Genomic DNA, 115,343 nt, shown 5'->3' with positions numbered 1-115,343 from the left:
AGAGATGAAGCACAGTTGAGTAAAAAGAAATTCTTTCCATATAACAAGGGCGGAGAGTTTAGAAAGTGGTATGGGAATAGGGATTATGTTGTGAACTGGGAAAACGATGGACTTGAAATTAGAAATTTCAAGGACGAAAAAACAGGGAGAATTCGTTCACACAATTATAATTTGGATTTCATATTTAGAGAAGGGATAACATGGACGTTTTTATCGTCAAGTAAATTTTCGTCAAGATATTTTGAAAAAGGTTTTTTATGTGATGCGGTCGGATGTGGCTTATATGCTGCTACCAAAGATATTTCATATATAGAGGCACTGTTATGTTCTTCAGTGACAGACTACATTCTCAATGTTCTTAACCCGAGTATTTCGTACCAACCTGGCAATATTGGATCTATTCCATTATGTATTTTAGAGGAAAAACGTCATACAATTGAGGAGATGGCAGATAAGTGTATTTCTAATTCAAAACGAGACTGGGACTCCTTTGAAACCTCTTGGGACTTCAAGCAGCATCCTCTCATCTGTTCTGTTTCCACTGTCTCTGAAGCCTTTGAGCAGTGGAAGACTGAATGCGATGAACGTTTCAATCAGTTGAAAAACAACGAAGAAGAACTGAACCGTATATTTATCGACATTTATGGTTTGCAGAATGAGTTAACACCAGAAGTAGAGGATAAAGATGTCACAGTTCGTAAGGCAGATTTGGGACGGGATATTCGTTCTTTCATTTCCTATGTTGTGGGCTGCATGTTTGGTCGTTATTCTTTAGATGAAAAAGGGCTGATCTATGCCGGCGGTGAATGTGACAGTAGTAAGTATAAGACATTTCTTCCGGATGACGATAACTGCATTCCAATCACTGATGAAGAATATTTCTCAGATGATATTGTTGGACGTTTTGTAGAATTTGTCAAAACTGTCTACGGCTCCGACACCTTAGAAAAAAACCTTGATTTTATTGCAAATGCATTAGGCAATAGGGGTGATACTTCCAGAGAAGTCATCCGTAACTATTTTCTAAAAGACTTTTATACAGACCATCTGAAAGTATATCAGAAGAGACCAATTTACTGGCTCTTCGACAGTGGAAAACAAAATGGATTTAAGGCACTGATCTACATGCACCGTTATGATGCAGACACTGTTGGACGTGTAAGAACAGACTATTTGCACCGCGCACAGAAATATGTAGAAACAGCGATGCAGAGTGCTCAGTATACCATTGACAATGCAACCTCAGCTTCCGAAAAATCGAAGGCAACAAAAGCAGTGACGAAATATACAAAACAGCTTGCAGAAATGAAGATTTATGATGAGGCCATTGCTCATATTGCCAACAAAAGAATCGAGATTGATCTGGATGATGGAGTAAAAGTAAATTACGAGAAATTCCAAGATGTAGAAGTGGCACAGGAAGGAAAGAAAGCATTAAAAGTGGATCTTTTGGCTAAAATTAAATAAGAAGGAATGGAGGTGACAGATAATTGAAATTAAAAAATATCAAGATTTCCAATTACAGATGTTTCAAAGAGGCTGAGATTGATTTTGATGATTATATCACATTGGTAGTTGGTAAGAATGGAGCAGGAAAGACTGCAATATTGGATGCAGTGGCTGTCTCAGTCAGTACATTTCTATTGGGGATAGATGGTGGTGTTAGTAGAAGTATTTTAAAGGATGATGCCAGATATGAGTTCCATGATTTAAACGGAACGATTGATCCGCAGCACCAGTTTCCAGTAAGTATTGAGAGTATTGGTGATTGCCTGGCTCAGCGAAATGTTAAATGGATTCGTTCTTTGAACTCTGAAAGTGGCAAGACTACTATCAAAGATGCAGGTGAATTGACAGCTCTTGCGAAGAAAGCACAGAATCAGATCATGACAGGAGATAAGTCACTGGTGCTTCCGCTGATATCGTACTACGGAACTGGACGTTTATATGCACAGAAGAAAGAAAAGAGAAATCTGAAATCTTTAACGGAGTTTAAACGTCAGGTCGGCTACGTGGATTGTGTGGCAGCCGAGTCAAATGAAAAGTTGATGCTAAACTGGTTCCAGATGCAGACACTAAAAAGTCTTCAGGAACAGCAGAAGACAGGCATACTGGAAAGACCATTACTTTTGAAAACAGTCGAAAAAGCAATCTGCAGAAGCTTTGAGAGAATCAGCGGTGCACGAAATGCCACCCTTTTCTTTGATCTTGATACCCATAGACGGGTACTGGAATTTGAAACTGCGAATGGCGATGCACAGAAATTTGCAATGGATGAGATGAGCGAAGGATATAAGAATACTCTCAGTATGATCGGTGACATTGCCTATCGTATGGCAGTATTAAATTCTACGCTGGGAGATCAGGTGCTGGAAAAAACACCTGGTGTTGTGCTGATTGATGAAATTGATTTACATTTGCATCCGCAGTGGCAGCAGACGATTCTGAGTGACCTTCATGCAATTTTTCCGGAGCTCCAGTTTATTGTCAGCTCCCACGCTCCGGCAGTTATCAACTCTGTTAGAAGAGAGCAGATTCGAATTCTGGATCATGGAGAAATCTACATGCCGGTGGCACAGACCTATGGAAGAGATGTAAATTCCATCTTACGGGAGGTTATGAAAGTATCGGAGCGTCCGGCTGATATCAAGCAGCGTATGGATTTATTCTATGCGTATATGGATGAAAATAAATACAAAGAAGCAGATAAGGTTTTGATGGAGATAGAAGCGATTGTCGGAACAACAGATCCGGATTGAACTTGAATTGCCAGGCACTTTCGTTACCACAGACAAGGAAAAATGTTTTGATGGCAGAGAAAAATAGAATCATGAGAAAGTGCAAAGGTAAATCACAAGATGCATTTATGCGTGAGCTGGAACGCACTTATGCAAATCTTGTACAGGAAAGAAATTTGACACCGTATTGTGGAATTATCATTTCCTGGCTTGAGAGCAAATTGAAGATATCATAAACTGTGCGGAGATTAGGCACAAATAAACTTGAAGGTGAAAAGATGGATTTACAAAATATACAAGAGCAGTTGAATTCTGAATTTTCCAAGGAAGAGACTCGTATTATATTCTGGTTTGATGATAAAGGGGAATACGAAGACGAGGTATCTGAATTGCAACTGGACAATGCAAAATTACATATTCTGGATGGTACGAACTGGTTTTATTCCAAATGGTTATTAAATGAATCAGATACAGAGAACAAGTATCTTGTATACGCACCATTTCCTAAACCTGGTGATGCGGAGAATCCATTGGCAGATATGTATTATTACTCTGTTCCGTACTACACGGACCGGGTATCCCAGATGTCACAGGAAATTGGAATTGATAACCGATTTAAAGAACATCTGGCACAGTACAGTAACTTCTGGAAGAATAAGAATCGTATTGAGAAGTTTAAAGAACTCGGCATAGACCATTTCAATGTGGAAACCATTGATATTGGTCTTATTGCCGTGCTTACAGATGTAAAGACTCCGAATTTTGAAGAGATTACCAGACAGTTATTACTGCATGACAACGAAGCATACATGAAGGCGTTAGAGGATAATGGACTTTTAGAAAAGTTCTGGGAATTATGTGAGAAGTGTTTTGGATACCAGTCTGCAAATCCGAACATAGATGATCTGGCAGCATGTATGCTTTTGACATATGCATCGGTAGCGTTAAAAGATACGGTACCAGCTGTTTTAAAATCATATATATTGAAAAAGAAGAATGATGTAGTCGTATTTGTCCGGAATTTGATGGACAATGTACTTTATCAGAATGCTTATGACGTATTATCAGAAAAAGTGGACAAGACGTTACGGGTAGTGAGCAGAATACGGGATGAATTGAAAAAGGATGCGGACAAATCAAAAGATCAGTCAGCACAGCTTCTGGATATTGCAAATTGTGATGCTTTCAGAGAACTGGATCATATTTTAATTGACTGGGCGTTGGATCAGCTGAACGACGAGATCCTGGATGCTCAGATTGATGGCATGAACCTTGCACAGATTACAGAACAGCGAACTGCAAAGTCCTGCCATTTTGGAAACGTATACAAGAATGAATATCAGGCAATCAAATATGCCTATCAGATGATGAAAGCGGTATCTGTTCTGGAAGTAACCAGTGATATCAAGGCTATAGTAGATGATTATCAGAAACAGACATATTTGATTGATTCTTATTATAGATGGTTTTATAGTGCTTATGACTGCATAGAAGATACAGAGAGATTTTCTAAGGTAAGAGAACGCATTGAGAATATGTATTCCTTCACTTATCTGCAGAAAGTAACCCCGAAGTGGAATCAGGAATTGACGGATAATTTGATAGTAGATACCGGATTAAAACGTCAGGAAGATTTCTATCGCAATTATCTGAAGTCATACGAAGGAAACAAACGTGTAATCGTCATCATTTCTGATGCTTTTCGGTATGAATGTGCAAAAGAATTGATGGAACGATTGGAACTGGATGAAAAGTGTACGCCGAAATTAGAGTGTATGATCAGTGGACTGCCTTCGGTAACATCAGTGGGAATGGCAAGCCTTCTGCCACATAAGGAATTACAGGTAGATGATAAATTGAATATCACAGTAGATGGACAGAGCTGTGGTGATCTGGCCTCCAGAGATAAGATTTTAAAAGCGCAGAATGAAAACAATGTAGCTTTGGCATTTGACGATTTAATTGACGCAAATCAAGATAGACTTCGTGAACTACTGCAGGGAAAAAATATTGTATACATTTATCATAACCAGGTAGACGCTCGTGGAGATAAGGCAGCCAGTGAGAATGAAGTTTTTAAAGCCTGTGAGGAAGCAATAGATGAAATCCATCGCTTGATACATAGATTAACAATGTATTTATCAGCGCCGAAATTCTTTATTACAGCAGATCATGGCTTCTTGTATAAGAGAGACAAGCTACATGAATTTGACAAAGTATCATATGACCGTGAAATCTGTGTATATTCCAACAAACGGTTCCTGCTTACAACACGGAAAGTAAACGAACCGGGAATGAAGTCCAGATTGATGGCATATATGAATAATTTATATGTGACCACACCGATTGGAGCAGATATTTTTAAGGTAGCCGGTGGAGGACAGAACTATGTGCATGGAGGTTCATCACTTCAAGAGATGCTGATTCCGGTAATTGAACTGACAACGAATACTAGAGCGGTTGCTTACGATTATGTAGATGTGATTCCGACTTCTGTGAATCGAAAGGTGACCAACCTGATTACTTACTTTGATTTTATTCAGACAGAGAAAGTAACAGATACTATGAAGGCAAGAAGTTTGGTGGCATACTTTGCGACAGAAGATGGAGAAAAGATATCTTTTGATGTACCGATCGTGGCGAATAGTCGTGAAGATGCACCGGAGAAGAGAACATTCCATGAGAAGTTTACATTGAAGTCCAGAGAATACAAGTATGGTGATAAGTATTATCTGGTGCTGGCAGATGCAAATGATGAGAAGAATATTTTGCAACAGTATGAATTTATGATTGATATTGCGTTCGTGTATGATTTTGGGTTTTAGAAATGTATTAGAAAAATATTTTGTGAACAAAGAAACAGCAAAACAGTATGAAGTGTTGGAGAGGTGATGTAAAAATGGATTTATGGATGGAAGATAAGCCTAGCAATTCAGAACTCTGCACGATCCTTGAAAAATTGATCAAAAGTTGGGAAATGGAAGTAGTTGAATTTAAAGAGGCAGGAAAGGACTATGATAAAAATAAAATAGGACAATATTTTTCTGCAATAAGCAACGAATCAAATTTAAAAGGATTGCAGCATGGATGGCTGGTTTTCGGAGTAAGAAATAAGGATAAGGCTATTGTTGGTTCTGATTATAGAAATAACAAGGGCTTGGATACTCTGAAGCAGGAAATATCAGTAGGAACTACAGGTGGAATATCTTTTATAGAAATTTATGAAGTATTTCCTGTGGTAGATGGTGAAAAGAAACGTGTAATTATGTTTCAGATTCCAGCAGCAACAACGGCAACACCGACAGGGTGGAATGACCATTTTTATGGACGCAATGGAGAATCTTTGGGAGCATTATCTGTAGAAGAACTTGATCGAATTCGTGGGCAGGAAAAGAAAGACTGGTCGAAGCAGATTGTTCCAGAAGCAGAAATAGAACATCTGGATACCAATGCTATTAATCTTGCACGAGAAAATTATAAAAAAAAGATGAATAAATCGTACATCAGCGAAGAAGTGGATCGAATGACAAATGAACAGTTTCTGACCAAATTGAAGCTGATGCTCAATGGTAAAATAACAAATGCGGCAATGTTGTTACTGGGAAATGAAGATTATGATTATTTGTTTAAAACTGTTCCTGAAGCATCATGGAGAGTGTACGATTCAAAAAATGAAGTGAGTGATTACGAAATCTTTAAAATTCCGTATATTACTTTAAGTGAGCGACTGTTTGGAAAGATTAGAAACCTTACTTACAGATATATGCCGAACCAGTTAACACTATTTCCAACAGAAACAAAACAGTATGATATGTGGCTTCTTCGAGAGCTTTTAAATAACTGTATTGCTCATTCGGAATATACGTATGGTGGAAGAATATATCTAAATGAATTTGAAGATAAGATTATCCTTACCAATCCAGGATCTTTTTTGCCGGGAAAAATTGAGCCAGTATTGAATCCGGGATATAATCCACCGTTTTATAGAAATCAGTTGTTGGCAGAGACAATGGTGAAACTGAATATGATCGATTCACAGTCTACAGGAATAAGAAGAGTATTTCGGATTCAAAAAGAAAGATACTTTCCGCTCCCAGATTATGATTTATCGAATAGGCAACAGGTAAGAGTTTGCATATATGGAAAAATTCTTGATGAAAATTATTCGCAGATATTATTTAAAAATCCTGACTTCGATTTGGAAACGGTATTTTTGATCGACTGCGTACAAAAGGGTATTAAAATCGATAAAGCAGCTGTGAAATACTTGAGAAAGCTAAAGGTTATAGAAGGAAAAGTACCTAATATTTTTCTATCAGCTTCTATATCAGAAACAATCGGTGAAAAGAGCCAGTATGTAAAGAATAAAGCATTCGATGATCAATACTATAGAGACTTAATTGTGCGATATCTTAAACAATACAAAAAAGCAAAGAAAAAAGATATAAGGGCACTACTTTGGGATAAATTGCCAGAAGTAATGGAAGATAAGCAGAAAGAAGATAAGATACGAAATTTGCTTGCCACTATGCGAAGAAAAGGGATTATTACCACAGATTCCCAAAATCAGCAGAGGTCATCTTGGATTTTGGTGGAACAGGTTAAACAAGAAAAATAATATTTACACAAGAATTTACACAAGAAATCATTGAAAAGAATAAAAAAGCCCTCAAAATCGAGGTTTTTGCTTGTGTAAATCAGAATTTAGAGAGCATTTACACAAGCGTTTTACACAAGATTTGTGAGGAGAAAAGTATATTTATGGACGATTTGCATATGGAAAATACAACAGAAGACAAACGAGAAGAAATAAAGCAAAAGCTCCGTCAATACTATGACGGTCGTATTGTAAGGAAGGATTTAACGAAATCCATCCGTGAAGGAGCCAATGTTCCAGTCTATGTACTGGAATATCTCCTTGGACAGTACTGTAATTCTGATGATGATGAGATCATTGAAGAGGGAGTAGAAAACGTAAAGCGTATTTTGAGAGAAAACTATGTGCGTCCGGATGAGGCACAAAAGATTCTCTCTCTTTTGCGTGAAAGAGGCAGTTATACAGTGATTGACCGAATTACGGTTGTGCTGAATACAAAGGAAGACCGTTATGAAGCGACATTCTCAAACCTTGGCGTGAAGGGGATTCCAATTCATCCGGATTATGTGAAAGATTATGACAGACTGCTCTGTGGAGGTATTTGGTGTATTCTGCAGATGGAGTATGAGTTTATTGAAGAAGATAAGAAGAATACTCAGCCAATCCGTATCCGTAAGCTGACACCAATCCAGATGCCGCATGTGGATATGGATGAAGTGAGAAATGGAAGAAAAGCATTTACAAAAGCTGAATGGATGGATATCCTGCTTCGTTCGACTGGTTTGGAGCCTGAAAGTTTCAGTGAGAGAGCAAAATGGCTTTTAATTGCACGTATGATCCCGCTTGTAGAGAATAATTTTAACCTTTGTGAATTGGGACCACGTTCTACCGGTAAATCCTACATATATGAGCAGATTTCTCCGAACAGCATTCTGGTAGCTGGAGGACAGACAACGGTTGCTAATCTTTTTTATAATATGTCCAATCATACGGTAGGTCTTGTAGGTATGTGGGACTGTGTGGCTTTTGATGAGGTTGCAGGTATTAAGTTCAAAGATAAAGACGGTATTCAGATTATGAAAGGATACATGGCATCTGGAGCATTTTCGCGAGGAAAGGCAGAGATTCAGGCAAAGGCTTCTATGGTGTTCGTAGGAAATATCAACCAGAGTGTAGATACCCTTTTGAAGACTTCCAGCTTATTTGCTCCATTCCCACCAGAAATGGGAACGGATACTGCATTTCTGGATCGTATGCATTGTTATATTCCGGGCTGGGAGATTCCAAAATACAGACCGGATTCTTTTACTAATGATTATGGATTTATTACAGATTATCTTTCAGAGTTCATGCGAGAGCTGCGTAAAGACAGCTACAGTGACCTGATGGACAAGTATTTCCGCCTTGGAAATAACCTGAACCAGCGAGATACTATTGCAGTTCGTAAGATGATTTCTGGATTTACGAAGCTGTTATATCCAGACGGAGAAGTAACAAAAGAAGAATTACGTGAGATTGTAGAGATTTCTCTGGAGCTTCGCCGCAGAGTAAAAGAGCAGTTAAAAAAGATCGGTGGTATGGAGTTCTATGATGTAAATTTCTCTTATACAGATAATGACAGCTTTGAAGAGCATTACGTTTCAGTTCCAGAGCAGGGCGGTGGAAAGCTGATTCCAGAGGGAATGGGAAAACCAGGATCTGTTTATACTGTTTCCAAATCAAAGACAGGAATGATCGGATGTTATGTGCTGGAAACACAGATGATGCCTGGCAATGGAAAACTGACGTGTACTGGTATTGGATCAGGAAAAGAGCCGAAGGAAGCAACGAATACTGCATTTAATTATTTGAAAGCCAATGGAAATCGTATATCTGGACAGATCAGTACTACAACAAAGGATTATATTATCAACTATCAGGATATGCAGGGCATAGGAATGACAGGAAATCTGGCATTGCCGACACTGATTGCAATCTGTTCAGCAGCTCTTGAAAAGACACCACTAAACAGCCTTGCAATTCTTGGAGAGATCAGCATCGGTGGGACTTTGATTAAGGTGGATGAGCTGGCAAGTACCCTGCAGGTATGTCTGGACAGTGGAGCGAAGAAAGTTTTACTTCCGATTACTTCCGCAGGAGATCTGGGAACTGTACCATCGGATCTGGTTGGTGCATTTAGCTTAATTTTCTATTCTTCTGCAGAAGAAGCAGTATTTAAAGCACTTGGTGTGGAATAAGACTTGAGCACAGTACAAAAGCAGATAAGAAGGTGACGAGTTATTTTTGAACAGGATTTTGAAGAGTTGCTGTGGCAACACCAGGCATCTCTGGACGATAGAAAGAAATTTACTGTATTGGTAAAAGACTTATTTCCAGACCAGGCGAAGAATGTCAACTTACTGCTGATGGCATATAACATGGGAATCGCACAGGATATCCAGAGCGCATCACATATCAATAACACCTTTGCTTTTCGATATGTGAAGCAGCTCATGGATGATTTTGGTATGAGCCGTGTCAATGCTGACTGGATTGTATCGGTGTGGTGTTCCTGCTATGGAGGAAAAGTATTGGGAAAAGCCTACGATATTCAATTTCCGTTCAGAAGCAAGGAAGTGGACCGGCGATACAGGGAGAACAGTCATATTCGGGCAAATCTTATGGGGATCTTTTTCCATATGAGAAAAGCCGCAGGGGAAAAGGTCTTGCAGTCACTGGATTCCGTGGAGATAAGAATAAGACCATTATTTTTCAGAATAGATCAGGGAATACTCCAGTGGTTGAGATTGCAGATGGCAGCTTCAGTAATTCACCAATTATGAATCCTGGCTCTGTTTTTATAATTTTTCTCTGGTAAATCTCATTGCAAATTTTCACCTTGTTTGTATTGGTATAGAAAAAGTGTTATTTGGTCATCACCATTCAGTGCTATTTTGGTAGAATCCAGGCGTTCAAATCCCTGATGTTCATAGAACCCATAGTTACACAGGGTGTCTGTCTGGACGTAAAACGCATTTTCATTACCGTGTACCGCATATGAAATAAAGCCATCAACAAGAGCTTTTCCGACACCAAGACCCTGTGCCTCTTTTCCGACAATCAGCAGCTCAATGTGTCCTGTAAAAATCTTTTTTTGTGCTCCTATCATCTCCTGTTCTGTCTTAGATATTTTCAACGCATTTTTTAATTGCTGTCTCATCTGTCTGGTTGAGTGGAAAAGCAGCGAGACACTGCTCTTGACCAACTGCCATAATACGGAAAATCTGTTAAACAGTATTTTTTGACTGTCATCTTTACCCAGCAAAATCCCCACAACTTTTCCGTCAAGTATCGCTGCTTTGCCATATGAAATATCAAGCAGACTGGATTGAAGATAAATATTCAGAGAATCCTCCAATCCCTGCGCAGTGCCACAAAATTGATTTAAATCCCATACTTCATCGATCAGTTTTTTTATCGAATTATAATCTTCCTGGCAGATTTCCCGATATGTTATTTTTCCCATTCTAATGTCCTCCCTGTTAATACCCATATCTTTTTCTGTATCGGAAAAAGCATATGAGCGAAACTATGGTTCCTAAAAATTCTGCAGCAGGTGTTGCAAGCCAGACCCCATTGATCTGTAATATTTCCGGCAGCAGCAGAATTGCCCCCAGTGAAAATAAAAAGGTGCGGCAAAATGCAATTATTCCAGACACAATGCCATTTAAAAGCAGCGCAAATGTAAATAAAAAATTTCCATGCACTGCTATTTCGTAAACTGCGGTTCCCGTTTCTGCAAAAATTCTAATCAAATTTTCTCCAAATGTCCATGCACTCAAGGCAGAAAGGCCAGATACCAGTGCTATGAAAATAAGATTTACTTTCGTAAGTTTTTTTAATTTAACTGTGTCACGCTGACCGTAGTTGTAGCTAATGACAGGGGCCACTCCATAAATGTAACCGATATACAAAGCAGTCATTACGCTGAAAACATAGTAGATAACCGTATAGGCGGCAACACCGTTTTCTCCTGCATAACGAAGCAGCGCACGGTTCATAAAAAGCGCAGTGATGCCGGAAACAAGCGTGGTGGCCATTTCGCTCATTCCGTTTGTTGCAGAGTCGATCAGAGTCTTGATCCTGAATACCGGTTTTACAAAATGCAAAAGCCGGCTTTTTTTCATAAAGTAAATGATGCAGACCACGGTTGGTATCAGGCTGCTGAATCCGGTAGCAACTGCTGCACCTTTGACACCCCATCCGGCAACTGCCACAAAAAGATAATCAAGTCCGATATTTACAAGCCCCGCTGAAAGTGAAACGCCAAATGCCAGCACAGGGCTGTTTGCCGCGACAACATAAGTCTGGAGATTACTCATCAGCAGTGTTGGGATTGCAAACAAGACACGTATTCTAAATGCCTTTATTTTTTCCATGTCCATTATCAGTCCTCCCTGTCTGGCTTTACTTGTCCTGTGTTTTCGTTTATAATACCACTATAGACTCTTGACTTACTCAAGAGTCAAGGGGAAAGTGATATTATTACCAAGTGAAATTATTAAAATTCTGCGAAAGGAAATTGTGATGGGAAAGCTGTTAAGGATTGGACAGGTTTGCAAACTTTATGGAATATCACTTGATACATTGCGGTATTATGATAAAATCGGGCTTTTGAAACCTCTCGTCACTGAACCGAATGGTTATCGGTATTATTCTTTTGAACAGCTTGATATACTGGAGATGATTTTAGCAGGACGCTCTCTTGATATCCCTCTGGAGAATTTGCAAAAACGACTGGTTTCCGGGAAAATCGATGATTATATGCTCCTTGTGGAGGAACAGCAGGCAGCGATAGTGGAGCGAAAGAAGGCATTGGAGCAGCTTGAAAAACGCTCCCGCCAGATGGCGGATTTGCTCACGGAAATCACGCTGCATAAAAATGATAATAAGCTGCAGAATATCCAATATGAAACCCTGGATAAAGAAATCTGCCAGATTTCGGTTGAGGGGTTTCCGCCAACGGGATTTGACTGGAACAATGTGGGGAGTTTTCTGCAGATGGAACAATGGAGCTTTTATCAGAGCGATTCAAAAGGGATTGTTGCAGAACCGCCTCAGAAGGCGGGAATTTCCTGTCAAAATAAGGAGTATGCCAGGAAAATGGTCTCTAATTCCGGCAGCACGAAAATAGTGAAGGTAACAGGGACATATGGAAAAATCAAATTCTGGGGCAAAAACAAAGAACTGCATACTTATCTGAATAAAATTTGCAGGAACCTTAAGCTGCGGGATGCCCAATTACTTGTAAAATATATTTTTGCATTAGCACATGAGGATTTAGACAATGAGTATTTTGTAGAGATTTATTTTCTACTTAAGGAAGTGGAAGATAGTAAACGAAATCTTGAGAAGGAGAGAGAAAATGAAGAAAGTTCTTGAATTTGACGCAGTTCTGATTAAAAATCAGGATATGGATGCTGCATATGTAGAGGTGCCTTACGATATAAAAGTGATGTTCGGAAAATCACGGCTGCCGGTACATGCAACTTTTGACGGTGAGCCTTATGACGGACAGGTGGTGAAGATGGGCACGCCATGTCATATCATTGGTGTCCGGAAGGATATCCGCGCGAAGATTGGCAAACAGCCGGGAGACAAGGTGCATGTTACCCTGGAGGAGCGGGAAAAGCCAAAGCCGGCGTTTTCTACTGTAGATGAATATATTGCAAGCTACAGCGGTGATGTGCGGCAGCGTATGGAAATGTTACGGCAGATTATTTTAGAGTGTTCGCCGGATATTACCGAGAAGATTTCCTGGGGGATGGCTACCTTTGTGCTTAACGGTAATCTTGTCCATTTTTCAGGGGAAAAGAGACATTTGGGTTTTCATCCGTCTCCAAGCGCAATTGAAGCATTTAAGGACCGGTTTGCGGACTATAAGTATTCAAAAGGCACTCTGCAGCTGCCATATGATAAACCCATGCCATATGAATTGCTTCGTCAGATGGTCATGTTCAGGGTTCAGGAACAAACGAAGAAATAAAGCAGGGAGTGGAAAGAGATTCTTGTATTTTAATCATTTGATATTTGTGGTATATTGAAGGAAATAGAAAAGGTGATTGGAGATGAGGATGCAGATGCAGATGGATGAGAGAATATTGTTATTCTTTGAAAAAAACATGGATGCTCTGCCTTTGTATGAACAGCTTGAACAGCGTATTTTATCTGAAATAGGGGAAGTCTGTATTAAAGTACAGAAAACGCAGATATCATTTTCAAATAAATATATGTTTTCGTGTGTTTCTTTTGCACGGGTGAGGAAGAAAAAGGATTGTCCCAGTTCCTATATTGTTGTGTCATTTGGTTTGGGGCATAAGGTTGAATCGCCGAGGATTGATGTGTCTGCGGAACCTTATCCTAACCGATGGACACACCATATCCTTATTTCAGAGCCGGATGAAGTTGACGATGAACTTATGGGGTGGATAAAAGAAGCAGCTATTTTTTCTGCGGGGAAGCGTTAGGATGTTTCACTGGCGGGACAGCTTTTACAGAAAGTCAGATTGATTTGGAGGCAGCATCAATGAGCAACGATAAAGTGTATCAGATGAGTTTTTCAAAGATATATCCCCTTCTTGTGAATAAAGCCGTAAAAAAGGGGCGTTTAAAAGAGGAAGTAGATGAGATTATCCGGTGGCTTACAGGATACAGCCAGGAGGAATTGGAAAAAATATGTGAAGAGCCGATGAACTATGCGGATTTCTTTCGCAATGCACCAAAGCTGAATCCGGACAGGACGTTGATAAAGGGAACCGTCTGCGGTGTAAGAGTGGAGGAGATTGAAGAACCGCTTATGCGGGAAATCCGTTATCTTGATAAATTGATTGACGAACTTGCCAGGGGAAAAACGATGGATAAAATTCTCAGAAAGCAGGGAGCTGTATAGAGGAGGGCTTGCAAGACGGGATGGACCAGCATAAGGAGTATGAAGATGATTGAACTTAGAAAAATGAGCATGGATGATTTATCCATATTTAAAAAGTGGCTGTATGAACCACATGTAGCAAAGTGGTATGAGCATCCAGCGGACTGGATTTATGAAATAGAAAAGCAGGACAGTGAATATAACTGGATACATCATTTTATTGTGGAACACGAAGGAAGGCCCATTGGATTTTGTCAGTATTATGCCTGCAAAGACAGTGATGAACTATGGGAAGGCTATACAGAACTGGGTGGTTCCTACAGTATAGATTATATGATTGGAGAAAATGATTATATCCACAAAGGATATGGCAGGCAGATTGTGCTGGATCTAGTGAAAAAAATCACTCTTCACAGTGATGCTAAAAGAATTGTTGTACAGCCGGATGAGGACAATAAAGCCTCCTGCGGCGTATTGCTGTCCTGTGGTTTTGTGCTGGACACGGAGAAGAATATTTATGTGAAAGAAGTCTGAGCGCGGCGTGAAATTGTTTATAAGCTGATTATGTGAAACATCTCTTTGGATGTGTGCGTGTTAATCTGTGATTATATCAAGCCACGGAACTGATAAAAATTGAATAATGCTTTCCATAGGCACTTGTCAGAAATGGCGGGTGCCTTTTTCTGTACATAGTAGAGTCAGGAAAGTTTTTTTATTGCGGAATATCCAGATGAAGTTCTTGTGGAGATATTTTCGGTGTCCAAAAGATGGTGGTTTATGAAATGAAAATCATATTGACAATCATCTATGTATCACATATAATGACACATAGACAAATATCTATGTGAGGTGAATACTATGAATACAATGGATGTAGCATTGATATGTAAGGCGCTTGGGGATACGAACCGCCTGCAGATTGTTCAGATGCTTTCGGATGGAGAAAAATGCGGCTGCAAGCTGCTGGAGAAATTTGAGATTACCCAGCCTACACTTTCCCATCATATGAAGATTCTCTGTGAATGCGGACTTGTGGAGACAAGGAAGGAGGGGAAGTGGTCCCATTATTCCCTGCATTGTGAAACGCTTTTGGCATTTAAACAGTTTATTGAGGGACTGTCCTGCTGTAAAGGGAAAGGAGGAGACGGACAATGATATGGGATTTTATCCAGAATGAAGTGCTTGGCATGCAGTGGCTGAATTTTCTGATTGGGAATCTGCTTTCCTCTTTGGGGATGGATGTGGACTCACGTCTGGGTGGAAGCGTGCATTTTTTTATTTATGATGTGATGAAGATTACCGTGCTTTTGTGTCTTTTGATTCTTATGATATCTTATATCCAGAGTTATTTCCCTCCGGAGCGGAGCAAAAAGATTATGGGGCGGTTCCATGGCATTTGGGCAAATATGATTGCGGCTCTTTTGGGGACGGTAACGCCATTCTGTTCCTGCTCTTCCATTCCGCTGTTTATCGGCTTTACCAGCGCGGGACTGCCCCTGGGAGTGACGTTTTCGTTTCTGATTTCTTCACCGATGGTGGATCTGGGAAGCCTTGTTCTGTTGATGAGTATTTTCGGGACTAAGATTGCGGCGGCCTATGTGGTTGTCGGTCTTGTGATTGCGGTGATCGGAGGCACGTTGATTGAAAAGCTGCATATGGAGCCTTATGTGGAGGAGTTTATCCGCAATGCAAGTGCGGTGGATATTGAGTCCCCCACACTGTCCCAGAGGGAACGGTGGGTTTATGCAAAGGACCAGGTGGTCTCTACCTTTAAGAAGGTGTTCCCCTATATCCTGGTGGGTGTGGGAATCGGCGCATTGATCCACAACTGGATTCCGAAGAGCTGGGTGGAGGCTGTGCTGGGAAGCAATAACCCATTTGGGGTGGTTCTTGCAACCGTGCTTGGGGTTCCCATGTATGCAGATATTTTCGGGACGATCCCGGTTGCCGAGGCCCTGCTTTATAAGGGGGCGCAGCTTGGCACGATCCTGGCGTTTATGATGGCTGTCACGACGCTGTCCCTTCCGTCTATGATCATGCTGCGCAAGGCGGTGAAACCGAAGCTGCTGGCGCTGTTTATTGCCATATGTACGTTTGGGATTATTTTGGTAGGGTACCTGTTTAATATTTTTCATTTTTTACTTATTTAGCACAGGGAGGAAAGGAATATGGGTTTATTTGGTAAGAAAAAACAGGAAGTAGAGGGGAATGGATGCTGCTGTGGCGGAAATTGTAATGCGGATACCATGGCAGAAGCAGAGAAAGCAAAGACAGCGGGCTGCAGCGTGAAGGTGCTGGGTTCGGGATGTGCGAAGTGCAATGAACTGGAGGCCGCAGCGTTGGAAGCGCTTAAAGAGCTGGGGATGGACACGGAGATCGAGCATGTCACGGATTTTACGCAGATTGCGGCTTATGGCGTTATGACGACTCCTGCGCTGGTTGTGGATGGCAGGGTAGTTGCTTATGGGAAAGTCTTGAAGAAGGATGAAGTGGTGAAATTATTGAAGAAGGCGAGAGGGTAGGGCGTTATGGATAAATGTAAGGTGGCTTTTATCTGCGTCCATAATTCCTGCCGCAGCCAGATGGCGGAAGCATTGGGGAAACACCTGGCTTCGGATGTATTTGAAAGCTATTCTGCCGGAACGGAAACGAAACCGCAGATCAACCAGGATGCTGTGAGGATTATGCAACAGCTTTACGGGATTGACATGGAACAGACGCAGTATCCAAAGCTGCTTTCCGATATTCCGCCTGTAGATGTGGCAGTGACAATGGGATGTAATGTGCAGTGCCCATGCCTTCCATGCAGGCATCGTGAAGACTGGGGGCTGGATGATCCAACCGGGAAAACGGATGAGGTATTTATTGAAACTGCGCGTGCAATTGAACGGAAGATGAAGGAACTAAGAAGTTTGATATATGATGGTTTGATATAGTTGGATTTGAAATGTGGGGCACTTGTCAGAAATGGCAGGTGTCTTTTTCTATAAATTCAGGGAGCCAGTGATAGCTCTTTTTTTCGTGGCAGAGTGGCGGTGGGAGCGTGGCATCAGGGCTTTTTTTAAATAAAACCCAATGATTTTTAAAGATTTCATGAAAATTTTAAATAAAATCATACGGGTTATTGTTATTATAAAATTGTAGTTGTTCAGTACCTTTATGGTCACATGCAATAAGCCATTTAAAATTACTTTTGGTAATGGCTTTTATAGAAGAGGTGGGGGATGAAATGAAAAGGAAGAAAATAGTAATTGCAGGAATCACAGGAATTGCAGCTATTGTATTATTGACAGCGGCTGTCTTTATCTTTGCAGGAGTAAATAAACAGAGGAAAGTTGAGGCAGTAGCTTTTATCTATGATTCCTGCGGCGGCTGCTCTTCAAATGGGGTACCCTGTAAGGCATGCAAAACAGAGGAAGAATTTTATCGGAAATATCAAAACCTTTTAAAAGAAAATAATCTGACCGAAAGTGTAAATCTGACTGTATATAATACTTTTTTTACTAAATACCAGGATTTGTATCAGAGCTATAAAGAGGAGTATCAAATTACAAGTACGATACAGCCGATTATGTTTATTGACGAGACCATTCTGACGGGAACGGAGGAGATCAGCGCCTTTTTTCTGTCAGAAGTTCAGAGGGACAGGACGGGCCTGCACTCGCCGGGATATCTGGGTCTTGAAGTTGCTGAGCCAGTCTACCAGGAGAAGACACTTGATAAAATGGTATATTTCTATATGGTGCAGTGCCCGGACTGTGTTGAAATGAAGGAATATTTTGACAAGATAAAAAGTCAGATTGATGATTTTGACAATTATTTTTTGAAATATGATGTGCTTGCCGGGGAGAATAAGGAACTGATGAAGGCATATTGGCAGGCATATGGGAAGACGGACGGCCTGGAAGTTCCCGCGCTGTTTGTTAATGGAAAATGCCTTGTAAATGTTGATGAGATAAAAGAATATATGGAGGCAAATATCGTTGGAAAAGAATTCACCATTCAGACAAAAGCTTTTGTTCAGGAAAAATAAGAACAGATTATCGGTGAAGATTATTCTTCTATTTACGGTGGTGACTGTGATTGTACTCATTATACAGCTGATCTTTGCGCGGTATTTAAGTGACAATATTGTTGTGAAAAATACGGATACTCTCTTTGAACAGACAGTGTATCAGATTTCAAAGCGTGTAGACCTGCGTCTCCAGCAGTGTAATGATGCGGTACAGGAGCTTAAGGGAGACTATGCGATCAAGCAGAATCTGGAAAGGATACGGGAGGCTCCGGACTATTACCGTATAGGGAAAAGTGCAATAATGCAAAGTATATTGAAAAACCAGAATCTGGACCTGATTGATAATATATACATATTTATGAAGGACCAGCCGCCGATCAATTGCTTTTACAGCAGAGCCCTGGAGGATATTCCCGAGTATTATCTTTCTTATGTAAATGGTTATAATACATTATTAGGGAATTCTATTCGCTGGGAAGTGACCGGGATTTTTCCGGAACAGCTAAGTGCAGTTACTTATCTCACGGATGGGGATATCGTTCTGGGAACACTTGTTATGGTACTAAAACAGGAAGTAGTCGGTGATATTTTTGATAAAGAAGTAAGCGATGGAAGTAAAATTTACCTGTTAAATTCCTCAAATCAGATAATGTATTCAAACGAGCATGATACTGTCAGTAAATATATTTATCAATATTATGGGGTGGATGAGTTAAAGATAAGATTTCCCATCGAATTTCAGAATTGGGGGATCTCAGCTAAATTGTCGGATCAATTACTGGCTGACAATATAAAAGAACTTTACGTTTATTTTGGGATTATTGCTGTCTTTACATTGGCTATCCTGCTGATCCTGCCGATCAGTCTTATATTCAGCATTTTTAAACCTATGAACAAACTTCTGAAGGGTATGGAGTATGTACAGAGGGGCGATTTGAATTTTGTGATAGATAATAATGTAAATAACGAGTTTAAGATCCTGATTGACAACTTCAATAATATGATACGGAAGATCAGGGAATTGCTTCACACTACTGTAGAACAGCAGAAGCTGTACCGCCGTTCGGAGATGGCGGCTCTGAAATCGAAGCTGAATCCGCATTTTCTGTATAATACACTGGACATGATCCACTGGATGCTTATTATTGAGGATCAGATGGAGATAGGAGATGTGGTTGTTACGCTTGCTGAAATTCTGCGTTATTCTGCTTCTCAGTCTGATGAGCTTGTGACATTGGGTGAAGATATCAGTCAGCTAGAAAAGTATCTTGGAATCCAGGCGATGCGGTTCGAAAATAAACTCTCTTATAAGATCCTGGTTGACCAGGAGGTATATGAATGCCAGGTCCCCAAGCTTCTGATCCAGCCTGTGGTAGAGAATGCAATTAAATATGCGTTTACGGGGAAGAGTGGGACAGGAGAAATTGTGATCACTGCCAAAATGGCGGGAGATATGGTCAAAATGGAGATCATTGATAATGGTGTTGGGATGGATAAAGACAAGCTGGCACGGTTAAGGGCAAAGTTAGATGAGATCACACCCCAGACAGGACTGGGCATCCAGCTGGTGTCCCAGCGCCTGAAGGATGCCTATCCGGATAAAACAAAAATATGGATAGAAAGCGCTGAAAAGGAGGGAACACAGATTACAATATTGCTGCCGTATGTAACTGCAGAACACGAAGAAGTATAAGGTAAGGAGGGGGCTTTTATGTTAAGAATAGTATTGGTGGATGATGAGAATACAGCGTTAAAGGGGATCTGTTATATCCTGAAAAAATTTTGTCCCCAGTATCAGGTAGTGGGTGCTTTTGAAGACGGATGGGAAGCGCTGGACTGCATTCAAAAGAATGAGGTGGATGTAGTTATTACAGATATGAAGATGGATACTATCCAGGGAATTGATCTGATTGACAAGTTAAAAGAGATGAAGCCGGAAATCCGTGTAGTTGCTCTGAGCGCTTATTCTGACTTTGAATATGTGCGGCTGGCCATGAAGCGGGGAGCTTCGGATTATCTGCTGAAGCCCTGCCGCCATCAGGACATAGTAAATTTGCTTCAACACTTTGAAAAAGAGATAAATGCCAGAAAATCGCAGCAGCTAAAGGAAGAAATGCTGCAGGAAATTTCTGCAGTTTTGACTGGAGAAAAGGAGAAATGTGAGTGTTTTTTAGAAGATAACGTCAAGGCGGTTCTCTTTCAGCCCCGGAATGAAAATGACAGGGAGCCGGTTGCAGGAAGAATTGCAGAACTGCTGTCTGAGCAGGAGGATGTAGAATGCTTTGCATTAAACCTGCCGGAGGGCAGTGTGTTTCTGTTGTCTTCACTGGGATCCCTGGAAGGAAGTCTGCCGCTATATCAAAAGTTATTTCAGGATATGGCACATAAAGGCCATTGCCTGTCAGCCGGAATATGTTTTAAGGCCCAGGGGAGCTTTGGATTAAGAGTTTCCTATGAGAGGACCCGGCTGATAACAGGCTATCTGAAATTTAATGGGATTTGCAGGCTGCTGGATTGGGAAAAATATCAGGTGTATCTGCAGCGTCTGCAGGATTTTCATCTGTACCATTATTTTTCCATAGAACAGATCGTGCAGATGATCCGTAAATCAGAGGATCAGGACCTGCTCAAAATGCTGGAAAAGTCATTTCGCCGTGTATCTTCAGATGTGAAGGCTCTGGATCCTGTCAGGATCCGGCAGGAGAGTCTGGAGATACTGGTAGGGATCAAGCGCCGTCTGCAGGAAGACCAGATCCTGAAATCAGATGCGGACCTGGGGATCATGCATCTGATCGACCGGGCAGAAACGCGCCGTCAGTGGGAGGATGCTGTGAAAAGCTGTCTGTTTGAGCTTTATGCCGCCTGTGAAAATGGACATGACCGCCCGAAGTTTATATTGGAAGCGCTCAACTATATCGAGGCAAATTATATGAATGATATCAACGTGCAGGAGGTTGCAGATGCGGTATTTCTCAACATCTGGTATTTCAGTGCCCAATTCAAAAAATATACAGGACAGAATATGACAAAGTACCTGAATCAAGTCCGTATCAAGCATGCAAAAGAGCTGTTGAAGGATAAGAACCTGAAAGTATATCAGGTAGCGGAGATGGTCGGTTTCCAGGACGCCACTTATTTCAGTACGGTATTTAAAGCAATTGAGAAAAAAACACCTAAAAAGTACCAACAGGATTCACAATGATTTTAAAGGTTTTATAGAATTATCTAAAAAAAAGAAAAAACAGTTTTGTTATAATAAAAGAGGAAAGGATACAAGTAGAAAGGCATTCAAAAAGGAGGAGGTTTACATGAAAGGTAAGTTTAAATCAATTATGGCGGCAGGACTGGCGGTTGCCATGGCAATGACTGCGGCGTGCGGAAAAGATACTGCACCGCCGTCACAGCCAGAAGTTTCCGAAACAGTGTCAGAAGCAAATGCAAAGACAACAAACGCAGAGAAAACAATTGTTAAGGAAGCAAAGACAGACGGAGATGATGCCAATGTGGAAATGACGGATGTGGGGACTCCGAGAAATGAAACACTGATCGTGGATATTCTGAACGGCAATTCACCTGATCCTATGCAAATGAATCCGTATCTGCCGGGCTGTGTAGCGCTTGACTCCGGCCTGCATCAGCTCGTATTTGTCCATCTTTGGGAAATCAATTCTGTGAAGGGTGCACAGGAGCCGGCTCTTGCAGCCGATATGCCGGAAGATATAAGCGGCGGAAAGTATACAAAATTCCGTTTCCATATCCGGGAAGGCGTAAAATGGTCGGACGGCGTTGACCTTACAGCGGAGGATGTGGAATTTACAGCTGATATGATAATGAATACACCGGAATTTTCCTATAATGCATATTTTACCTCTCTGGTGAAGAGCATGAAGGCAGTAGATAAATACACGATTGAAATTGAACTGAATAACCCGGAAACAAGGCTGGTTGACCGCCTGGGTGCCGGCTATACAAGCAGTTTTAAAGTCGTACCGAAACATATCTGGGAAAAGGAAGATCCCAAAACCTTTAAAAATTCTGACTGCATTGGTGCAGGCCCCTATGTGCTCACAAAAAGAGATGAGCAGCAGGGCAACTGGTACCTGTTTGAAAAACGGGATGACTGGCAGAATACAGATGTGGGAATTAAGGTGGGAGAACCCGGACCGAAGTATATGCTGTTTAAATTCTTTGGAACAGAGGAAAAGCGTGTGATGGCGGCAGTGAACAATGAGATCGACATTTTACAGGACATCTCACCGGAAAGCTGGGAAATTCTGCGTAAGAAGAATGAAAACTTTAAGGCATGGTACGATGAATTCCCGTATGCGGATATGGATGACGCCTGTGCGAGAGGTATCTCCTTTAACTGTGAAAAAGAGCCGTACAACAACGAAGATGTGCGTTGGGCACTGACACTTGCTACAGATATCAAGGCGGTTTCCATGGCGACTTTTTCCGGAATGCTGAGGGTTACACCGATCAGCGCGCCTCCTGTATCTGTAGTCCAGGATACATACCAGAAACCGATGTTAAGCTGGCTTAAGGAATTTGAATTAAAAGACGGATATAAACCATTTGACGATACATACGCGTCTTCAATGGTTGAAATGCTCAAACAGCAGGGAATCGAAGGCCTGCCTTCAGATGAAGAGGAAATGGTCAATACGTTTGGTGTTGGCTGGTGGAAATATGATGTGGAAGAGGCAGGCAAACTGCTTACAGATAATGGATTTACTCAGAAGGACGGCAAGTGGTATCTGCCTGATGGTACCCTCTGGACAATTGTTTTAAATGCCCCGGCAGATTTTGAGATTGAATCTATGCGGCTTGCATTTGCTGTTGCAGATTCATGGAAAAAATTCGGGATCGATGTTCAGGTGAAACAGCTCGACTCTGCTACTTTCTGGAATGCGGAATCAACAGGTGATTTTGAAGCCGGCGCCTACTGGCCTGCCTGCGGCAATACGCCGGATATGGTGGAAGGCCTGGCTGGCTGGAACCAGAAATATTATAAACCTACAGGAGAGATCGCGTTTAACAACGCGGGCGGATGCCGCTATAAGAATGAGGAGATATCAGAGATCCTGGACAGTCTGGAATCAGTGCCCCCATCTGACCCGAAAGTGATCGAGGGCGCGACAGATGTGTACAAGCTGCTTGTCCAGGGAAGGCCTTTTATCCCCATGTTCGGAACTTCGAAATTTGTTCCTGTAAACACAACCTACTGGCAGGGGTTCCAGTCCTCTACGAATTATTTTGAAGGCCCCTGGTGGTGGTGGTCACAATTTAAGTACTACACACCTCATTTTCAGCCCGCTGAATAATTACAAAAATATAAAAGAGGTGCCTGCATGAAATTTTTAAAATTCCTGGGAACGAGGATCATCACGTTCGTTCTGGTCATCATGATCGGCGTCACCACTATTTTTTTCGTGCCGCGTTTTATGCCGTCCGATCCGGTGGAAAATATGATAGGCCAGATGATATCAAAACAGTCAAATATGACGCCGGAAGCAATTCAGCTTTACCGCGAATCGTTAAGCGATACCTTTGGACTTGAAGGCAGCCTTGGAGAGCAGTATGTGGGGTTCCTGAAAAAAGTGTTTGTTACAGGAGATTTCGGACCGTCCCTTGCGGCATATCCCACTCCAGTTATGGATATGGTCAGGCGTGCTGTCCCATGGACACTGGGATTGATGCTGACGTCAACGCTGATTTCATGGCTGCTTGGTAATTTTATAGGCCTGCTTGCAGGGTTTCGGAAAAATAAATGGTACGCAAAGATATTGGAAGGAATGGCAGTTTTTCTCTATCCGATTCCCTACTATGTATTTGCGCTGGCTCTGATCATGATCTTCTGTTATGTGATTCCGGTGTTCCCGCTGTCAATGACACTTGATAATATGGCATTTGACTGGAGCACCATCAGTACGATCCTGAAAAATTCTATCCTTCCGGCACTGTCACTGATACTTGTCGGCCTCGGATGGTGGGTGATCAGTACAAAAGCGCTTACTACAAGCGTGGTAGAAGAAGATTATGTATATTACGCAAAATTAAAGGGGCTGAGCCAGCAAAGGATCATGATGCGATATATCACTCCCAACGTGGCGCTGCCGCAGATAACCACATTGGCGCTGCAGATAGGGGGAGTATTTAACGGTGCTCTGATTACGGAGATTCTGTTTGGCTATCCCGGCCTTGGAAAACTTATCTATACAGGTATCGTTCAGGCGGATTACAACCTGATTATGGGAACCATTACGATATCCATTGTTTCCATCACGATAGCCACATTTGTTGTCGATATCATCTATCCGTTCCTTGATCCGCGGATCCGGAATACATAAGGGGGCATCCAGAATGAAATTTGTTAATAAAAAATTGAAGATCGGCGTTTCAGTATTAGCTATTTTTCTCATTTTGGGTTTTATCGTCCCCTTATTCGGGCCGGAAAACCCCACAGAGTGGGGGGCATATCTGAAAAATATGCCCCCAAGCAGCGAACATCTGCTGGGAACTACCAGCCTGGGGCAGGATACATTTTTTCTGTTGGCGCATTCGATCAATAATTCTTTTAAAATTGGTATTGCAGTCTCCTTAATAGCCACGGCAGCCGGTGTCTTTTTGGGGCTGATCGCGGGATTTAAAAGCGGGCTGATCGACCGTCTGATCTCTTTGCTCACAGATTCCTTTATTGTTATACCATCGCTTCCAATCCTAATTTTACTGTCAAGTTTTCTGAAAGGCACGGCATCGGTTTCTTTTATTGTTGCTATCCTGGCCCTGTTCAGCTGGCCGCTGCCGGCGCGGCAGGTGCGTTCCATGGCACTTTCCCTGCGTGAGAGAGAATCTATCAGCATGGCTCTGTTTTCCGGGGAGAGTATGATAAAAATCATTGTCAGGGAAATATTTCCATATATCTCAGGCTGGACGCTGGCGAACTTTGTCAATGGGATCTTGGCAGCGATCGCTGCGGAATCAACTTTGGCGGTGATCGGAATGTCCAGCAACAGCACGGCGACACTGGGGACCATGATCTACTGGGCAAACCAGTATCAGGCAATGCTGGGCGGACGCTGGCTCTGGATTGGCACGCCGGTTGTGGCAACAGTTATTATATTTATTTCACTGTTCCTTACCATGAACGGATATCAGGAGTATATGGCGAAAAGGAGGGGGAAAAATGCTTAAACTGACAAACGTGTGTGCACAGTATGAGACAGGCCATGATGTGGTCCGGGCAGTTGATCACGTAAACCTCGAGATCAGGGAAAACGAGATCATGGGAATCGCAGGTGAATCCGGCTGCGGGAAATCTACGCTCATGAAACTGATGTATGGCCTGATCGAATATCCTTTGAGCCTTACGGACGGGTCCATTGAGCTTAAAGTGGCAGAGGGGGGCGGCCGGCACGGGACATTCCTCAATGAAGATATTCAAAAACAGTGGTGGAAAGGAATCTCTTATGTTCCCCAGGGGGCTATGCATGTGATGAATCCTGTCAGCAAAATAAAGTCTCAGTTTTTTGACGCCGTGTGTGATAAGAGCAAAGATAAAAAGCAGCTTGAAAAAGAGATCGCTGAATACTTAAACGAGCTGGAACTGCCTCGGGAAGTCCTTTCTGCATACCCTCATCAGCTGAGCGGGGGAATGCGTCAGAGAGTGCTGATCGCGCTTGCAACTTTCTTAAACCCGGAGATCGTCTTTGCGGATGAGCCTACTACCGCGTTAGATGTGGTGGTACAGCGGGGAATCTTAAATATGCTGTCCCGGGTACATAAGAAAACAAAAAATTCAATGGTAATGGTCTCTCATGATATGGGAGTTCATTATCAGATCACGGACCGCCTCTGCATTATGTATGCAGGTCAGGTGCTGGAAGTGGGGCCGACCATGAAAATATTTGAAAATCCCCGTCACCCCTACACACAAATGCTTATTCATGCTCTGCCGCGTATCGGAGACAACAGTCAGAAGGAGGGAATCAAAGGCGCTCCGCCCAGCCTGAAGAATCCGCCTGCCGGCTGCCGTTTTTCCCCAAGATGTCCCCATTGTGCGGATGAATGCCGGAAAAAACGTCCGACGGAGACATGGCTGGATGACGGCCATATGGCCAGCTGTCACCTGCTGACGGGAAAAAGAAGAGAATCCTTTGCAGAAATGGAGGGAAAGTAATGACCAGCAGTTTGAAGATCCAGAATCTGAATAAGCAGTTTAAACGGGGGGGATTGATATTCGGCACGAAGATCACCGCTGTTGAAAATGTAAATATAGAACTGCCAGCCGGAAAACCGTGGATAATGAGTATCGTGGGAGAATCAGGCAGCGGAAAAAGCACGCTTGCGATGATGGTACTGCGTTTGATTGATATGACATCCGGAGACATATTTATTGATGAAAAGCCACTTTCCTGTTACCGGCATAATAAAACTGAGTTTTACAAGAAGGTTCAGCCCATATTTCAGAATCCTTTTTCAGCATTCAGTTCGCGCCGGCGTGTTGATGCTTATCTGTACAGCACCGCAATGAAGCTGGGAGGTGCTCAAAACAGGACAAAAGCAAAGGTGATGATCGAAGAGGCGCTGGAGTCTGTAGGGCTTGACTATCAGACGGTGGAAGGAAAATATCCAAACCAGTTTTCGGGCGGAGAACTGCAGCGTATTTCTATTGCCCGGGCATTGATCACCAGGCCCAGCCTGATCGTGGCGGATGAACCAGTTGCTATGATCGATGCTTCACTGCGGACTAATATAGTTAATCTGTTTAAAAAAATAAAAGATGAATATCATGTCAATTTTATTTATATCACTCACGATCTTTCTACTGCCTATTACGTAAGTGATTACATTGCCACGCTCTACCGCGGAAACCTGATAGAGTTCGGCAACGCCCAGGAGGTTCTCAATGATCCTGCGCATCCGTATACGCAGCTTCTGCTGGATTCTGTTCCAAGAGTGGGAGCTAAGTGGGAGGATGATTTTGTCCTGCCGGATATGGAAACGAAGGAATATGGACTGGTAGGATGCAAATTCGCCAACAGATGCCCTTATGCAAAAGAGGTCTGCAGGACAAAACGCCCACCCTCCATTCAGAAATCCGGCAGTCATATGATTCTGTGCTTTAAATACAACGACTATAACGAGATGACCTTTTCTGCCACAGATGGGGACATTATTAAAAAGATATAAAGAAATGGAGGTATCGCTGTGCAGCAAAAACAGCCAGCCATTTATGGGACAGAGCGTATGACCCGGCTTGAAGATCTTCCTCTCCTGATTCCGGAGAGCTTCTGCGGCCAGTTCTGCTCCTGCGCGCGCGATGGAGGAAACAACGATGGCTTTCGAAGCAGAAATTTTCTGGGACAGGACAGTAATGGAGATTATGTGCTGTGTGACCTGAAAGGGGCGGGATGTCTGAACCGTATCTGGATGACAGGTTCTATAGACCGGCAGAAAAACCATTTAAAGTTTTATTTCGATGGTCAGCCGGATCCGCAGATCGACATGACATTTGATGAATTTTTTTCCGGCAGCAGTTTCTTTGCTTCTCCAATAACAGAAAAGGGGACAAAGAGCGCCGGCGGTGAGATCAGCTATAACCCCTTTCCCTTTGCCTCATCTCTGCGTGTGACATTTACCGGGATCAGTACAGACCCGGACCCGCTGGGAAATCCGGGCTTTTTTTATCAGATGGATTATGAGATGTTTCCGGCCGGGACAGAGATCCCTTCCTGGAGCCGGGATCAGTCTATAGACAAGGGACTGGAACAGTGGCGGGCCTGTTCTGAGGATCCAAAGGAAGAAGAAACAGAGTATTACTCGGGGATATTGGCTTTGCCTGCTGAAAAAAGTGCGGAGCTCTGCTGCATCCGTAAAGCGGGACAGATATCATCGGTCCGTATTAGGATTCCCCAGGCTGCCAGGGAAGCAGATCCTGGTTTTGGACGGGAATATTTAAACGGCCTCTGGCTGAAAATCCACTGGGACGGACGGATGGAGCCGGATGTTTACGCACCGCTGGGGCCGTTTTTCGGGATTGGCGACAAGGGAATACAGAATCCTGTAAGGGGGCTTTTATTTGGAATTGACGGGGAGGATACGCTGTATTCATACTTCCCCATGCCTTTTCAGGAGAATGCAGTTATCACATTATGCAATCGGAGCGGGGCGGATATTCCACAGATATTTTTCGAGATACAGTGTGCAAAACTGCCGGGGCCTATGGAAGAGCGGGGGTATTTCAACGCTGTATACAGGTACACCCACGTGGCAAAGGACGATCCCTTTGATGTGGTATTGTTTGACTGGCGCGGCTGCGGAAAATTTGTCGGAATGCAGCAGAATATTACAGGGCCGGGAGTTGAGCCCACGTTTGAAGAAGGAGATGTACGGGTCACAGTTGATGGAAGCGAGGCGCCGGCGTATCTGGGCACCGGGATGGAAGATTATTATAATGGAGCCGGATATTTCCTGGATATGCGGGAAGGAGAAGAATGCAGGAGCGGGTGGGGATTTTTTACAAATCCATTGACTGGATATACTGCAAGGGAAGACATAAATTTTAATCCCAGTATCTCTGCTTACCGCGTTATGGTACATGACAGCATCCAGTTTCGCAGCAGTATCATGGTCAGTATCGAACATGGGGGCGGTGCGGTGTCGGAAGGATACTACGGCCCGGTCAGCGCTGACTACTGGACACTGCCATTCTGCTACTGCAGACAGGAAACACAAATGGAACAGACAGACCGGCTGGATATAGGTGACAGTGAGAGCAGACAGGCGCATGGCTGCCAATGTGCGGGTGAGTTTTGCCAGGAGGTAAAGGTATCCTCATATGAAGGCCAGATGTGCAGTCTGAGCCGTGAATATACGGGCCGGCGCCATCATGGAGCATGCAGCTTCAAGGTCAGAATCTCACCGGAGAATGAGGGGGTCATACTCCGGCGTCTGATGGATCAGTCCGTGGAGAACCAGTGTGCCTGCATATCCATAGACCGGCAGGAAATGGGGGAATGGTATACGGCCGGAGGCAATGTCTATTCCGGCTGGAAGATGAGTGATTTTCCGGTCGCAGCATGGATAACGGCAGGTAAGAAGTATTTAGATATCCGTTTGGAGGTGCCGCAGGGAGCGCCTGACTGGACAGAATACAGGTATGATGTGTTCTCCATAAAGCCGTCGGCAGCCCGCAGTTTTGCGCTGATACCCGGCGGAGTATACAAAATGCTCGATGGCAGGGAGCTTCTGGCGCCACAGTATTCATCTGCCTGTGCAGGGACACGGATCATTTCGGGAAAAGGAAAAGGGGCATTCCAAAACTGGAGAGCCATATTGGCGGGCGCCCAGTGGGTCTTCGTAAACAGCGGAAGCGGAAAAGTGCTGACAGTGTCAGAAAGGTCAGGGAAGACAGCGGCTCTGATACAGGAAAGGTGGAGGGGAACTCCTGATCAAATGTGGGATCTGGAAGTGCTTACCGATGGCAGGATCTGCCTGTGTTCTGCTGTGGGTAGAAGACTGGTTCCGGCCCAGTTTCCGGGGACCGGGCTAAACAGTGCTGCTATAAGCTTTTGCAGAGTGCTGGAGCAGGAGAGGGATGACTTTTATCCGGGAGAGGGATGGTACCGTCTGCTCAGTGAAGCGGGAGAACTTGCTCTCGATGGCGGAGCAGGTTCAAGCAGAGCGGATGAGCTGGTCCGGCAGTTTTATGTGGTGGATACAGCGGCACAGCGGTGGAAGCTGGAACAGGTGCATCCGGAGCAATACAGGATCATAAATCAGTACGATGGAAAAGTTTTGGCTGCTGACAGGAGCCAGGATCCCCCAAGAGTCAAAAAAGAAAATTGGGATGGACGGGCGGATCAGCTGTGGTATCTCAATGAAGTGTGCGAGGGATATTTTATGCTTCTGCTGAGTGGTCCCGATGGCGCAGAATTAGCCCTGACAGTGCCGGGGGACGGCCGGGAGCCTGTAAGTCTGCAGCTGTGCCCCATATGTGCGGCTTCCGCCCAGCTATGGCATCTGGAAGAATTATAGAAAGGCGTAATGCCGGCATACGCTATTAGGAGGAGTAGTATGGATCAGAATTATTTTATCGGGAGTCTGGGATCGATTGCACTGACTTCCGACGCAAAGACAAGATCAATTTCGCCTGAAAATTTTAGCGGAGAAAAAGCGGGGGGAGGGAAGGCGGTACAGGGTACGGGCGCACACTGCGCCAGGGAACTGGGAAAGGGCTGGAAAATATCTCCCAGTGTGGATGTAGCGCCGGGTGAAACCCTGTGTGCTGCGGATATTGAAGGACCGGGAGTGATACAGAGTATGTGGTTCGGAGGAAATATCGGACGGAGCTATATTATCCGCATCTACTGGGATCACCAGGAGCAGCCCTCTGTGGAATGTCCTCTGGCAGAATTCTTTGCCTGCGGATGGACCAGCCATCCAAGAGATCCGTTTCGGGGTCCATTTTATCCCATTAATTCCATTCCTGTGGCAGTCAATCCGAACAGGGGACTGAACTGTTTCTGGCCCATGCCGTTTCGCTCCCATTGCAGGATCACGGTGGAAAACAGGAGCAGCCATGTCTATACTTCATATTACCAGATCAATTATGCGCTGACCGATGTGCCGGAGAATGCTGCATATTTCCATGCGCAGTTTCGGATGAGCTGTCCGGTGGAAGGCGGAATGCATACCATCGTCGATGGTATAAAAGGAAAAGGACAATATGTCGGCACGGCTCTGTTTGTGGGGCTGAATGGAGCCGGCAACTGGTGGGGAGAAGGGGAAATGAAGTTTTATCTCGATGGAGATACTGATTATCCTACCATCTGCGGCACAGGTACGGAAGATTATTTTGGCGGTTCCTATGACTGGGAGGTAGACGGCAAATATCAGACATATACGACACCGTTTATGGGGATGTATCAGGTGCAGCAGTCCGACGGACTCTACAGCCACCAGCAGCGTTTTTCCATGTACCGCTGGCATATTATGGACCCGGTCCGGTTTGATGCAGATTTGCGCATTACATTGCAGGATCTGGGCTGGAAGGAGACAGGAGACTTGTATCTTAAGCGCAGGGATGACCTCATCAGTGTGGCTTACTGGTACCAGACGCTTGAGACACAGCCCTTTCCACAGCTGCCGGATGACGGGGAGCTTTGGATGATCTGAGGTATCAGATCCTGTTTTATTATGGAATTTTCATTTTTCAGGAGTATCACACTTACATGAAATTTTTTTGAGCTCATGTAAGGGATGATACTCCTTTTTTTATTTCCCAGGAGCAAAAAAATGATATTTGTCAGTCTGGTGTCAGAACCCTGTCGTATAATAATATTAATTTTTGATTCTGTATCTCCCTAAAACAGATACAGTGAATTTGTCAGAAAGATGTGAAAAGAGAGGTGTATTATTGTATAATAGATAATAACTACTATTGATGAAAGGGACGATGCCCATGAGTACGGTAGGATATATAAATGTATCTCTTGAAATTTGGGGAGCTATTCTTTCTTTTGTGTTTATAACCAGCCTTTATATGGGCGGGGATGTTAAAAACAGGACCGATAAAGTTTTTTTCCTGATCCTTTTGTGCAACAGCCTGCTGCTGATAAGTGACGCGGCAGCATGGCTTTTTAAGGGGCATGCAACGGCTGTAAGTTACTGGGGCGTGCACATTGCCAATTTTCTGGTTTATGTTCTCGGTTATCTTTTAATGGCGCTTTTCACCGAGTATCTGGTGGGGTATCTCTCGATAAGAATAAAAATTTCACGCCGCGCTGCAGGATTTGTATGGGGGCTCTGCGCTGTAGGAGTGATTTTGACGATAATATCACAATGGAACCATATGTATTATGATTTTGCGGAAAATAATATTTACAGACGGGGAGAATGGTTCTGGCTGTCGCAGTTTTTAGGGCTTATTGGAACAGGTGTTGATATCAGCCTGCTTTTAATATACAGCAGGGAACTTAAAAAGAAAGAATTGTGGGTGTTTCTTTCCTATATTTTTCTGCCCATGCTTGCCATGACTGTTCAGATGTTTATTTACGGAATAGCGTGGCTGTACCTTGCCACTACAATCTCTATCATATTTGTATATGTAAGCTTGCAGGCCAATCAGGCACAGAAACAGAAGCTGAGGGAAATGGAACTGGAGATTTCCAAGTCCGCCATCATGCTGAGCCAAGTGCAGCCGCATTTCCTTTACAATACCCTGCTTGGGATCAAGCAGCTCTGTGACAGCAATCCTCAGAAGGCTTCAGAAGCTCTGGAGCATTTCGCATATTATCTGCGCGGAAATCTTGATACGATAGCCCAGAAAAAAATGATTCCATTTGAGATGGAGATGAGCCATGTAAAAGATTACCTGTATCTGGAAAAAATGAGGTTTGACCAGAAGCTTACGATTGTAATGGAATTAGAGTATACGGATTTTATACTGCCGGCAATGACCGTCCAGCCCATAGCTGAAAATGCAGTGCGGTGGGGAATAATTAAAAAGAAAGGCGGAGGCACACTCACGATCAAAAGTGAAATGGCAGAAGAAAATGTCATTATCTCCGTCATAGATGATGGAGTGGGATTTGACCCGCTTGAAAGTAAAAACGATGGCAAAACTCATATTGGAATTGAAAATGTGCGCCAGCGGCTCATGTTCCAGTGTAATGGAACAATGGAAATAGAAAGTAAAAAAGGCTGCGGTACAACAGTGAAGATTATTTTGCCGCGGAAAGGAATGACAAATGAATATTATTGTAGCAGATGATGAAAGACTGGCAATGGAAAATATGTTATCCCTTTTAAGAAAGCTGGAGCCGGATGCCGTAATTATAGGATTTACAGAAACGGATGACGTATTTGAATATATTGAGAATAATCATGTAGATATCGCCTTTTTGGATATTGAAATGGGTGAGTATAACGGGATAGAGCTTGCAAAAAAATGCAAGGATATCGCCCCGTACCTGAACATTATCTTTGTGACCGGTTATTCTGAATATATGATAGATGCATTCCGGCTGCATGCCAGCGGATATCTGGTAAAACCAGTGAGGTCAGCTGATCTTAAGGCAGAGCTTGATAATCTGCGTCATCCCCCGGAGTATAAGCCCAAGTGCCGGGTCAGGATACAGACCTTTGGATTTTTTGAAGTATTTGTAGACTCTATTCCCCTTAAATTTACAAGAACAAAGTGTAAAGAATGTCTTGCTTATCTGATCGACCGCAGGGGAGCCCGCGTTACTTATGCGGAGCTTGCGGCAGTTTTGTGGGAGGACTGTGCTTACGATCAGGCAGTGCAGAATAATACCCAGAAAATTGTGTCTGATCTGGCTAAGACACTGCGGGAGATGGATCTGGAAAAACTTATTATCAGGAGCAGGCAGGATATCGCTGTGGATACTACGCTTGTGGACTGCGACTATTATGCGGTTCTGGATGGCGACATGGCCAGGCTTAATACATTTATGGGTGAATATATGTCCAATTACAGCTGGGCTGAATTTACAGTGGGCGAGCTGATCAGATTAAAAGAAGAAATGAAAGGCGGAAAATCAGAATGGTTATAGTGGCAGTTGATCCTAATAAAAGTGATCTGAAGCGGCTGGTGACGACTTTGAGGAAAGCGTATCCGGGAAGCGAGATAGTTATGTTTACCGAGTCTATGCCGGCGATTGAATATCTGAAAAATAATCCCATTGATATTCTCTTTACAGAAATACCAATGTTCCAGGCAGACGGCTTTGCGCTGCAGGCAGCAGCAGAGGCAGTACAGCCCGCGATCCTGACAGTATTTGTAACTGATACGGATGTCTATGCCGGGCGGGCGATAAAAACTAATGCATCAGGTTATATTTTAAAACCTGTAACTAAAGAAGCGGTCTATGAAGCTCTGGAAGATACAAAATTCAAACAGTGGATGTACAGCGTATGAGAGAAAAGAGCGGAATTGCATTCAGGGAGGTTAAACCATGAAGTCCATACAGACTAAATTTATCATATTAATTTTAAGCTGTATCTTAATATGTTCCACTGTCATTGGCGGGGCGGGTATCATTAATGCTGAGAAAGTAGTTGATGAGGATACTGCCCAGATGATGAATTACAGCTGCAGCGAAAAAGCAGGTGAGATGGATGCTCTGCTCTCGCGGATCGAGCAGTCGGTCAAAACCCTGACAGACTATACGAATGAACATCTGGCGGGGATAGAGCGCCTGAAAAACGACAGTGCTTATCTGGATGAATTTACAAAGCAGCTGGAATCTGTGGCAGTAAATGCGGCCAATAATACAGAGGGAGCTGTGGCGGTCTATGTACGCTATAACCCTGATTTTACACCGCCCACGTCCGGACTGCTCTGGAGTAAAACAAACCTGAATGGAAGTTTTCAGCAGCTTGTTCCTACAGATTTTTCTAAATACAGTTCAACAGATGTAGAGCATGTAGGCTGGTATTATATTCCGGTTAAAAATGGAAAGGCTTCCTGGCTTGCCCCGTATTCCAACGAAAACCTGAATATACAGATGATTTCCTATGTCATTCCCATCTACAAAGAAAATGAAACAGTTGGCGTTGTAGGGATGGATATTGATTTTACAGTGATCAAGGATATGGTAAATGATGTGCGGATCTATGACAGCGGTTATGCTTTCCTGACTGATGACAAGGGAAATATTATGTGCCATAAGACGTATCCGTTTGAAAGCCCGATGGTAAGCGTGGATAAGAGCCTGGTCCAGCTTGTGGATGAATTGAAAAACGGTACAAGCGGAAGCAGCCTCTTTTCTTATGAAAATGATGGTGTCAAGAAAAAAATGGCCTTCAGGACTTTGCGCAATGGAATGCGTCTGGCAGTTACAGCTCCATTTTCAGAAATTGATAAAAGTAAAAACCAGCTGCTGCTGCAGATCCTGATCTCACTGGCTGTTATTTCCACACTCGCTGTATTTGTGACAGTACTGATCACAAGACGGATGGTGAAGCCTCTGAAGGAACTGAATACAGCGGCAAAGAAGATTGCCGCGGGGGATCTGAGTATTTCTCTCACCCAGCAGACAAAGGATGAGGTCGGCGCATTATCCGACAGCTTCCAGCAGACAGTCAACCATCTGCAAAAGTATATTGATTACATAAACAGCCTGGCATACAGGGATGCCCTGACTGGCGTGAAGAACAAAACAGCCTATAAGGAGACGGAACGGAGACTGGAAGAGCAGATGAGGCAGGGACATCCTGAATTTGCAATTGTTGTTTTAGATATCAATGACCTTAAGCAGGTCAATGATAGCTTTGGTCATGATTTTGGGGATATGCTGATCATTGATGCATGTAAGCTGATCTGTAAAAGTTTTACCCACAGCCCCGTATACAGGGTAGGCGGGGATGAATTCGCAGTCATCCTGGAAGGCAGCGACTATGTAAATTATAAGGAGCTGCTGGAAAATTTCCAGGCCGCAATCGAAGAATATAATAAGCATATAAATCAGGAAAACCATCTCTCTATTGCAAGGGGAATCGCTGTTTATAACAGCAGTACTGATCTTGTATTTTCAAACGTATTCAAACGGGCAGATGACGCCATGTACCAGAATAAAGCAGATATGAAATGGAGGTGTGTACGCGCAGATTACGACAGTTAAGACAAAAGTGTCGGTTGAATTTTCTGCTGTTTCTAGTATAATGCAAATTATAAAACAGGCAGAGGAGCGAAGTTGGATGCAGATTATTATGATTTTTATGGCAGTTATATTTTTAGGAGGCTTTATTGGTCTGACTGTAAATGCAGGCCGAAAACTTTTTCTTTGGTTCCGGCCGCTTTTCACGGCTTTTAATCCTTTAGTTTTTGGAATTATATACGGAATTATTATGGCCGCTGTCATGATTTTGTTTGTACTCAGCCGAATCCCAAACAGCAGGATTCCAAGAGTTGTATTTCTTGCGGACCACTATGCGCTGGGAGCAGCTGTTTTTGTGATAATGTTTGTCAATTTTGCAGATCTTGTTTTATTCATACTCAGGCTGTGCCGTTTGCTGCCTGTCCCCCTGCCCGGAGGGATAACTGCTGCAGTGGGAACGGCAGCATTAGTTATATCGGCAGTATTGTGTGTTTACGGAGGCATTCATGCATCGGTGATTCAGACGAAAAATTATGAGGTCGTTCTGCAGAAGTCTGAAGGAAAAACGGATTCCATGAAAATTGCCCTGATCAGTGATCTGCATTTAGGATATGTGGTTGATAAAAAGCATGTGGAAAAAATTGTAGAGGCGGTTAATGCCGCTGAGCCGGACCTGGTCTGTATCGCCGGAGATATTTTTGACGGAGATATCACAGCCCTGGATGATCCTTTGGCACTTCAGGAACTTTTTCATAAAATAAATGCTCCCTATGGTGTCTATGCCTGCCTGGGGAATCATGATGCAGGAGCGGGATATGAGGGGATGCTGGAATTCCTGGACAAAGCGCAGATCCAGCTGCTTCAGGATGAGGAGGTGCTGATAGATGACAAGATAATTCTGGCAGGCAGAAAAGATTCAGCCCCTATTGGCAGTCAGGGAGACAGAAGGACAGAACTGGAGGAAACAGGGGAAGCAGAGAACATTCCCAGGATCATACTGGATCATAAGCCGGAGAATATTGGAGAATACGATAAGAGCACGGATTTGATCTTATGCGGGCATACTCATAAAGGGCAGTTCTTTCCGGTTAACCTGATCAATGAAATCACTCTGGAGGTGAATTATGGATATTACAGGAAGAATGAGGAGAGCCCTCAGGTTGTTGTTACATCAGGTATAGGAACATGGGGGCCGCCCCTGCGGGTAGGCACGGACAGCGAAGTTGCAGTCATACATGTAACCTTTCCGGATGCAGGAGGGGAAAATTAAATGGGAGCATAGCGTCAGTTTCATTCTGAGGCTATGCTCCCTTTCCGGTTATTTTTTATTTATTTACCGTTCATCCTTCTGCGTTTCCTAAAGACTAAAAGGAGTGCCGAGCTAAAGGATACCATGGCAAGGTATAACCAAGACCATATGTGGGAAGTGTCACCTGTCTTTACAGCACCACTTCCGGCCTTATTCTGCGTGTCACTGCCGGGCGCGGCGGGCTTTGAGGTCTCCGGGCGGCTGATCGTGAATTCTTTTTTTGCTGAATCCGCTGCCTTATAATTCCTGTTCTCCGCCGCATGTGCAGTGACCTGGTAAGTTCCGGTCTCAGATGGAGCAGCAGTGAGGGCTTCCCATACAGAGCCGTTCTTCTTCTCCCAGATGAAGCTTACCATCCCTGTACTTCCGGTGACCGTGATGTCCCTGTCTGACAGGGAGACGGGTTTGCTGTCATACGTTTTATTGAGATCTTTGTTGATTGACACCGTGGTATCTGCTTTGCGTATCTTGAACGAAACCACCTCATCCAGCCCTGTGTACTCGTTACTTTCTGCCACACTTGCCTTCAGATACCATGTACCTGCATCAGAAGGTGTGCCGGCAGTAAAGGTTCCTGTCTCTGAATCACTGTAACTAAACTCTACAGTTCCGTGTTCAGCCCTGCCTGACGGCTTGTTCGCTGCCTCTCCGTAGGTCCAGTCTTTGATCAACGGTTCTTCTGTCCAGCGGTTCTGCCCTTTGGAGACAGTAACCTTCAGCATCCTCTCCACAAAGGCCCCCTGTGCCTGATAACCTTCTGCAGCTGTATAATCATAGTTCCTGTCATCCACGGTCAGCCTGGCCGGATATCCGGAGTTATCGGCGCTGACCGTCTGGCTGCCGTCCACCCAGGCCCAGCCGCCTGGCAGTGTTACAGAGGAGAGTATGGCATCCTGCACGGCCTTCAGATCATCCGGTTCTGTGACTGCGGGAGCGGGTGCTTTATGAATTATGAATTCTTCCACTGCTTCCAGAGATTTATAATTTGCTGTCCCCGGTACAGATGCTTTTATGTACCAGGTACCCGCTGTTTCCGGGTTTGTATCCGTGAAAGTACCGTTTTTAGAATCACTATAGGTAAATCCAGGCGTACCAAAGAGGGATTCACAGGATGGGGAACCCGCCGGCTCTCCGTAGGTCCAGTCTGTAACTGAAAGATCCTTCGTCCATCTGTTATCCGCCTGTGAGATCACAAAGCTTTTTGGTTCTGAGTATGCCTCATTATAATCCTCATCTGCATCCACGTGAGCGGTCACCCGGTAGGAACCGGCTTCTGTGGGGAGAACAGAGGTGAGCGGCTCCCATGCAGAGCCGTTTGCTTTCGCCCATTGGTAAGTGACTGCCCCGGCACTTCCTGAAATGATCAGGTCACTGTCTGATAAGGAGACCGGCATGCCGTCGTAAAGCTTGTCCAGGTCTTTTTCTATAGAAACAGAGGTGTCTGTTTTCGGCGGAAGGTCAAGAGTCAGAGTTACCGTCAATATCTCTTCGTTCTGGTTATTTGTGCCGCAGCTGTATTCGTAGATGACAGGTATGCCCCGTTTATATCCGCTGAGGATGTTCCCGTCAAGGGTGCCGCCGCTGAGGATATGGATCCTGCCTGCCCGGATTCCCAGGAAGGCTCCTGTTATGTCAAAGGTCTTCCCGCCCGGAGCGTAGGATACAGCGGAAGCCATGGGTCTGGACAACAGGCCTATCCCGGCAGATCCAAGGTCTAAATAGGCAGGGGAGGTATCTGTGCAGTCCAGCTCACGCAGGAGCGGGTTCCGGGTGACGTCCAGGGAGGCAAGCATGGTCCCGGAGCACCTTAATTCCTGCAGATTGGTGTTATTGCGGACATCCAGCTCCATGATCCTTGTACCGCTGCAGGAGAGGCGCATCAGTGCAGTGCAGCTGCTGACATCGAGATATGTGATCCCTGATCCGTCACAGAGCAGGGCTTCCAGGTTTGGAAAGTACCGGATGCCTGTTACATCTGTGATATCACTCCTCTGGGTGATATCGATTACTTTCACCTGTGCTGCCTCGTTTTGGGATAAATAGCCGTTATGATCCAGGTCGAATGACCTGACATATTCCCGGAAATTTGGATCAGGAAAGCTTGTACCATCTATTTTTACCCCTTCAGGGATCGTTACTGTGACTGTTACTTCATCCCTCTTTGTATCGTCAAATACAGAGGTTGCTATGACCCTCAGGGTGGCAGACGTCTCATCAGGATCCACCGTCAGCAGACCGTCAGGATCGATGAAAGTATCAGGGGAGCTCTGATCCTCCACAGACCAGTACACGGAGGTATCGGCGCCGCCTGCTGCTGACACATTGGCAGTGAACCGCTGTTGCCTGCCTGTTTCCACAACTGCTGCGGGCGGGTCAATGGTCAGATCAATAATGGATGGCGGTTCTGCAATGGTCAGTGTGCCAAGTTCAGTTAATGGTACGGCTTCATTGTTTACATCTCCGTCTGTTGTCCATTTGATACTGTACGTGCCTGGCGAAAGAGTATCCAAAAATGCAGAGAGAAATTGGTAGTTAATCTCGTTAGAAAGATAGGCCTCTAAACGGTCAGTAAATATTTCATCGCTCCCATCGTATAGTCCAAACTTAAAGGGCAAGGAATCTAAATATGTATACCCATCGGACAGTTCAAATCTAATAGCAATATCCTCGCCACTGCCCGGAACATATGTACTATCTGTGGGGAAACTCATGCTAAGGACAGGCTGGGCTTTACGGACGAAGATGCTCTTGGAAAATTCAGAACACTCACCAGCAGACGTTTTAGTTAAAATTGTTATGCTATGAGTTCCAGTAGTCTGAAATCTATAGCCCTTTGGACTGAAAGGTATTTCAGGGCCACTGCTATTCAATTTCCAACTCAAAGAATACACCGTACTACCGTTCATCGTATCCGGCCCCCGAAACTGTACCTCCTCCCCAACCACCGGTTCCAGTGGCGACCACGTGAAGTCGCCATCCAATACGTCCGCCGTTTGATCCGCACGCACCTCATACACCCCAACAGGTACACAGGAAAAGACAAGCACCAGTATTACCAAGAGACTGGCCAGCACCCTTACTTTTATTCTTTTACTCATAATTGCCTCCTTCTGGCCGGATGGGACTGCTCCGGCATTTGTTAAACCGTGAGCAGAGATGAACGTTTTGTCACCTTACCCCCACCATATTATTATTTTACCGCAGCTGTTCAGTACCTTCACAGTTACATGCAAAAATCAGCTGGACACTTATATTTCACCTCTATTATAACGCGGATACCAATACCGCACAATCGTACCGGTATTAGGTTTTGAAAGAAAATTTTCTTTGGCGGCCAGGTTTTATGATATAATAAAATTGCCGTCAGCAAAGGCGGTTTTATTATGAACAGACGTAACTGTTCAGTACCTTCACAGTTACATGCAAAAATTCATTTAAAATCGCCTTCGGCGATGGGATTTTTGCACCCTTGAATCATTTTCTTACGGTCTGTGCAGCAAATGCGCAGACCTGCTGAATAGTTACGAAACAGACACTATTTGGATTATAAACGACAGGAGGAAACTTCTTAATGGATTTTAACGGAGAAAAATACAGCCCCGGGTCATTGCCGGAGATATGTGCCCCACGGAATGAACTGCTCAGGAAGCTGGATCACAGGAGCAGGGAACGGCTGCTCTATATACAGGCGCCGGCCGGATACGGCAAAACAGTGGTGACGAATCTATGGCTGCAAAGGAGCGGCCTCCGCCATCTTTGGATCACGCTGGATGAGTATGACAATGATCCGGAGCTGTTTTACCGGCTGCTCTGTTCTGCTGTCACATATACGCAGGAGGGGAAGCATAATCCTACTGGTTTCGACAGGACCGGGATGTTCGCCAGCTCTCCGGTGGAACACGCCATGCTTTTGACAGCCCAGGTCACATCCCCGGGGCAGCCGGTCTATCTTGTGCTGGATGATCTCCACTGCATCATGCAGGAGGATATCCTCCAGTCCCTCCCCAGCTTTATCCGCAGGCTTCCTGCGGATTACCATTTTATCATGCTCAGCCGCACTGCCATGCCCCGGAAGCTCCAGGAGCTTTTTGAAGGCCGCTGCCAGCCTCTTAGTGAGACGGATCTGGCTTTTTCTGAGAAGGAGATCCAGGAGCTGTTCCGTCTTGCAGGGCACGCCCTGTCTCCGGCAAAAGCCGGTTCCATCATGGAAAAGACAGGCGGATGGGCCATTGCGGTGAGCACCCTTGCTGCAAGTGAGGACCTCCCGGATCTTACAAGAGAGAACGGAAACGCCCTGCACCAATATATGGAAAGACAGATCTGGAGCGGACTTTCCCCAAAAGATAAGAACATGCTGCGGAAAGTCAGTGTTGTCAATGACTTTAGCTCAGAACTATTCGGAAAGCTGACTTCTGTAAAAAATCCGGAGGCAGTGGTCAGAGGGCTTTTGCAGAAGAATGTATTCCTGAGCAGGATCGGGGAGGACCTGTACAGGTTCCACGCCCTGTTCCTGGAATTTCTGCGGGACCGGCAGAAGGAAGCCCGGATGGACCCGAAGAAATTATTCAAGATTGCTGCCCAGCATTACAGTGAAAAGGGGGAGCTGTACATAGCGCGGCACTATGCCATATTGGGGGACAATCTTAAATTCCTCGCCTGGCAGATCTATGGGGAATCCCAGTATACAGGTTTTTCCAATAACCGTTCCATCAGCGCCTATGTAAGCGGGGTTGGTTCCTATATTGATATGCTTTCCACAGAAGCCTACGGGAAATATCCTTATCTTAATATTTCAGCTGTATGGTACCACTATCTGACAGGGAACGTGCTGAAGATGACAGAGGCTCTGGACAGGCTTTATGCCAGCCTGAAACGCATTGCCCTTCTGCATCCGGAATTTCTGGAGCTTACCATCCTTGTGTGTACGCTGGACCCAAGGAAGAAATTCATGGAGATGATGCAGCAGTTTGACAGGCTCCCGCCTGTCAGGATACGCCACGGGGAACAGCAGGGCGCTTCCATCACGGTCAATATGCCCTTTGCCCACAGGTGCCTGCGGGATTATTCGGAGTTCTCTCTGTATGAAGATTTTGACGTGAAGCTGGAGGCCACAGCCGGGCTGCTCCTCAAGAAATATTTTAAGATCGCCATGCTGTTGATCAGGGCGGGATTTGCCTATGAGAGAAATCAGTGGAAGGAGGCGACGGCTTACTGTGACCAGGCAGATCTGGAGGTGGATGAAGAGACCTCGGATGAAGTTCTGTTCACTGCCATGGTACACAGGTGGGCAGCCCTAACTGCCATGGGCAGGGATGCAGAGAGCCGGGAGGCTGGACAGAGGATCGAGCAGATGCTGGCAGAAAAGGACGCCCTTTATCTGATGCCCAATTATAAGGCCCTGAAGACTGAAAATGCTTTGAGGGAGGGGAACCGGCAGGCGGCGGAGGAATGGCTGGAAGAATATTTTGTCCATCCGGAAGAACAGCTGATGCTGTACCGCACTTATCAGTATCTGACGACCATACAGGCATTGATAGCTCTGGACCGCTTGGAGGAGGCAGAAAAACTGAGCCGCAGGCTCAGGAAGATGGCGGAGGAATTCAGCCGGGAGACCGACATGGCAGAGGCGGACGTTCTGCTGTCTGTCTGCTTATACAGAAATGCCCGTATGGAGGAGGCGGTAGAGACCATGCTGCGCGCCATAGAGCTGCTGTATCCCTACAGGTTTATCCGGCCATTCTCCATTTTGGGATCAGCAGTCGTGCCAATATTAAAAAAATGCCTGACGAAAGTGGAACGCCGTCAGGACGTCTGCAGCTATGACAGGCGCTATGTGAATGAAATCTATATCGCAGCCAGGGAGCAGGCGGGGCGCAAGGCAGGGCTTCCGGCGCCGGAGCTGCCCTTAAAGAAGCTGTCAAAGCAGCAGAAACGGATGATCGAATATCTGTCCAGGGGATATACGAACGGGGATATTGCCAGTGAGACAGGATTGTCGGTGCGGACCGTCAAGACGCACCTGTTCCTGGCCTATGAGAAGCTTGGCGTATCCAGTGCGCCGGAGGCGGTGTCCAAGGCACGTGAGATGGGCCTTATATGACAGTAATGATTGGCGTCTTTGCACGGTGTATGATACAATAGATATTATCAAGTAAGCGTAACTTCACCATTGCATACTGCAGAAGGAGGAATGAGGATGGATCCAAGGCTGGAACCGCTATTTACACCATGGAAAATAGGAAAATGTGAGATCAGCAACCGTATTGTTTTAACCTCGATGGGGGGAACAAATCTGTTAGGCTGGATGGAAAAGAACCATTTTGATAAGGATGGCGCCCGCTTTATAATGGAGGTGGCAAAGAATCATGCCGGCCTGGTACTGCCCGGGTGTCAGCCGGTCTACAACCCGATGTTTGGCCAGTGGCTCTATAAAAACAGGAAGATGTATGAAGATCTGAAGGAATGGATGCCGGAGTTCCACAAGACAGGAGCAAAACTGTTTATCCAGCTGACAGCCGGGTTTGGGAGGTCCTTCACTATCAGTAAAATGATGGAGTCTCTTTATACAAACAAATTTTTAAGGGTTGTTTCAAAGCCCTTTATGGATCTTGATAAGATCACAGCTTCGGCCAGCCCGTCCCCCAACCGCTGGTCGGATAAGGTGCCTTCCAGGGAGATGACCGTGGAGGAGATCCATGAGTATGTGGAAGCATTTGCAAAATGTGCGAAACTGCTTCAGGAGGCAGGGGTGGACGGAGTTGAGATCCATGCTGTCCATGAAGGATATCTGCTGGACCAGTTTACTTTGAAATATGTCAACCGGCGTACAGATGAGTATGGAGGTTCTTTTGAGAACAGGTACCGTTTTCCTGTAGAAATCGTGCAGGCAATCAAGAAAGAGTGCGGAGCGGATTTCCCTGTTTCCTTAAGATACAGTGTGCGTTCCATGACAAAGGGCTTCAGGGAAGGGGGACTTCCGGGAGAAGACTTCAAAGAAGCGGGAAGAGATATGGAGGAGTCAGAGAAAGCTGCAAAGTATCTTCAGGAGGCAGGTTACGATATGCTCAATTGTGATAACGGCACATACGATGCATGGTACTGGGCGCATCCGCCGATCTATATGCCTGAGAATTGCAACCTGCAGGATGTGGAGCATATCAGGAAGTTTGTGGATATACCTGTTGTATGTGCAGGCCGGATGGAACCTCTTGCAGCAGCAGAATCAATCGCGGCAGGGAAAATTGACGGCGCCGGATTTGCCCGCAGGTTCCTGGCCGACCAGGAGTGGGTCACCAAGATGATGGAAGGGCGTGATGAGGATATCCGTCCCTGTATATTGTGCCACAATGGCTGTTTTAACATGTGCCATTATAAGGGAGTGCCGAATGACCAGGAGCTTTCAGACAGCCTGCATCTGTCGCGCTGTGCCGTAAATGCGGAGACTCTGCAGTGGAAGAAGCACTACATTAAAAAGACGTCATCGCCCAGGAAAGTCCATATTATCGGAGGCGGTATCGGGGGCATGGAAGCCGCAAGAGTTCTCAAACTAAGAGGCCATGAGCCTGTGATATATGAAAAGAGTGATGTACTGGGCGGCACGTTTATACCGGCAAGTGCAGAATCCTATAAAGATAAACTCAGGGAACTGCTTGCCTGGTACAGAAGCCAGATGAAAGCGCTGGATATAGAGATACATCTGAATGAAGAGGTCAGGGACACTGCCGGGTTTGAAGATGAGCCGGTCATAATCGCTACAGGCGCTGCCCCCAGAATATTAAAGAATGTGCCCGGCCATGAGAGGATGATAGAGGCATGTGAGTATTTAAACGGAGCTGAGGTTGGAGAAGTGGTTGCCGTGATCGGCGGCGGCCTGACCGGCAGTGAGATCGCATATGAACTGGCATTGGGCGGAAAGAAGCCGGTTATTGTAGAGATGAAGGATGACCTGGTCTCCCAGAAAGGAGTCTGTCTTGCCAATAGTTCTTATCTGCGTGAATGGTTTGCACTTCATCAGGTTCCTGTATATCTGGAGACTACCCTGAAAGAAGTGAAGGAAAATTCAATTATCTGCAGGGGGAAGGACGGAAAAGACATAGAGATAGCCTGTGATTCCGTGATCAGCTCAGCAGGATATATCCCGGCGCCGCTGCAGGGCCATGGCGATGAGGCTTATCTGGTAGGCGACTGCTATAAGGTGGGGAATCTCAGGTCAGTAATATGGAGAGCATATGAGACAGCTATGAAAATATGATGGGAGGCGGGATAATATGATGGCATATAAAATGAAGCTGACAGCTTCCCAGGAAGCGGTCTTAAATGGCAGCAAAGGGGATGTTATGGCAAGGGTGATGGAGACGATGATCCGCTACGGAGAATTGTTCGGAGCAGAGTCAATGGTGCCGGTCACAGGCAAGTACAATCATCTTGTCACTTCCTTTGGACTAAAGGCTCTGGGGCCGGTCTATGACCTGATGGAGAAATTAATAGACGCCGGGTGTACGTCTGTACAGAAATTTACTGCGGACCCAAGGCCCCTTGATAAGAATGTGCCAAGTTCCTTTATACAGAAGATCGTGTTTGATCATTTTATGTACAGTAAGCAGGAATACTATGAAAGCCAGCTGGATAAGCTGGGGCTGCTGGAAAAAGACGCTTTTACATGTACCTGTTATATGGATGAGGTTGGAAATACTCCCGGCCCCGGGGATGTGCTTTCCTGGTCAGAATCATCCGCTGTAGTATATGCAAACTCTGTGCTTGGGGCCAGGTGCAACAGGAATTCAGGGATCATTGATCTGATGGGCTCAATTGTGGGCTGTGTGCCGTACTTCGGCCTGCTGACTGATGAGGGACGAAAAGCCACCTGGCTCGTTGAGATAAAGACGACAAAGAAGCCGGAAGCGCAGCTTCTGGGATCTGCCATCGGAATGAAGGTAATGGAAGATGTGCCGTATATTACAGGGCTGGATAAATGGCTGGGGACACTGGATGAGGATGCCAGGACTTATCTGAAAGATTTTGGGGCAGCTACTGCTTCCAACGGTGCAGTGGGACTATACCATGTGGAAGGGATCACGCCGGAGGCAGCAGAACAGAAAAGAGCGCTGCTGGCAGAAAATCCGAAAGTCTATGTCATCGATGATGCGGAGCTGAAGCGTGTTTATGACAGTTATCCGGTCATCTGGAAAAACAAGGATGCCAGGCCAAAGTTATGCTTTATGGGATGTCCCCATATGAGCATGAACCAGCTCATCAGCTGGACAGAAAAAGTGGAAAAGGGATTAAAAGAGTCAGGAAATGAAAAGGTGGTCATCCCTACTGTATTTACGGCAGCACCTGCTGTGCTGAAAAAATTTAAGGAGACATCTTATGCCATGCGTCTTGAAAAGACGGGGGTGATAGTTTCTTATATCTGTCCCCTTATGTATATGAATAATCCTTTAAGCGCCAGTATGCCGGTCATTACATCCAGCAATAAGCTTCGTACATACACAAGTGCGAGATATTATACGGATGATGAGATCCTGGAACAGATCACGAGGGGAGGGAAGATATAATGAAAAGTTTTAAAGGAAGAGCTGTCACTCCGGGAAATATAACCGCGGAGGCCCTTGTATCACATGGAGGCTTAAATACACTGGCTTCCTTTCAGAAAGCGCTGCAGTTTGGTGATAAAAAGGCAACCTGCGGGGATCAGAATAACGAAGATCTGTATGGAAAGCAGATGGCTGGAAAAGCTCTCTGCCTTCCTCGCACAATAGGTTCCACAACAGGCGGGTTAGTGCTGTATTGTGCCTGTTCCATGAAACGCCAGCCGGCATGTATGCTGTTTTCTGAACCTGTAGACTCCCTTGCCGGGGCCGGGGCCATTCTGGCAGACGTGTGGCTTGATGATGTGACCATGCCTGTGGTGGACTCTCTGGGTGAAGAGTTCCTGGAATATGTAAAAGACGGTATGTCTGTCACGGTTAAAGAAAATGGCGTTGTGGAGGTGGAAGGCAGCCGGGATATCCCCTCCAGATAAAAAGAGGGTGCACCGGCTTAAAATCATGGGAACATGTGACTGAGAACCTCACTCATGCGTATCAGCCCTTCAGCGATCTTATCGTCCTGCATATTGGAAAAATTGATCCTGAGGGTGTTGAGCTTTTGCTTATTTGGAAAAAATGAATTGCCTGGAACAAACGCTACATTGTGCTCCAGGCATTTTTCCAGGAGTTTTGCGGCATTGATTTTTTCATTAAGTTCCAGCCACAGGAAAAGTCCGCCTTCAGGCACGGTATACTTTATGTCGGAAGGAAAATATCTCCTGATAGTGCTTATGGCTATATCCCGCCGCCTGCGGTATACTTCCCGGATACTTAAGATATGTGCGTCAATATCATAATTTTCCAGATAAGCTGAGATGATCATCTGCGCCATTGTGTTGCACTGCAGGTCCGCCCCCTGTTTCACCAGCACATACTTGCGGATGACATCTGTTTCGGCGGCGGCCCAGCCGATCCTGTAGCCAGGGCAGAAGATCTTAGAAAAGGTCCCTGTATAAACTACATTTCCTGAGCGGTCAAAGGATTTCACAGATGGCAGGGGCTCTCCCTCATATCTGAGCTCTCCGTAGGGATTATCTTCGATAACTGCCACATGATACTTAGCTGAGAGGTCAGCTAACTGTTGGCGCCGTTTGAGGCTCCATGTCCTTCCGGTGGGATTCTGGAAATTTGGTATGACATAGATGAGCTTTGATGTGGGATGGGTCTGTAAAGCCCTCTCCAGGTCTGACATGATCATTCCTTCTGTGTCTGTCTCTATTTCAACAAACTCGCAGCCATATGCCCTGAATGCGCTGATGGCGGCTAAATAAGTAGGACTCTCACATAATACTACATCCCCCTCATCTAAAAATACTTTTCCTGAGAGATCCAGAGCCTGCTGGGAACCATGGGTGATCAGGATATTTTCGTCACAAAATGAAGTGCCAAGCTGTGCGTTCATCCTGTCTGCGATCCATTTCCTCAGGGGCGTGAAGCCCTCTGTTGATGAATACTGCAGGGCCTGCTCTCCATTGTGGGTCAGGACATGACTGCTGGCCCATTTGATCTCCTCCATAGGAAATAATTCCGGGGCGGGCAGTCCTCCTGCAAACGAGATTACTTCCGGCTTCTCAGTCAGCTTTAATAATTCTCTGATCTCTGATGCTTTTATCTGTGAAATTCTTTTCGCATATTTATATTCCATGATAATTCTCCTTAATGATTCGTCTTAATAATTATTCTGAATAATTACTCTTATAAGATCGGATTGATCTCGCTGTCCGGGCAGAGTGTGTATTCAGGGCGGGCCGATGCCAGTTCTTCAATAACCTCACACAGAATCCTGATTCCTTCTGCAATCCTGTCCCTTGGGGGAAAGGTATAGTTTAGCCTGATATAGCATTCTCCCTTGTAGGGAGTCAGATAGGACGGAGTTCCGGGAAGAATGGCAACGCCTCTTTCTGCCGCCCGTGTGACAAGGATATCTGAAGACAGGCCTTCAGGAAGCCTGCACCACAGATAGTATCCGCCCTCCGGTCTGTTCCAGGTCAGGCCGGCAGGAGCATATCTGCTGAGGGCATCTGTCATAATATCCCGCCGCTCCCTGTACTCTCTGCGTATGAGGGTCAGATACTTTTTTAGCTCACCGCTTACGATAAAACGTTCTGCAATCTGCTGGGAAATACAGCCGGAGTGCAGGTCCATAAGCTGGCGGATGCCTGAAAGGCGGCTGATCAGTTTCTTATCTGCACAGATCCACCCCAGACGCAGTCCAGGATAGATCGTTTTGGAAAAGGTGCTCAGATATACTACATACCCGCTCTTGTCCATAGACTTTAAGGGGGTGACTGGCGGCCCTTCATAGTTTAATTCGCTGTAGGGGTCGTCCTCCAGCACAGGTATCCCATATCTGCCGGCAAGCTCCAGAAGGCGGACCCGCTTTGGGATACTCATTGTGACGCCGCAGGGGTTGTGGTAGGCAGGCATGGTATAGATCAGTTTGGGCCTGTACCGGGTCAGCAGCTGTTCCAGGATATCCACATCCATGCCGTCCTCCTCCATTGGCACAGCCATTAATTTTGCACCCATGGAGCGGAAGCTGCGTATGGCGGGAAAGAAAGAAGGCTCTTCAATCAGTACAATGTCCCCCGGATTGACAAATGCGCGTGCAATGAGATCGATACCCTGCTGTGCTCCTGAGGTTATCATTATTTCTGATGGCTGGCAGAAGCAGGAGCGTTTCTGCATGTAGGAGCTCATAACTCTGCGCAGGGAAGAAAAGCCTGCCACAGGAGAGACAAGCAGTCCATTCCCGCTGCCCAGTAATTCTTTCTCTATCCCGGCAAATGCCTGTACGGGAGGCAGCTCAAAGGATGCTATTCCGGCGGCGAAGGAGATCACATCCCTTTGATTTGCTACCTCCAGGTATTTATTAATATCAAAGCTGTCCTGATTTTTCATGTGATCGCTGAACAGATGCTCCCACATGGGATCTTTGCGGTGACTGAGGATGACAGGCTCTGCATTTTGGTTTCTGACGGCTACTGTGCCGCTCCCCACATGAGACGCGATCAGCCCGTCTGCCTTTAATTCCTTATATGCATTTAGGACAGTCGTGCGGTTTACACCGAGGGCATCAGCTAACTGCCGTTCTGACGGAAACTGGAAGCCTTCAGGAATCTCACCGGATGTGATCTGAGCCTGTATCTGCCCTGCGATCTGTTTATACAGAGGAGTTTTATCAGATCTGTCTATTTGAATTTTCATATATGCCTCCAATTGGTTGAATCCAATATGATTATAAATGGAAAATATGCCTTGTTCAACATCCAATCTGGAATATTTTTAGACATCCAATTCTAAAAGCAATATACCGGAAATCATGCGTACTGGACAATGAAAAAATGTAACAAAAAATAATACAGTTACCATTGACAATAAAAACTGTAACTGATATAATTACAATAACCTGATAACTATTTCCAAAGATAAGGTGGTGTTGGTTATGCGCCGGAGATTATTGTATATACTATCAATTATCGCAGTTATTGTCATTATTTTTGTGATTCCGGGGGTCTATGGCAGAGGTGGGACAGATTCAGTTTCTGCGGCAGAAAAGGAAAGTGAGGTATCTTCTATGAAAGAAAAAAAGCAGCCGGACAATTTGAAAGAGATATATTTTGCAGGAGGATGTTTCTGGGGAGTGGAAGAGTATTTCTCCCGGATACCCGGTGTATATGACGTGATTTCCGGATATGCAAACGGCAATAAAGAAAATCCTACTTACGAAGAAGTGTGTTCTGACAAAACGGGTTTTGCCGAGACAGTACAGGTTAAATACGATCCGGGCATCATTTCGCTTCGCACATTGACGGAGCAGTATTTTGAGATCATAGATCCTGTCAGTGTGGACAGACAGGGAAATGACAGAGGAAGCCAGTACCGGACAGGGATTTATTATACAGAAGAAAAGGACAGGGCGTCCATACAGGTGGTTATGAATGAAGTCCGGAAAGAATATACAGAACCGCTGGCTGTGGAACTGGAGATGCTTCAAAACTTTTATCCAGCGGAAGATTACCATCAGGATTACCTGCAGAACAATCCGGGAGGATACTGCCATATAGATTTCAGCAGTCTGGACAAACTGGAGATCCGGCAGAACGGAACTGTGGGAAGGAAGCTTGACGAGGAAGATATCAGGGCAAGACTCACAGACGAGCAGTTTAATGTCACTCAAAATTCTTTCACAGAACATCCATTCAGCGGTGAGTACTGGGATAACGACGAGCCGGGAATATATGTAGATGTAGTCACCGGGGAGCCATTGTTTTCTTCAGCTGATAAATTTGACTCAGGATGCGGCTGGCCAAGCTTTACAAAACCAGTTGACCAGGATGCGGTTATAGAAGAAGAGGATACAAGCCTGGGAATGAACCGCACTGAGGTGAGGAGCCATGACGGAGATTCTCATCTGGGACATGTGTTTGACGATGGGCCGGAAGAAGCGGGCGGCTTAAGATACTGTATCAATAGTGCATCCCTCCGCTTTATTCCACTGGACAAAATGGAAGAAGAAGGGTACGGGGATTATATATCTGCAGTCAGCCAGGCACAGTAATGGATCATAGATATATTTAAGAAGGGCACCCTTCGGGGTATGCGCAGCTGCGCACGCGGAACAACAGCTGCGCTATCCAAGTTATAGGCTCGCGGGAGGGGGGGCAGAGCGCACTTTTGTTCTTTCACAGTATTACTCTTGCAGCGGATTTTCCGTCTGGTCAGGCGTTTCCTTTTTCCGGTACCCGGAAGGGGAGATGCCTGTTATTTTTTTAAATACTTTGCTGAAATAATATACGTCATTAAACCCCAGTGTATCTGAGATCTCCTGAAGGGGCAGGGAAGAGAAACGGCGGAGAAGTTCACATGCCCGCTCGATCTTCAGCCTGTTGAAATAATCGATAGGTGAAATGTTTTTATACTTTTTGAAGATGCGGCAGAGATATACCTTTGATACGTTCATCTCATTGGCAAGCAGCTGGAGCGTGATAGTCCGGGACAGATTTTTCTGGCAGTATTCTTCAATCCTGCGGACAAATTCTTCACCGCCCGGAGCGCTCTCTTCACTGCCCCGGGGAGCAGATGCCAGTTCTGCCAGAAGCTGTGAGAAGTTACCGGCCAGTTCTTCAGGGGTGGAGGAAAAGCACATGATATTTTCTATAAAGAAACGGCTGTCCAGATCAGCAGTCTTTTTAACTGAAAAGCTCTGCCTCAGGGAATTCAGGATGAATATAAGGTCGGACTGGCAGGAATTCACGGTTCTGCGGGCCTCCTGCCAGCGCTGGAAAAGGCGGAGCAGATTGGAGCGTATCAGCTCATAATCCTCCTGATGGATCAGCAGTGATAAAAGCTCGATCGTTCCGGTCAGATCCTCCGAAGGGGAGGAGGCGGAGAGTGTGCAGCTGCAGCCGCTTATGCCAAAGACGGCGTTTTTCACACAGCCCCTTCTGGCAGACTGGATGTCATAAGTCAGGGATTTGGCCCGGCTGCCTGTATAGTACAGTGTGACGGGACAGGAAAAATGATCTTCCAGTAGGGCAGTGATCTTTTTTAGTGCAGGCTCCGTCCTGGGGCCGGGTGAAGTATTGAGAAGGATCACCTTTTCATTGCTGAAGATGCCGTCAAAACAGAATACTGCAGTCTCAGGGAAATTTTCTGTAAAAAGCTTTTGTATTCTTGTACCCGGCAGATAGCCTGTTCCCGGATGCATAAAGGTTTCCAGATTGTTCAGGGGATTGGAGGCAATGAGATATACAAGCGTGAAATTATCATTTGAAGTGATCTGTTCCAGGCTGAATGACTCATCTCCGATCAGAAAAGAATAAATATTTTTGCGGCTGTATCTGTCCTCCAGTTTCTGACGGCAGTTCTGCAGGCATTCTTTCAGTTCACTTAATTCTACAGGCTTTAAAAGGTAATCCTCCACACCCAGCCTCATAGCCTGCTTTGCATATTCAAATTCCTGGTAACCGCTGATTATGACAGGCAGGGCGGAAACCTTCTGCTCTTTCATTTTCTGGATCAGAGTCAGGCCATCCATATCACTCATGCGTATATCTGTCATAACTATAGCAGGTTTTGCGGCCAGGATCTTTGGCAGGGCTTCAGTACCGTCTGTTGCTGTCCCCACGATCTCATAGTCTTCCTGCAGGTCCAGGATCTTCCTGTGAAGTGTCCGCAGGGCAAAAACCTCATCCTCTACAAGAAATATTTTAATCATTTCCATTCTCCCTTCTCACTGTCAGTTCTACAAAAGCGCCCTGCCCCCCGGGTGTACTGCCGAAAGCAAAACGGAACCTGTCCCCATAGAGGATACGGCACCTCATATAAATGTTGCTGATCGCCAGATTGCCGATCTTCCTGTTGATAATGTCTTTATGGTTTTTCAGGCCATCGTCACAGTTCTTCAGCTGTTCTTCTATTTTTGCCGTGCTCTCTTTTGTGAAGCCGGAGCCATTATCCGTCACCAGGATCTTCCACTCCTTATCAGAACCGGAGACAGACATTTTTACTACAAAATGTGGGTTTGAAGAACGCAGGCCGTGTTTTATGCAGTTTTCTACAAGGGGCTGGAGGGTAAACTTGGGTATTGCCTCCCCCAGCAGGTCCTCCTGGGCTGATATATGGATGTCCAGTCTGCCGTCATAGCGCTTCTGGATTAAAAATGCATAATTCTGCAGGTGTGAAACTTCATCCTGGATCGAGTACGTATCTTTTGTATAATCAGAAATATAGCGCAGCATCTTAGAAAAACGGATACAGAGTTCTGAGGCTTCCAGATCTCCGTTCATGTAAGTCACACCCTCTATCATGGATATGGTATTATAGATGGTATGAGGGTTCATTTGAGACTGCAGCGCCAGGTAATTGGCGCGCTCCTCATTCGTCTTGCTCTGGATGCTGATGTTGATGGCGTTTTTGAGATGGCCAAACATCTTTTGAAAGGACTGGTTGATGTCCTCGATCTCCTCGATGTTGTACTGCTGCGGCAGTTCAAGGGACAGATTATCCAGGGAGACTTCCTTCAGCGCCAGGTTCAGGTCATTGAGAGGAGCTACCATACGTCTTGTAAGGACACGGAACATGAGCAGGACAGTGGCGATCAGAAACAGAAAGATCAGGAGAGAAAACAGGATCATCTGCAGCCCGTAGGGCACCACTGCCAGAGTGGGACAGTGCAGTATGGCAGTCCACCCGGAATAGGAAGATGTGACATAGGAGATCTGTGCGCCGTTCTGCCGGAAGCTGCCGTCAGGCTGCTGCTGTCTGGAAACTGTCCCATAAATATTCTGGTAAAACTCCGGTGAATGGCTGCCGCCGTCAGACAATGACGGGTAGATCTGCGTACTGTCAGGGGCAAAGAGCATGATATCAGCAGATACATTGTCAAGTCTGCAGATGGAGAAGATCTCGCTGTATTCATTCTGGACCTCTATAATGCCGTAATCATTTTTTCCGTCAGTGATCTGGCGGGCTACAGAGTAGACAGGCGCGCCATGCTCAGAGAAATCATCCGGGTGGACGGGGATTATAACTTTTTCGCCGTCAGCAATCCGGACAAGCTCTGCCCAGGGGTATGCAGATATGGCATCTCTTATGTAGGACGGATTTTCATCAGATTTTGTGAGAGTGTAGTAGACATCCTCATTGAAAGCGATTATCCTGTAGGTGGACAGGTCAGGAACGTCCATTGTAAGGAAATAATTGAGTACCTGGCTGTCATAGACAGGGGTGCTGGATGCAGCCTGGGAATCAGACATGACGTCCATAAAAGATTTATTAAATATGAGGCCGTTAATGATGCGGTCCATACCCTCCAGGGAAGAATCCAGCTGTGACTGGATCTGGGAAACAAGCTGGCGGTGTACCTCCACATTCCGTGCGTACTGTTCCTTGTAGATAAATGTCAGGACAGCCGCAAAGAGAAGAGTGAGAAAAAGGAGAAATGAAGCAGAATAAGTAAAAAACAGCTGATTGAAGTATTTATGTTCTTTTTTCTTCATTTACCGCACCTCGCCGCTAAAACTTTTACGGTAATTTTAACATCGGCAAAATGAAAAAGCAAGCAGTCAGAAGGGGAGTTTACTATTTTACAAATTAGTGGTTTACGATATTACATTTTCCGTATCATCCATATGAGATATGGTTTTCATATACGGGAAATACAGGCCGGAAGAGTTACAGGGCGCTGCATGTTGCAGCAAAGCACAGTTACTATGGAACAGGGGAGGAGAAGTATGAGAAAGAAAAAGATATCAGAGCGGAGGTTAGTATATGCCATGCTGGCCGTCCTGATGCTGGCAGGATGCGGAGGCAAAGATACAGCCAGGGAGAGCGAAAAAGTCACGCTGTCCTTAATGATGCCTCAGTCACACTACAAAGAATTTTTTAAAGAAGAGATCGGCAGGTTTGAGGCAGAGTACTCCCAGTACCACATTGAAGTGCTCAGGATACCTGACAATCAGTGGATCGAGGTGACAAAAGCAAAAGCAGCCACAGGAGAGCTGACGGATCTGGTCAGGATAGATAAAGGGCTGATGGAGGATATAGGGACAGGAAAGTTTGTGGAGATGGGGGAAAAAGAGAGCTGGTACAAAAGAGTAAAGGAAGAGCAGCTTGAAAATAAGAAGATAGGCGGAAAATTATACGGGCTTCCCGTAGGATCTACAAGCAGCGTGGGCCTGATCTATAATAAGGATGTGTTTGAAAAGCTCAGGCTGGACGTACCGGGAAGCATGGAGGAGTTCAAGCAGGTGTGCAGGGTTTTAAAAGATGAAGGATATACCCCTCTGTATGCCTCGGATAAGGATTCATGGACATCCGCGGTGGCTTTCTCATCATCCGCGTCTCAGACCATGACGGATGAGGTGTATGAGAAATTTAAATCAGGGGAGGCCCTCTGGAACAATGAGGAATACAGGACCATACTGGAAGAATTTGCCGCTCTCAGGTCAGAGGAATATACGAACAGTGATTATATGAGAGCAACTTATGACAGCGCAGTTGACGCAGTGGCGGACGGCAAAGCCGTAATGTACATGTCAGGGCAGTTCTTTATCAATGATGTAAGGAAGATCAATCCTAAGATCGATCTGGCCATGGTCCCCAGCCCCTACTGCAGCGGGATACTCACAGTTAAAAACGGTGAGGGGATGTTTGCAGTTTCAGCCAAATCAGACCATATAGAAGAGGCGAAGGTATTTCTGGAATGGTTCTCCGCCCCGGAAAATATGAATGAGTTCAACGCAGGATGGAACCACATGCCTGTATTTAAGGATCAGGAGATGGAGATGGCGGACTGGCAGCAGAATCTGTATGATAACTATATCCTGCAGGGAAAGACGGAGCCTGAGATCAATGAGCGGTTCAGCGGGATCGACATGAGCGAATTCTGGAGTGACCAGCAGAAGATGTATATGGGGCAGATGAGTGCAGATGAGGTTTTGGAAAACTGGGACCAGTCTTATGCAAAACAGCTTTCAGCAGGGAGGTAACACAGCAGTTTACGATTTTACATGACGGTTATATATGATAGCACATTCTTTTTTGGGAGCCGGTGAAGTAGAATAAAGTCATCGAAAGGGAGAGAGCTCCCAATAAAAGGAGGAAATCGTTATGAAGAATTACAAGAAGGTATTGGCGGCAGGTATGGCTTTATCCATGGGATTTACAATGGGACTGCCGGCACAGGCAGCTGAGGGTGGAGACGAGCTGGAAGGAAAGCTTATCTACTGGTCCATGTGGAATGACACAGAGCCTCAGGGCGAGGTCTGGCAGGAGATCGTGGATGGCTTTATGGAGCTGCATCCGAATGTGGAGATTGAGGTACAGTGGTGCGGGCGTGACAATAAGAAGATCTTAAAGCCTGCCCTGGAAGGCGGAGAGACGATCGATGTATTTGAGTATCCGTTTGAGATCGACCTGAATGAATACATCATGGACCTTACACCGTATATTGACAAAGAATACCAGGCAACAGACGGAAAGAAATTCTCAGAGACACTTCTTCCAAGCCTTTTAGAGACTCCCAAGACAATGCTGGGCCAGACGGATATCCAGCCGGCAGTGGGATACAAGCCGTGGATGTCACTGTTCATGTATAATAAGACGATCTTTGAGGAGGCTGGAGTAACAGAAGAGCCAAAGACATGGGAAGAGTTAGACGCTGCCTGTGCCAAGATCAAAGATGCAGGCTATGTTCCCATCACCTTTGATGACGCTTACGCTTCATGGCTTCCCGGAATGTACCTGGCAAGAGAAAAAGGACAGGAATGGGTACAGGAGCTTGTAAAGGATACAACAGGGGAAATGTGGAAAGACGAAGCAGTTGTCAATATGGCAAAGGCATATGAAGATTTTGCAGCAAAGGGGTACTTCGATGCGAATGTAAACGGAAATAAATATCCGGCCGGACAGATGGATGTGGGAAATGGCAAAGTGGCAATGTATTATAACCTGACAGGGCTTACAACAGAAGTATCTTCCGTAACAGGACCGGACTTTGTCTGGGGCGGCTTCTCCTTCCCGGATGTGGCAGAGGGACAGGACAGATGTGGCAAGGAAGACCCGACAGGATGTACACTTCTTGCAATGAACAAAGATACAGCAAATCCTGATCTGGCAATGGAATTTATCGCTTATGCACTCAGCCCGGAAAATGACCAGAAGATGGTAGAGCATGCAGGAACAACACCGGCAACGATCGGAACAGAATGGCCGGCTAGCCTTGCAAATATGAAGAATGTATTTGAGACAAACGAAGCTGCGCTTAAGAGCGGCGCTGATATTACCTCAAATGCAGACCTGGCTCCTACAATCTCTGAAAACTTTATCAAGCTGGCAGCAGGACAGATCAGCGCAGATGAATTTGTCAGCAACATGGCGGCAGCAGCAAAGAAATAAACTTGCGGGAATAAATAGTTATCTGGAGTGGAAGAGGGATTAAAAAACCTCTTCCATCTTTATAAGCAAGTATGAAAGGATAGATGAAATGAAGAAGAAAAAATGGTTTCTCATCCGTTTCCTGGCGCCTGCCGTTCTGTGTATGATCGTGATCTTTCTGTACCCGGGCCTGCGGACACTGCTGATGAGTTTTTTTAAAGTTGGTTTTATCACAGACGATATGAGCAGCTGGGAGTTTGTGGGACTGGCGAATTATACGGAAATCTTATCCAGCCCGCTGTTTCAGCGCTCCCTGATTAATTTCCTGAAGATATGGCTGATCGGCGGCGTTGTCATCCTTGGGCTTGCCATGTTTTATTCTGTCATCCTGACTTCGGGGATCAAAGGAAAAAATTTCTGGCGGTCAGTGCTGTATCTGCCGCATATCATCAGTTCAGTAGCCTTAGTTTCCATGTGGCTTCAGTATGTCTTTAATAACCAGTACGGCATGCTGAAAGGTCTGTTTGAATTTCTGCACTGGGATTATATGGCCCAGTTCCAGTGGACGTCGCCGGAGCATCTGTTTCTGGCAATGATGATCGCCTATACATATGCGGGCGTGGGATTTTACATGCTGATACTCGTGGCGGGGATCGACGGGATCTCGGAGGATTATTATGAGGCAGCCAGGATAGAAGGCGCCGGCGCATGGAAGAAATTTACAAAAATCACTGTCCCGCTGCTGAAAGATATCATCAAGAGATGTATTGTGCTCTATTCGGCTGCAGCTGCCGGATTCTTTGTCTACTCAACTCTGTTCTCCTTTAATACGGAGAATTCCACAGTAACACCAATGGTATATATGTATGAGGTAGTATTCGGCAATTCAGCCGGATCAAGCACCACGGAGCTGAATGTGGGGGCTGGTGCAACTGCCGGGGTCATTATTATGATCATTGTGCTGGCAGTAAATACGATCCTCAATAAACTGATCCGTTCAGAAGATGCAGAGTAGGAGGGAAGCCGGATGAAAGTAAACTATAAAGAAAAAAAGTGTGTAAAAAAGCAGATCCGGAAACTGCCGAAGTATCTGCCGCTTGTAATATGGCTTGGATTTACAGTGGCGATGATAGGCTGGATATTCCTGGCGTCTCTGAGCAACACAAGTGAGATCTACAGCGGTGATATCCTGGGCAGCGGTCTGCACCTTGAAAATTATATAAATGTGATGAAGAAGCATAAAATGGCTGTCTATTTCATGAACAGCCTCCTGTACTGTGTGGTGGGCTGCACAGGCGTAGTCCTCATATCCGCCCCTGCGGCTTATGCCCTGTCCAGGATCAGGTTCAGGGGAAAGGAGATCATCAATAATATCTTTGTGATAGGCATGTCCATACCGTCTGTCATGCTGATCATGCCTCTTTTCAAAATGGCCACATCCATGAATCTGATCGGTTCCAGATGGACACTGATGATCCTTTACATCTGTGTCAATGTCCCCTTTGGGGTATTTTTCCTGTCCGGCTTTTTCCTGACGCTGCCCAAGGCTCTTGAGGAGGCGGCTGAGATTGACGGGTGCTCGCCTTCAAAAGCCTTCTGGAGGATCATGTTCCCTCTGGCACAGCCCGGGATCGTGACACTGACGATCTTTAACTTTATAACGATCTGGAATGAGTATTTCATGGCCCTGATCTTTGCAAATAAGACAGAGCTGAGGACAGTCTCCACAGGACTTCAGGCAATTGTACAGTCTATGAAGTATTCAGGGGACTGGGCAGGACTGTTTGCAGGTGTCATAATAGTATTCCTGCCAACCTTCCTCCTGTATATATTCCTGTCAAATAAGATCATCGCCGGTGTTACAGGCGGAGCCGTCAAGGGGTAGGAGGCATTATGGAAAAAACAGACTGGCTGCAGAGGATGACAGAGATCTTCGGACCGGATGATCCTGTGAAGATCACAGAATACTGCAGGAGAAACTGGCCGGAGTATGTGGAGCATGTCTTCAGAACGGCGGAGGATGCCTGCGGGAATAAGTTTTTATTTGACTATGAATGGGATATGGAGCGCACATGGGAACATGAGCATTTCCAGGGAGAAATAGACTGGAGCCGTATTCCTTCTGGGGACAGAGAATTTTTATGGCAGTTTAACAGGCACCGTTTTCTGATGTGTCTGGGGCAGGCCTGGCAGATGAGCGGTGATGAAAAATATGCCGTGCATTACGTAAGACTTTTGGGGGACTGGATAGACAGGGCAGAGCCGGGAGAAAACGCCGGGCTTGGTCCATGGAGGACTTTGGAGACTGGGATAAGGGCTGAGATATGGCTGAGATCCCTGCCTCTGGTCCTGGGATGCCGGGCGGCAGATGCCGGATTTCTTGAAAGGGTGTATGGCTCTCTTAAAAAGCACCAAAAAAGGCTGATGGAAAATTTCCAGCCCCACAAATATATAAGCAATTGGGGCGTTCTGGAGAGCTGCGGCCTTATGCTGCTGTCTCTGGCGCTGCCGGATTCAGAAAGCTGCCTGAAAGAGGCCGTCTGCAGGCTAAAAGATGCGGCATCTATCCAGGTGCTGGAGGACGGCATGCAGTGGGAGCAGTCTCCCATGTACCACAATGAAGTGTACCACTGCTTTCTGACGGCCCTGTATTATGGAGAAAGAGCTGGAATAGAGATGCCCGGACTTATCAGGGAGACAGTGAAAAAGATGGCGTATGTGGATCTGAAATGGAAGAGGCCGGACCACACACAGTTTGCCCAGGGGGACAGCGATGCCTCTGACCTGAGGGATCAGATCAGCGCGGGGGCTGTGATACTGGGTGACGGGACACTTAAATCAGGCGGATATGAATTGCTGGATTATGAAAATGCATGGCTCTTCGGATACAGGGGCTGTGAGGAATACAGTAAGCTAACGGCAAGAAGGCCGGATTTTCTGTCTGCCAGCCTGCCTTTTGGAGGGAATTATTATTTCAGGAGCGGCTGGGAGGGAAAAGCAAATCTCCTTCATTTCCGCTGCGGGGAGACAGGGGGAGGCCACGGGCATGCGGATAAGCTGCATGTTGACCTTGTGATATGCGGGGAGGACCTGCTGGTGGATTCAGGAAGGTATACATATGTGGACGGGCCGGAGCGCAGCCGCTTCAAGGAAGCTGCCGCCCACAATGTGATCCTGGCGGACGGCAGAGGGTTTGCAGAATGTGAGACTTCCTGGATCTATAAGAATCTCTGCACCTGTATCAAGCAGCAGTATTATGAGGGACGCCTGGGAGCATTTGTGGAGGGCAGCCATCTGGGGTACTGGGAGGATGGTATCCTTATTAACAGGAAGATCATCTGGATCAAACCTGATATTTATGTGATCGCAGATGATATCTTTGGCCGGGGACCTCACTCTTATGAGAGCTTCTGGCATTTTGGAGGTCAGGGCAGTGTAAAGCTGTCGGGAGATATGATCCATTTTATGGGAGATGAGATGGAAGCATATCTGCAGTCTGCCCAAAGTATATCCGGAGCGACAGAAGAGACAGAGCTTCAGGCTTCTGAAGAGTCATATTATTATAATGAGAAGCATGCGAACACAGTCTGCCGCATAAGGGCTAAGGCCGATGGTTTTTACAGGAGGATAACTGTGGTGAACGGCGGGAGGAAGGGAAGTACAGAGCCGGTCAGGGTAGAGAGCCTTCCACTGTATTCGGCGGTCCATGAATGCTGTCTTGATAAAAGTCTGGCGGAAGCCCTCCGCATTGAGGACGGGAAGCATGAATACGTCCTTTTCATCATCCACAGGGAGGTCCTCACACCCACGGATATCCTGCAGTGGGAAAACTGTCTGGGATATGGGAAGATTGTCCTGTTTGACAGGACAGAGGAAAAGAGTGAAGTGATCACAGGTGAAGCGCTTGCCTGGTAGGAGGTAACATGGAGCATCAGATTTGTTTTCAGGATGTAGAGACCGGATGGCATAATGCACTGCCTCTGGGGAATGGTAAGATGGGAGCTATGGTCTATTATGCGGACAGAAGTCTTCATATAGCCTTAAACCACTATGACTGCTACTACCATATCCTGCCCCAGTATGCAGAGTGTCAGGAGGGAGGGCAAAGCGCATCCTTTTCTGACCCGGCGCGCCGGATAAAGACATATGAAGAGATAAAAGCTGCCGCAGAGGAGGCTGCGGGCGGAGAGGACCCCAGCCGCACCCACTATCTGCGCACACTGAACCCCTCTGAAACTGCGAAGCGCCCGCTGTATAAGGGAGGCAGCTATCCTCAGGGAGGAGAGCTGACAGTAAGGTTTTCAGAGGAGGTAAATACCAGCTGTTCCTCACTTGTACTGCATATAGAACAGGCGGCAGTTGAATTTGCCGCGGGAGAGGGAGAAAACAGGGTAGGGGCCAGGATTTATGTCTCAGGAAATTACGATGGTGTGGTGATAGAGCTTTCTCAAAAAAAGCAGGGCTTGTGGAGACAGGCAGGCATCTGGAGACAGGAGGCCCGGGGGCAGGGAAAATTCTCCTATGAGGACAGCGCCGGACCGGAAATGCTCACTTTGCGCTGCCGGTTCAGGCCTGACGGGGAATCTGAAAAAACCAGGCCCTTTGTGCAGGAAACATCATTCTGTCTTCACGGCGCCGGACCGGGCGGAGAACTGTCAGTGTGCAAAAAAGAATTCTGCCTTACTGGCTCCATCAGGGCAGGGGAGGGCTGCGCAGAAGAGACGGCCCGAAAACTGTGGGAGAATGCAGAGGAAGACAGAAAAGCCCATAAAGAGACGTGGGATAAGTTCTGGAGAAGCACAGTTGACCTGCCTGACAAGTATCTGGAAACCCTCTGGCACCTTTATGTGTACCTGCTGGAATGCTGCAGCGGAAAAGGGAGCGTACACAGCGAGCAGGCCTGCGGCCTGAGCGGTCTGTGGGATATCAGAAGGCCATGCATGTGGGGGAGCATGTGGTACTGGGATGTGAATATCCAGACTGCATTTTATGGAGCCTTTGCATCAAACCACATGGAACATGTCCGGGTGTTCTGCGACGGTTTTTTAGCCTGCCGGGAAGATGTGAGGAAGTATGCCAAAGAAGTATACGGCCGGGAGGGCTGGGCGCTGGATTATCCCCATACGCTCTACAACTGTATACAGCCCTGGTGCGCCCTGTTTCTGTGGAATTACTATTCATATACAGGTGATGTGGATTTTCTGAGGGACAAGGCATATCCTGTGTTTCTGGAAATAGCGGAGTTCTACAGATGGATCAGCAGGAAGGACGGGGAAGGGATACGCCATATAGATCCGGATATCTGCCCGGAACAGGGACCGGTGGCCAGGGACTCTGTGATCACCTCGGCTGCCCTTAAGCAGATGATCGTGTATGCCTGCCGGGCCGGGGAGATCCTGGGGAGGCCGGAGGCGGAGCTGGAGGGCTTTAAACAGCTTTTAAGGGAGATGCCTGGATATGCAGTGACAGCTGACGGCAGCAGGTGGAAGGATTCCCCCCTTGTGCAGGATAATATTTTCCTGCGCCATCCATCAGTCCTGATGCCTGTATTTCCGGCTGAGGAAGTACATATGGAAAGCAGGGGGGAGCTGGTCCGGCTCGCAGACGGCACTATCCGCTATGCAGCTGAGAATACAGAGCCGGGTACCTTTGGGTTTGCATGGGTGGCAGCGGCAGCGGCAAGGATGGGCGCGGGGGAGAGCGCACTGCGCATTCTCTATGAGAAGGGACTTGACTATATCACACATTCCAATGGACTGGGATATGAGGAATCTGAGCGCTTCATCAATTACTGCCACCTGACGAAACCGGCAAACTATCTTCCCGCAATGTGTGAGGCGGGGGGAGGCGTGACAGCTGTCATTAATCTGATGCTCCTGCAGGAGACAGAGGGGATTCTGCATGTATTTCCAGCTGTGCCGGATGGAGAAGACATGTATGCCGTCCATAAGACCCAGTACTGCCACGATGACGGTCAGCTCTCAAAGAGGTACGGCCCGTGGAAGGACTGCGGCTTTGACTCTCTGCTGGCACCCGGCGGTTTTGTGGTATCGGCACAGATGAGGGGAGGACATGTAGTCTGGATCATGATAAGGGCACAGCGGGACAGTGTTCTGGGATTATGCCTGCCCGCAGGATTGTCCGGGCAGAATGCGCCCGGAATATACAGGAAAGATATGAGGGCCGGGGAAACGGTGTGCTTCGGACACCCCGCCCCGCCTGCTGATAACAGGCCGGATGTTTCAGGGGTGCTGATGCATAAGGCGGCACGGACCCACAGGAGGACCTTTATCGGTGAGGACAGAGATACTGCATTTTATAAAGCAGTGGACTCTATGGTATGCCCTTATGGGGCTGCCGACACGCTTCGGTATGCCATGACTCCCTATGTCTTTGATTTTACAGAGGAGCAGGAGAAGGATTACGGCCAGGTCTATGACTGGCAGCTGACAGAGGCAGGGAGGTCTGTACTGTTTGCAGGAGGCCCCAGATGTACCGGCCCGAAGCTCTATACAAGTGACAGGGGATATGGTTTTGCTGCGGCCGGAGGTATTACCGCAGCGGGGCGGAAGAAGCCTGACGCCCTGCGCAGGGATTTTGTCCAGGGAGAAGCTGCGGCTGAGTTCTGGGTGGAGCTTCCAGCAGGAAAATATGATTTGCTTGTCATTTCAGGTGATGAGGAGGAAGGATCCCTGACACATCTGGCAGTCCGTTCTTCAGGTGTATACGCAGAGGGAAGTGTACAGGAAAAAGGAAGGTACCAGTGCAGGCTTCTGCCCGTGGTGCATGGCCGGGACGGCATTTTAAAGCTGTCTTTGAGCACATGTCCGGGTATGAAATGGAAGCTGAATGCACTTTTTATAAATAAAGAATATTCGCTGCTTTAATAAGGCGGCAGCCGCGCAGCAAGGAGGCAGAGCATGAACAGAGAAATAATAAAAGAGGCTTTTGAGAGGGCAATGAGGATCGCAGAGCGCCACCTGGATGACTTTGAGGGAGGTTTTCCGGCGCCGGCCAGTGAGAATAACCGCTATCCCAGGATAGAAAATAATGACTGGACCGCAGGATTTTACACGGGCATCCTCTGGATGTGTTATGAATATTCTGGCAAAAAGGTGTTTTACAATGCAGCCATGGGGAGGCTGCAGAGCTTCCGCAGCAGGATTGAGAACCGGGTAGTGGTGGACCATCATGACATGGGATTTATATACAGTCTTTCCTGTGTGGCAGCCTATAAGCTGACAGGGGATGAATTTGCCAGGGAGACAGCTCTCATGGCGGCAGACAACCTGAAAGCCAGGTTCCGGGAGAAGGGCCAGTTTATCCAGGCCTGGGGAGAACTGGACACTACAGAGAATTACAGGCTGATCATTGACTGCCTGCTGAACCTGCCCATACTGTACTGGGCATCTGAGGTGACAGGTGACGGGTCCTACAGGGAATGTGCAAGGATACATCTGGCCACCACAAGGAAGGTGATCTACAGGCCGGACTATTCCACACATCACACTTATTATTTTAACATGGAAACAGGAGAGCCGGCATATGGAGCCACAAAGCAGGGGTATTCCAACGATTCCACATGGTCCAGGGGGCAGGCATGGGGTGTTTACGGCCTGATGCTCAACTATATGTATGAAAAGACAGAGGGGATACCGGAGGAATGGAAAAAGGTCACAGATTATTTTATAGCACATCTGCCGGAGGATAAAGCAGCCTACTGGGATTTCCACTTTATGGACGGGAACGAACCCCGTGACAGTTCAGCTTCGGCCATCGCTGTATGCGGCATATTTGAGGCTTACAGGCAGGGGGTATGCGGTGAAGAATATCTGAAGGAGGCGTATGCCATCCTGGAGAGCCTGGCAGAAAATTATGGGGCTCCTGAAAATGAAGAGGTAAACGGACTTCTCCTCCATTCTACATATGGAAGGCTGCTGGGGGACGGCATTGATGAGTGCTGTCTCTGGGGAGATTATTTCTATATGGAAGCATTGATGAGAGTTCTTAAGAAAGAATGGAGGCCTTACTGGTGATCCGGCAGGCCCGCGGGGGGTGTGAAGCCCCCCTTTTTTAATCTTTAGGGGGCGCCAGCCACCCGGTACATTTTAAAATGGATTTGTCACGGACACAGGACATCTGTTTCCTGTATTTCATAGGCGTCATCCCTATGATCTCCATGAAATGCCTGTTAAAGCTGGAAACTGAATGAAAGCCTATCTCTTCTGAGATATCCAGCACCGGCACCTCAGTAGTCCTCAGAAGGATGGCCGCGTGGGTGATGCGTATGCGGATGAGATACTCAAGCGCTCCGAAGCCCATAACAGAGCTGAAGGTGCGCCTGAAGTGGGTGGGGCTCATACTGCACAGGGAGGCAAGGTCCTCCATGGGGAAATCCATCATATAATTTTTCCGGATATAATAGAGGGCCGGAGCAATTGCCAGTGAGTTTTCATGAAGCTGTATATTGCTGTCTGCGGCCTGTCCGGCGGCAGAATAAATATTTATGAGCCTCATCATCAGGGATAACATCAGGCCGCGCACGCTGAACTGGAAGTTCAGCTCTTTTTTTTGCAGTTCAGCAATGATCCCCGACACCAGCGTGTGAACCTGAGGGTAGCTGTCCTTTGGAAGCACGGCGCAGTAATTCCTCAGAAGCTTATGGAACATATCCCTGTTTGAGATGATGTCCATGGGAAAATATGGCTGGAATAAATCTTCTACATTTACAAATATGTAAGACCACTTGCTTGCCGTGCCTGGCGCGGAATAAGTAGTGTGGGGGACATCGCTTGCCACGATGGTCACGTCCCCGGCATGGAAGGCGCGGCTGCTGTCTGCAAACTCCATCATCCCGCTGTCAGATTCACATAAGCCGATCTCCAGACAGTTGTGGAAGTGCAGAGTCCCTGAAGGGACATCTGATATTCTCCAGACATCTCCGGTCAGAAGAACGATAGGAAAATAGGGGGGAAGCGCATAGTTCCTGTATTCTACAGGGGAATGTTTTGGCCTGGACAAATTATTCATCTCCTCATTTTGACGAAATATGGATACCGCAATCATTACACTTTGAATTATAATATACAATTTAGACAAATGCAAACCTGAATACAGGGCAAAAAGATAAAAAAATTCAAAAAGCAAATATAGATGAAACGGTGGAGCTGATTTAAAAAGATAAAACAAAACAAAGACAAATAGCACAAAAAAAGCGGGGTAAATCTATATAAACCATACAAAACACCGTATGTGCATAAGAATAAATGGACAAAATCGCTAAGTTTTTATAAGTATGGAAGTTGAAGAAGCATTGGGCATTTTGTATAATTGATTTAACAATTAACGGAGCAGTCAAAAGGAGTGAGGTTGAGGATATGAAACGAAACAGTGCTGCGAGAACAGCAAAGCCGGCATCCGCCGGCCGCCCAAAACAGAACCTGGCGCTTTATATGAAAAAGAACTGGCAGCTGTATGCACTTATGGTGCTGCCCCTGCTGTTTATATTCATATTTAAGTATGCCTCTTATTCTGGCCTGACCATTGCCTTTAAAAATTATAAGGTTGCAAAAGGATTCTCAGGCAGTGAATGGGTGGGACTTGAAATTTTCAGGAAGATATTTACCCACAGGGATTTTGCAAAATCAGTCAGAAACACGCTTTTGCTGAATATCCTGGATCTTCTGTTCAGCTTCCCTATGCCGGTGATCCTGGCATTGGTTTTAAATGAGGTACGCTGCAAATGGTTTAAGAAAGTATCCCAGACGCTTCTGTATCTGCCCCATTTCCTTTCCTGGGTCATTATAGGCGCGCTGGCTTACCAGCTCTTCAGCATGAGCGGAGGCGTGGTAAACATACTTATACAGAATATGGGGGCAAGCCCTGTACCATTCCTTCAGGATGATGCATGGTGGCTCGTATCGTACATATTGATCGGTGTGTGGCAGTCAATGGGATGGGGAACAATTGTTTATCTGGCGGCTATAACAGGAGTAAATCCTGAGCTGTATGAGGCAGCCAGAGTAGACGGAGCCGGCCGCTGGAAACAGTGCCTGCACGTGACGCTGCCGTGTATCAGAAGCACCATAGTGATTCTGCTGATCATGAATCTGGGCAAAGTGATGCAGGGTTCATTTGAGAGGATTTATGCACTGTCCAACATGAAAGCCACAGAGTTCACGACTACAATACCTGTCCTTGTATACCGCTGGGGCATGGAAGGACTGAAGTTCAGTGAAGCGACTGCACTGGGACTGTTTCAATCTGTGATCGGCCTTGTCTTAGTATTAGGGGCAGATTTCATTTCGAAACGGCTTGGTGAAGAAGGCTTAATATAGGAGGCGGAGTCATGAGTAAAACAAATACAATAGCAGTAAAAAGGAAAAAAGAGTGGACCCCGGCTAAAAGAAAAGACCTGGCTGTAGACATAATCTTCTATATAATACTGACAGTAATATCACTGATGTGCCTCTTTCCGTTTCTGCATGTGCTGGCAAAATCCATAAGTGAGGAGTCATATGTAATTGCCAATAAAGTGGTGCTCTTCCCAAAAGGATTCAGCCTGAGTGCATATCAGAAAGTGTTTGCTGACAGCTCTGTCCTGAGGTCTATGTTTGTAACTATAGTTGTGACAGCGGCATTTACAGTAATTGGCATGTTCCTCACTATCTGTGCGGCCTATGCCCTGAGCAGAAAAGAACTGAAGGGCAGAAAAGTAATGACCTTCCTGATCATGCTTACCATGTACTTTACAGCAGGAACGATCCCGGATTATCTGCTTATGAGCAACCTTCATATGCTGGATACATGGTGGTGCCTGATCCTTCCGCTCTGCTTTGCACCGTATAATCTGCTGATCATGAAAAATAACTTTTCAGCCAGCATACCGGACAGCCTTGTAGAGTCAGCGCTGATTGACGGGGCGGGGCATTTCAAGATACTGGCCAGGATCGTTGTACCGCTTTCCAAGCCTATCATTGCAACAATAGCCCTGTTCTATGCTGTGGGACGCTGGAACGCATATCAGGACGCGCTTTATTATATCAAGCAGCGGACGGACCTGCGGCCTCTCCAGTTAAAGCTCTATTACCTGGTAGTATCCGCACAGGAGTCCTTCCAGGCTGAGGGCGGCGTAGTGGGAGTTATGACAAATCCGGAAGTATTAAAAGCAGCATGCGTTATCTTTGCAACCCTGCCGATCATCTGTGTCTATCCGTTTGTGCAGAAATACTTTGTACAGGGAGCTATGATCGGGGCAGTAAAAGAATAGGATATTTGAACTGTTTTTTTGGGGCTGCACTTAAACAAGAATGGTTGGTGAAAACCAGAGTTACATAAAATCCTGGGCGCTCCCATGGGAGCTGCCCGAATAAAATGAAAGGAATGTGAGTTTTATGAGAAAAGGAAGAATGAAAAAGGGGACATCAGTAGTGCTTACAGCGGCAATGGCCTTAACAGCGTTATCAGGCCTTGGAGCTCCGGTAAAGGCAGAAGCAGCAGATGCAGGCGGTTCATATACCGATTATTCAGAGGGGTTCCCGGAGACTGTAACGATCCAGATACCTGTTTATGACAGGGCCTTTGAGGGATGGAACGTTACGGATAACTACTATACGAAGTGGATTCAGCAGGAATTCGGAGATAAATATAACGTAAAAGTAGAATATGTGGCCATCGGGCGTACTACAGAGGTACAGGACTATATGCAGCTGATTGCGGCGGGAAACGCTCCTGATATTATCTTCCACTATGATATGCCCCAGGCAGTGAACTACTACAGCCAGGGAGCTATGCAGGCGCTGGATCTGGATGAGATAGCATATTATGCACCTGATTATTTTGCCAGCATGGGTGATACCATCCAGAAATACGGTCAGATGGATGGAGAGAATGTATTCTTCTTCGCAGAGCGCGATGCGATCTATTATAATTGGGTTACCCTTATCCGCCAGGACTGGCTGGATGCCGTAAACATGGAAATGCCCACAAACAGGGAGGAACTCAATAACGTACTGGCTGCATGGAAGGATGCGGGCCTTGGCCAGTGGAGCGAGCAGCTTATCCAGAAGAGCTTTACTTATGAATATCCGTTCTTTGATGAGGGCATCACTGATGAAGAATATGCTCTTTATCTGGACCTGAATGTGGCGCCTCTCACCTGGAAGCCGACAGAAGATTTCCTGCGTGCATGGAATAAAGAGTACAATGAGGGACTTATTGATCCTGAATTTTATCTGAATGTAGAAGAGCCGGATGCCAAAGCAGATTTTGTATCTGGAAAATCAGGAGTTTTCTCATTCTATATCAATAATTCCACAGATGTCATCACGTCACTGCTGGCAAATGATCCTGATGCCAAGGTGTCAGTTATGAATCCGGCAGCCAAGAGCCCCACAGGCAAGAGCTACTATTATGAATATCCGCCTTACGGCATGATAATGGGAATCAATAACACAACTACTGATGAAGAGAGAGCAGCAGTGTGGATGTTCCTGAACTGGATGGCACAGCCTGAGAATCTTTTCTGCCTCCAGAATGGTGTGGAAGGTGAGAATTATACACTGGATGAAAGCGGCATCGCAGTACCAGTGGCTGATTTTGCAGGAGAGTCCAAATTATCTCAGAACAACAACAAGGATTACTGGTGTCTCGTAGCTGAAGTTGCAACATACGGGGACGAGGAAAAGAACTATCAGGCTAATCTGCGCACACTCGCTCCGGCCGGATATGAAGACCTGATCCAGCAGTCTTATGATTACGACCAGGCTAACAGAGAATACGGCGTTGTGACACCGATCTTTACAAAGACAGTTGAGTCTTCAACCGAATATGCATCTGATCTGAATGCAATGTGGCAGGAGTTCTATGTAGATCTTGTTACATGTTCCACAGACGAATTCGATCAGAAGTATGCAGATTACTGCCAGGAATATTTAGACGGCGGTTATCAGGCGATCCTGGATGAAAAACAGGCTCTGCTCGATGAGGGAAGCTATATCGCAGAATAAAAAATAAAGGACTGGGAAAAGGCTGCTGCATATCCGCAGCGGCCTTTTCCTGAATAAATGAGGTGCAATTATGGCGGGACTTGAATTTGATAAAAAAGAGATAGAAGACCTGATAGAAAAGATCGCAGTGCGGACCATGCGCATGGATATGACGTGGGACTGGCCCTGCGGCGTGGCATATTATGGGATCAGCAGGGCCTTTGAAGTGACAGGCAGCGAAAAATATCTGAACCTGATGAAAGACAGGATTGATGAATATATGGAACTGGGCCTTCCTGTCTGGACAGTGAACACATGTGCCATGGGGCACTGCCTGATTACTTTGTATGAGGCCACCCAGGATGAGAAATACTGGGAAGTGGTGATGAGCAAGGTGGATTATATCAGAAACCACGCCCTGCGGTTTGGCGATTCTGTGCTGCAGCACACAGTGTCGTCAAAAAATGATTTTCCGGAGCAGGCCTGGGCTGACACACTGTTTATGGCTGCATACTTCCTGCTGAGGGTGGGTGTTAAGCTTAAGGATGAAGAGCTGATCAACGATGCATTGAATCAGTATTACTGGCATATCAAATACCTTCAGGACCAGGAGACAGGGCTTTGGTACCACGGCTACAATAATATCACAAAAGACCATATGTCCGGCTTTTACTGGGGAAGGGCAAACGCCTGGGCGTCCTATACTATGTCCCGGGTGGGCAGCATACTGCCGGAATGCTACCTGTATCCCAAATATATGGATATAGTAGGCTCTCTGGAAGAACAGCTGGCGGCCCTGAAGCTCCTCCAGACAGAGAACGGGCTGTGGCGCACTATCCTGGATGATGAGGAATCATATGAAGAGGTATCTGCATCCTGCGGGATAGCTGCAGCTATGCTCCAAAAGGGGAATCCTCTGCATATTAAATATATCAGCCGTGCGGTAAAAGGGATAACAGGCCGCATAAGTCCTGACGGCCGCGTTCTGGATGTATCAGGGGGGACGGCAGTTATGAAGGACAAAGAAGGATACAGGAATATTTCAAAAGACTGGATACAGGGCTGGGGACAGGGTCTTGCGCTCACATTCCTGGCAGGCGTGCTGGACTGTGGAAATTCCAGGAACGACGGGGCGCTGTAACAGTAACCAATAACAGGAGGAGAGCAGTATGACGGGGATGGCTAAAGGAAGCTTTACTCTTCCGGGAGAAGCCGGTTATGAAGATTTGACATTAAGGATGGCAAAAAAGTGGGGGGCTGACGTGATCCGTGACAGTGACGGAACGGTTTTGTCAGATGACATTACAAAAGCCGGCTACGGCATTTATTCCACTGTCTGCATTATCAGGGACCATAATAAATGGGCAGCAAAACACCAGGATAAGCTGCAGCAGACTTTTCTGGTGACTCAGCCTGAGGTGGCTGTTGACGAGATCCTGAGTATCCACCTGCTGGATAACTATTTTAAAGAACAATTCAGATTAAATACGAGTGAAGAGGCTCTGCGCTTCTGGGAAGTCTACGACAGGACTACTAAAGAGAAGCTGCCGGGCGGACGCTGGATACTGGAAAAAGAAGCGGGAAATGTAGTGATCCAGGAAGCTGTTCCTTTCCATACATATACAGTCAGCTTTCTCGCTTACCGGATCTGGGAAGAAATCTCCATGTATAACCATGTGACTAACCACTGGGAGAAGGAACATCTGATGCCGGTAGACCCCAGATCGGAGGAAGCCCGGGAGTATCTGTATACATGGATGGACAACTGGTGCAGGGAGCACCCTGATACCACGGTAGTGCGTTTCACTTCCATGTTTTATAACTTTGTCTGGATATGGGGGGACAGTGAGAAGAACCGCAGCCTCTTTTCGGACTGGGGATCCTATGACTTTACAGTAAGCCCCAGGGCATTGGAGGATTTTGAAAAAGAATATGGCTATGGGCTCTGCGCTGAAGACTTTATCAATCAGGGAAAATTCCATGTGACTCATATGCCCCCGGGAAAACGCCAGCTGGATTATATGGAGTTTACGAACAGATTTGTGGCAGAGTTCGGAAAAAAACTGGTTGACCTGGTGCATAGCTATGGCAAGCAGGCTTATGTGTTCTATGATGACAGCTGGATTGGTGTTGAACCGTACAGCAGCCTGTTTCCCAAGTTCGGGTTTGACGGCCTTATAAAATGTGTATTCTCCGGTTATGAGGCAAGGCTCTGCGCAGGAGCTGATGTCCCGGTCCATGAGCTGAGGCTCCACCCGTATCTGTTTCCTGTGGGCCTGGGAGGAACCCCTACATTCTCTGAGGGCGGGAATCCCACACTGGATGCCAAAAAGTACTGGATCAGCATACGCAGGGCGCTGGTAAGACAGCCGGCAGAACGTATCGGGCTGGGAGGCTATCTGCATCTGGTGGAAGATCATCCGGATTTCTGTGACTATATTGAGGAGCTGGCAGATGAATTCAGGAAGATAAAAGAGATGCATGAACATGGGGATGTGTATAATATCCCATGCAGGGTGGCGGTCCTCCACAGCTGGGGAAAACTGCGTTCCTGGACTTTGTCGGGACATTTCCACGAGACATATATGCATGACCTGATCCATATAAATGAAGCTCTCTCAGGACTTCCTGTGGAAGTCAGCTTCATCAGCTTTGAGGATGTAAAGGCAGGGGCGCTTGAACAGGCGGATGTGGTGATTAACGCGGGAAGGGCAGGCACTGCCTGGAGCGGCGGTGATGCATGGAAAGATGAGGAACTGGTTGTAAAGCTCCAGCAGTGGGTCTACAGGGGAGGAGTATTCCTGGGAGTGGGCGAGCCGTCCGCAGCCGGGGGCAGCCAGTATTATTTCAGAATGGCCCAGGTGCTGGGAATAGACATGGATACAGGCGCGAAAGTATGCCACGGCAGGTGGCAGTATGAGATTGATAAGGGGCTGCAGAATACTTTAATGCCAGCCAAAGCTTCAGTGCCCCAAAAGGACTACCTGTATCTCACTGACGGCAGGGCGAAAGTCCTGGAAGAAAAGAACGGCCTTCCTGTATTTACAGTGAATGAATTCGGAAAAGGGAAGGGGATCTATCTGTCCGGCTTTAAGGCGGATAACGCCAATACAAGGATGCTTCTTAATATCCTGCTGTATGCGAAGGGGACAAATTCCGGGCAGAATTATATAACCGATAATGCAGATGCTGAATGCGGGTATTATCCGGCAGATAAAATGCTGGTGGTCCTCAATAACAGCCAGGATGAAGTACATACTGCTGTAAAGACGGAAAATGGTAAAAAGAACTTTATACTAAAGCCTTATGAGACGCAGATCACTCATATATAGGCTATAAAAAGCCGGTCCGGATAAAAGGGCCGGCCTTTTGTTTGTATTAGCCTTGCATTTCTTCTCTTAATTTAGTAAACTAGGAGTAATACATTATTAGCTGCGGATACAGGAGATAAGAATGGAAACTCCATATATATTGTTTCAGGCAGGAAAAATAAATTTCCTGGTATTAATGGAATATGTTGATGTGATAGACAGGGCGGGCAGCGTAAGCAGCCAGAATATACCCGTGTATGATTTTGCAGGGATATGCGGCCTGAAGAAAAACGGGGGCAGAAGCAGCTATGCGCTGCTCATGCACACAGACAGCTGCAGGTTCGGGATCGTGTCCGATAGGGTAGTGGATGTGGTGAATATCAGTGATGGGGATATACTGTCACTGGAAGGCCCCGCACTGTGGGAAAAGAACAATTATCTGGCTGGGGTGGTCTGGACGGGAAATCCGGAACCGCCGGCTATGTATTATATAGATGTGCCGTCACTGTATGAGAGGGTCTCCTCAAGTGAGCCGGATTACTGGTTCTGAGGATATGCCGGCAGATTTAAATCAATGAAAAGAGAGTAATAACATGTGGGATGACAGAGTATGCCGGGGGATCGATCCTCTGACAAAACTATGGACAGAAGACGCCGCGAAAGAACTGATAGAGGATTATTCAAGAGACGGAAAAGAATATGAGGGCGACGTGCTTTATATGATTTACCTGGAGGGCTGGGAGAATTTTAAGGAAAGGGCCAGTCTTGAGACAGGGAATTCAGTACTGCGGCAGGTCGCCTTTCTGTTGGAAAAATTGTACAGAAGGCCTGATGTCACCGCCAGGGCGGGGGAAAATGCTTTTATCGTGTATGAGCTTGGATGCAGGTCTGTAAAAGAAGCTTCTGAGAGAGCGGAGGAGCTGTGTGCCGGCCTCAGGCGGATCAGATTTTTTGAGGATGAGAAAAACGGCGTGAATATCAGGACCGGGGCCGTGTGGTGCCGGGGAGAGATAAGAGAATACAGTACTCTTGTCAGGGCTGCGGGATATGCCGTAAAATGTGCCGCTGAGAAGGGAGAATATGTAAAGGCCATAGCTGAAAGCAGCTTCTTAGAAGAGCCGGATGCCGGGTCAGTGGAGATTGGCAGGATCGCGCCCTATGATGTTTTCGGGGGCGAGACAGATATCGAGTTTATAACTGAACTTACAGACATGCTGTTTCTGTGTGAGGATGCGGCAGTGGGGATTGAGATGTCAATGGAGAGGCTGTGCCTGTATTTCCAGGCTGACAGGGCATGCGTCATGGAATTGTCCACAGACAGGAAATATTTTGAGACTGCATACGAATATCACACAAACAACCTGAGGGTAAAAAATGATAATCTTTTCCGTATCCCCACCTTTTTTGTGAAGGCCTTCAGCCGTAATTTTGATGAGCGGGGACTTTACGTGTGCAACAGCCTTACAGAGCTGGAAAAGGAAAACCGGGTCATAGCTGAGCGTGAGAAGGTTTACGGCACAAAAGCCCTGATGCAGAGCTCTGTTCTGGAGCAGGGAGAGTTCAGGGGATATATCAGCATCTGCGATATGAAGGAAGAGAGGCTGTGGACAAAAAGAGAAATCACCACCTTTCTTATGGCCGGGAAATTGATAGCCGCCAGTATACTGAGGGTGAGATCCCTAGAATATTCACAGCACGTTACATACAGGGATCTTCTTACGGAATCCTGGAACAAAAATAAATTTATCATGGAAGCCGCAAAAAAGCCCCGTAAGCAGGGGATGAAAAGGGCTGTGGTCACATTTGACCTGAAGAATTTTAAAGTAATAAATCAGGAGTTCGGCTATGACATGGGGAATGCGGTCCTGATTGAGATAAGCAATCTTCTGGGAATGTTTATAGAGAAGGACGAGTGTTATGCCAGGATAGAGGCGGACACTTTTGTTCTGCTGTTCTACTACAGGGAAACGTCTGAGCTGGAGGCAAGGGTGGGAAGGCTCCTGAACCATGTGGAGCGTTTATCTGCCAGGCTTGGACTGGTGTTTTCATTTATCTGTATGGCAGGGATCTGCGCTGAAGAGGACGGCAGCATGGAGATCCAGGAGATGATCGAGTGCGCTGATATGGTCAGAAAGTCTATAAAGGATTACCATAAGAGCAGCAGCAGCTTTTTTAACAGAGAGATGCAGCAGCGCCGGGACAGGGAGAAATATATTGCCTCCAGGATGAAGAAGGCTTTGGAGAGCGGGGAATTTTTAGTATACTATCAGCCCCGGGTGGATATCCGCACAGGGGAATATATCAGTCTGGAGGCACTGGCCAGGTGGCAGCCTCCGGGGGAGGCCCTGATCATGCCGGGAGAGTTTATACCGCTGTTTGAGCAGAATGGATTCATCTCGGAACTGGACATGTATGTGTTCGAACAGGTATGCAGGGAGATCCAGGGCTGGATGAGGTCAGGCAGAAAAGTATATCCGGTTGCGGTCAATCTGTCACGTATCCATATAAGGGAAAAACATTTCCTGGAGCATCTGGAGAGCGTATGCCGGAAATATGGAGTGCCTGTGGATTATATAGAGCTGGAGCTGACAGAGAGCGCATTCCTGGATGATCCGGAGGTTATAATGGAATCCGCGGTAAAAATAAAGGAAAAAGGATTTGTGCTGTCTATGGATGACTTTGGGACAGGATTTTCTTCACTGAGTATGCTGAAGGATATCCCTGTAGATATCATTAAGCTGGACCAGTCCTTCTTCCAGAAAAAGATGACAGAAAGGGAGAAGATAATTATCTCCTATGTGATTCAGATGACAAGGGAACTGCAGATAGAAGTAGTATCCGAGGGGATCGAGACAGAAGAACACGAACAGTTCTTAAAGGAGATCGGCTGCGATATTGCCCAGGGCTATCTGTACGCAAGACCGGCGCCGTTAGCGGTGCACGAGGCAAAGCTATGGAAATAAATGAACAGCTGCAGCCGGCGGCAGATGAAAAATATGAAGACAATCAGGAGATACTCTGCATAGAGATACGCAGCGGGGGAAGGAGCAGCCTGCTCCCGGTAGAGCTGGTGGAGGCTGTTATATCTTCCCCGGTGGTGGCGGATATACCGGAGTCAAGAGAGGAAATAATTGGAATTGGCATGTATGGGAGGTGTGTGGTACCATATTACCAATTGTCGGATGAGGCCTGCAGCAATAAAGGCCAGAGGGATATCAGATGCGGCGTCATACTGCGGGGGCAGCAGGGATGTGCAGGGATAGCTGCAGATGAAATATCAGAGGAAAAGAAGGTTCTGACCTGCGAATATGAAGAGCAGATCCCCGAGCATCTGAGATGGATCCTGGGAGGAAATAAGTGTGATAAGACTGGAAGACAGGGAATTTGAGTATATTGTGCAGTATGCAAAGGAAAAATATGGGCTGAACCTGGAAAAAAAGAGAGTGCTTGTGGAATGCCGTCTGAAGGGCGAGTTGGAAAAGCATCACGTTTCTTCATTCAGCGAGTACCTGGTAATGATCTCAAGAGACAGGTCGGGGAAAATGGCTGAGGATATGATAAGCCGTCTCACCACCCATTATACATATTTTATGAGGGAATTTAAGCATTTTGAGCTGATCAGGGATGTGATACTGCCGGAGGTCAGCAGGAAACAGATGCCTTCGGTGTATTCTGTGTGGTGTGCGGGATGTTCAACGGGTCAGGAATGCTACACGCTGGAGATGACGCTGGAGGAATACAGAAAGACAGGCAGCTGGATGCCCGTAGTCATGATGCTGGCAACTGATATCTCAGAGCCTGTGCTGAAGCAGGCACAGAGCGGCATCTATAAGCTGAAGGAGCTGGAGAGCATCCCGCCTGCATGGAGAGAGCGGTACTGTACAGTCGGGCAGGACCAGACCTTTCAGATAAAGGAAGCGCTCAGGACGCCTGTCAGGTTCAGGAAACAGAATCTGAAGGATTATGTGCAGGAAAAGGAACAGTTTGACCTGATATTATGCAGGAATGTGATGATCTATTTTGACACTGCTGATAAGAGAAGGCTTGTAAGGGAACTGGAAAAAAGCCTGCGGCCGGGGGGATATCTGCTGGTGGGGCACTCAGAGCTTCTTCCCAAGGATGAGACATCATTAAATTACGTTGGTTCAGCTGCGTACAGAAAGGAATAAGAGAAATATGGATGTACAGATATTATTTGTAGATGACGCACTTTTCATGAGAAGAGTCATCAGGACAGCACTGAATGAATGCGGGTTTGAAAACCTGCTGGAGGCTGCCGACGGGGATGAGGCGATAAGGATCTACAGGGAGTCCAGGCCCGGTATCGTTCTGCTGGATATTACTATGCCGGGCAAATCCGGTCTGGATGTGCTGGATGAGATAATGAAAATAGATCCTGAGGCTGTTGTGATCATGTGTTCTGCGATAGGGCAGGAAAAGACAATAGAGCAGGCGGTCAGAAAAGGAGCTTCTGACTATATTACAAAGCCGTTCAAGAGTACAAATCTGGCTGGAATCATTAAAAAATACCTGTAGACCGGAAGGTGGGAAAGCTGTGAAGAAAGATACTATGGAAGAAGAGGCAACAGACATATTCCTGGAGATGGGAAATATAGGGACAGGAAGTGCAGTCACAGCCCTGTCCAATATGATCGGAAGGCCCATAAATGAGATATTTCCCAATGTAATGCTGCTGGATTATGACAGGCTTATGGAGATACTGGGCCAGGATGATGAGAGAGTCCTGGGACTTTTATTTCCTGTGTGCGGTGAGATATCGGGACTGCTGCTTTTTGTCTGGAAACAGGATTTTGTTTCAGATATATTTGAATCCCTTCAGGGGACGAAAGCCAGGCTGCAGGATCTGGACGAGGAGAAGCTTTCAGTTATGAAGGAGATAGCTAACATTATGACGTCTGCGTACTTTACGGCGATCTCAAGCTATACGGATAAAAAGATAGAGATACATGCGCCTGCGGTATCTGTGGATATGGCAGGCGCGGTAGTTACAGAGCCGGCCGGTTGGACATCAGGCAGGGGGAAATACATAGTCTGTGTGGAGAGCGGTTTTTACGGACAGGATGAGAAAAAGGCCAGCCATTTGTGTTTTATGATGTATCAGGAGTCAACAGTAGGATTTCTGAAGTCATTGGGGGTGGAGGTATGAATTTGTATCAGATAAGGCCGAATAATCTCGCTGTGGGAAGAGATGAAGATGAGATTATGGCAAAAGCGCTGGGATCAGGCGTAGCTGTATGCCTGTACGATGAAGGCAGCAGGGCGGGAGGAATGGTCTACACCCTCTTCCCGGACAGCAGGACAGACATGAAGCTTCTGGCAGATGAAAAATTAAAGTATGTGGACACGGCTCTTGAATGTCTTACAAAAGAGGTAGAGCAGCTGGGAGCGGAGAGAGAAAAGCTGTGGGCCAAGGTCATCGGCGGTGCCCAGATATTCCGGTTTGCTAATGGGCGGGAGCAGGAGAATATAGGGCGCCGGAATGTGGCGGCTGTAAGGGAGTGGCTGAAGGAGCATCAGATCCCCATAAAAGCTGAGGATACGGGCAACAATTTTGGCAGGACAGTCAGGTTCCGGATGCAGGATGGAAATGTTGAGATAGAACTGGTGAATAAACACAAGTATTATATATAAGTACTGGGATAAGTACGTGAAAGGTCAGTGAGCAGATGAAGGGGAAAGTGAAAGATCTGAAAGTGGGCAGCAAGCTGTTTATGGCTTTTGCTGTTATTGTTTTATTGTATATAGTGACTGTGGTATCGGCAGTTGTGGCTGTGGAGAGCATGTCAGGCTCTTTTCAGGGTTTTTATGACAGCCCGTATCAGATCGTAAGTACAACGAAGGACATGAGGGCGGCTATACAGGGAGTTGGCAGGAACATGCTTGCCATGATGACAAGAAGTGATGATGCTGATAAGGATTATCTGGAGGAAGCACATGAATTTGTCAAGACTGTGGAAGATGGTATCCTGGTATTAATGGAGAAATCTGTAGATACGAAGGATACGGTAGAGGCTCTTAAGGTCCAGCTGAATGAATTAAAGCCGTCCCGGGATAAGGTTTTAGAGCTTCTGGCAGCAAATAATAATGCAGAAGCTTTTAGGGTTTATGAGGAAGAATATGAGGTAAAAGCCAAGGCAGCCAGGGCGTCTTTAAAAGAGATCAGCCAGCAGGCTGCAGTATCAGCTGATAAGTACCTGGAGGAGGCGCACGGTGTTGAAAGCAGGATCGTGACACTGATCATCGTGCTGGCTGTTCTTGTTATCCTGGTGACAACAGTCATATGGATGCTGATCACAAGATCTCTTACGCATCCTATTATAGAGATCCAGAAGGCGGCGAGAAAGATATCCATGGGGGATCTTAAAACAGGGCTGGCATTCAGATCTAAAAATGAGCTGGGAGAGCTTGCAGATAATATCAGAAACACAACAGAAGCCTTGAATACATATGTCACAGAAATAAAAGAGGGCCTTATAGCCATAGGAAGCGGAAAGCTGAATTATACAACAAATGTTAAATTCCGGGGTGATTTTGTCGCTCTGAAGGAAGCAATGGAGCGTATAGCCCAGCTGCTGCGCACATCTCTTCAGCAGATCAGCAGCAGCGCTGAGCAGGTGGCAGGCGGCGCTGAACAGATGTCAAACAGTGCCCAGCTGCTCTCCCAGGGAGCCTCAGAGCAGGCAGGCTCAATTGAGGAACTGGCAGCCAGTATCAATGAGATATCTGACAGCGTAAAGGAGAATGCGGACAATGCAGTGAAATCCAGCCAGCTGACAGATGCGGTGGGCGGCCAGGTGCTGGACAGCAACCAGAGGATGAAAGAAATGATACACATGATAGGGGAGATAAAGAGTAATTCTGATGAGATATCAGGAATCGTGAAGGAGATAGAGGATATTGCCTTCCAGACTAATATACTGGCGCTGAATGCATCTGTTGAGGCGGCAAGAGCCGGAGAAGCGGGCAGGGGATTTGCTGTAGTCGCAAATGAGGTCAGGAGGCTGGCGGCCAAGACCAGCAGTGCATCTAAGATGACTGCAGAGCTGGCGGCCAAGACTTCTGCTGCTGTCAGCGAAGGGATGCTCACTGCGGATGAGACGGCCCAGTCACTTATGAAGGCTGTGGACGGCATGCAGGATGTCAACGGCATGGCCGACCGCATATCAGAGGCATCGGTCCAGCAGGCGGATGCTGTTACACAGGTCAGGAAAAGTATAGAGCTGATCTCAGAGATCGTGCAGGGGAATTCTGCTACTTCTGAGGAGAGCGCTGCCGCAAGTGAAGAGCTGTCCGCCCAGGCTCAGCTGTTAAAGAGCATGGTAGAGCAATTTGAGATCGATTAAACAGTTAAAAATTAACTGAAAAATAAATGTGGTAAAGGAGCTGTGAAGCCATGGATGAAAAAATACTGATAGTAGATGACGCGCTGTTCATGCGCGTAAACTTAAAGAGGATACTGACAGAAGCCGGTTATAAAAATCTGCTGGAGGCAGAGAACGGGGAAGTGGCATGCCGGCTTTATGAGACGGAGAAGCCGGATCTTGTGCTAATGGATATATCCATGCCTGTCATGGATGGCATAGCGGCGCTGAAAAATATAAGGAAGCAGGATAACACAGCAGTTGTGGTAATGTGTTCGGCAGTGGGACAGGAGGCAATGATCATGGAGTCCGTGGAGAACGGAGCCATGGAATTTATTGTAAAGCCCTTCAAAGGAGAACAGATAGTGAGCGCTGTGAAAAATTGCCTGGAAAATTCGAGGGGATGATACAGTATGGTAAATTATTCAGAATTAGATGACACTGCCCAGGACCTGTTAAGAGAGATTGGGAATATCGGTACGGGGAATGCTGTGACTGCGCTTTCATCTATGGTGGGGCACAGCTTTAATGTGGAACTTCCCCAGGTCAGGATCATTAACTACAGGGAGGCCCCGGAATTACTGGGAGGTGCAGAGACATTCCAGACAGGGATACTTCTTGAGATAGGGGGTGAGCTGTCAGGAATGTTCATGTTCCTGCTGAACGAAGAATTCTCCAAGGTAATGCTGGATGCGCTCCTGGGACCGGGAGACTGGGACCCTGTCAATATGGATGAAATGTGCAGGTCGGTTATCTGCGAAGTCGGAAATATAGTGTGCTGTTCCTATGTAAATGCACTTGCCAGGCTGATGGGCATCAAAATAGAAGTCTCAGTGCCTGATATCTGCAGCGATATGGTGGGGGCGCTGCTCAGTGTTCCAATGATTCACTTTGCCAACCTGAGCGATGAGCTTATGCTGATAGAGAACAGGTTTTTCACTGACAAAACGGCTTTTACCGGACATGTGCTGTTCCTTCCGGAGATGGAGTCACTTGAAAAAATGTTTTCACTTCTTGGTATATGATATGGATAAAACAGTAGTAGGAATTGCGGAAGGGAAAGTAGTAAGGTCTCCCGGGGAGCTTATCACATACGCGCTGGGCTCCTGTGTGGGTATCTGCCTGTATGACAGGACCTGCAGCGTGGCAGGGATGGTCCATATACTCCTGCCATATAAGAAGACAGCCGTGAATCAGAGTAATCCCTATAAATTCGCGGATACAGGGATAATAGCGCTGGTAAAGGATATGGAACGGTGCGGTGCAAATGTCAGGCGTATGACGGCAAAGATCGCAGGCGGGGCGAAGATGTTTGAACGGTCAGATACATTTAAAGGCGAAGTGGATGAAACACAGATCGGGCAGAGAAATGTAGAGGCTGTCAGAGAAGTATTGAGAGAACTGAGGATACCCATTATAGCGGATGATACAGGAGACAGGCTGGGAAGGACAATTACCTTCTCGGCAGAGACAGGACAGCTGACGGTCAAGACAGTCAGGTGGGAATGGAAAAAGCTGTAGTGGAAGCAGGAGGAGTATATGGAAACAGCAAAGAAGCAGACGGTATTAATAATTGATGACAGCATCCTTGTCTGCGAGCAGATAAAACATATTATGAAAGAAGAAAATATCGTCATCAGAGAGGCCCATACCGGCAAAGAGGCAGAGCAGGAGCTGGATAAATGTCAGCCCGACGTTATACTTCTGGATGTAGAGCTTCCGGATACAAAGGGATATGAGCTGTGTGAAAAAATAAAGAATAAGTATAAGAGCAGCGCCTCTGTTATTTTTATTACTGCAAAAAGCGGAGATACTGATGTTGACCTGGGATTTTCTCTGGGGGCCAGCGACTATATAAGGAAACCTTTCCGGCCGGCGGAGATGAAATCCAGGATAATGGTCCAGCTGCAGAACAAGCTTCAGAAGGATGAGCTGGATAAAAAGTACCGTGAGCTGCAGAACAATGTGGAGCAGCTGAATTATATAGCCTTCAGGGATGTGCTTACAGGCCTGTATAACAGGCGCTATGTAAAAGATGATCTGATGAAGGACATAGATATGCATGAACCGGGGGTAGTCGGAAATTATATCATTATGGCCGATGTAGACGATTTTAAGAGTGTAAATGATAAATACGGACATGAGGCCGGGGACGAGGTACTCATCTGCATATCGGGCATTATGGAGGAAGTATGCAGAAGGCATAAGGTGATTCGCTGGGGCGGCGAAGAATTCATGATGGTCCTGTTTGCCGTGACAAGCGAGGAAGCATTTGGAATAAGTGAACAGATCAGGACAATGGTGGAGGGCTTCAGTCTCACACATGGAGATCAGACATTCTCATGTACATTGACTCTGGGCCTCTGCCGCTATGATGAATCAAGGAGCCTGGACAATAATATAGAATGTGCTGACAAAGCTCTCTATGAAGGAAAAAGAAGCGGTAAAAACCGCAGTGTCTGGTACACCCAGGATTCAGAAGCGGGGATGAAAGATGAGTTACTTTGATGAAGATTCGCAGGCAATGCTGGATGTATTTCTGCTTGAGACAGGACAGCTGTTAGAAAAGCTGGAAGAGATTCTGATCGAGGCAGAAAAAAATAACAGCCTGGAAGGGGAAGATATCAATACCATCTTCCGTATCATGCATACTGTCAAGAGTTCCGCAGCCATGATGGGGCTGGACAGCCTGTCTGACGTGGCCCACCGGCTGGAGGATTTATTCTCTGAGCTGCGTGACGGTAGCGGCCCTCCGGGAGGGAATAAAAGACAGCTGTTTGAGGTATTATTTGAGGTTGCCGATTTTATCCGGGATGAGATGGGAAGGATGCGGGATGAGAATTATGAGCCTTCAAATATGGACAGGATCCAGGAGAGAATAGCAGATTATCTTACAGAGGAAAATAGTGGTGGAGGCTCCGGAGGGGAACAGGAGGAGACGCCCGAAGAGCGCGCCTTTCTGAGCCGCGAGGGGGACTTTCTGCATATCAGATTCGAGCCTGGCTGCAGGATGGAGAATATCCGCGCATTTATGCTGATGCGCAGGCTGAAGAGTATCTGCCCGGAGGTGGAGACACTGCCTGCCAGGCTGGAGAATAATCCTGAGGCGGCTGAGCAGATAAAGCAGAGAGGCCTTTTGATCAGGGTAGAGCCGGGAAAGGCTAAAGCAGCACAAGAGGCACTTTGCGGAGGCGCATTTGTATTGTCCTGTGAGAAGCTCACGCCGGAGTGGCCGGAACAGAAAGAACAGGGACAGCAGTATAAAGATGTCCCATCAGGTGAGGCGGCAGAAGGTGACAGCAGGGCATCGTCACCTCCATTTCAGGAATCTGAATTTGTAGATGTGCGTGTGGACAGGCTGGATGAACTGCAGTATCTCTCGGGAGAGCTGCTGGTAATGATGTCCTCTTTTTCAAATGAGCTGCAGTTAAAGGGGCAGGAGGAGCTGGAAGAGAAGTACTGCCGCCCTGTCAGGCAATATCTGGATGAGCTGGGAAATACTGTCCTGAACATGAGGATGGTACCCATTTCCCGTATACTCCCAAAGCTGCGCAGGGTACTGAGAGATATCTGCAGGGACCAGCAGAAGGAAGTGGAACTGGAGGCCGCCGGACAGGATACGGAAGCAGATAAAAATATAGTAGACCAGCTGTATGAGGCAGCGATGCATATCGTCAGAAATTCTGTAGATCACGGCATAGAGCCTCCCGGGGAGCGCAGACGTCTCGGAAAGCCTGAGAAAGGGACTGTGCAGCTGGCCGCTCAGAGCAGAGGAGACGAACTTGTAGTCAGGATCAGCGATGACGGCAGGGGAATGGATATAGAGAGCCTCAGGGAAAGGGCAAGGGAAAAACACCTGTTTACAAGACCGGAGGAAGAGTACACGGAGGAGGAGATCCTGGACTTCTGTACTGTTCCCGGATTTACTACAAATGATGAGGTGAACAAGTACTCCGGCCGGGGCGTGGGGATGGATATTGTTAAAAAGCTGGCCCTGAGGGCAGGGGGGCATCTGAAAATAGAGAGCGCAAAAGGAAAGGGTACTTCTGTAATCATCTATCTGCCCCTCACACACACTATTGTGGAAAATATTCTCTTTAAGTCGGGAGGACACTTGTTTTCCATGCCATTCTACCAGGCGGAACGTTTTTTTGAATACGGGGAGATAAGCCAGAACATACACACTGATCATCAGGGGGCAAAGGTGCTTGTATATGAAGATAAGGTAGTGCCGGTCATTGATGTGGCCAAAGTGTATGGGCTGGAGGCGGAAAGCACAGAAAAAGTTGTTTTATATGTAAAAGGCTCAAAGAGAGAGGCCTGCCTGCTGGCCGATGAGGTGCTGGGACGTGAGAAGCTGCTGCAGAAGCTGCTCCCCAAGATGCTGGGCGCAAAGTTCAGATCCAGGACGGGGATGAACGGCTGCTGTGTCATGGGAGACGGAGGCATATGCATGGCATTGGATGCTGACAGCTTTATCCAGTGCGCTGTGCCGGAGACGGCAGATGAGGAGGAGAGCGATGGAAAATGGGAATAGTAAAGAACTGCTTTGTTTTGCCGGAAAAGGTGTGACATATGCGGTGGAATTTTCAGAAGTCATCGAGATCTGCACTCATATAAAGGCAGAGAAGATCCCCTGCCTGCCTGAATATTTCTGCGGGATCTGCCATTATAAAGGCAATATAATCTCCATCGTAGCTATGGACAAGTCAGGTGCTGTTCCTGCCAAAGATACCTTGGGCGGTCAGGATAAAGGCGGACATGATAATGTGGTTATTGTAGTCGATTCCGGACAGTATCAGTTTGGCATCAGCATTCAGGGCGAGCCATGGATAAGCACTGTTGACGGCAATAAGATCGAAGATATCAGGGAGAGTCTCGTCCCTGATAAATGGAAGGAAAAAGCGGTGTACAGGACAGAAAGCGAAGTAATATGCCAGCTGGATCTGGCAAAGTCTTCGGAAGCCCTTGCCAGCCAGTGAAAAATGCAGTGTCCTGGCTGGATGACAGAGCTTCATATTCCTGACCTGCACTGAGGCCTCATTAGGATCATGGATAGATTTTTTTAAAATATTTCTGGTATTCAGAAGCAGTGCGTCCGTGGTATTTCTTAAAAGCACGGTCGAAAGTTTTTATATCGTGATACCCCGTAAGAGCGCACACGCTGGATACGGGGTATCCTTTTCGGAGAAGCTCGCAGCATTTTCCCATTCTGTATCCTGTAAGGAACTGATAGGGGGTGCTGCCTGTTTCTTTTTTAAATTTCCGGATAAAATGTTCAGGAGTATAGCCGAACTGCCTGGCTGTATCTGAGATGCTGATATCTTCACTGAAATGCACGCACAGATAGTCCAGCACGGGAGAAAAGGCAGGGTCCGGTTTTTCCAGGCAGCCCATCTGGTACAGGTCCTGTATAAATATTTCAGCACAGTGGCTGAGGCTGGCGGCGGGCGGATAAGCTTCCTCCATAATGCAGCGCATCAACGAGAAGAGCAGCGCCTGCTTTTGTGTATAAGGTATTGAAAGGAGCTCTTTGACGAGGACTGGATAGATATTCATATGCAGCCAGGTGCAGTGGGTGTCTGTACCAGGCGCCGGCTTCATGGTGAAAGGAGCGTGGGAGGGAAGGATATAGACGGCTTCCGTATCCAGGGCGCATGACATGGCGGTATCAGAATAGCAGATACTGCCTGATGTGAGATGATAGATTCTTATATAGCTGCAGTTGGACTTCTCTGTCACGGACCATGAACTGTCAAGCTCCGTATTTCCCCAGGCTAATAATTCCATAGACTTTTCCTCCTCTGCGGCATGCCCCCTCTGGCGAGTCTCTTTTGGTACACCTCTTTTGATGCGCCGGTATACAGACAGTATAGCACATATTCTGCAGATATCAATATTTGCGTACTATAGATCAGTATATTAGGGTGAATAAATCAATTAAAGTGATATAATTTGATATAGATATCAATTCATGCAGATATTGTGCAACATACAAAATGTATTGGCAAAGAAGGAGGATATGTATGAGACAGGAGGAAATACAGCTGCTGCGGGAGCTGGCAAAAGAAAAGCTGCAGATTTCCATGGATGAGAAAAACCTTGAGAACAGGGAATTGTGGATATGTACAAATGACCTGCATATGAAAAAACCCCCGGTGTATATTGATGAGATATGCTGGAATGAGATGAATGTGGACCAGGAGCTGACTCTTCAGACAGAGGATGAATTCTGTAGAAAGCTGGAGCTGGAGCTTAGAAAGGAGATCTATCTGTGGAAACATATGCCTGGAAATATGGTAGTGAATCCATATATAGACTGTCCTGTCACTGTCAGGGGAGGAGAGTTTGACGATGCATTTGGGATCTCTGAGAGTGTCACGACTGTGCAGGCGGATAAGACAAGCGCTATAAAGTCCCGCCATTTTAATATCCAGATCAGGGGTGAAAAAGACATTGAAAAGATCATGGATCCTGTTGTCACAGTAGATGAGAAGGACACTTCAGATAAACTGGAAAAGATGCAGACAATATTTGGAGATATACTGGATGTAAGGCTGTGCGGCGAAAGGGGAAAGTGGTTTACGCCCTGGGACTATCTGATCAGGCTGACAGGGGTGGAGCCTGTCTTGTATGATCTCATAGAGAGGCCGGAATATATAAAGGCGCTTGTAAGAAGATTTACAGATGCATCCTTAAAGCTGATGGAGCAGTATAATGAACTTGGCCTTTGGGCATCAAACAACAATAATACCCGGGTTGGTTCGGGCGGATATGGTTATACTGACATGCTGGCAGCTCCGGAGGGGCTGGACAGGAACGCTTCTGCAAAGCAGCTGTGGGGATGCGGGAACGCCCAGATATTTTCCACGGTATCAGAGGAGATGCACTGGGAATTTTCCCTTGAAGAAGAGATAAGGTGGATGAGTCATTTTGGGCTGAACTATTATGGCTGCTGTGAACCGCTCCACTATAAAATGAATATCCTGAAAAAGATCCCGAATCTGAGAAAAATATCCGCAAGCCCATGGTGCAGGATCAGACAGATGGCTGAAATGGCCGGAAAGGATTATGTCATGTCATGCAAGCCAAGCCCGGCTATATTTTCAGGGGGCTCCTTCCATGAGGAGACAGCCCGCAGGGATGTCAGAAAGATCCTGGAAGAATCTCAGGGGTGCAGCATTGAGATTGTCTTAAAGGATCTGAGTACTGTAGATTATAAACCGCAGAACCTGTGGAGATGGAATGAGATCGCCAGAGAAGAGATAGACAGGATGTATGGCTGATAAGCGGAGAATCAATACAGTGTAAATACAGAGAATAGGACTGTATATATAAAAAGGGCTGCAGTAAAATGTAATGGACTCATTTTACAGCAGCCTGCGTTTTTACAGAGGATATTAATCCTGTTTTATCAGATACAGGGACTTGAATTCATCCGGCAGTATTGGCCTGGAAATATAGAACCCCTGGATGGTATCTGCGTTGATGTCCAGGACAGCGCTCAGCTCCTCCTTCTGTTCTACGCCCTCCACACATACCGTGATGCCTACGCTGTGACAGAGCTGTATAACTGCATTGATAAAGCTGCGGTTGAAGGAATTGACATGGATGGAGGAGATAAACAGCCTGTCTATCTTTACAATGTCGGCCGGAGACTGGGCCAGCATCCCCAGGGAGGAATAACCGGTGCCGAAATCATCCATGGCAAGACGGATATTCAATTCCCGGAGCTGACGGAATGTCTCAGCGAGAGAATTCATCTCTGTGACAAAACAGCTCTCAGTCAATTCTATTACAATATGTTTTGAATCAAGGCCTATCTCATCAAGAGTGCTTTTTATGAATGGGATAAGCTGGTCGTCCAGTATCTGTATGTAGGAGATATTTATATTCATCACAAAATCCGGATTATATTTCAGCCACTCACGGCAGGTCCTGGCAGCGTTTTGTATCACCCATCTGCCTACCTGATTGATCAGGCCCATAGTTTCCAGAATAGGGATAAATTCATCAGGCCCCACATTCGGGCAGTGGCTGTTCTGCCATCTGAGAAGGGCCTCGGCCCCGTTGACCTTCATAGTCCTGGCATCTGTCAGCGGCTGGTAGACAAGGTAAAAGCCTTCCATACCTGAGATAAGGCTGTTCTGCAGCTGGTCTGCTATGGACAGCTGGCGCATCTTCTCCTGGATCAGTTCCTGTGAAAACAGGGTACACATATTTTTGCCCTTATATTTGCTGGCTTCCAGGGCGCTGGACGCAAATTTGATCAGATCCAGGTAATTATCCCCATCTTTCCCTATCATGGCTATACCGCCGGAAACTGTGCAAAAATAGCTGATATCATCCACCTCATGCTGGCGGTTGCAGTAGGCGTGGATCTTTTCGTACAGATCTAATATCATGTCAGTATCCGCATCAGTATATACGATAGCGAAGCTGTCACCGTCAAAGCGGTACATTTCCGCCTGTATCGGCAGCAGGGACTGGACAGTCTGTGCGAACTGTCGGAGTACAGCGTCCCCGAATATATGATCATTTAATTTATTTATATGTGAAAAGTCATCCAGCCCCAGGAGCAGTATTCCGCCCTCCTCCTGATTCTCGATCAGTGTGTCCACCTTGCCTTTACAGGAAGTTTCAGTGAAAAGGCCTGTTATATTGTCAATCTTGCCTCTTGAGCCGAGATTGGTAACGATCCCGGCAAACATCAGAGGAACACCATTTTCATCTCTTTTCAGAAGTCCCCGGCAGACTACCCAGATATACTCATTGCTGCGGTTTCTGATCTGGTATTCTACATTGTGCTCGTCTGTATCCCCGTTCATCATAGTTTCTATGGATTTATAATATCTTTTCTGGTCACGTTCATGTATCAGATTTCCCCACAAAGGAATCAGCCCTTCAACAAGCAGGCCGGGGAGATCGAAATCATGATACATATTCTCTGATACAAGAGAAGTATCATTTGACATATTAACAATATAGATATAGTCGTCCGTGCTGTTTGTAAGAGCATCATAAAACAGATAAGGGTCTATTGAAAAACTCTGAAAAATTTCTTTTTTGATCATTGCATACTTCCCCCTTTCTTTTCCGGAAGAAAAGAAAATCTGATTAATTAAGCATAGCATTTAATTCATAAAAATACAAGTATGACACTGAAGAATTGTGCCCGCACCATACCGGGCGATGCACAGAAGAGGATGGCACCTTAGAATAGCTAAATAAGAAAAAATATGCTACTATGGAAAAAAGGGGGGATTTATGTTGGCAAAAGGCGTTTTGTTTGGCGTGAAGACAAAGATGATCCTGACATTTACCATATGCATCATTATTCCGGGCATAGTTTTCTTCGTCTTTTTTCTTCAGAGCTATTCATCTTATGTGCTGGATAATGTGATTGAGAATAAAGAGAATATCATGAAAGAGGCCCAGAAAAACATGGAGTTCAGGTTTGAGGCATATAAAAATACATCCATGACACTCTATTATAACGAAGCTATGAAGGCGTATATCAATCAGGAGGAGTATGCAGAAGAAAATCCTCTCGTGAATCAGTTTTTGAGCAGTATTGTAAATTCTGACAGGTATATTGCCGCCGCCGTGCTCCGTCTGGGGGACAGGATCTATGGAAGCGGTTACAGCTATCAGAATCTGGAGGATTATTTTGTGCGCCATGAACAGGATATACTCGCTCAAAAAGGCCGGGCCATGTGGAACCCCACGGAGGTCATGACGGCTTCTTATAACCAGACCCCTGATAATTTCTCTCTTGGCAGAGCAGTCAATTCAGAATTACACAATGTGGGTTCTTTCTGGATCTTTTTTTCCAGTGAGATATTCAATAATATATTTAAAAACAGTATCTTTCACGAGGAAAGTACGGATTACTACATGATATCTGAAGACTATCAGATCATTACAAGCAGTAATAAAGAAATGACCGGAAGCAGGGGGGAGGAGGGACTGTGCAGGAGAGCCTGGGAAACAGGGAATGGAAATTTTCTGTATGAGGACGAAGGTTCCGGCAAGGAGAAAATTGTAGTATGTTCTTATTCGGATATGACAGACTGGCTTTTGATTACTGTCACAGATAAAAGCACAGCTTTTAAGGATGTCACTGAAATGAAAAAGGCTTCTGTCATCATAGGAAGTCTGTATGTGCTGTTTATCCTCATTGCTTATTGCTTCTTCTCAAAAGAGTTTTTCGGGCCCATGAAGAAGCTGAGCAGGAAACTGTACAATGTGACGGAGCGGAAGTTTGAAAAGATCGAAGAGACGGGCAGGACAGATGAGATGGGAATGCTCATGAACAACTATAATTATATGGTAGATGAGATACAGGCCCTGATAGAGAACATCAGAGAAGAGGAGAAGGCGAAGAATGAGGAAAAGATGAAGGTGCTGTCCATGCAGATCGGCCCCCATTTTATTTATAATACCCTGAACACAATTAAGTGGATGGCTGTGGTGAACAGGCAGGATAATATAAAAAGGATGGTTGAGTCCCTTGTAAAGCTGATGATGAGCGTCACCTACAATAACAGCGAAGAGATTACGCTAAAGGAAGAAAAGGCTCTGCTGGAAAGCTATGTTTACATACAGAAAATGAGGTTTACTAATTTTGATGTCGAATATGAGCTGCCGGAAGAGATACAGGAGTTCAAGATCCTGAAGCTTCTGCTGCAGCCCTTTGTGGAAAACTGTATTCTGCACGCTTTCAAGGGAAAAGCAGGTGTGGGGCAGATAACGATCCGTTTTTATGAAAAGGGAGGTGTACTGGAGATAGATATCACTGACAATGGTTTAGGCTTTGATCCTGATGCCATAACAAAAAACGGCAATGAAAAGAATGAGATCGATCATGTGGGGATCTGCAATGTTATAGAAAGGATATGGCTCAATTATGGGAAGGAGTATGGAGTGACAATAGACAGTGCGGCAGGAATGGGGACGGCGGTCCATCTTCATCTGCCGGTGATTTGCGGCGGAGGCGAAAAAAATGGTGAGAGTAGTGATAGTAGAGGATGAGATGCTTGTACGTCTCGGGGTAAAAATGAGTCTGGAAGATTCAGGAGCACAGATTAAAGTGGAGGCGGCCTGTGCCAGTGCGGAGGATGCCCTGGAATATTTTGAAGAAAATATGGCGGATGTGCTCCTGACAGATATCAGGCTTCCGGGCATGGACGGACTGGAACTCATAGAAAGGCTGAAAAAGACAGTTCCGGGGCTTATCACAGTAGTTTTAAGCTGCTATGAAGAATTTTCTTATGCCAGAAAGGCAATGGAGCTGGGAGTGGATAAGTATGTCCTAAAACATGAGCTTTCAGAGGATGAGCTTGTAGCTATTATAGAAAAACTGTATGAAGAGAAGCATATCCGCGGCGGCAATGAGAAAAATGAGCGGCCCTCCGGGCGGAGAGTGTCAGAGGCTGCGGCAGGGCAGAAATACAGGATCGCATATATTGTTCTGAGAAAAAAAGAAGAGAGCCATAATCTCTGCACCGATGATATTGACTTCGAAATTGCTGTTGAGGTCCTGCAGGAGATATTGAATATAAGGCATAACGGTGAATGCTTTCTGCGTCATTCCCAGGAGATATTCTGCATCATAAGGTTTGATGAAGATAAGAGGGAGGAGGAGATGCGTCAGCAGACGCTGGATTTCTATGAAAATGCACGTAAATCTATGAAGAAATACTTTAATGCCAATCTCTATATGAATGTGTCAAAGGTCTTCAAGGAGCTGGAAAGGTCACGGGAGGTTTTTGAAAAAGTGAAAAAGGATGAGAGCGGGTCGTTCTATAATGAAAGCTCCTGCCTTAGCTATATACAAGACGGAGCTGAAAAGAAGCCCATAAGACTGGGAAGATCAGAAAAACAGATACTTTCAGATGAATGGTATGAAGAGACTGTGAGAAATACAGAGAACTTTCTGTGGGAGGCCCGCAGGGAATCTGTACCGCCTGAGGATGTAAAAAATGAAGTGGTTAAGTTTATATATGACCTGTCCGGTCTTTTAAAGAAATATTATGCCGCAGATCTGGAGGAATGGATGGGGGATGGTGAGAGGACAAGCTATACTTATATCAGCAGGTTCGGCTCGTGTCACTCCCTGCTGTCGTACATAAAGGAAATTTTACAGGCGCTTATGGATACCAGGCAGAAGGAAGTGTCAGAATACAATAAGATTGCCCGTTACATTGATGAAAACTATATGAGGGAGCTGTCATTAAAAGAAGTATCTGAGCACTTCCACATGAGTGCGCCGTATTTCTGCCAGTATTTTAAAAAGTATACAGGCAGTACATTTGTACAGTACCTGAATCAGGTCAGGATCGAAAAAGCCAGTCAGCTTCTTGGAAACCCTGAACTGACCACAGATGAGGTGGCCGGGCTTGTGGGAATATTTAATACCAACTATTTCTTGAGGCTGTTTAAAAAGATGACAGGCAGGACAGTGGGCGAGTACCGCAGCGATCCCTCGTAAAAATGTGAAAAAATATTAATATATTGAACATAGCCTGAAGATTAGTTAAAAATGTGAATAAAGGCAGAAAGTATATTCCTGTTATCCTGTTTAACTCCTTATTATAATATAAGTAACAAGAAGGCATTGTAGAAGGAGGTAAAGGAATGAAAAAGAAAATCGTGAGTTTACTGATGTGTGCTGCTGTGGTATCGGGGCTTCTGGCAGCCAATGTGCAGGCTTCTGCGGGGGAAGATGCCGCAATTGAAGGCAAGCTGGTCATCTGGGAGCATACAGCCCAGTTTGAACAGCCTCTGAAAGAGGTTATCGCAGGATTTAATGAAAAATATCCCAATGTAGAAGTGGAATATGAGATTAAAACTGCAGACCAGTATTACAATCTTCTTCAGACAGCCATGCAGGCAGGAGAGGCGCCGGATCTGTTCTGGACAAACGGCACGGCTACCACTAATATGGAAGCCTATGTGAAACAGGGAAGGCTGATGGACTTAACTGACAAAGTGGATTTCTCCTTATTTGACGGGACAAATGCCATGAGCCTTGTGGAAGTGGATGGCAGGGTGTATGCTTCGCCTACTGCGGAAGTAGGAGGAAGGGCAGTATTTTACAATAAGGATATCTTTAAAGAGCTGGGGATTGAGGTTCCCGGTACATTCAGTGAGTTTGAAGCGGCCCTGGAAAAGATAAATGAGGCAGATTATCTTCCCATTTCATTCAGCGCCTCTGATCCGTGGACTATCCTGTTCCAGTTTGAACCGGTGCTGGCAGCTACAGCTCTGGACTGGCTGAACGAATATCTGGATACAGGGGAAGTCAAGGTAAATGACCCAAGAGTCGTGGCGGCATATGAGAAAATGCTGGAATGGGCCGACAAAGGATATTATGGACCAGGTTATACCGGAGTAGACGGATCAGGAGCACTGCTGGCATTCTCAAAAGGGGAAGCAGCTATGTGCATTGATGGGACCTGGAATATACAGACGATCCAGGAAAACAATCCGGAACTTAATTTCGGGGCATTCCAGATCCCCACAGAAGATGGGACAAGGCCGTTTGTAGGAACAAGCTCAGTAGGATTCTCAGTCAGCAGTGATACGCAGAATGAGGAAGCAGCGCTGGCGTTTGTAAATTATTTTGCAAGCCTTGAGGGACAGACAGCATGGATTAAAGCCCTTGACTCTATTCCGTGTACAACTAAGATTGTTTCTGACAATGAAGTGATCAATGAGATCGCGCAATATGATGTGCAGACAGAAAGCTACTACAGCATACTTGGATATCTGGAAGCAGATGGAGAAAGCCCAAGGAATGTGTGGGAAGAAGACCAGACTAAAGTATTTTCGGGCGGCCTTACCCCGCAGGAATTCACAGATTCACTGGAAGCACTTACGAAATAGCAAAAGGCTCAATAAGACTGCTGCAAAAGAAAGGAGGCTGACTTTTGCGGCAGTCTTTTGCATACTTTTGTCTTGAAAGGAGAATGCCTGTGAGAAAGAAGAAAGCATATATCGGATTTATTGCTCCGGGGTTTATTATTTATACCATTCTGATGATAGTACCCATTGCCTGTGCAGTTTACTTCAGCTTTTTCGAATGGAGCGGGATCGGTCCCATGAAATTTGCCGGTCTGGATAATTTTAAGAAGCTGTTTTTTGACGCGCGTATGTCAAAAATTTTCTTTAATGCATTGAAGAATAATATTAAATACCTGGTCTGTGTGCTCCTCATTATCACACCTCTCCAGATCTTCTTTGCATATATGATCTATATAAAAATACCCTGCCATAAATACATAAGGATGATGCTTTTCCTTCCCTATGTCATCAGCACATCGATAGTAGGTTTCTTTGCCATTATCATGCTGGATCCAAACATCGGGGTGGGGAACAGCATAATTGGAGCGCTTTTTGGAAATAAGGCAAAGCTGGCCTGGCTGGGAGATCCGGCTATGGTCTTTAAGATCTTTGTCATGGTGGTGATCTGGCAGTGCATAGGGTCAGGCATGATGATCTTCTATGCTGATATGCAGGAGATCCCGTCAGAGATCATAGAAGCCAGCATCATTGACGGCGCAGGCGGATGGACCAGGTTCAGCAAGGTGGTTTTTCCGAGCCTGAGCGCATCCTTTTCCACGAATATCACACTCAGCGTGATATACGCTCTGACAATGTTTGATATTCCTTATATCCTGGTAGGGCCTCAGGGCGGTGTAAATAATAAAATTGATTTTGTAAATATGGTATTTTACAGGTATGCGTTCGGAGGAACATATTTCGGAGAAACCTCCATCGGATTCGGTTCCAGTATCAGTGTTACAATGTTTATTATTATTTTAACCTTTTCCTTTGTGACAAGAAAGCTGCTGAAGGGAAGGGCTGGCAGGGAGGACAGAGGATGAATGCTAAAAGAATAAAAAGAAGAAAGCTTAAGAGGCCGGGGCCGGGCAAGATCATTGTCTCTGTCATACTTGTGATATATTCCTTCCTGGCCATATTCCTGATTGGGAACACCATATTATCTTCATTTAAAACAAAGTCCGACTTAATAAATAATACGATAGGGTGGCCCAGGGAGTTCACACTTGAAAATTTCAGGATCGTCCTTGTGGATGACGGGTTTTTAAGGTGCCTGTTTAACAGCGTCTTTCTGGTGGGGATCTCTCTGCTGCTGCTGATAGCTGTCTCATCCATGACAGCTTACGGGCTGGCACAGTACAGATTTAAGGGGAGGGCTGCACTGCAGACTTATTTTCTGGTGGGACTTATGTTCCCCATACAGCTGGGGATACTGCCGCTTTATATCATGCTCTCAAGAGCCCATCTGACAAATAATCTCTTCGGGCTGGCGCTCATATATACGGCAAATATGTCATTCCCGGTATTTGTGTTCACCAAATTTTTCAATGAACTTCCTATAGAAGTGATTGAATCAGCCAGGGTGGACGGGGCAGGGGAATTTCAGATCTTCGGGAGGATCATCGCGCCTATCTCAAAGCCCGTGATTGCCACTGTGGCGCTGCTTAATTTTGTGACCATCTGGAATGATTTCTATATGCCGCTTGTATTTTTAACAAAATCGTCTGTAAAGACATTGACACTGGGAGTATATACATATACGGCTAATTTCCTTGCCAATTGGAATAAGGTTTTTGCAGCAGCCACTGTAGCGCTGATCCCCGTTATTATAGTTTATTTACTGTTTTCGGACCAGATAGTGGCGGGCCTGACAGGAGGAGCTGTAAAGGGTTAATATATAACAACCCCATTTCTTTTCCAGCCAAAAGGCGTTATAATATAAATATCAGTCTGCGTGATGTGCGGCAGGCAGTTATGAGAAAACATACTTTGAGGCCGGTTTGTGGAGAAAAGGAGAAGCAGCTATGAAGTACAGAAAATTGGGAAATACGGGATTAGAGGTCAGTGAGATCGGACTGGGCGCTGAGTGGATGGAACGCCATTCGGCGGAGGAAGTGAAGGAAGTAGTTGAATGCTGTGAGCGGGAGGGGATCAATATCCTGGATTGCTGGATGTCAGAGCCAAAGGTGCGCTCTAATATTGGCGCAGCCATAGAGGGAAGGCGCGGCAGATGGATCATCCAGGGACATCTGGGATCCACCTGGCAGAACGGCCAGTATGTGCGTACACGTGACTTGGACAAGGTGAAGGCTGCCTTTGGGGATCTGCTGGAGCGTCTGCGCACGGATTATATAGACCTTGGGATGATCCACTTTGTGGATCAGGCTGATGAATTCCACAAAATAATGGAAGGGGAATTCATAGAGTATGTCAGGGAGCTGAAGCAGAAAGGGGTTATCCGCCATATAGGGCTGAGTACCCATAATCCTGATGTGGCAAAGCTGGCTGCCCTGTCAGGGGAGATTGAAATGATACTTTTCAGCATCAATCCTGCATTTGATCTGATGCCGGCCACTGAAGACATGAACCAGTATTTTGCAGAGGAATATGATAAGGAGTTGAGCGGGATCGCCCCTGAACGTGCGGAATTATATAAGATATGTGAACAGAAAAATGTGGGAATCACAGTTATGAAGGGGTATGCCGGAGGCCGCCTGTTCTCAGCAGAGACATCACCCTTTGGCGTGGCGCTCACTCCGGTCCAGTGCCTGCATTACGCACTCACAAGGCCGGCTGTGGCCAGTGTAATGGTAGGGTACGATACGCCGGAGCATGTGGCGGCAGCTGTTGCCTATGAGAATGCTTCGGATGAAGAAAAAGATTATGCAAGTGTCCTGGCATCAGCGCCCCGCCATGCATATTCCGGTCAGTGTACATACTGCGGTCACTGTGCTCCCTGTCCTGCGAAAATAGATATAGCCATGGTGAACAAGCTGTATGACCTGGCAGACATGCAGGATGAGGTGCCGGCTGCAGTAAAAGCCCACTATCTGGATTTAAGTGCCCATGCAGATGATTGTATCAAATGCGGGGGATGTGAAAAACGATGTCCTTTCGGGGTACATGTGATAGAAAAGATGGAGAAGGCAGAAAAATTATTTGTATAGAAAATAAAAAATATGCAGAATCTATATAAAACGTTATAGGAGAGAATAAATGAAGACGATTTATATAAATCTGCATACAACAAATGAGGCCCAGAAGTTTGTAGAAGACGTTTCCCTCATGGAAGGAGACTTTGATCTGTGTTCCGGCCGTTTTACTGTAGACGCCAAGTCTCTGAAAGACGTGCTGAATCTGGGACTCTCAAGCCCGCTCAAGCTTATGGTTCCTGAGGGGACAGAATTAAAGATCTTTGAGAAATACAAACAGCAGTAACTTGACAGCTGCCTGGTGTATTTTGATTGTAAGTGATATGGAATACTGATATAATAGCCTTATATGTTTATAAGGCTATTATTCATGTAAAGCAGCAGGATTATTGATCCTGTGAGATTGATTAAATATAACGGAGGCTGGCTGTATGAAAATAGAAGAGTACCTTTGCGGGTTGACAAAAAAGATGTGCAACTACTATCTGCTAAATCCCACAGAAGAAAATTTTGGGAAGATCATAGAGACATGGTCAGACAATTTTTCCATGATAGGGACGGGCAAGCATGAGGTATATACTTCTTTTGAGGATGCTGTTAACGGAATAGCAGGGAATCAGACTGAAGCATCACAAATAAAGTTTGAGATTCTGGATGAGTGGTACCAGGCTGTTATGCTAAGAGAGGATGCCGCTCTTGTGTACGGAGGGATCTGGGTGAGGGAATTGATGCCGAAAGAAGGGGAGGCCCTCATAGAGATGGATACCAGATTCAGCATCATATATGTCTGTGATGAAGAGGGGAACTGGAAAATGGTGCACCTGCATCATTCTATGCCGTATTTTGACCAGGGACAGGATGAATTCTATCCCAAGGCGCTCTCTGTGAAAGTGCGGGAGGCAATGGAACTGGTGGAATTATTTAAAAAGAGGTCAGAGATGGATCTGATGACCGGGGTGTATAACCACGAGTCATTCCAGAAGAGGATAGAAGAGCAGCTGAAGAAAGGAAAGAAACTGAACCTTTATATACTTGACCTGGACAATTTTAAAAATGTGAATGATACATACGGGCACAGCGCAGGTGACGAACTGCTGAAGTATCTGGCAAAGCTGCTCCAGAAATATTTTAAGGAGGACGGCATCATCGGCCGCATAGGCGGCGATGAATTTGCGATGTGTGATTTTAAGGCCTCAGGAAGTGAAGAGAGCGGGAAAAGGCTGATGGCCCTGTGGGATGAATACAGAGAAGGCTCTGCAAAGATCCTGAATGGAAATTATTCCGGATTTTCAATTGGAATTGCCGCAAATGAAGACGAAAAGCTTACATACAGGCAGCTTTTCAGGCGTGCTGACCAGGCAGTCTACCAGGCAAAAAATATAGGCAAGGACAGGTATGTGTGGTATATGGAAAAATAGGGGTTATGCCTTTGTCATGTGGCCGGAATGTTTTTGTGCTCCAACTCACCGGCCCACTCAAATCCTTTTTTTGCGGCGATGACAGCTATGATTTCGTTTATAACTGCTGCGGCCGCAATCGTACCCTGTATAATCCGTGCGCACTCGGGGGCAGGGCCTGACAGGACGGAAACGGCAATACCTGTAAATACCAGGGAGACACCCGAATGGGGGAGCAGGGTGAGACCCAGATATTTTTTGACTGTATCCGGGGATTTTGTGACAGATGCCCCCAAAAAGGCGCCAAAATATTTGCCGCAGGCTCTTATGATTATATAGGCGGCTGTGTAAAGCCCGGCGCCCAGTATCAGATGATAATCCAGGGGAGCACCCAGGTTCAGGATGACTACGATTATTGCAAATCCCAGCAGAGGATTAAAATATTCGACTATCTGTTTCAGGCGCTGTTCTGAAGCCATGTTTGAGAAGGCAGCGGAAAAGGCCATCCCTATGAGCATGAAATTCAGCACAGGCTTTGGCATCACATAAGTATTGAAGAAAAATCCGGTGGCCGAGGCAAATAATATACCAATTATAAGGATAAAAAGTGTTTTTTCTTTGTTATATTCTTCCCTCAGCAGCAGTCCTGAAAGAAATCCTGTGGCTGCGCCGATAGCCAGGGGAAGTATGACTACAAGCGGTATCATGTAAACCGGCATTTTCTGGTCTGAAATTACGGCTGAAATGATTGAGACAGAGGTAAAAAAGACTACAACAGCCACCATGTCATCCAGTGCAGCCATGGGGATCAGGGTTTTAGTAACAGGTCCGTCTGTCCTGAATTCGCGGACGATGGAGAGTGCCGGCGCAGGCGCTGTGGCCAGGGCTATGCCGCCAAAGATAACAGCAAGGTACAGGGGGACTCCCTGGATGAGGAATATGATTCCGAATCCGAGAGTCACAAAAAGAAAAGTGCCGAGTGACTGGGTAAGTGTAGTGACGATTATCTGTTTTCCTGTCTTTTTAATCTTTTTCCAAACCAGCTCTGTTCCTATCAGCAGTCCTACTGCGCATTCCATGCAGTGTATGATGATATTATACCATTCTGTGTTAAGGACTGTGTCGTTGATCAGTGAGAGGGCATGCGGGCCGAGTATCATTCCTGTAAGCAGCCAGCCCAGTATAGCGGGCAGCCTAAGCTTTGAGATCAGTTTGCCGGCGGCAAATGCTATAACAATGGCGGCGGTAAGACGCAGTATGATCATTTTCTTATACCTCCTTTACAATCCCATAGAGCATAAAATCAAGTATCCGTGCAAGCATTTTTTCATGGTCGCTGATGATATCAGCAAATGATGTGTCTGTATATGCGGAGCTGCTGAAGTAACCGTTGAACATTTCCTGGACAAGGCTGAAATAAGCTACAGCCTCTTTTTCTGTCACTCCCTCCCGGAGCGTCATTTTCTTCAGAGCCAGCCGGTAAATATCCCTGTTGAATGCGTCAAAGTCCTTTTTTAAGAGTTTGATCTCATTGACAAGATGTGGGGGAGGCTGCAGCACAGCTTCGAAGAATATCCGGCTGATAAGCGGATCTGCATCAAAAAAGCTGTAGCGCAGGTCCATGTAATGCTTCAGATCTCCTGAAATATCATTTTCTTTCATATAATCCATAAATGACTGCAAGGCATGCTGCACACACTGCAGATAAAGGTCTTCCTTATTTGTAAAATTGTGATAGATCAGTCCCTTTGAGATATCATGCTCCCTGCATATATCGTTTATTGCGGCCCCTTCGAATCCGTTCTTGCCGAATTCAGTGAGGGCTGCAAGAAGGATACGCCGTTTCGTATTTTCTGTTTTTTCGGATTTTTTCATAACTGTTCCTTTCTAAAACGGATAGTTAATTGACTGTATGGTCTATAATTGTAAGATAGCATAAATAGACCAACTAGTCAATAATAAATTTAAAATATATACCCATAGGGATTAAAAAACGGAATAGCTAAAAGAAAATATAAAAATCCTTTTGCCGGGTAAAAGAGTTATATTAAGTGTAAGACGTTTTACAAAAGTAAGGAGGTGCCTGTGTTTGGACGATAAAGAGCTGGTCAGGCGGATTCAGAATGGACAGAAGGAGTACCTGAATGTAATTGCGGACAGATATTACGATGATATCTATAATTTCTGCTGCTATCATTCGGGAAACCGGGAAGATGCATATGACCTGGCACAGGAGACCTTCCTGCGTTTCATCAGGTATGTGGGGCAGTATAAGTATGTGAATCTGAAAGGATATCTTCTGACAGTGGCCATGAATGTGTGCAGAAATTATTATAGGGATAAAAAAGAGGAGACAGACAGGACAGCCGGGGAGCAGGAGGCGCCGGAGGATGTCATACACAGGGAGTATCCGCCCGGAAAATATAGCGGGCAGGACGGATACAGCCGGCTGGAATACTGCATGGTCCTGAAAAATATTCTGGCGAAGATACCGGAAGTACAGCGGGAGGCTGTGATCCTGCATCATTTTTACGGCTATAAAAACAGAGAGATCGCCAGGATGACAGGAGCCTCCTGTGCGGCGGTGAAATCACGTGTGAACCAGGGAAGCGGGATAGGGATGAAGCTTCTTGCGGCGCTGGCCGTTTATATTTTTGTAAGCGTGGGTATGATAGGGCTTGTCGTGCTCCTTTATCTCTCTGTCTTTGGGCCTGACGGCCTGGAAGCTTCAAGTCTTTTGATGAACATCCCTTCTGGGGGATATCATCCGGAAACAATACTGGGGTTTTACTTGTATGAGATTGGGATGTCATTTTCCGGCATGCTGCTCCTTATGGCGGTCACAGCGGGCATCTCGGCTTACAGCAGGAATTCTTATATGTCAGTCATAATGTCGGTGATCGTATTTCTGATTCCTGTTCTGTGGATTAAAGTATTTGCTCCTATGCAGATTTTCGGGTCCTTTACAAACGTGGTCAATCATTTCATGGCCTCCATGCCGGTCATGCTTCCTTTGAGCTGGGGGTTTGTTTTTACAGGAAAGCAGACAGCCGTGCACCTGGGGGTGGCAGGCATCACGGCTGCAGTATGCAGCGTGGCAGCATACCGGAAGTATAAGAACTATCAGGGCAGGTAAAAAGTGCAGGATGTCTGTTACTGTTCGCGGAACCGTGTTTTAGCGGGGCCGTGAATAGTAACGGCTGCCGTATTTTGGTATATGAGGAGAGTGTACTGCACCGGGGAAGTGTGGTATACTTTCCTTATATTATAGTACGGGCCGGAAAGGAAGAAGATTATGCACTATAACTGTCTGATCATAGATGATGAGGAGCCGCTGGCGGAAAGTACAGCGGAGTATTTTAACATATTTGGCGTCAGCGCCGCCGCAGTGTTTGACGCTGAAGGCTGCCGCAGATTTCTGGGGGAGAACAGTGCGGATATCATACTATTGGATATCAATCTGGATAAGACCTCCGGGTTTGACCTCTGCAGAGAACTGCGCACAAAAACACAAGTCCCCATACTTTTTATCAGCGCCAGGCAGAGTGACGATGATATTCTGCTGGCTTTGGGGATCGGAGGGGACGACTATATACGCAAGCCATATACGCTGAGCGTTCTTCTGGCAAAGGTGAAGGCTGTACTTAAAAGATGCGCGCCCAAGGAAGAGACACGTTATCAGTGTGGTGAGCTGGAAGTAGATTTCCTGGCAGGAAGGGCTTATAAATGTAAAAAGCCGTTAAAGCTAAAAGCCATGGAATACAAGCTTCTTGCATATCTTGTGAGGAACAGGGGAAGGGTCATACATAAGGAAGAATTATTTTCACAGGTGTGGGGAGATGTGATAACAGGGGACGGCACCCTGAATGTGCATATCCGCAGGCTGAGGGAACAGATCGAGGAGGACCCCAATCATCCGGTGTATATAAGGACTGTATGGGGAACGGGGTACCTGTTTGAGGAGATGCAGCCATGAGAAGAAAGATTATTCTGATTATGGCCGTTTTTCTGATCATACAGAGCGGGCTTGCCCTTGCGGTGCTCCGCTTTGACGGGGAGGATAAGTCTTCTCTGGACATGGTAAAGGTAAATGAGCTGATGTATTCCTGTGTGGAAGCCTGGCCCCGGCTGCAGCAGGGGATCACGGACAATATGCCCCTGTCAGATTATGAATATGCGCTGCTGGACAGGGAAGGCAGGCTTATATATGCCCGGGATGGACAGGAGAAGCTCAGCCTGCAGGAGGCCATCCGGAGGCGGGATACAGTGATAGATCTGTATGACGGAAGTGAGCAGCTGGGGAAACTTGTCCTGGTAAATGATCTTGTTTTGCAGGCCGGCAGGCAGCAGGGCAGGGTGCTGGCAGTCCTGGGTGCGGGAACAGTTCTTTTCATTCTGGCAGGGATATGCTATGTGCTGTGTCTGGAAAAGACAGTGTTCGGGCCATTTAAGAGGCTGAAGGTTTTTGCGGTCCGTGTGGCAGAAGGAAATCTGGATATCCCCCTCACCATGGACAGGGATAATGCATTCGGTGCATTTACGGAGAGCTTTGATCTGATGCGGGCGGAGCTGAAGAAGGCAAGAGAGCAGGAGCGAAGGGCAAGCCAGAGCAAAAAAGAGCTGGTGGCAAAGCTCAGCCATGACATAAAGACTCCCATCGCCTCTATAAAGGCCGTGGCCGAAGTAATGGCAGTGGGGGCGGAACGGGAGAAAGAGAAACAGCAGCTGGGGATCATCGAAGCAAAGGCTGACCAGATCAATGCCCTCATATCTAATCTGTTCCACGCCACGCTGGAGGAACTGCAGGAACTGGAAGTAAAGCCTGCTGTGCAGGATGGCAGGAGCATAAGGGAGCTTCTCATACAGGCTGATTATCTCAAAAGAGCGCAGCTGGGGGATATACCTGAATGTCTTGCAGTATTCGACGCGCTCAGGCTGCAGCAGGTATTCGACAATTTATTTGAAAATTCATATAAATATGCAGGGACGCCCATACAAGTGACGGCAGAGACAGGACAGGGATATTTGTCCATAGTCTGCCGCGACTACGGGCCGGGGGTGCCTGAAAAAGAATTTCCCCTGATTTTTGAAAAGTTTTACAGAGGCAGCAATACGGCTGGAAAAGACGGCGCTGGCCTGGGACTGTATATTTCCCATTATCTCATGGAGAAGATGGGAGGGAGCCTTGTGTGCAAAAATCTGGAGGATGGATTCCTTGCAGAGGTGAAGGTGAAGCTCTGAGAGGACAGACAAGGCATTCTTAAATGATTTAAGAATCCGTTAAGGAACCGGCAAAGACTGTTAAGGAACCGGCGTGGTAATATGAGTGCATAAAATACATGCGAGGTGTAATCAGAATGAGTGAGATCATATTGTCCACGGACAAACTTTGTAAAACATTTTCAAATGGGGGAATACAGCAGCATGTGCTGCGCAACCTGGACGTAAAAATACAGAAAGGCGATTTTACTGTGATAATGGGGTCGTCAGGTGCAGGAAAATCCACACTTTTATACGCGCTTTCAGGCCTGGATAAGCCCACTCTTGGCAGGGTATATTTTTCAGGGGAGGAGATATCAGGATTTTCAAATGACAGGCTGGCAGTGTTCAGAAGAAAACACTGCGGCTTTGTTTTCCAGCAGATATATCTGATGGACAGCATGAGTGTGTTCGATAATATAATGGCTGCGGGGCTTCTTATTTCAAATGACAGAAGGGCAGTGGCACAGAGAGCCAGGGAACTGCTGGAGGCAGTGGGGATCCCGGAGGAGACACACAGGAAATTCCCGGCCCAGCTCTCAGGAGGGGAAGCCCAGCGTGTTGGCATTGTCAGGGCATTGATCAACAGTCCGGAGGTTGTATTCGCTGATGAGCCTACAGGACAGCTCAATTCTGCATCCAGCACTGACGCACTTGATGTGCTGACCGGTTTCCACCGGCAGGGCCAGAGTATCGTTATGGTTACACATGACCTGAAGTCAGCCCGGAGAGGTAACCGTATCCTGTATCTTCGGGACGGTGTGGTCTGCGGGGAATGCAGACTGGGAGAATACCAGCCCCGGGATGGGCAGCGGCATGAAAAACTTACTGCTTTTCTGGATGAGATGGGGTGGTAGGTATGAGAAAAATAGTATCACTTGCTTTCGCCAATATCAGAAAGAATAAGGGACAGTCTCTTTCATTTTTTATTATTATCTTTGTCTCTGCTCTGTTTTTAAGCCTTGGACTTGTCACAATGTTTGAGTACACGGAGAATTTTGACAAAAAAGCACTGCAGCAGGAAGCGCCGGATGTTATGTTTGCTGTCCAGGAGGACAGGGAAGAACTGCTCACTTCTTTCGAGAAGGAGATGGCTTCAGATAAAAGAGTGATCTCGCTGGCGAAGATACCTGCCCTGCTGGCAGCAGGAGAATTTTACTACGGAAATGGGCTGAACAGCAGAAATGCAGTTTTCTTTGAAGCATCAGATGACGGAAGCATACCATTTGGAGCCATTATGGAGAAAACCGATAAGGAGGTGGAGGATCCCATCTATCTGCCTTACCTGTTTAAAATGGGCGGCGGCTACAGCACCGGAGAGCCGTTTCATATTACACTTGTAACAGCGGGAATGGGAAAAAAGGAATTTTCATTTACAATAGCCGGTTTTTATGAGGATATTTATTTCTCAACGATCAACAGCACTATCACAGGATTCCTGCTTGGGGAAAGGCCGTATAGGATGCTCAAAGAAGCTCTCGGGAGCGGTCCGGCAGGATGTGTATACGCTGTTGAGGCGGCAGGTCCTGATGATAATGAAAGAGTATCCTCTGTATATGGCACTAAGCTGGGAAACATCTGTAATGGGGCGGGGCTTATGTGGGACAGCAATCACTATGCGTCTGTCAAATCTGCCAGGACTGTGACCTCATCTATCGGGACCAGCATCATAGTTGGTTTTTCAGTACTTCTGCTGCTGATCGCACTTGTGGTGGTGAACTTCAGGATCAAAAACAGCGTGGAGGAGGAGATCAGGAATATTGGTGCATTAAAGGCTCTGGGATACACAAGTTCCCAGCTGATAGGCACATTTCTGATGCAGTTTACAGTCCTTTCACTGGCAGGCGGACTGCTGGGTATCCTCTGTTCTTATGGGGTACTTCCGGCTCTGTCTCTGATGTATGCCATGCAGACAGGGATCGTCTGGGAGCAGAGTTTTTCGGGGGCTGCATTTGTACTGACTCTGGCACTGACAGAAGTTCTTGTCTGCTTTGTTGCCTTTACTTCATCTGTGCGTATCAGGAAGCTGCCTCCTATTGCAGCCCTGAGGACAGGACTTCAGACTCACAGCTTCAGGAAAAATTATTTTCCTCTTGATAAGGGAAGGGGGCCGCTTATTGTAATAATGGCGGCAAAACAGCTGGTGCGCAGTATAAAACAGAATATTCTGATCGGGCTGATCGTGACGGGAGTAACATTTGCGGCTGTGTTTGCAGGAGTCCTCTATTATAATATAAATATTGAAAAAGATATCTTTATCCAGATGGTGGCGGGTGAAACACCGCACCTGCAGCTGGAGGCCGGCGGGCCGGAGGCGGCAGAGAGGCTTCTTGAGCATGTCAGAGAAAAAGAGGGGACAGATAAAGCGTTCTATTTCTCAACAGAAGTGGTAACATGTGAACAAAATTACGAAGCCTACGGATATATCCTGAATGACTTTGATATGATAGATAACACCAATTGGCTTTATCAGGGAAGATTTCCAAGATATGATAATGAGACGGCCCTTGGGGGGCTGCTGGCGGAAATTCTGGATAAAAAGCCGGGAGATACAATTACTGTCACACAGGGAGATGTAAGCCGGGATTACCTGATAACGGGACTTATCCAGGGCTCAAATTATATGGGGCATGATCTGTGCATGACGTCAGAGGCATATCAGCGGATCAATGAGGGATTTTCCCCTACAATGATCAACGCCTACCTGAAAGACAGAATAAAGGCCGGGGAATTTTTAGAAGAACTTATGGACAGTTCAGCGGATCTGCTAAATGCTGTAAATGCAGATGAGATGATCAGAAGCTCCATGTCTTCCTATCAGGATATAGTGGCTGTCCTGGCCGTGGTAGTAAGTCTTGTGACGGCAGTGATAATCATACTTGTGCTCTATCTTGTCATAAAGACCCTGCTTGTAAGAAAGAAGCAGGAGCTTGGAATACAGAAAGCGCTGGGGTATACCACAGGAGAGCTTGTTCTCCAGAACGCCCTTGCCTTCCTTCCGGTGGTCCTGATTGGCGCGCTGCTGGGAGGATGGGGAGGATGCGTGGGGCTAAATCCATTCTTTAGCCTGCTCTTTTCAGGAATTGGCATGATGAAGGTGGGCTTTGTGATCTGCATGCCGCTTATTATAGGGATCTGTGCATTTATAGCAGCGTTTGGATTTGCAGTGGCAGCTATTGTATCATTGCGGATAAAGAAGATATCACCTTATTCACTTATCAGTGAGTAATAAGCTGGGCTGTTCCTGGCTAAACAGCAGTTGTGCCTGATAAAAAAAGCGGGTATAATAAGAAAAACAGGTATAATAAAAACAGATGCAGTAAATAAGCCCCATGCTCTGGTGCAGGCGGGGCGCTATGGGATGTGACGGGAGGCGGTCATGGAACGTTTTACAGGACAGGGAGCATCACCGGGAATTGCTGTGGGGCCGGCAGCCGAGTTAGCGGATGAGGGGCAGGCAGCAGTTAAGAAGCATGTGGATGATATAGATGCAGAGGAAAAAAGATTTTGGGAGGCTCAGAGCATTGCCGCTGCCCAGATAGAAAAAATAAGGGATAAAGCTTTAAAATCAGCAGGCGAGCATGAGGCAGGTATTTTTGACGCGCACAGAATGCTGCTCATGGATGAAGCGTTTACCCGGGAGATCCTGGATACGGTCCGCCGTGAGGCAGTTAACGCAGAATATGCAGCAGCCCTGGCATGTGATAAGTTTTCAACTGTATTTTCCAGAATGGATGATGAGTACATGAGAGAGAGGGCTGCAGATGTCAGGGATGTGGCCGGACGCCTTATAAAAGTACTTGGCTGCGGAGGTGAGGAGCAGAATATTCCGGAGGTTCCTTCTATAATAATAGCGGATGATCTCTCCCCCAGCCAGACAATACAGCTGGAGAGAAAGAATGTCCTGGCGTTTGTGACAAGGAGAGGCTCTTCAAATTCCCACACAGCGATCCTGGCAAGGACAATGGGCATCCCGGCAGTAGTTGATGCGGGAGTTCCCGCGGGAGCCGGCGGCAGGATGGCCGTGGTGGACGGAAGCAGGGGCAGCATTGTGCTGGACCCGGATGAGGAAACACTTGAGAAAGCCAAAAGGCTTAAGCAGGCTGCTGAAGACAGGAGAAGAGAGCTCTCAGAGTACAAAAGCCTGCCAGCCGTTACAAGGTCGGGGAAAAAGATCAGAGTCATGGCAAATATAGGAAGCCTGTCAGATATAGATGCAGCCATACAGAACGGAGCGGAGGGGATCGGTCTTTTCAGGAGTGAGTTCCTGTATCTGGAGGGCAGAACCTGCCCGTCCGAGGAGGAACAGTTCCTGGCATACAGAGAAGCCGCCAGAAGAATGGACGGAAAAAAGGTCATAATCAGGACAATGGATATAGGGGCCGATAAGCAGGCTGATTATCTGGAGATGGACCGGGAGGAGAATCCTGCCCTGGGCTGCAGGGCTGTGCGTATCAGCCTGACAAGGGAGGATATATTCAGGACACAGCTGCGGGCCCTCTACAGGGCCTCCGCATATGGAAATATTGCAGTGATGGTCCCTATGATAATTTCTGTATGGGAAGTGAAGAGAGTCAGGGAGATCATGGGAGAAGTCAGAAAAGAGCTGGAAAAAGAGGATATCCCTTTCAGGAATATGGAGCTTGGCATTATGGTAGAGACTCCGGCAGCGGCGCTGACCGCTGATGATCTGGCTGCAGAATCCGATTTTTTCAGCATTGGGACAAATGACCTTACACAGTATACGCTTGCCCTGGACAGGCAGAATGCAAAGCTTGAGAGATTTTATGACCCATATCATCCCGCTGTAATGCGGCTGCTGAAGATGACATGTGATGCAGCCCACAAGGCCGGTATATGGGTGGGTATCTGCGGTGAGCTGGCAGCCGATGTGAAAATGACAGAAAAACTCATCGGAATGGGAATTGATGAAATGTCAGCAGCGTCCGGGATGATACTTGAGATAAAAAAAGCCATATGCGAGAGCAGATAATAAAAAGGTATACCGCAAAGGGGGATGCGGTATACCTTTTTAGCTGTACACTTTTGTTCAAGCTATCTCTGGTAGGTCGGTGTCATATCATCCGGGAAGGCTGGTTCTGTCTGCTGTCTGTTGTCTGACTCAGAAGTTTCAGCTGCATGGCCTAAGGTGAGAGAAACTGTTCTTTCATTGTAAGTTCCGTTCTGTGCCGACTTAAGAGTAACTTCCACTGTTTCACCGGCAGCATAGTACTGGAGCAGATCTTTAAGCTGATCGATATCGGTTATTTTTTTGCCGTCAAATTTAATGATAACATCGCCTTTGATGATACCGGCTGCTTCTGCCGCACCACCGCTTGTCACTTCTGACACGTAGACGCCCTCGGGAATGCCATACATCTGATTGATGGCTTCAGTTACGGAAGCTCCTTTGATCCCTATGCTGGACTGTTCATTATCAGCGACCTTTGAGCGTGTTGTCTCATTCATGAGGTTTTCAATGGTATCAGAGACTCTTGCCATTGGGATGGCGTAGCCCATTCCCTCGATTTCCGTGCTGGCCAGTTTCGCTGAATTGATGCCGATAACCTCACCCTTCATATTTACAAGGGCGCCGCCGCTGTTGCCGGGATTGATGGCAGCATCAGTCTGGATGTAAGTCGGTATGTCAGCGGCATCTGCGGAAGTATTGACAGTTCCGTCTGATGAGCTGGCTGTCAAGGAACGGTTTGTTGCACTGACAATGCCTGTGGTGACAGACTGGCCGTATCCTAATGCATTACCGATAGCTACAACCTGCTCCCCTACCCTCAGTGAATCAGAATCACCGATGGCAGCTACTGCAATTTTTGACATCGTATCAGCCGAGATGGAATCAAGCGGTATAGCGATCACTGCCAGGTCATTATCAGGGTCTGTGCCTTTTACAACTGCTTCATAAACCTGATTATCGATGAAGCCTGCTGAGATTGTAGTGGCATTTTGAATAACATGGTAGTTAGTTACTATGAGCAGTTCAGAATCATTCTTGCCCACGATGATACCGGATCCTCGGCTCTCAGTTTCCTGAAGCTGTGGCTGGCTCTGTCCGCCATAACCGAACATACTGAAATAGTTCTGGACTTCCTGCACGGATTTATTTGTGATGGAAACAATAGAAGGCATCACTTCTTCAGCGATATCAGAGACATCCAGGCCTCCTTTTACAGCTGCGGTGTTTTCGTTTCCGGCGGCTGAAGTATTCTTCAGCAGACTGCTCTTTTCTGTTGATGCTGTATTTTCAACTGCCGGACTGCTTCCGGCAGGATTTCCAGCTGCATAGCTGAATCCGTAAAATGTTCCGAAGGAAACTCCACCAAAGAGGACGGCGCTCAGGGTGATGGCTCCTATCTTTTTAGCAATCCGTGCTGCCTTTCCGGAAGATCTGTGCTTTTTATTCCTTCCTGGTCCCTGGGACGGCTCTGTATTTCCTTCTGTCATGTTGTAATGGTACATGTGCTCTGTGTTTTCAAAATTGTTCTCATTATATTCTAACATAATTAACATCTCCTTATTTTTTATACATGGGCTTTGTTTGTTGTTTCCTTTGTTTCTATGCTCACAGTATAAAAGAGATCTGTGATAGAATTGTTGAGATTTTGTGATAAAATTGAGGTAAATTTGTGAAAAAAAAGTGTTCAAATATTTTTTGCTCTAAGCTCCCATCAGCTCCCTGAAAAGGCCGGAGTATTCAGTGCGCTTGGCATCTATGAACTCGATCGCCACCGAAGGGTGTTTCTTTTCCTGGCCTGTGAGCAGATAAGGGATATCATAGCCCCAGACAACGCCGGAACGCTTCAGAGGCAGCATCTGCTGTTCAATAAAGTCAATAATGGGAAGTTCATCATATTTTCTCAAGTTATCAGCGCCTGTACTCTTCAGATATCCCAGCAGCTGTTCTGTTGAACAGTTTCCGGCCCCGCGCCCCATACCGTTTACAGTCACATCCAGCAGAGATACGCCGCGTGCCATTGACTCTATTGTATTGGCAAATGCAAGCTGCTGGTTATTATGGGCATGTATGCCCACCCTGGTGCCTGCATCCTTTCCAGCGTCCAGATACATATCAGCAAGCCTGCGTATCTGCTCCGGGTAGAAGGAACCATAGCTGTCTACCAGATATACGGCATCGGCCGGGCTGGCTGAGAGGATCTTGAGGATATCCAGTAATTCCCTGTCTGTATTATTTGAAACAGCCATGATATTTACTGTTGTTTCGTAGCCTTTTTCTGAACAGTATTCCGTCATCCTGACGGCCTCACCGATTGTATCGCTGTAGGTGGCAATGCGCACCATGTCTATGACGCTGTCCTTTTTATCAATGATATCTTGTTTATAATCTGTCCTCCCCACATCTGCCATGACTGAGATTTTCATAGAGGAAGGATTGCTGCCCACAATACTTCTGATATCATCCTCGCGGCAGAATTTCCACTTGCCGAATTCCCCGGGGTTAAACAGCTTCTCAGAAGCTTTGTAGCCAAATTCCATATAGTCGATTCCGGCCCGGATATTTGTCTCATATAAGCTGCGCACAAATTCATCAGTGAAATAAAAGCGGTTTACGAGACCTCCATCCCTGAGTGTACAATCTAAAATCTTCATTTCCTTCTGCTCCATAATAATCTCCTTTCGGTTCAACTAAAAAGACCGATGTCTGCACATGCAAACATCGGTCAGTCAAACCATATTCAGTCTACTTTTACTGAGTTTTATTGACTATTCTCAAATGTTCCAGTGCATCACAAATAGCTGGTACAAAATAAAAGTACCAGTAGCTAAAAAAGGAATATGCAGATGTAGTTGCACACATATTTTTATTTAAGCTGTTATTTGCTGTCATAATGAACACTCCTGTAAAATAGTTATCTGCATTATAGATTAACAGAAAAGATTTGTCAATCAAAAAATAAAAAAACTAAAGACAATAGAGTATATTCGTTACTTTTCACACGTCACCGTCCCGCGAGGTGTTTTCGTGCGAATTTTGCACGAAAATCCCGAGGGCTGCAGCGCGAAACGGCGCTTTTGCCGTTTCTGTGCATCGCGAAGCGTGTTACTGGTCACAGAGTGGGCAGTAACGTATATTCTTATAGTCTTTAACATAGTATTTGATGTTTGTCCTGCCTTTTTTCAGTATAACATGTCCTTCGGCCTCCAGTTTTTCCTTCTGGGCTTCGACGCCGCCCGGATATTTGGGGTTCAGTTCCCCGTTTGCCTTTAAGGTCCGCCAGTAGGGAGTCTCATGATCCTTTCTCTGGTAACTGGCCCAGGCTGCTATTGAGACAAAGATCCCGGCCGTGATAGGATCTGTGAAATCCGCGTTATTCTTTTTTGCCAGATAGTCACGTATATCCCCGATGGTGATGACCTTTCCCTCGGGAACAGTCTTCATGATTTCATCATAGGTGATGGGCGGGGCAAAGTACATTTTTTCACCGCCGTATTTATTGATGGTCTTCTGGTCAGTTACGATCTGGATCTTAGGCATCCCTGTATCCCTGTGCAGCATGGCGTTAAAATCCTTTTTATCCTCATTTGCCATATCAGTACACCTCCTCTGCCTTTATAATAATACACAATCATAAGCCATGCAATGAGACGGTTTTAAGTTTTAAAGAATTTTACAGAATTGGCGGACGCTTCTGTTTCTGCTTTTTCGCTTCCAGGCGTTCGCAGGCAGTGAGCACCAGTTTCTTCATAGAACGGTGGTGGGCCCTGCAGGCATGGCAGTTGCCATGCCTTTCACAGGATGTCCTTTTACAGGGACAGTCAGTTTTTGTGTCAGCGTTTATATTAATATTGTTTTTTTCTTTTATTTTGTCCATTTAATCTCCTCCATTGCCCTACATTAACATAATCATTTTATGCTATCAATGGAACTTGAAGGAAAAAAAGTACATGCCAAAAAATAGTTTTTTCCATGTACTTTTTTGCATTAGTAGGTTAAAATACATGTACGACCGGGTCAATGCCCGCGGGAATATAGAATTTATATCAGGAGGAGAATTGCAGAATGAAGATTTCAAAGCTTATGGTAAACCGTCTCACCTCTCCGCTGGGGTTTGACTTAACATCGCCCAGCCTTTCTTATGTAGTGAGCGGGACGGAGGCAAAGACACAGAAGAGTGCAAGGATACTTGTCTCGGCAGCTGAAGATTTCTCGGAGGTTGTTTATGACAGCGGCGTCCGTGAAGATATCGACCGCCTGGATTTTGAGCTTCCCATTGAGCTGATGCCATCCACGAGATATTTCTGGAAGGTACAGGTTTGGGGAGATAACGGGGAAGAAGGGGAAAGTGAAACAGCCTGGTTTGAGACAGCAAAAGATGACAGCTGGGTGGGAAAATGGATATCGCCGAAGGCGGATAAACAGATCCAGGCCTCTGTGTACAGGGATTTTACCGTAGATAAACCTGTGAAAAAGGCGCGTATGTACGGTGTGGGCCTGGGAATCTATGAATTATACTTAAATGGAGAGAAGCAGGGAGAAGAATATCTGCTGCCGGGGCTTCACTCTTATGATGCGTGGATGCAGTACCAGACATTTGAGCTGGATGTGAAAGAAGGTACAAACCGCATAGAATTTATGCTGGGTGACGGCTGGTACAAAGGAAAATTCGGTCTTTCCAAAAAAGAGGAGAACTATGGAGACAGGCTTGCCTGCATAGGAGATCTGGTGATCTGGTTTGAGGACGGCACCACTATGACAGTGGGCACAGACACCCAGTGGAAAGCAAGAAGAAATAAAGTGGAAAGCAGCGGCATCTATCCGGGTGAGCATTACAATGCAATGATGGATGTGAGCGAAGTATTTGAGACTGAAGAGATCAGCCCTCTTGTAGGTCCGCTTACGCCAAGGCTCAGCCCGCGCATCGTAGTAAATAACCGGCTGAAACCAGTGGAGCTGATACATACGCCTGCAGGAGAAACAGTGCTGGATATGGGGCAGAATATGGTAGGCTGGATAACATTTACTAATAACCAGCCAAAGGGCACAAAGCTGCTGTTCCAGTTTGGAGAGATCCTTCAGGATGGGAACTTCTATAATGACAATCTGAGAAAAGCAGAGGCAGAATTTAGTTATATATCAAGCGGAGAGCCTGAGGAGGTCAGGCCGCATTTTACATTCTACGGTTTCCGCTATGTGAAGATAAGCGGATGGACAGGAGAAGTAAATAAGGATGATTTCACAGGCCTTGTGATCCATTCAGAGATGACAGAGCTGGGTAATATCGAGACAGGAGATCCTCTCGTGAACAGGCTGTTCCTCAATGCAAAATGGGGGCAGAAGGGAAATTTCCTGGATGTTCCTACAGACTGCCCCCA

The 115,343-nt window shown here is 46.2% G+C and carries 93 protein-coding genes (2 of these 93 running past the window's edge); 77 read left to right on the top strand and 16 right to left on the bottom strand.

Annotated elements, in window-relative coordinates; genetic code table 11:
• From pglX to NSB28_RS11835, 6 genes are all read left to right on the top strand, one after another.
• Positions 1-1,467, top strand: partial view of a BREX-1 system adenine-specific DNA-methyltransferase PglX gene (gene pglX / locus NSB28_RS11860; protein WP_109627600.1) — the 3' portion only. The gene continues 2,202 nt to the left of window position 1, outside the view; only the last 1,467 of its 3,669 coding nucleotides appear in the window; its start codon lies off the left edge, out of view; its stop codon occupies positions 1,465-1,467.
• Between the two features lie 23 nt (positions 1,468-1,490).
• Positions 1,491-2,759, top strand: coding sequence for an AAA family ATPase (locus NSB28_RS11855; protein WP_109627598.1), 1,269 nt, complete (start codon positions 1,491-1,493; stop codon positions 2,757-2,759).
• A 257-nt stretch (positions 2,760-3,016) separates the two neighbouring features.
• Entirely contained in the window at positions 3,017-5,563 is a 2,547-nt protein-coding gene (gene pglZ, locus NSB28_RS11850) for a BREX-1 system phosphatase PglZ type A (protein ID WP_109627595.1), read from the top strand.
• A gap of 74 nt (positions 5,564-5,637) precedes the next feature.
• Positions 5,638-7,356 carry an RNA-binding domain-containing protein gene (locus tag NSB28_RS11845; RefSeq protein ID WP_109627593.1) on the top strand — a complete coding sequence of 573 codons (1,719 nt, stop codon included), beginning with the start codon at positions 5,638-5,640 and terminating at the stop codon, positions 7,354-7,356.
• 143 nt (positions 7,357-7,499) lie between these two features.
• Positions 7,500-9,572, top strand: coding sequence for a protease Lon-related BREX system protein BrxL (gene brxL, locus NSB28_RS11840; RefSeq protein ID WP_330665370.1), 2,073 nt, complete (start codon positions 7,500-7,502; stop codon positions 9,570-9,572).
• 255 nt (positions 9,573-9,827) lie between these two features.
• Entirely contained in the window at positions 9,828-10,157 is a 330-nt protein-coding gene (locus NSB28_RS11835) for a hypothetical protein (RefSeq protein WP_257497726.1), read from the top strand.
• Between the two features lie 38 nt (positions 10,158-10,195).
• On the opposite strand, the gene NSB28_RS11830 is transcribed toward NSB28_RS11835, so the two are convergent.
• Together NSB28_RS11830 and NSB28_RS11825 are read right to left on the bottom strand one after the other, a co-directional pair.
• Positions 10,196-10,840 (bottom strand): GNAT family N-acetyltransferase, encoded by a 645-nt coding sequence (locus NSB28_RS11830; RefSeq protein ID WP_257497727.1) that lies wholly within the window; start codon positions 10,838-10,840, stop codon positions 10,196-10,198.
• 16 nt (positions 10,841-10,856) lie between these two features.
• The gene (locus NSB28_RS11825) at positions 10,857-11,759 is read right to left on the bottom strand and encodes an MATE family efflux transporter (protein WP_109627585.1); all 903 of its coding nucleotides are present in this window, start codon (positions 11,757-11,759) and stop codon (positions 10,857-10,859) included.
• 142 nt (positions 11,760-11,901) lie between these two features.
• On the opposite strand from NSB28_RS11825, the gene NSB28_RS11820 reads away from it, so the two are divergent.
• From NSB28_RS11820 to NSB28_RS11700, 24 genes are all read left to right on the top strand, one after another.
• Complete coding sequence (locus tag NSB28_RS11820; RefSeq protein ID WP_109627583.1) at positions 11,902-12,756, top strand: MerR family DNA-binding transcriptional regulator; 855 nt, start codon at positions 11,902-11,904, stop codon at positions 12,754-12,756.
• On the top strand, positions 12,740-13,360 hold the full coding sequence (locus NSB28_RS25230) for a DUF1905 domain-containing protein (protein WP_330581431.1): 621 nt from the start codon (positions 12,740-12,742) through the stop codon (positions 13,358-13,360). Before NSB28_RS11820 ends, NSB28_RS25230 begins: the two co-directional genes overlap by 17 nt.
• Before the next feature lie 82 nt (positions 13,361-13,442).
• A complete protein-coding gene (locus tag NSB28_RS11805) occupies positions 13,443-13,841 on the top strand; it encodes a DUF5655 domain-containing protein (protein WP_257497728.1) in 399 nt (132 codons plus the stop codon).
• A 59-nt stretch (positions 13,842-13,900) separates the two neighbouring features.
• Entirely contained in the window at positions 13,901-14,263 is a 363-nt protein-coding gene (locus tag NSB28_RS11800; RefSeq protein WP_109627582.1) for a DUF2200 domain-containing protein, read from the top strand.
• 45 nt (positions 14,264-14,308) lie between these two features.
• On the top strand, positions 14,309-14,776 hold the full coding sequence (locus tag NSB28_RS11795; protein WP_109747155.1) for a GNAT family N-acetyltransferase: 468 nt from the start codon (positions 14,309-14,311) through the stop codon (positions 14,774-14,776).
• A 324-nt stretch (positions 14,777-15,100) separates the two neighbouring features.
• Positions 15,101-15,397: an ArsR/SmtB family transcription factor gene (locus NSB28_RS11790; protein ID WP_109627579.1), complete on the top strand. Its 297-nt coding sequence runs from the start codon at positions 15,101-15,103 to the stop codon at positions 15,395-15,397.
• Positions 15,394-16,392, top strand: coding sequence for a permease (locus NSB28_RS11785; protein ID WP_109627576.1), 999 nt, complete (start codon positions 15,394-15,396; stop codon positions 16,390-16,392). Before NSB28_RS11790 ends, NSB28_RS11785 begins: the two co-directional genes overlap by 4 nt.
• An 18-nt stretch (positions 16,393-16,410) precedes the next feature.
• Positions 16,411-16,764 carry a thioredoxin family protein gene (locus tag NSB28_RS11780; protein ID WP_109627574.1) on the top strand — a complete coding sequence of 118 codons (354 nt, stop codon included), beginning with the start codon at positions 16,411-16,413 and terminating at the stop codon, positions 16,762-16,764.
• 6 nt (positions 16,765-16,770) lie between these two features.
• Positions 16,771-17,178, top strand: a complete 408-nt coding sequence (locus NSB28_RS11775) for an arsenate reductase ArsC (protein WP_109627571.1) — start codon at positions 16,771-16,773, stop codon at positions 17,176-17,178.
• Between the two features lie 293 nt (positions 17,179-17,471).
• Positions 17,472-18,275 (top strand): thioredoxin domain-containing protein, encoded by an 804-nt coding sequence (locus tag NSB28_RS11770; protein WP_109627568.1) that lies wholly within the window; start codon positions 17,472-17,474, stop codon positions 18,273-18,275.
• On the top strand, positions 18,226-19,950 hold the full coding sequence (locus NSB28_RS11765) for a sensor histidine kinase (RefSeq protein WP_109627565.1): 1,725 nt from the start codon (positions 18,226-18,228) through the stop codon (positions 19,948-19,950). Before NSB28_RS11770 ends, NSB28_RS11765 begins: the two co-directional genes overlap by 50 nt.
• An 18-nt stretch (positions 19,951-19,968) precedes the next feature.
• Entirely contained in the window at positions 19,969-21,459 is a 1,491-nt protein-coding gene (locus tag NSB28_RS11760; protein ID WP_109627562.1) for a response regulator transcription factor, read from the top strand.
• 106 nt (positions 21,460-21,565) lie between these two features.
• Entirely contained in the window at positions 21,566-23,581 is a 2,016-nt protein-coding gene (locus NSB28_RS11755; RefSeq protein WP_109627560.1) for an ABC transporter substrate-binding protein, read from the top strand.
• 27 nt (positions 23,582-23,608) lie between these two features.
• Entirely contained in the window at positions 23,609-24,607 is a 999-nt protein-coding gene (locus NSB28_RS11750) for an ABC transporter permease (RefSeq protein ID WP_109627558.1), read from the top strand.
• Positions 24,608-24,620: 13 nt separating this feature from the next.
• A complete protein-coding gene (locus tag NSB28_RS11745; protein WP_109627555.1) occupies positions 24,621-25,451 on the top strand; it encodes an ABC transporter permease in 831 nt (276 codons plus the stop codon).
• Positions 25,444-26,436, top strand: a complete 993-nt coding sequence (locus tag NSB28_RS11740; RefSeq protein ID WP_109627552.1) for an ABC transporter ATP-binding protein — start codon at positions 25,444-25,446, stop codon at positions 26,434-26,436. Before NSB28_RS11745 ends, NSB28_RS11740 begins: the two co-directional genes overlap by 8 nt.
• Entirely contained in the window at positions 26,436-27,449 is a 1,014-nt protein-coding gene (locus tag NSB28_RS11735; RefSeq protein ID WP_109627550.1) for an ABC transporter ATP-binding protein, read from the top strand. The genes NSB28_RS11740 and NSB28_RS11735 overlap by 1 nt, the downstream gene beginning before the upstream one ends.
• 18 nt (positions 27,450-27,467) lie before the next feature.
• Positions 27,468-30,296, top strand: a complete 2,829-nt coding sequence (locus NSB28_RS11730; protein ID WP_109627548.1) for a DUF2961 domain-containing protein — start codon at positions 27,468-27,470, stop codon at positions 30,294-30,296.
• 39 nt (positions 30,297-30,335) lie between these two features.
• On the top strand, positions 30,336-31,436 hold the full coding sequence (locus NSB28_RS11725) for a glycoside hydrolase family 172 protein (protein WP_109627546.1): 1,101 nt from the start codon (positions 30,336-30,338) through the stop codon (positions 31,434-31,436).
• A gap of 286 nt (positions 31,437-31,722) precedes the next feature.
• Positions 31,723-33,033, top strand: a complete 1,311-nt coding sequence (locus tag NSB28_RS11720; protein ID WP_109627543.1) for a sensor histidine kinase — start codon at positions 31,723-31,725, stop codon at positions 33,031-33,033.
• Positions 33,011-33,835: a response regulator gene (locus tag NSB28_RS11715; RefSeq protein ID WP_109627541.1), complete on the top strand. Its 825-nt coding sequence runs from the start codon at positions 33,011-33,013 to the stop codon at positions 33,833-33,835. Before NSB28_RS11720 ends, NSB28_RS11715 begins: the two co-directional genes overlap by 23 nt.
• Positions 33,826-34,200, top strand: coding sequence for a LytR/AlgR family response regulator transcription factor (locus tag NSB28_RS11710; RefSeq protein WP_109627539.1), 375 nt, complete (start codon positions 33,826-33,828; stop codon positions 34,198-34,200). The genes NSB28_RS11715 and NSB28_RS11710 overlap by 10 nt, the downstream gene beginning before the upstream one ends.
• 37 nt (positions 34,201-34,237) lie before the next feature.
• Positions 34,238-35,905, top strand: coding sequence for a sensor domain-containing diguanylate cyclase (locus NSB28_RS11705; RefSeq protein ID WP_109627536.1), 1,668 nt, complete (start codon positions 34,238-34,240; stop codon positions 35,903-35,905).
• 76 nt (positions 35,906-35,981) lie between these two features.
• A complete protein-coding gene (locus NSB28_RS11700; protein ID WP_109627533.1) occupies positions 35,982-37,151 on the top strand; it encodes a metallophosphoesterase in 1,170 nt (389 codons plus the stop codon).
• A 59-nt stretch (positions 37,152-37,210) separates the two neighbouring features.
• Here the strand turns inward: NSB28_RS11700 and NSB28_RS11695 are convergent, their stop codons facing one another.
• A complete protein-coding gene (locus NSB28_RS11695) occupies positions 37,211-40,288 on the bottom strand; it encodes a leucine-rich repeat domain-containing protein (protein ID WP_257497729.1) in 3,078 nt (1,025 codons plus the stop codon).
• Positions 40,289-40,761: 473 nt separating this feature from the next.
• On the opposite strand from NSB28_RS11695, the gene NSB28_RS11690 reads away from it, so the two are divergent.
• From NSB28_RS11690 to NSB28_RS11675, 4 genes are all read left to right on the top strand, one after another.
• Entirely contained in the window at positions 40,762-43,290 is a 2,529-nt protein-coding gene (locus tag NSB28_RS11690; protein ID WP_109627528.1) for a winged helix-turn-helix domain-containing protein, read from the top strand.
• Between the two features lie 96 nt (positions 43,291-43,386).
• Positions 43,387-45,441, top strand: coding sequence for an oxidoreductase (locus tag NSB28_RS11685; RefSeq protein WP_109627526.1), 2,055 nt, complete (start codon positions 43,387-43,389; stop codon positions 45,439-45,441).
• 16 nt (positions 45,442-45,457) lie between these two features.
• Positions 45,458-46,747 carry an aconitase X gene (locus NSB28_RS11680; protein ID WP_330665369.1) on the top strand — a complete coding sequence of 430 codons (1,290 nt, stop codon included), beginning with the start codon at positions 45,458-45,460 and terminating at the stop codon, positions 46,745-46,747.
• Complete coding sequence (locus tag NSB28_RS11675; protein WP_109627523.1) at positions 46,747-47,214, top strand: aconitase X swivel domain-containing protein; 468 nt, start codon at positions 46,747-46,749, stop codon at positions 47,212-47,214. Before NSB28_RS11680 ends, NSB28_RS11675 begins: the two co-directional genes overlap by 1 nt.
• A gap of 23 nt (positions 47,215-47,237) precedes the next feature.
• On the opposite strand, the gene NSB28_RS11670 is transcribed toward NSB28_RS11675, so the two are convergent.
• Together NSB28_RS11670 and pdxR are read right to left on the bottom strand one after the other, a co-directional pair.
• The gene (locus NSB28_RS11670) at positions 47,238-48,425 is read right to left on the bottom strand and encodes an aminotransferase-like domain-containing protein (RefSeq protein ID WP_109627520.1); all 1,188 of its coding nucleotides are present in this window, start codon (positions 48,423-48,425) and stop codon (positions 47,238-47,240) included.
• Between the two features lie 50 nt (positions 48,426-48,475).
• Positions 48,476-49,987: a MocR-like pyridoxine biosynthesis transcription factor PdxR gene (pdxR, locus tag NSB28_RS11665; RefSeq protein WP_109627518.1), complete on the bottom strand. Its 1,512-nt coding sequence runs from the start codon at positions 49,985-49,987 to the stop codon at positions 48,476-48,478.
• A 370-nt stretch (positions 49,988-50,357) separates the two neighbouring features.
• On the opposite strand from pdxR, the gene msrB reads away from it, so the two are divergent.
• A complete protein-coding gene (msrB, locus tag NSB28_RS11660; RefSeq protein ID WP_257497748.1) occupies positions 50,358-51,341 on the top strand; it encodes a peptide-methionine (R)-S-oxide reductase MsrB in 984 nt (327 codons plus the stop codon).
• A gap of 132 nt (positions 51,342-51,473) precedes the next feature.
• Here msrB and NSB28_RS11655 read toward each other — a convergent pair whose 3' ends face one another.
• Positions 51,474-53,000: a response regulator transcription factor gene (locus tag NSB28_RS11655; protein ID WP_257497730.1), complete on the bottom strand. Its 1,527-nt coding sequence runs from the start codon at positions 52,998-53,000 to the stop codon at positions 51,474-51,476.
• Positions 52,993-54,783: a sensor histidine kinase gene (locus NSB28_RS11650; RefSeq protein ID WP_257497731.1), complete on the bottom strand. Its 1,791-nt coding sequence runs from the start codon at positions 54,781-54,783 to the stop codon at positions 52,993-52,995. Before NSB28_RS11650 ends, NSB28_RS11655 begins: the two co-directional genes overlap by 8 nt.
• A gap of 234 nt (positions 54,784-55,017) precedes the next feature.
• Between NSB28_RS11650 and NSB28_RS11645 the strand changes: the two genes are divergently transcribed.
• The 7 genes from NSB28_RS11645 to NSB28_RS11615 all read left to right on the top strand — a co-directional run bounded on the left by NSB28_RS11645 (position 55,018) and on the right by NSB28_RS11615 (position 65,697).
• Positions 55,018-56,274 (top strand): ABC transporter substrate-binding protein, encoded by a 1,257-nt coding sequence (locus tag NSB28_RS11645; RefSeq protein WP_257497732.1) that lies wholly within the window; start codon positions 55,018-55,020, stop codon positions 56,272-56,274.
• A 121-nt stretch (positions 56,275-56,395) separates the two neighbouring features.
• Positions 56,396-57,682 (top strand): ABC transporter substrate-binding protein, encoded by a 1,287-nt coding sequence (locus NSB28_RS11640; RefSeq protein WP_109627503.1) that lies wholly within the window; start codon positions 56,396-56,398, stop codon positions 57,680-57,682.
• 88 nt (positions 57,683-57,770) lie between these two features.
• Positions 57,771-58,676: a carbohydrate ABC transporter permease gene (locus tag NSB28_RS11635; RefSeq protein WP_109627501.1), complete on the top strand. Its 906-nt coding sequence runs from the start codon at positions 57,771-57,773 to the stop codon at positions 58,674-58,676.
• A 12-nt stretch (positions 58,677-58,688) separates the two neighbouring features.
• A complete protein-coding gene (locus NSB28_RS11630; protein WP_109627499.1) occupies positions 58,689-59,546 on the top strand; it encodes a carbohydrate ABC transporter permease in 858 nt (285 codons plus the stop codon).
• Between the two features lie 8 nt (positions 59,547-59,554).
• Positions 59,555-61,576 carry an alginate lyase family protein gene (locus NSB28_RS11625; RefSeq protein WP_109627497.1) on the top strand — a complete coding sequence of 674 codons (2,022 nt, stop codon included), beginning with the start codon at positions 59,555-59,557 and terminating at the stop codon, positions 61,574-61,576.
• 8 nt (positions 61,577-61,584) lie between these two features.
• Positions 61,585-64,548: a glycosyl hydrolase family 95 catalytic domain-containing protein gene (locus NSB28_RS11620; RefSeq protein ID WP_109627494.1), complete on the top strand. Its 2,964-nt coding sequence runs from the start codon at positions 61,585-61,587 to the stop codon at positions 64,546-64,548.
• Positions 64,549-64,581: 33 nt separating this feature from the next.
• Positions 64,582-65,697, top strand: a complete 1,116-nt coding sequence (locus NSB28_RS11615; protein ID WP_109627492.1) for a glycoside hydrolase family 88 protein — start codon at positions 64,582-64,584, stop codon at positions 65,695-65,697.
• A 37-nt stretch (positions 65,698-65,734) separates the two neighbouring features.
• Here the strand turns inward: NSB28_RS11615 and NSB28_RS11610 are convergent, their stop codons facing one another.
• A complete protein-coding gene (locus tag NSB28_RS11610; protein WP_109627490.1) occupies positions 65,735-66,682 on the bottom strand; it encodes a helix-turn-helix transcriptional regulator in 948 nt (315 codons plus the stop codon).
• 356 nt (positions 66,683-67,038) lie between these two features.
• Here NSB28_RS11610 and NSB28_RS11605 point away from each other — a divergent pair, with 356 nt between their 5' ends.
• The 19 genes from NSB28_RS11605 to NSB28_RS11515 all read left to right on the top strand — a co-directional run bounded on the left by NSB28_RS11605 (position 67,039) and on the right by NSB28_RS11515 (position 86,322).
• The gene (locus NSB28_RS11605; protein WP_109627487.1) at positions 67,039-67,998 is read left to right on the top strand and encodes an ABC transporter permease; all 960 of its coding nucleotides are present in this window, start codon (positions 67,039-67,041) and stop codon (positions 67,996-67,998) included.
• An 11-nt stretch (positions 67,999-68,009) separates the two neighbouring features.
• A complete protein-coding gene (locus NSB28_RS11600) occupies positions 68,010-68,930 on the top strand; it encodes a carbohydrate ABC transporter permease (RefSeq protein ID WP_109627485.1) in 921 nt (306 codons plus the stop codon).
• Between the two features lie 124 nt (positions 68,931-69,054).
• Positions 69,055-70,668: an extracellular solute-binding protein gene (locus NSB28_RS11595; protein WP_109627483.1), complete on the top strand. Its 1,614-nt coding sequence runs from the start codon at positions 69,055-69,057 to the stop codon at positions 70,666-70,668.
• Between the two features lie 70 nt (positions 70,669-70,738).
• Positions 70,739-71,788 (top strand): glycoside hydrolase family 88/105 protein, encoded by a 1,050-nt coding sequence (locus NSB28_RS11590; RefSeq protein WP_109627481.1) that lies wholly within the window; start codon positions 70,739-70,741, stop codon positions 71,786-71,788.
• A 28-nt stretch (positions 71,789-71,816) separates the two neighbouring features.
• Positions 71,817-73,979: a 1,3-beta-galactosyl-N-acetylhexosamine phosphorylase gene (gene gnpA / locus NSB28_RS11585; RefSeq protein WP_109627479.1), complete on the top strand. Its 2,163-nt coding sequence runs from the start codon at positions 71,817-71,819 to the stop codon at positions 73,977-73,979.
• Between the two features lie 121 nt (positions 73,980-74,100).
• Positions 74,101-74,508, top strand: coding sequence for a chemotaxis protein CheW (locus NSB28_RS11580; protein WP_109627477.1), 408 nt, complete (start codon positions 74,101-74,103; stop codon positions 74,506-74,508).
• Between the two features lie 43 nt (positions 74,509-74,551).
• Positions 74,552-76,921: a bifunctional diguanylate cyclase/phosphodiesterase gene (locus tag NSB28_RS11575; RefSeq protein ID WP_109627474.1), complete on the top strand. Its 2,370-nt coding sequence runs from the start codon at positions 74,552-74,554 to the stop codon at positions 76,919-76,921.
• Entirely contained in the window at positions 76,912-77,346 is a 435-nt protein-coding gene (locus NSB28_RS11570; RefSeq protein WP_109627471.1) for a hypothetical protein, read from the top strand. The genes NSB28_RS11575 and NSB28_RS11570 overlap by 10 nt, the downstream gene beginning before the upstream one ends.
• Positions 77,318-78,127, top strand: coding sequence for a CheR family methyltransferase (locus tag NSB28_RS11565; RefSeq protein WP_109627468.1), 810 nt, complete (start codon positions 77,318-77,320; stop codon positions 78,125-78,127). Before NSB28_RS11570 ends, NSB28_RS11565 begins: the two co-directional genes overlap by 29 nt.
• Before the next feature lie 7 nt (positions 78,128-78,134).
• Complete coding sequence (locus NSB28_RS11560; protein WP_109627466.1) at positions 78,135-78,494, top strand: response regulator; 360 nt, start codon at positions 78,135-78,137, stop codon at positions 78,492-78,494.
• Positions 78,495-78,513: 19 nt separating this feature from the next.
• Positions 78,514-79,125: a chemotaxis protein CheC gene (locus NSB28_RS11555; RefSeq protein WP_109627464.1), complete on the top strand. Its 612-nt coding sequence runs from the start codon at positions 78,514-78,516 to the stop codon at positions 79,123-79,125.
• Positions 79,122-79,610, top strand: a complete 489-nt coding sequence (locus NSB28_RS11550; protein ID WP_109627462.1) for a chemotaxis protein CheD — start codon at positions 79,122-79,124, stop codon at positions 79,608-79,610. Before NSB28_RS11555 ends, NSB28_RS11550 begins: the two co-directional genes overlap by 4 nt.
• A 47-nt stretch (positions 79,611-79,657) precedes the next feature.
• Positions 79,658-81,322 carry a methyl-accepting chemotaxis protein gene (locus NSB28_RS11545; RefSeq protein ID WP_257497733.1) on the top strand — a complete coding sequence of 555 codons (1,665 nt, stop codon included), beginning with the start codon at positions 79,658-79,660 and terminating at the stop codon, positions 81,320-81,322.
• Between the two features lie 50 nt (positions 81,323-81,372).
• Positions 81,373-81,747: a response regulator gene (locus NSB28_RS11540; protein ID WP_109627457.1), complete on the top strand. Its 375-nt coding sequence runs from the start codon at positions 81,373-81,375 to the stop codon at positions 81,745-81,747.
• Positions 81,748-81,753: 6 nt separating this feature from the next.
• The gene (locus NSB28_RS11535; RefSeq protein ID WP_109627455.1) at positions 81,754-82,365 is read left to right on the top strand and encodes a chemotaxis protein CheC; all 612 of its coding nucleotides are present in this window, start codon (positions 81,754-81,756) and stop codon (positions 82,363-82,365) included.
• Complete coding sequence (locus NSB28_RS11530) at positions 82,334-82,861, top strand: chemotaxis protein CheD (protein WP_330665368.1); 528 nt, start codon at positions 82,334-82,336, stop codon at positions 82,859-82,861. Before NSB28_RS11535 ends, NSB28_RS11530 begins: the two co-directional genes overlap by 32 nt.
• An 18-nt stretch (positions 82,862-82,879) precedes the next feature.
• The gene (locus NSB28_RS11525) at positions 82,880-83,848 is read left to right on the top strand and encodes a GGDEF domain-containing response regulator (RefSeq protein ID WP_109627453.1); all 969 of its coding nucleotides are present in this window, start codon (positions 82,880-82,882) and stop codon (positions 83,846-83,848) included.
• Positions 83,835-85,877: a chemotaxis protein CheA gene (locus tag NSB28_RS11520; protein WP_109627450.1), complete on the top strand. Its 2,043-nt coding sequence runs from the start codon at positions 83,835-83,837 to the stop codon at positions 85,875-85,877. Before NSB28_RS11525 ends, NSB28_RS11520 begins: the two co-directional genes overlap by 14 nt.
• Entirely contained in the window at positions 85,861-86,322 is a 462-nt protein-coding gene (locus NSB28_RS11515; RefSeq protein ID WP_187374206.1) for a chemotaxis protein CheW, read from the top strand. The genes NSB28_RS11520 and NSB28_RS11515 overlap by 17 nt, the downstream gene beginning before the upstream one ends.
• Positions 86,323-86,389: 67 nt before the next feature.
• Here the strand turns inward: NSB28_RS11515 and NSB28_RS11510 are convergent, their stop codons facing one another.
• Complete coding sequence (locus NSB28_RS11510) at positions 86,390-87,130, bottom strand: helix-turn-helix domain-containing protein (RefSeq protein ID WP_109627444.1); 741 nt, start codon at positions 87,128-87,130, stop codon at positions 86,390-86,392.
• Positions 87,131-87,366: 236 nt separating this feature from the next.
• Here NSB28_RS11510 and NSB28_RS11505 point away from each other — a divergent pair, with 236 nt between their 5' ends.
• The gene (locus NSB28_RS11505) at positions 87,367-88,626 is read left to right on the top strand and encodes a hypothetical protein (protein WP_109627442.1); all 1,260 of its coding nucleotides are present in this window, start codon (positions 87,367-87,369) and stop codon (positions 88,624-88,626) included.
• Positions 88,627-88,740: 114 nt separating this feature from the next.
• On the opposite strand, the gene NSB28_RS11500 is transcribed toward NSB28_RS11505, so the two are convergent.
• Positions 88,741-90,414, bottom strand: a complete 1,674-nt coding sequence (locus tag NSB28_RS11500; RefSeq protein WP_109627440.1) for a bifunctional diguanylate cyclase/phosphodiesterase — start codon at positions 90,412-90,414, stop codon at positions 88,741-88,743.
• 193 nt (positions 90,415-90,607) lie between these two features.
• Here NSB28_RS11500 and NSB28_RS11495 point away from each other — a divergent pair, with 193 nt between their 5' ends.
• The 8 genes from NSB28_RS11495 to NSB28_RS11460 all read left to right on the top strand — a co-directional run bounded on the left by NSB28_RS11495 (position 90,608) and on the right by NSB28_RS11460 (position 99,758).
• A complete protein-coding gene (locus NSB28_RS11495) occupies positions 90,608-92,374 on the top strand; it encodes a cache domain-containing sensor histidine kinase (RefSeq protein WP_109627438.1) in 1,767 nt (588 codons plus the stop codon).
• Positions 92,346-93,833 (top strand): response regulator transcription factor, encoded by a 1,488-nt coding sequence (locus NSB28_RS11490; protein ID WP_109627435.1) that lies wholly within the window; start codon positions 92,346-92,348, stop codon positions 93,831-93,833. The genes NSB28_RS11495 and NSB28_RS11490 overlap by 29 nt, the downstream gene beginning before the upstream one ends.
• Positions 93,834-93,979: 146 nt before the next feature.
• Positions 93,980-95,230, top strand: coding sequence for an ABC transporter substrate-binding protein (locus tag NSB28_RS11485; protein ID WP_109627433.1), 1,251 nt, complete (start codon positions 93,980-93,982; stop codon positions 95,228-95,230).
• Between the two features lie 89 nt (positions 95,231-95,319).
• Positions 95,320-96,231 (top strand): carbohydrate ABC transporter permease, encoded by a 912-nt coding sequence (locus NSB28_RS11480; protein ID WP_187374207.1) that lies wholly within the window; start codon positions 95,320-95,322, stop codon positions 96,229-96,231.
• Complete coding sequence (locus NSB28_RS11475; protein WP_109627430.1) at positions 96,228-97,082, top strand: carbohydrate ABC transporter permease; 855 nt, start codon at positions 96,228-96,230, stop codon at positions 97,080-97,082. Before NSB28_RS11480 ends, NSB28_RS11475 begins: the two co-directional genes overlap by 4 nt.
• A gap of 130 nt (positions 97,083-97,212) precedes the next feature.
• Positions 97,213-98,355 (top strand): aldo/keto reductase, encoded by a 1,143-nt coding sequence (locus NSB28_RS11470; protein ID WP_109627428.1) that lies wholly within the window; start codon positions 97,213-97,215, stop codon positions 98,353-98,355.
• A 49-nt stretch (positions 98,356-98,404) separates the two neighbouring features.
• A complete protein-coding gene (locus NSB28_RS11465; protein ID WP_109627425.1) occupies positions 98,405-98,626 on the top strand; it encodes a PTS sugar transporter in 222 nt (73 codons plus the stop codon).
• 145 nt (positions 98,627-98,771) lie between these two features.
• The gene (locus NSB28_RS11460) at positions 98,772-99,758 is read left to right on the top strand and encodes a diguanylate cyclase domain-containing protein (RefSeq protein ID WP_109627423.1); all 987 of its coding nucleotides are present in this window, start codon (positions 98,772-98,774) and stop codon (positions 99,756-99,758) included.
• Between the two features lie 14 nt (positions 99,759-99,772).
• Here the strand turns inward: NSB28_RS11460 and NSB28_RS11455 are convergent, their stop codons facing one another.
• Both NSB28_RS11455 and NSB28_RS11450 read right to left on the bottom strand, forming a co-directional pair.
• The gene (locus tag NSB28_RS11455; protein ID WP_109627421.1) at positions 99,773-101,002 is read right to left on the bottom strand and encodes a cation:proton antiporter; all 1,230 of its coding nucleotides are present in this window, start codon (positions 101,000-101,002) and stop codon (positions 99,773-99,775) included.
• A 4-nt stretch (positions 101,003-101,006) separates the two neighbouring features.
• Positions 101,007-101,612, bottom strand: coding sequence for a TetR/AcrR family transcriptional regulator (locus NSB28_RS11450; protein ID WP_109627419.1), 606 nt, complete (start codon positions 101,610-101,612; stop codon positions 101,007-101,009).
• Between the two features lie 214 nt (positions 101,613-101,826).
• Between NSB28_RS11450 and NSB28_RS11445 the strand changes: the two genes are divergently transcribed.
• The 6 genes from NSB28_RS11445 (at position 101,827) to ptsP (ending at position 109,989) form a co-directional block, all read left to right on the top strand.
• Positions 101,827-102,873, top strand: a complete 1,047-nt coding sequence (locus tag NSB28_RS11445; RefSeq protein ID WP_109627417.1) for an RNA polymerase sigma factor — start codon at positions 101,827-101,829, stop codon at positions 102,871-102,873.
• Between the two features lie 159 nt (positions 102,874-103,032).
• Positions 103,033-103,713, top strand: a complete 681-nt coding sequence (locus NSB28_RS11440; RefSeq protein WP_109627415.1) for a response regulator transcription factor — start codon at positions 103,033-103,035, stop codon at positions 103,711-103,713.
• Complete coding sequence (locus NSB28_RS11435) at positions 103,710-104,978, top strand: HAMP domain-containing sensor histidine kinase (protein ID WP_109627412.1); 1,269 nt, start codon at positions 103,710-103,712, stop codon at positions 104,976-104,978. The genes NSB28_RS11440 and NSB28_RS11435 overlap by 4 nt, the downstream gene beginning before the upstream one ends.
• Before the next feature lie 116 nt (positions 104,979-105,094).
• Positions 105,095-105,853, top strand: a complete 759-nt coding sequence (locus NSB28_RS11430; RefSeq protein ID WP_109627409.1) for an ABC transporter ATP-binding protein — start codon at positions 105,095-105,097, stop codon at positions 105,851-105,853.
• Between the two features lie 2 nt (positions 105,854-105,855).
• On the top strand, positions 105,856-108,225 hold the full coding sequence (locus tag NSB28_RS11425; RefSeq protein WP_109627408.1) for an ABC transporter permease: 2,370 nt from the start codon (positions 105,856-105,858) through the stop codon (positions 108,223-108,225).
• Between the two features lie 150 nt (positions 108,226-108,375).
• Entirely contained in the window at positions 108,376-109,989 is a 1,614-nt protein-coding gene (gene ptsP, locus NSB28_RS11420; protein WP_109627407.1) for a phosphoenolpyruvate--protein phosphotransferase, read from the top strand.
• A gap of 62 nt (positions 109,990-110,051) precedes the next feature.
• On the opposite strand, the gene NSB28_RS11415 is transcribed toward ptsP, so the two are convergent.
• From NSB28_RS11415 to NSB28_RS11400, 4 genes are all read right to left on the bottom strand, one after another.
• A complete protein-coding gene (locus tag NSB28_RS11415; protein WP_109627406.1) occupies positions 110,052-111,512 on the bottom strand; it encodes a S1C family serine protease in 1,461 nt (486 codons plus the stop codon).
• Between the two features lie 156 nt (positions 111,513-111,668).
• Positions 111,669-112,634, bottom strand: a complete 966-nt coding sequence (locus NSB28_RS11410; protein WP_257497734.1) for an aldolase catalytic domain-containing protein — start codon at positions 112,632-112,634, stop codon at positions 111,669-111,671.
• Positions 112,635-113,070: 436 nt separating this feature from the next.
• Positions 113,071-113,559 carry an MGMT family protein gene (locus NSB28_RS11405; protein WP_109627405.1) on the bottom strand — a complete coding sequence of 163 codons (489 nt, stop codon included), beginning with the start codon at positions 113,557-113,559 and terminating at the stop codon, positions 113,071-113,073.
• A gap of 79 nt (positions 113,560-113,638) precedes the next feature.
• Positions 113,639-113,842 (bottom strand): hypothetical protein, encoded by a 204-nt coding sequence (locus NSB28_RS11400; RefSeq protein WP_109627404.1) that lies wholly within the window; start codon positions 113,840-113,842, stop codon positions 113,639-113,641.
• A gap of 188 nt (positions 113,843-114,030) precedes the next feature.
• On the opposite strand from NSB28_RS11400, the gene NSB28_RS11395 reads away from it, so the two are divergent.
• Positions 114,031-115,343, top strand: partial view of an alpha-L-rhamnosidase gene (locus tag NSB28_RS11395; protein ID WP_109627403.1) — the start only. Its footprint extends 1,492 nt past the window's final position; only the first 1,313 of its 2,805 coding nucleotides appear in the window; the start codon lies at positions 114,031-114,033; the stop codon falls past the right edge of the window.

This window comes from Murimonas intestini, assembly GCF_024622195.1.
Classification (GTDB): Bacteria; Bacillota; Clostridia; order Lachnospirales; family Lachnospiraceae; genus Murimonas; species Murimonas intestini.
Note: the sequence above shows the minus strand (reverse complement) of the source record. Positions and strands in the feature narration are given on the sequence as shown.

Bases quoted from the DNA above. Each gene is read 5' to 3' on its own strand.
- NSB28_RS11450 (WP_109627419.1), bottom strand. From the start codon at position 101,612: ATGAAAAAATCCGAAAAAACAGAAAATACGAAACGGCGTATCCTTCTT.
- NSB28_RS11460 (WP_109627423.1), top strand. From the start codon at position 98,772: ATGAAAATAGAAGAGTACCTTTGCGGGTTGACAAAAAAGATGTGCAAC.
- NSB28_RS11500 (WP_109627440.1), bottom strand. From the start codon at position 90,414: ATGATCAAAAAAGAAATTTTTCAGAGTTTTTCAATAGACCCTTATCTG.
- NSB28_RS11505 (WP_109627442.1), top strand. From the start codon at position 87,367: ATGAGACAGGAGGAAATACAGCTGCTGCGGGAGCTGGCAAAAGAAAAG.
- NSB28_RS11785 (WP_109627576.1), top strand. From the start codon at position 15,394: ATGATATGGGATTTTATCCAGAATGAAGTGCTTGGCATGCAGTGGCTG.
- NSB28_RS11835 (WP_257497726.1), top strand. From the start codon at position 9,828: ATGGATGATTTTGGTATGAGCCGTGTCAATGCTGACTGGATTGTATCG.
- NSB28_RS11570 (WP_109627471.1), top strand. From the start codon at position 76,912: ATGGAAATAAATGAACAGCTGCAGCCGGCGGCAGATGAAAAATATGAA.
- NSB28_RS11540 (WP_109627457.1), top strand. From the start codon at position 81,373: ATGGATGAAAAAATACTGATAGTAGATGACGCGCTGTTCATGCGCGTA.
- NSB28_RS11690 (WP_109627528.1), top strand. From the start codon at position 40,762: ATGGATTTTAACGGAGAAAAATACAGCCCCGGGTCATTGCCGGAGATA.
- NSB28_RS11695 (WP_257497729.1), bottom strand. From the start codon at position 40,288: ATGAGTAAAAGAATAAAAGTAAGGGTGCTGGCCAGTCTCTTGGTAATA.
- NSB28_RS11805 (WP_257497728.1), top strand. From the start codon at position 13,443: ATGAGGATGCAGATGCAGATGGATGAGAGAATATTGTTATTCTTTGAA.
- NSB28_RS11720 (WP_109627543.1), top strand. From the start codon at position 31,723: ATGAGTACGGTAGGATATATAAATGTATCTCTTGAAATTTGGGGAGCT.
- NSB28_RS11415 (WP_109627406.1), bottom strand. From the start codon at position 111,512: ATGTTAGAATATAATGAGAACAATTTTGAAAACACAGAGCACATGTAC.
- NSB28_RS11490 (WP_109627435.1), top strand. From the start codon at position 92,346: ATGGTGAGAGTAGTGATAGTAGAGGATGAGATGCTTGTACGTCTCGGG.
- NSB28_RS11710 (WP_109627539.1), top strand. From the start codon at position 33,826: ATGGTTATAGTGGCAGTTGATCCTAATAAAAGTGATCTGAAGCGGCTG.
- NSB28_RS11405 (WP_109627405.1), bottom strand. From the start codon at position 113,559: ATGGCAAATGAGGATAAAAAGGATTTTAACGCCATGCTGCACAGGGAT.
- NSB28_RS11635 (WP_109627501.1), top strand. From the start codon at position 57,771: ATGAAGAAGAAAAAATGGTTTCTCATCCGTTTCCTGGCGCCTGCCGTT.
- NSB28_RS11630 (WP_109627499.1), top strand. From the start codon at position 58,689: ATGAAAGTAAACTATAAAGAAAAAAAGTGTGTAAAAAAGCAGATCCGG.
- NSB28_RS11535 (WP_109627455.1), top strand. From the start codon at position 81,754: ATGGTAAATTATTCAGAATTAGATGACACTGCCCAGGACCTGTTAAGA.
- msrB (WP_257497748.1), top strand. From the start codon at position 50,358: ATGAAAGAAAAAAAGCAGCCGGACAATTTGAAAGAGATATATTTTGCA.
- NSB28_RS11430 (WP_109627409.1), top strand. From the start codon at position 105,095: ATGAGTGAGATCATATTGTCCACGGACAAACTTTGTAAAACATTTTCA.
- NSB28_RS11435 (WP_109627412.1), top strand. From the start codon at position 103,710: ATGAGAAGAAAGATTATTCTGATTATGGCCGTTTTTCTGATCATACAG.
- pdxR (WP_109627518.1), bottom strand. From the start codon at position 49,987: ATGAAAATTCAAATAGACAGATCTGATAAAACTCCTCTGTATAAACAG.
- NSB28_RS11440 (WP_109627415.1), top strand. From the start codon at position 103,033: ATGCACTATAACTGTCTGATCATAGATGATGAGGAGCCGCTGGCGGAA.
- pglZ (WP_109627595.1), top strand. From the start codon at position 3,017: ATGGATTTACAAAATATACAAGAGCAGTTGAATTCTGAATTTTCCAAG.
- NSB28_RS11705 (WP_109627536.1), top strand. From the start codon at position 34,238: ATGAAGTCCATACAGACTAAATTTATCATATTAATTTTAAGCTGTATC.
- NSB28_RS11700 (WP_109627533.1), top strand. From the start codon at position 35,982: ATGCAGATTATTATGATTTTTATGGCAGTTATATTTTTAGGAGGCTTT.
- NSB28_RS11625 (WP_109627497.1), top strand. From the start codon at position 59,555: ATGGAAAAAACAGACTGGCTGCAGAGGATGACAGAGATCTTCGGACCG.
- NSB28_RS11670 (WP_109627520.1), bottom strand. From the start codon at position 48,425: ATGGAATATAAATATGCGAAAAGAATTTCACAGATAAAAGCATCAGAG.
- NSB28_RS11655 (WP_257497730.1), bottom strand. From the start codon at position 53,000: ATGATTAAAATATTTCTTGTAGAGGATGAGGTTTTTGCCCTGCGGACA.
- NSB28_RS11780 (WP_109627574.1), top strand. From the start codon at position 16,411: ATGGGTTTATTTGGTAAGAAAAAACAGGAAGTAGAGGGGAATGGATGC.
- brxL (WP_330665370.1), top strand. From the start codon at position 7,500: ATGGACGATTTGCATATGGAAAATACAACAGAAGACAAACGAGAAGAA.
- NSB28_RS11470 (WP_109627428.1), top strand. From the start codon at position 97,213: ATGAAGTACAGAAAATTGGGAAATACGGGATTAGAGGTCAGTGAGATC.
- NSB28_RS11775 (WP_109627571.1), top strand. From the start codon at position 16,771: ATGGATAAATGTAAGGTGGCTTTTATCTGCGTCCATAATTCCTGCCGC.
- NSB28_RS11400 (WP_109627404.1), bottom strand. From the start codon at position 113,842: ATGGACAAAATAAAAGAAAAAAACAATATTAATATAAACGCTGACACA.
- NSB28_RS11560 (WP_109627466.1), top strand. From the start codon at position 78,135: ATGGATGTACAGATATTATTTGTAGATGACGCACTTTTCATGAGAAGA.
- NSB28_RS11580 (WP_109627477.1), top strand. From the start codon at position 74,101: ATGGAAACTCCATATATATTGTTTCAGGCAGGAAAAATAAATTTCCTG.
- NSB28_RS11680 (WP_330665369.1), top strand. From the start codon at position 45,458: ATGATGGCATATAAAATGAAGCTGACAGCTTCCCAGGAAGCGGTCTTA.
- NSB28_RS11605 (WP_109627487.1), top strand. From the start codon at position 67,039: ATGAAACGAAACAGTGCTGCGAGAACAGCAAAGCCGGCATCCGCCGGC.
- ptsP (WP_109627407.1), top strand. From the start codon at position 108,376: ATGGAACGTTTTACAGGACAGGGAGCATCACCGGGAATTGCTGTGGGG.
- NSB28_RS11410 (WP_257497734.1), bottom strand. From the start codon at position 112,634: ATGGAGCAGAAGGAAATGAAGATTTTAGATTGTACACTCAGGGATGGA.
- NSB28_RS11750 (WP_109627558.1), top strand. From the start codon at position 23,609: ATGAAATTTTTAAAATTCCTGGGAACGAGGATCATCACGTTCGTTCTG.
- NSB28_RS11725 (WP_109627546.1), top strand. From the start codon at position 30,336: ATGGATCAGAATTATTTTATCGGGAGTCTGGGATCGATTGCACTGACT.
- NSB28_RS11795 (WP_109747155.1), top strand. From the start codon at position 14,309: ATGATTGAACTTAGAAAAATGAGCATGGATGATTTATCCATATTTAAA.
- NSB28_RS11495 (WP_109627438.1), top strand. From the start codon at position 90,608: ATGTTGGCAAAAGGCGTTTTGTTTGGCGTGAAGACAAAGATGATCCTG.
- NSB28_RS11830 (WP_257497727.1), bottom strand. From the start codon at position 10,840: ATGGGAAAAATAACATATCGGGAAATCTGCCAGGAAGATTATAATTCG.
- NSB28_RS11590 (WP_109627481.1), top strand. From the start codon at position 70,739: ATGGCGGGACTTGAATTTGATAAAAAAGAGATAGAAGACCTGATAGAA.
- NSB28_RS25230 (WP_330581431.1), top strand. From the start codon at position 12,740: ATGAAGAAAGTTCTTGAATTTGACGCAGTTCTGATTAAAAATCAGGAT.
- NSB28_RS11615 (WP_109627492.1), top strand. From the start codon at position 64,582: ATGAACAGAGAAATAATAAAAGAGGCTTTTGAGAGGGCAATGAGGATC.
- NSB28_RS11485 (WP_109627433.1), top strand. From the start codon at position 93,980: ATGAAAAAGAAAATCGTGAGTTTACTGATGTGTGCTGCTGTGGTATCG.
- NSB28_RS11575 (WP_109627474.1), top strand. From the start codon at position 74,552: ATGTGGGATGACAGAGTATGCCGGGGGATCGATCCTCTGACAAAACTA.
- NSB28_RS11455 (WP_109627421.1), bottom strand. From the start codon at position 101,002: ATGATCATACTGCGTCTTACCGCCGCCATTGTTATAGCATTTGCCGCC.
- NSB28_RS11620 (WP_109627494.1), top strand. From the start codon at position 61,585: ATGGAGCATCAGATTTGTTTTCAGGATGTAGAGACCGGATGGCATAAT.
- NSB28_RS11640 (WP_109627503.1), top strand. From the start codon at position 56,396: ATGAAGAATTACAAGAAGGTATTGGCGGCAGGTATGGCTTTATCCATG.
- NSB28_RS11790 (WP_109627579.1), top strand. From the start codon at position 15,101: ATGAATACAATGGATGTAGCATTGATATGTAAGGCGCTTGGGGATACG.
- NSB28_RS11425 (WP_109627408.1), top strand. From the start codon at position 105,856: ATGAGAAAAATAGTATCACTTGCTTTCGCCAATATCAGAAAGAATAAG.
- NSB28_RS11770 (WP_109627568.1), top strand. From the start codon at position 17,472: ATGAAAAGGAAGAAAATAGTAATTGCAGGAATCACAGGAATTGCAGCT.
- NSB28_RS11475 (WP_109627430.1), top strand. From the start codon at position 96,228: ATGAATGCTAAAAGAATAAAAAGAAGAAAGCTTAAGAGGCCGGGGCCG.
- NSB28_RS11745 (WP_109627555.1), top strand. From the start codon at position 24,621: ATGAAATTTGTTAATAAAAAATTGAAGATCGGCGTTTCAGTATTAGCT.
- NSB28_RS11675 (WP_109627523.1), top strand. From the start codon at position 46,747: ATGAAAAGTTTTAAAGGAAGAGCTGTCACTCCGGGAAATATAACCGCG.
- NSB28_RS11650 (WP_257497731.1), bottom strand. From the start codon at position 54,783: ATGAAGAAAAAAGAACATAAATACTTCAATCAGCTGTTTTTTACTTAT.
- NSB28_RS11755 (WP_109627560.1), top strand. From the start codon at position 21,566: ATGAAAGGTAAGTTTAAATCAATTATGGCGGCAGGACTGGCGGTTGCC.
- NSB28_RS11800 (WP_109627582.1), top strand. From the start codon at position 13,901: ATGAGCAACGATAAAGTGTATCAGATGAGTTTTTCAAAGATATATCCC.
- NSB28_RS11515 (WP_187374206.1), top strand. From the start codon at position 85,861: ATGGAAAATGGGAATAGTAAAGAACTGCTTTGTTTTGCCGGAAAAGGT.
- NSB28_RS11845 (WP_109627593.1), top strand. From the start codon at position 5,638: ATGGATTTATGGATGGAAGATAAGCCTAGCAATTCAGAACTCTGCACG.
- NSB28_RS11465 (WP_109627425.1), top strand. From the start codon at position 98,405: ATGAAGACGATTTATATAAATCTGCATACAACAAATGAGGCCCAGAAG.
- NSB28_RS11740 (WP_109627552.1), top strand. From the start codon at position 25,444: ATGCTTAAACTGACAAACGTGTGTGCACAGTATGAGACAGGCCATGAT.
- NSB28_RS11715 (WP_109627541.1), top strand. From the start codon at position 33,011: ATGAATATTATTGTAGCAGATGATGAAAGACTGGCAATGGAAAATATG.
- NSB28_RS11685 (WP_109627526.1), top strand. From the start codon at position 43,387: ATGGATCCAAGGCTGGAACCGCTATTTACACCATGGAAAATAGGAAAA.
- NSB28_RS11510 (WP_109627444.1), bottom strand. From the start codon at position 87,130: ATGGAATTATTAGCCTGGGGAAATACGGAGCTTGACAGTTCATGGTCC.
- NSB28_RS11760 (WP_109627562.1), top strand. From the start codon at position 19,969: ATGTTAAGAATAGTATTGGTGGATGATGAGAATACAGCGTTAAAGGGG.
- NSB28_RS11520 (WP_109627450.1), top strand. From the start codon at position 83,835: ATGAGTTACTTTGATGAAGATTCGCAGGCAATGCTGGATGTATTTCTG.
- NSB28_RS11820 (WP_109627583.1), top strand. From the start codon at position 11,902: ATGGGAAAGCTGTTAAGGATTGGACAGGTTTGCAAACTTTATGGAATA.
- NSB28_RS11735 (WP_109627550.1), top strand. From the start codon at position 26,436: ATGACCAGCAGTTTGAAGATCCAGAATCTGAATAAGCAGTTTAAACGG.
- NSB28_RS11645 (WP_257497732.1), top strand. From the start codon at position 55,018: ATGAGAAAGAAAAAGATATCAGAGCGGAGGTTAGTATATGCCATGCTG.
- NSB28_RS11595 (WP_109627483.1), top strand. From the start codon at position 69,055: ATGAGAAAAGGAAGAATGAAAAAGGGGACATCAGTAGTGCTTACAGCG.
- gnpA (WP_109627479.1), top strand. From the start codon at position 71,817: ATGACGGGGATGGCTAAAGGAAGCTTTACTCTTCCGGGAGAAGCCGGT.
- NSB28_RS11525 (WP_109627453.1), top strand. From the start codon at position 82,880: ATGGAAACAGCAAAGAAGCAGACGGTATTAATAATTGATGACAGCATC.
- NSB28_RS11600 (WP_109627485.1), top strand. From the start codon at position 68,010: ATGAGTAAAACAAATACAATAGCAGTAAAAAGGAAAAAAGAGTGGACC.
- NSB28_RS11825 (WP_109627585.1), bottom strand. From the start codon at position 11,759: ATGGACATGGAAAAAATAAAGGCATTTAGAATACGTGTCTTGTTTGCA.
- NSB28_RS11550 (WP_109627462.1), top strand. From the start codon at position 79,122: ATGAATTTGTATCAGATAAGGCCGAATAATCTCGCTGTGGGAAGAGAT.